Source organism: Sphingobium sp. (assembly GCF_033795625.1).
GTDB lineage: Bacteria > Pseudomonadota > Alphaproteobacteria > Sphingomonadales > Sphingomonadaceae > Sphingobium.
In genome coordinates, this window is record NZ_JARYGI010000004.1 from 1 (window position 1) to 115,343 (window position 115,343).

Sequence of the window (115,343 nt, forward strand, 5' to 3'; positions counted from 1 at the left end):
AAAACGCTTCAAATGACCGACGTCAAACTGTCGAAGTCCTCAGATCGATCCCCGAACGACCCTATTTCCGCACCCTGTTAAGTCGTGGATCGCAAAGAGAAAGCACAGTCCGATCACAGTCCTTCCGCACAGCAGCCGTTGCGCCCCGTTGCAGTGGCTGGTGCTAAATTGGACTGGCCGGAGCGCCTCTCTGTCGTCGCGCTGATCATGGCAGCCATAGTGCTGCTGGTGTACGGAGGTGTCCTGTCAGCCCTCTTTCTGGCGCTGGCTGCACTAATGGGCTGGACGCGTCAGCATCGCCTTCAAGCTGCTCAGGGGAAGAGATCGTTTTCAGACCTCGGCCGCTTCATCACCGGGGCCTTCATGGTCGTAATTGCGGTTGCCCTTTGGCCTAAGCAAGAAGCAGCGGCTCCTGCAAAGGAAGTCGCGTCTGTGGCGCACATCCCGGAGGCCAAGCGGGGGAGCAAGTGTGCTGATTATGGCATCGTCGCGCGAACGGACTTTGGCGTGGTAGCAGATAGCGAAACAACGTTCGTGTCGGAGCCCCGAACTGGTGCTTCGCCGGTCATGATGAATGTTAGCGGCACACGCCTTCCGGTGCCGCTGGAAGGGGACGCGACGGTTCGCGAAACGTGCAGGGCAGGCAAGTGGTCGCAAGTCCGCGTCCTGACGTCGTCGCAGGACCATGGGCCTCTAGAGGGCTGGGTTCCCACGTCAGCATTGCGCAAGGTGCCCACGAGCGCTTCCGGCCGGAGGATTTATCAGTCTGCTGACTTTGAGTGGCCGGAGGGCAGCTTGCCGCACCGCTCCGCCGCTGTGAAGATCATGAACAACATCATGGAACAACGATCCGACTGCCAAGCCCTCGATCACTCATCGCTCGTCATGAACAAGGTCGGAAGAAAATCAGTGTTCTCCATCCCGTGTTGGAAAAGTGACGGCGAAATGCTGTCCTTCGATTTCTCACCAGAGGATGCCAGCAATGGCCGTAGCTTCGAGGATATCAAGCCGATAGACAAGTTTGCCGCCATTGAGGTCTGCAAGAGCGCCATACTGGCCAGCGCTTCCCATCCTTCGACTGTCGAGTTCCCAGCCCTCGATTATGACTTCCGTGATAGGGGCAGTGGGAAGACGGAACTGCTAATGTCGTTCAAAGCCAAAAACGGCTTTGGCCTCCAGTTGGAATACGACGCTCAATGTGATTTCACCGGAAAAATGTTGGATGATATGCGGATGTCTGAGGCCGACGGAGCGTGAGTATCGTATAACCTATAAGCGACTTCTTTTGGCAGACGGCGAATATTCCGGCTGCCGGGGAGAAGAAAGTAGCACGTAGGAGCAGGCTCAGAGGTACGTACACCAGACGGACACGACTTGAGGCTTTCAGAAGTAAGTCGGCGTAAGTCATTGAAAATATGGTGGACGCACTTGGGCTCGAACCAAGGACCCGCTGATTAAGAGTCATAGATTTGACCATATCGCACCCTCACAAATCAAAACGTCCAACCATTAGAAAACGCTAGAAATGCATCGATTTCGGGCTTATGTTATGCCTTGTTAGTCACACCGGGTAACTCCGCCTATCAAGGTTGATCCGTTACCCCTGCGTTACCCCAAAGGATTTTCATGGCGAAGGCGTTGACAGTAAAGGGTGTTGAAGCGGCGCGGTCGGATGCAGACGGCAAGCGGGTAGAAATCCCCGATGGTCACACGCGGGGCCTTTTTCTGGTGGTGCAGCCATCCGGCATGAAATCTTGGGCGCTACGCTATCGCTTCGAAGGTCGTCCGAGGAAGCTGACCATTGGCCCGGTGTTGGTGAATCGCGATGATCCGGTTAGCGGTCCATTACCGCTGGGAAGCCCCCATACGCTAGGCGAAGCGCGCACGGCGGCGCAAACAGCTAAGCTGACTGTCGCTGGTGGTCGTGATCCCGGCTTGGTCAAGATCGCGGAAAAAGCCCCTCCCGCCGATCCCGAACTGCACTTGGTGCGTAAGCATGCCAGCCGGTTTGTGGAGCAATACTGTAAGCCGAAAAACCGATCTTGGCGGGAGACGGAGCGCCAATTCAATACCACAATTCTACCGGTGATCGGTGCGAAGCGGATCGATGAAATAACCAAGGCTGATATCGTCGGTATGCGCGATCGCCTCGTTGAAGCTGGCAAGCCTATCATGGCAAACCGCGTATTCGCGACACTGCGAAAATTCTTCAATTGGTTAGTCGGACGGGGCGTGTTGGATATCTCCCCATGCGGCGGGTTGTCCATGCCGAGTGCTGAAACGTCCCGTGATCGCGTGCTTTCGTGGATCGAAGTGGAGGCGCTTTGGCGCGCGACGTATGATCTAGGTGAGCCGTTCGGCCCGCTGGTCCGGGCTTTGATGTTGTCGGGACAGCGACGCGAGGAAATTGCCGGGCTGACTGATAGCGAGATTGATCGCGATCGCATGACTTGGACGATCCCCGCCGATCGCGCTAAGAACGGCAAGGCTCACATCGTCCCGATCACCGACAGTTTCATTGCAACGATCGATGGCGTGAAGCGGATCGGCAAAAAAGGCATCGTATTCAGCACCACGGGCGAAACTCCGGTATCAGGGTTCAGTAAGGCGAAGGCCCGGTTAGACGATGCTTTGGAGTTTAATGCGCCTTGGACCTTGCATGATCTTAGGCGAACAGTTGCAACCGGCATGGCCGAGTTGGGCGAACCAATCCACGTCGTTGAGGCGGTGTTGAACCACAAAAGCGGTTCGATCAAAGGCGTGGCAGCCGTTTACAATCGCCATGATTATTTCGAGGAAAAAGCGCGAGCGATTACGGCATGGGATCGCTTCGTTCACGACGTGATCACCGATGAAGCGGTGCGACTTGCATATGGACGCACGCGGGATCGACGCACGTTCATTACTGCTATCCACGGCGATGAGAAGCGATGGCGTCGTTATTTGTCAATGTTGAAGCACCAAACCACCGCAAAGGAAGCGGCATGACCGCCCCGAATCTTGGCTTCGGCGACGACTGCCTTGATCCGCGCATCGACGCCGCGTGGGAGTGGATCGTTGCCATAGACGCTTTCGATTACAACGATATCGAGCCGCTTTTTCATTTGATGAGCAGTGACAAACCGATACCGGAAGAATTGCGCCCCGCGCTTGCTATGATCATCGCAGGAACTCGCAAGCCGAACCTTCGAGCCGCCGCAAAGCTTAAGATGGCAGCGGCAGAGAGGATGCGAATGGCGGGAAGCATTTCGGCTGTACTAGGACTTATTAACGAACTTAAAACGGGTGACCAAATCGATCTCTCGGACAAAGATCGGCCGCATCGCAGATCGATTGACATCAAAGCGGATCGTGACGGCGTGGAGCCGCTTCAAATCAAGAGAATGCTAGAAAGCCGCGCGAAGGAAGTAATTGTGCGTGCTGCCGGATCATTGAATGTTTCGGTCGAGACAATTGAAAATATGCTCCGCGAACTTCGGACTAAACTGCTAAAATATCCGCACGTGTAGTATCAACGAGGTTTGTATTGCACGCCTCGATTGGCCCGTCTGCGCCACGCCGCTTACTGAGCGTTACTACTTTCGAACAAAGGGTAACGCTATGGACCAAAATCGCTACATGCCAGCTTCGGCTGTACGGACGCTATGTGGCGTCACAGACATGACACTTTGGCGGTGGTTGAACGATCCCGCCACGGCATTTCCCCAGCCGATCTATATCCGCCGTCGTCGCTACTGGCGCGAGGGCGAAATTCGCGAATGGTGGGAAGCCCGCTCGCGCGAACAAATCGCCGCTTAACGCCGCAACGATCGCGGCGAATGCCGCGTACACCTTAAATCAAACAGCCCGGCAACGCTTGGCAGAGCGCGCCGGGCCGGGATCGCACAATGAGTATCATACCGAATGTCGCCGGTGACGACAACCGGCCGCTTGCGCCTGCGCAAGACTACAACATGGCCTTTTGCTATGTTGCCGCGTTGACGGGGCGCGATCCGTCCAATGTCAATATCGAGGTTCGAATGATCCACGATACCGACCGGGCGCGCCCAGCGATCCCGATGCGTGGGGGATTGTTGCAACTGTGGCCGGTGATCATCGGCCATCAGGCGCAAGGGTTCGGCGCGTTCATCAACATCAACGAAATGGACGGGCAGGGGCATAAGCTTGAGAACGTCGCTGCAATCCGTGCCCATGCGGTCGATTTGGACAACGCCAGTGCTCAACAAAATTATGAGCGCGCGGCGGCTTGGACGCCACCACCATCGTTCGCGGTGCAAACAAGCCCCGGCAAGGCGCACTTATACTGGATTATTCAACCCTATATAGGGAACGAATATGCCACCTCGATCAACCGCCGCCTTCGTCAGCATTTCGACGGCGACAAGAGCGTAATTGACCCTTCGCGCGTTCTACGCCTTCCCGGTACATTACACCTCAAGCGACCGGATGCGCCACATCTAGTCACAGTTGGGGCGCTTCGCGGCTTTGGATCACTTCCTTTAGTTGCGATGCTCAACGATGCTCTAGTCAACGTCCCCGATCTTGGCATTGCAATCGGCGTACGGCATGAATTAGGCGATCCATCGCTTGCCGCGCCATCGCTCGCACATATTCAGCGCGCCTTCGATTCGGCCGATCCCAATGATCTTGATAGGGGAGAATGGATCGCAATCACCGCCGCGATCAAGCAAGCCGGATGGACGCACGCCGACGAAGCATCCTTGCGAGCGATGTGGGATCAGTGGTGCGCTCGATTTGAAGGCAACGACCTTGCTGAGAACGACAAGCAGTGGCTTTCGATTAGGGAAACGACCCTCGGTTGGTCATCGCTTGTCCGTCGTTTCCCGACCATTGTGTTCGATGGCACGGTTCACAACTTGCCGATGGTCCCGGCTGCCAACGCTGCGCCGGTGGATTTTTGGGCAACGTTCAATGCAGATGACGCTAACAAGGCATCGGCCGTTGTCTGCACCAAGCATCTTGCGGAAATCGGTTGGCAGGTGGCGCACAATGAATTTTCCGATCGCACCATGATTATAGGGAAAGTCCCTTGGGATAGCGTTGATACAATCTATCCTCGCGAGTGGACCGACAACGATACACACGGTTGCAAGGCCGCACTTGAAGCGACGTTCATTAAACCATCCAAAGAAACGGTATTCGATGCGGTGCGGTTCATCGCTTTACGCAACAAATACCATCCTGTTCGCGACTATTTGAACCAAATTCGTTGGGATGGCATCATGCGCCTACCTACACTTGCATCACGATATTTCGGCGCGGCACACACAGCGTATTCTGAATTGATCAGCACCAAATTTATGATTAGCGCGGTCGCACGGATCAAAGAACCCGGATGCAAAGCCGACACGATGCTTATCTTGGAGGGCGCGCAAGGCGCTGGAAAGTCATCGGCTTTACGTTCGCTTGTCGGCAACGATTGGTTCACCGATCAAATGCCGGACCTTTCAACCAAAGACGCGGAAATACAGCTAAGTGGAAAATGGCTGATAGAGATTGCCGAACTGGACCGCATGAACCGGGCCGAAGTGACCGCCGTGAAATCCTACGCGTCGCGACAGATTGGCACCTACCGACCGCCATACGGTCGAGCGACGATCAACGTGCCGCGCCAATGTATCTTTGCCGGATCGACTAACGAAACGGAATATCTTCGCGACCAAACCGGCAACCGTCGATTTTGGCCGATTACATGCGGCACGATTGACGGTGCGGCCATCCGGCGGGATCGCGACCAACTTTGGGCGGAAGCCGTGTTTCGCTATCAGGTTGGCGAACATTGGTGGCTCGAAGGCGACCAAGAGCGGCTTGCACATACGGAACAGGATGGACGGCGGGAGCGCGATCCTTGGGAGGAATTCATTTCGTCACGGCTAGCGGTTTACGGGAGCCTGCCTATTACCATTGAACAGGTTTGTTTGACTATCCTTGGGATCACCTTTGAGAAGCACAACGCGACCATAAACAGGCGAGTAGCAAGTTGTTTAAAACGGGCCGGATATACACGCCGCCAAATTCGTTTTGGCGAGGAACGGCGATGGCGATACGTCAAGGATTAGCTACAACCACCTTTTGGACGTGATTTTGACGGCTCGTCACCACTCGCACCACTGTCACACCCTCGTTCTCTATATATTCTCACACGCAGCGGACAGGCTGGCATTTAGCTACTTCCCCATTTAACAGTTATCATCAGAACTAGTGGTGACAGTGGTGACAGTGGTGGAAAGGGCGTAAAAACTACCCTCTTGTATCACCACTACTCGCCATGCTTCTGGTGACAGCGGTGCCGCTCCGAAAGCGATCATCGCGAAAAAGCAACGCAGCGTTACCCGACCGTTACCCTTGTCGTTCAATCGCACCGGTTGTTTCGCATAGAGCGTTGATTTTCAATGTAATGATGACTGTGACCCGTTGATTGGTGGTCAACCGCTCCACGGTGCATTGAGTCTTTAGTTTCTCAGTTTCTTCTCAACGTCCGCGATGAAGCTGTTGCGCGCGTTCGTAGTCGCAGTGGAGGAAACAGGCCGAAAAAAGCGAGCACCAGTGCCGTCTTTTGCAAGATCAGCGCATCGCGTTGTCCAGTAATCAGCAAACTTGTGCGCTCTTGCGCTAAGGGTAGCGGCGGCTTCGGCGGGCGTGGTGCTAAGCCCATGTGTGTCCGCAGCGGCTTCGACCAATCGGCTTTGGTTGTCGCGCTCACGCTGCAATGCGCCATCGAGAATCGTGTCTGCGTCAGCAGCAGCAATCCCATCCATTACGGCGTCTGATATCAAGGTTTCAGCAAAACCTGTAAGTCCGTCGCGATCCACTTGATAACCTAGACGCCCGCATGTCCCGGCAGAATGCACCATTCGTGCGAATTGTTCGAAACCGGTATTAGCTGCAAGGAAGTCCGGCGCGGCGGTCCCATGAGTGGTCGAAACCAGAAGCGTGAATGCCAAAGCTGGCAGCGCAATTCTTTTAGTGACGTTCATTTCTGTCTCCTTAGTTAGGAGACTAACCCGGTTTGCAGCCGGGCGTGGTAATCCTCGCACGTAGCACAAGGCGCGGACGCCTTTGGGCCGAAGCCTTGGACATGCGCGCCCGCCGCCCGGCCACGCATGTGACCGGTCTACGTGCTAGGGAGATTACCAGCCTCCACGGCGCGGATTTACGCGTCGCGTTCGCGCGATGCCACAAATCAGCAGGATATCAAAACTCAAACCTTGGGCGCGATGATAACCTTGTGAACAGCCGTTCGAACCGTTGCTAAACTTTGTGCAACTAACCGGAGTAACCGTCCGCAACGGCGCGACCTGATGCACCTGATGTTGTGTACTTTTCGAATTTGATCGATTGATAAATCACCAATCAAAACGTCTGTCGGTCGGCAATCTGGAATATCGAATGGTCATTAAAGTAATTGTTCCGATGTTCGTCAATGTTAAACCAAGTAAAACCTTCCACTATGATAAATTACCAAAGCATATAGTTTTCATTTGACAATGGCTATCCTAATGCTGATCTTGTGTCCAAGCGTATAGGTTAGGATACATCAGATGCAGTTTCTATATTCCACGACAGCACGGGCAGCGATCATTACGGCTACCACCGATAGAGGCGATCGGCGGGCAGTAATGGCTATGCCCACCGAACTTGAAGCGCAGGATAGCCCGGTTCGCGAACCGGCTATTAGGGTACGCAATGCAGCCACAGCTTATTGCAAAGGTGCCTCCGGGATCATCGACACTTTCACGCCCGCTGCGCGCATCGAGAAGCTGCGCGCGCTTGTAGTCCTTGATCTCTCCGACCCGGCACAACAGCTACAGGCAGCGGGTCAAGCGGAACAGCAGGCAATCGACGCCGCTTGGGCGCGGATGCTGACTGTCCCGCCTGCAAATCCCACCACGGCGGCACTGCGACAGCAGGACCGAGATACGTTTGCTTCTCTCAGCGTTGGGGACAAGGCAGCGTGGATCATGAACGCGGACGTTGATCGGTTGGATGCGATCATAGAAGCTGGACAAGAGCGTGCCAGCGTTCCGGCTGAAATATGGGGGCAGGCGGAAGAGCGTTACGCGAAACTCAACTTCGTGCGCAGCACCGGACTATCAGCGGACTACGCCCGCAAGCCTTCGGCGCATGATCCGCTAGCAACGGGGGTGGACGAAGATGCTGTAGAGCGCGCCGCTGACGAAGCATTACGTCGCCACCGTGCGCGCAACGAAATCGTCGATGGAGTTAAGCAGGCACTTCAAGGGCTGACAACGATGGTGGCTTTAGTCTGCGATCTTAACGTGAACGCGGCCTTCGACTTACTTACCGCTCCGCAGAAGGTGGAAGCATGATGGCTGGACCGCGTTTGCCCCCTTTAGTTGTGCTTCCCACAACTGCGACCATGACAGCGGCGGCAGTTCGAGATGCGCTGAACGCTACCCGTCAATCGCTATACAATTATCGGCGCTGTCACGGCTTTCCCGCTGCTCATTATCGGGGGCGCTTATCGGATTATCGAACTGCCGACGTGGCGGCTTTTCTCGCGGCCCATGGCCGCACAGTAAAATGGGTTTAGCTTATGTCCCTCTCTACCGCTGATGGCCCTATTTTAACGGGCCGCAACAATCTGGGCCAGTTCGCGCCGGGCAATGGCGGACGGCAACCCGGCGCACGCAATAGGGTCAGTCGCACCAGCCTGAAGGCAGTTACCGACCTTTTCAACGAAGCGGTAGCCGTCCTGCGTGCGCGTTTAGCCGATAATGATCTGCGCGCGGCAGAGATAGTTTTGGCGCACGTTCTTCCCGCAAAGGCTCATGGCCGAACGATTGAATTTGGCGACGATGTGTCAGCCGCAACCATCGAAGCGGCCATGATCGAAGGGGCAATTACGCCTGCGGAGGCACAGATTGCAGCATCAGCCTTGGAGAAACTTAAGTCCGTTCGTGATTTCGACGAGATCGAACGCCGGATCGAAGAACTAGAGGAAGCCTTGGCGGAGCGCCGGAAATGAACAGCCGGTCGTTCCTCAAACGCATTGAACGCATCGGGGCGCTGATTTGCCCGCCGAACAGCCGGGAAATGCGCATCGCTAACCTTACGGCTGAACACCGCAAATGGTTCGATAAGTGGATGATCGACCGCAAAGCATGGATCGCACGTTTTGCACAAGCTGATCATGCGTATGCCGCGATGTTAGAAGGTGAGAACGGGCCACAATTACCCACTGAAATTAGGAATTTGATTGATGGCCCGGCTCCAACTTTGCCTGCCGGAATTAGTGAAACCGACGCGGCGGAAATTTACCGCGATTATCTCAACGAAGGAAGGAAATGATCATACCATTGTTGACCAAAGCTGTCTTGTACGATCCGTTTCAGGGGATAAAATTGACGATCGACGAACGAAATCAAGTCAGCGCAATAACGAGCTATCTTGCCAACGGGACCGGCGGCAAAGGTGAATTTGCAAACGTGTCGATCGTCGCGAATGGCACAACTTACAAGCTGGCACCCGATTTCCACTGCGGTCGCGGTATCGCGGAAGGCGCATAAGATGAAAATCATCTACGTTCGCAAACCGAACCTCTATCTCGCGTTATCTGACACTTTTGACGTTCGCCTTATCCAGCGGAACACGGTGCGGGAGATTAATCCACACGCTGTTCAAGTCGAAGAAATGGACGCTGTTTTACACAGCGACCGCAAAGGTATTCGCAATGATACGCTGCACATTGATGGATGGGGCTTGGTAGAAGTTGCAGACTGGCTGTTCACCGATCGGCCCGGCCTTACTGTAAACCAGTTCGGCAATGCGTTCATGCGCCTTTTTAAAGAAGGAACATGCTACTTGATTGAAACGCTAAAAGCGTCCTGCCGCGCGATGGTGCCGGAATTGGAAGCACAGGCAGCGGGCGAACAAAGCTACTTTCTTGGTCTGGTCCGGTCACAGCATCCCGCAGAATTTTCTGAATTGCGAGAGGCTTGGCTTAATCGATAATACGAAACTTCAGCGTAATGGCTAATTGCTTGTTCGTATCTTGCGTGAAACCTAGGTGACGAGGGTATCACATCGGGTAAAGGTTTCCGAACTTTCTCCATCGCACACCAAACGCTTTCTTCGACGTTGACCTTTCTGAAATATAATCCGCTAATTCAGCAGCCAAGCGTATAACGCAGCCTAACACGTCGGTGCGTTACCCCGACTGTTACCCGGAGACTTTTAAAGGCCTCACGTTGCCGCTAAGTCATTGAAAATATGGTGGACGCACTTGGGCTCGAACCAAGGACCCGCTGATTAAGAGTCAGCTGCTCTACCAACTGAGCTATGCGTCCACATTGCCTGGAGGGGCCGCCGCAGACCGGCGGTTCCGTTGGTCAGGGCGCGGCAATTACCATCATGGCGGGGCTTTGCAAGTCCCAATTTCACCCTGCCGCACAATTTGCGACGGCAGAGCGTTGTTCAGCCCCAGTCGCGGCGGCTTTGGCGGCGGGAGCGGTCGATGGACATGATCAGGCCGATGCACAGCATGACCGTCAGCATTGACGATCCGCCATAGGACATGAAGGGCAGGGGGATGCCCACGACAGGCGCCAGACCCATCACCATCATCAGGTTGATCGCGACGTAGAAGAAGATGGTGGTCGTCAGGCCGGCCGCAGTCAGGCGTGCGAACTTGTCTTCGGTGCGCAGCGACACCCGGATGCCCCAGCGGAACACGAACAGGAAAGCGACGATCAGTAGCACGCCGCCGACCAGCCCCCATTCCTCGGCCATGGTGGCGAATACGAAGTCGGTGTGCCCCTCGGGAAGATAATCGAGATGGCTCTGCGTGCCGTTCAGGAAGCCCTTGCCGAAGACGCCGCCCGATCCGATGGCGATCTTCGACTGGCTGATATGATAGCCTGCACCCAGCGGATCGCTCTCCGGGTCCATGAAAATCAGCACGCGCTTTTGCTGATAGTCATGCAGGAAGCTGAACGCGATCGGGATAATCGCCGCGCCCGCCAATGCTGTTCCAACGAACAGGCGCAGCGGCAGGCCCGCCAGGAACATCACGGTGACGCCGCCCGCCAGGATCATCGTAGCGGTGCCAAGGTCGGGCTGCACCAGCACCAGCGCCCAGGGCAGGCCGATCAACGTCAGCGCCGGCCAGATCGCATTCCACGTCCGCACTTCGCCGACCGGCAATCGCGCATAGAATTGCGCCACCGCCAGCACGATGGCGAGCTTCATGAACTCGGAGGGCTGCAACTGCATGAAGCCCAGGTTGATCCATCGCTGGCTGCCGCCCGCGACGCCGCCGATCAACTCGACCAGTACCAGCGCGATGAGAATCGCGCCGTAGAGCGGGAACGCGAAGTTGCTGATCGTCGAGAGTGGCACGCGGGAGATCGCCAGCGCCAATCCCATGAAGATGCAGAACCGCACGGCCTGATTGACGGCCCAGGGCGTGATGTTTCCGCCCGCCGCGCTGTAGAGCACGACGACGCCGAACAGGGCGATGGCCGTCAGCAGCAGCATGACGCGCCACGGCAGCGCCGCGATGGGGGCTGGGATCATGCTCAATCGGGTTGCTCCGGCACGGCGTTGTCGCTCGCCGTCATCGAATTGGCCACGGTCGCCACGGTGGCATTGGCGGCATTCATCGCTTCGGGCGAGAGCGTCGTTTCCAGCCCCTTTGCGGCACGGAATGTCGCCATCTGCGCGCTCATGCGCTCGGCGGGAGTGCCGCCCCATTCCTTCTCAAGCGCCACCAGCTTTTCCATGGCTTTCTTGGGATCGAACAGGAACGACAGGGTATCGCTGGCGATCGGTCCGGCATCCTGATTGCGGATCATATGTCCGCCATGTTCCAGGATGCAGGCGACCGCATAACGGGGATTGTCATAGGGGGCGAACCCCTGAAAAAGCGAGTGATCGCGCAGCTTGAACGGCAGCGAAGCGTCGCGCCGCACGCCGCCGCGGCGTTCGGCCATGGTGATGCGGCGCACCTGCGCGGTGCCGGTCTTTCCCGCGAGCAGCACGCCGGGAACCTGCATGCGCGCTGCGCCGCCCGTGCCGCCGCCATTGACGACCGCGCTCATCGCCTGACGGATCGTCACCAGATGCTCTGGCAGTACACCGATAGAGGCCGGCTCGGGCCGCTTCTGGTCCATCATGAAGTGCGGCATCAGCATCTTGCCCGACGCCAGCCGCGCCGCCATCACCGCCATCTGGATCGGGTTGATCAGCATATAGCCTTGACCGATGGTCGCGTTCACCGTGTCGTAGACCTGCCATTTTTCTTTGTATTTCCGCATCTTCCAAGCCGGGTCTGGTACGGTGCCGTAACTCTGGCTGGGAAAGGGCAGGGGGAATTTCTGCCCCATGCCCACCCGCCGCGCCATGTCTGCAATGACATTCATGCCGACGCGCTGGGCCATCTGGTAGAAATAGATGTCGCAGCTTTGCGCAATCGCGCGCTCCATATTTACGCCGCCATGGCCACGGCGCTTGTGGCAGTGGAACAGCGTGTTGCCGACCCGCAGCGCTCCAGAGCAATTGACGCTGTCGTTCGGACTGATCCCGGACTCCAGCAGCGCCAGCGCCACCATCGGCTTCACGGTCGAACCGGGAGGATACAGGCCCTTCAGCGTCTTGTTGCGCAAGGGGACATGGTCGTCGTCCGACAGCATCTGCCATTCAAGCTGGCTGATGCCATCGGAAAAGCTGTTAGGATCGAAACTCGGCATCGAAGCCATCGCCAGCACGTCGCCATTGCGGCAATCGATCACCACGACGGAACCCGATTGCGTCGCCAGCCTCCGCCCGGCAAATTCCTGCAGGCCTGCATCGATGGTAAGCTGGATATTGTGCCCCGGCTGGTCGGGGCGCGTCGTCAATTCCCGGACGATCTTGCCGCGCGCCGTCACTTCCACGCGCTTGGCCCCCGGCTTTCCCGTCAGTTGCCGGTCGAAGGATTTCTCCAGCCCGTCCTTACCGAGCTTGTATCCCGGCGTGATCAGCAGCGGGTCCTTGTTCTCCTCATAATCCTTCGCAGACGCCGCGCCGACATAGCCGAGCAGATGGCCCACGGCCGAACCGGCGGGATAATAACGGGAAAACCCTTGCGTCGGCGCGACGCCGGGCAGTTCGGGCAGGCGCACGCTGATCGCCGCAAACTGATCGTAGGTCAGGCTTTCCGCGACCTGCACCGGCTGGAACCCGCTGGCCTTGTCGATGTCGCTCTCGATCCGCTCCACTTCGTCGGCAGGCAGGTTGAGCAATTTCGCCAGGGTCGAGACCGTGGCTTTCCGGTCGCGCAGCCGGTCGGGTATCAGATCGACGCGAAAATCCGTGCGGTTGTTCGCCAGCGGCTTGCCGTGCCGGTCGATGATCCATCCACGCCGCGGCGGAATGAGCGTCAGGTTGACGCGATTGCTCTCCGACAGCAGCTGGTATTTCTCGTTTTCCGCGACGCTGATCCACGCCATGCGCGCCGCCAGCAGCATCCCCATGCCGCCCTGAATACCGCCGACCACCATGGCGCGGCGCGTGAAAGTAAAGGATTGGCTGGCTTCGGTAACGGTCTTGCGGTTCGGCTTGGGAAATTTCATGCCATGATGCGCCAGCGGTCGAGCCACGCGCATTGCCGCGCGACGAAGGGATAGAGAAGCACGGACCACAGGATCTGCGGGGCGACAAGCGCGATGGTGCCACCCCCGCCCGTCAGCCGCGCGAACCAGAGGCCGCCGATGGTGCAGAAAATAACGGCAATCGAGGCAATTAGCCAGTCCTGCCAGTAATCTCTCCAGATCAGCCGCCGCTCGACGACATCGATGCCGATCATCGTCAGCGTCCACAGGCACATGGCGCTGCCCAGTGGCTGTCCCGTCATCATGTCATCGAAAAAGCCGAGCGGCAGCGCGATCCATGCCGCCCAAAGCTCCGGCCGCAACAGCCGCCACGACAGCAGCAGCAGTAGCCCCAGCGGCGGCAGCACCGGCGATTGCGCAATGATCGGCAGCGACGTGAGCATCGACCCCAGCATCACGGTAACGACAGGCGTACCCTCAAGCCGAAAGCGCGAGGGGTTGCCGCCAAGGCGCGGCCCCTGCGGTATGGTCATGGTGCGACAGGCCCGGAGTCGTTGACGGCAGCCGGGGCTTCGGGTGCGACCGGGTCCGGCCGCGTCACGGTGGCTTCATAGGGGCGCTGCACTATCACGGCTTCCACGCGGGCAGGGTTGGCGAGAGGAGCCGCCAGCGCCTTGTCCCCATCGACACGCACGATGATGGCGACCGGGATGTTCGGGCGATAGAGACCGCCGGTGCCGGACGTCACCATGATGTCGCCAGGCTTGAAAGGGTTATTGCCCGCGTTCAGCGATCGGATCTCCAGCGATCCATCGTCCTGCCCCGTACAGATGGCGGCAATATTGTCCTTGGCGCGGCGAACCGGCACGATGCTCTGGCTGTCGCTCAGCAGCAGCACGTCTGCGGTATTGGGTCCCGCCGTCTGGACGCGGCCGATCAGCCCCTCGGGCGCGCGCACGGGCATACCGGGATAGACGCCCTGCGACCGGCCCGCATTGAGGCGTGCGAAGCGCCGCGTGCTGCTGGAGGAGGAACTGATGAGGCGCGCGGCCACGACCTCGTCCTCCTCGTCCTCGACCAGCTTCAACAGCTTCTTGAGGCGAATATTTTCCTGCTCGATGGCCGCCGCTTCGATCAGGCGCGTGCGGTTGGCGTCCACTTGCCGCCGCAATCCGACATTCTGCGATCCGGCGCGGAAGTAGGCGACGATCTGCTCGTCGATCGTGCCGACGCCGCTGACCAGTTGCCGCAGCGTCGCGGATATAGGGCGGGTGATTTCCCCCGATGCCGAACGGATCGCGGCAAAGCCCGTCGGGTCGAACATGGCGACGATGACCAGCAGCAAGCCGACACCGGCGCCCGAGACCGCAACGACATAGCCGGCGAACAAGCCATATTGCGCCTTCCGGTCATAGCCGGGGCGCCGGCTGGGTGGCCGCGCCATCGCTTAACCTTTCCTCAGCCGGTTTGCAGGACGCCCCGGAACATCGGGTCTTCCATCGCCCGGCCCGTGCCGATGGCTACGCAGGTCAGCGGGTCCTCGGCAATGGTGACGGGCAGGCCGGTCTCGTCGCGCAATTCGTCGTCCAGACCTTTCAGCAGCGCGCCGCCGCCCGTCAGGACGATGCCCTGATCGACGATATCTGCGGCCAGTTCCGGCGCGGTGTTTTCGAGCGCGATGCGCACACCCTCGACGATGGTGCTGATCGGCTCGGCCAGCGCGTCAGCAATCTGGCCCTGATTGATCGAGATTTCCTTGGGAACCCCGTTCACCAGATCGCGGCCCTTGATGTGAATCGTCTCGCCCACGCCATCGGCGGGCGATTGCGCGACGCCATATTCCTTCTTGATCCGCTCGGCCGTGGCTTCGCCGATGAGCAGGTTGTGATGACGGCGCACATAGGAAACGATGGCCTCGTCCATCTTGTCCCCGCCGACGCGCACCGATGTCGTATAGGCAAGCCCGCGCAGCGAGAGCACCGCGACTTCGGTTGTGCCGCCGCCGATGTCCACGACCATCGAACCGATCGGCTCGGTGACGGGCATGTCGGCGCCGATCGCAGCGGCCATCGGTTCCTCGATCAGGAACACCTGGCTGGCCCCCGCATTGCTCGCCGCATCGCGAATGGCGCGGCGCTCGACCTTGGTTGAGCCCGAAGGCACGCAGATCACGATTTCGGGGAAGCGCCACGGACGGGCCTTGCCGCCATGCACCTTGGTTATGAAGTGCTTGATCATCTGCTCGGCCACATCGATGTCGGCGATCACGCCGTCGCGCAGCGGGCGAATCGCCTCGATGCTGTCGGGCGTCTTGCCCATCATCAGCTTGGCGTCGTCGCCGACGGCCTTCACGCGCTTGATCCCGTTCAGCGTCTCGACCGCCACCACCGAAGGCTCATTGAGAACGATGCCGCGTCCGCGCACATAGACCACGGTATTGGCCGTGCCGAGATCGATGGCCATGTCCTGCGAGGAGAATTTGAATAAACGCGAAAAGATCGACATGCTTTTCCCTAGTCCAGACCACCCACCCGGAAGGGGCAGCAGCCGCGAGATATCTCATTTTCCCCACCTGCGCTCAGCCAGCTCTCGATACGGAAAAATGTCGGGCAGCGGGTCGCGGAAGGCGTTCGATTGGGCTAGTCACTAACCAATGTCAATACGCCGCCTGCCCGAACATCTGGTCAATCGCATCGCTGCGGGCGAAGTGGTGGAGAGACCCGCCAGCGCGCTGAAGGAACTGGTAGAGAACGCCATCGATGCCGGTGCGCGGCGGATCACCATCCGGCTGGCGGCGGGCGGTCTGGACCGGATCGAAGTGCTGGACGACGGCTGCGGCATGACGCGCGCGGACATGGCCCTCGCGCTGGAGCGGCACGCCACCTCGAAGCTGCCCGACGACGCCATAGAGAATGTCGCGACCCTGGGTTTCCGGGGCGAGGCGCTGCCCTCCATCGCCAGCGTCGCGCAAGTCACGATCGAGAGCCGCACGCGAGAGGGCGACGGCTGGCAGCGGATCATCGACAATGGCGCACTGGTGAGCGAAGGCCCCGCCGCGATCCCGCCCGGCACCCGCATCCGCGTCGAGCAGCTATTCGGCAAGGTCCCCGCCCGCCGCAAGTTCCTGCGCTCCGCCCGCTCCGAATATGCCGCCTGCCTCGACGTGATCCGGCGGCTGGCAATGGCGCGGCCAGACATTGCCGTGACACTGGAACATGACGGACGCCGCGCCTTGGGCGTGCAGGATGGCGAGAGCCGCGAGGATCGGGTGGCCGCGTTGACCGACCGGGCGCTGGCCGACAATCATGTAGTGATCGCGCTGGAACGCGAAGGCGTGGCGCTCGCGGGCGTCGCGGGCCTGCCCACCTATCACCGCGGCGTGGCGGACCATCAATTCCTGTTCGTCAATGGCCGCCCGGTGCGCGACCGGCTGCTGGTGGGCGCGGTACGCGGCGCCTATGCCGACCTGCTCGCCCGCGACCGGCATCCGGTGGTGGCGCTGTTCCTCGACTTGCCGCCGGGCGAAGTCGATGTGAACGTCCATCCCGCCAAGACCGAAGTGCGCTTCCGCGAACCGGCAATGATCCGCGGCATGATCGTCAGCGGCATCAAGCGCGCACTGGACGAGGCAGGCTTCCGCTCGGTCCAGCGCGCCGATCCCGCGGCACTGTCCGTGTGGCAGCAGGAGCCGCTCTCGCCAACCCCGATCAGCGCCATGCCGATCTTCGAGGCTGCCTCTACGCCCGCGCCCTACGCGCCCAGCCTCCACGACCGCCGCACGTCCTTCCTGACGCCGCCGCCCATGGCCCGCGCCGAACCCGCCGCGCAAGCTCCGCCGCAGGGCCAGAGCTTCCCGCTCGGCGTGGCGCGGGGGCAAGTCGCCAAGACCTATATCGTCGCGGAGGCGGAAGACGGCCTCGTCATCGTCGACCAGCACGCCGCCCACGAACGGCTGGTGCTCGAACGTATGCGCCGCGCATTGGACGGGGCAGGGGTCGCGTCGCAGGCATTGCTCCTCCCCGAAGTGGTGGAACTGGACGAACCCGCCTGCGACCGGCTGGAGGGCCGCATTGCCGAACTGGCGGAATTCGGCCTCGACCTCGAACGCTTCGGCCCGTCAGCGATGCTCGTCCGATCGACACCTGCGATGCTCGGCGCGGGCGATGTGCATGGGCTCGTCACCGATCTTGCCGACGAACTGGCGGCCTATGACAGCACATTGTCGCTGAAGGAGCGCCTGGACCACGTCGCCGCCACCATGGCCTGCCACGGCTCCGTGCGGGCCGGGCGCGTGCTCTCCGTCGCCGAGATGAACGCACTCCTCCGCGAGATGGAAGTCACGCCCCGAAGCGGCCAGTGCAACCATGGCAGACCGACATGGGTTAAGCTTGGCCATGGCGATATAGAAAAGCTGTTCGGTCGAAAGTGACACCTCGACCCGAGGCGTCCCCGTAGGCACTTCTACTGATCGACCGTCAGTCCATCATCGCCTAACGCGGTCCCATGCAAGGACCGGCTCAGCGGCAGACATGGAGCGACGTCGGCAAGGGGTGTGGCATCATTGCCGTCGCGGCTACGCATATCCTGCTTCACGACCCCGCGGTGGATCCGGGCGTGGTCAGGTCCACTCTGGGTTTGACGTCCATCCCCGCTTTTTTCGCCCTGGCCGGACTGATGTTCAAACCCCGGCCGCCGATGCAGCTCGCCATGCGCCGGGTCCGGTCCATGCTCGGGCCGTACGTCGCCTTCCTGTGTCTGGTGATGTCAGGCGTCCTCGCCCGGGACTTCGTGCTGGGCGGAAACAGCCTGCCGTCGCTGGAGCAATTCCTCTGGGGCGGCGCTATATTGAAGGGCGATTTCGGCACATTCTGGTTCCTCACGTCCTTGTTGTTCACGCAGATCGCCTACAACGCGCTCGCCTTCCGCTATCCGGACCCCGCCGGACCCGTTCCCGTCAGCATCGTCGCGGCTATCCTGTTGGTCGGCACCGCAATATTGCACATCTTTCCGGGCCTGAGCCTGCCCTGGAGCCTGGAGACCCTGCCGTTCACGATCCCCTTGTTCTGGTTCGGCCACTTGCTTCAGCGCGAGCGTGCGCACGCCCGGTGGATCGGCCTTGCCATGATCGCCGTCATCGGTGCCGCAATCGTCGCGTTGCTGTTCGGGCAGGTGTTTCGCATCGGCATCAAGGGCGGTTTCGTCAGTCCGCCGGTTCTCGGGCTCCTGTTCGGCATGGTGATGGCCCGACTAGCGGTGCTGGCGTACCGCGGTATCGCCAAAATCCCGCTGCTGGCTCCTGCACTCTCCAATGTGGGGCAGGCTTCGCTCGTGATCCTTTGCCTGCATCAGTTCATCCACTTCTCCCTGCGCCGGGTGGGGGTGGAGACGAGCTGGATATTGCTGTTTTTCTCCTGCGCCTTGCCTTATCTCGCCTGGCGCATCTTCGGGCGGTTCACCTGGGTCAAGATCGTGTTCCTCGGCGGGCGGCCATCTCCCGCCGCGGGAGATCCGGGAAAGCCCGCGCAGCCTCTCGGGACGCCTGCCACTGCGACCAAATAAGCTGTCCTACAGCGCATGAAAATGCGTAGGCCATTGCGTGATACCCAAACGACCCAAACCAGGACGGCGAGCTTTCGCTGGCCTTATTGCTGGAGGATTTTCATGTCGTACGTCATCTGTGCAGCAGTGTCCGCCGTCGCGATCCCTTCACGAGTGCAATCAGGGCGAGGCGGGGGGTGACGTAGTGTCACCTTTGTCACCTTCCGGCTCTCGATGGCCTCGCGAGCGCGATCAGATGGGGCGCGTGCGGCACATCGTAATGGGCTTCAACGTCATCACCGGCTCGTCGCGCTGGTTGAAGACAGTCACCTTCGTTTTGACGATTCCCATCTCCGGGCGGCTTCGTGAAGGGATCTTCTCGACCACCTCGGCCTCGCAGCGCAGCACGTCGCCGGGATAGCAGGGCTGGAGCCAGCGCAGTTCGTCTATCCCCGCTGCGCCCAGGCTCGCTTCCTGCCGTTCGGGGCGTTGCTGCATATGCTCGACCATCATTGCCATCATCATCCCGCAGCTATGCCACCCGCTCGCGGCAACTCGGCCGAAATGGGTGCGCGCAGCGGCGTCATCCGACAAGTGGAAGGGCTGAGGATCGTATTTCGAAGCGAAGTCGATGACCTCCTCGCGTTCGACCGTGTAGCTGCCGAAGCGTTCGACGACGCCGATCTCGATATCTTCAAAATAATAGGACATGCGTTTCAACCTGCAACCTGATGCAGTGGGTCTAAGCGCAGGTTACGTGCCCGTCAACCCGCTGGAGTTGCGTCACACGTTGAACCGGAACAGCATGATGTCGCCGTCCTGCGTCACATATTCCTTGCCTTCCGCGCGCCACTTGCCTGCTTCCTTGGCGCCTACTTCGCCATTGAATTTGACGTAATCGTCATAGGCCATGGTCTCGGCGCGGATGAAGCCTTTCTCGAAGTCGCTGTGGATCGCGCCCGCCGCCTGCGGCGCCTTCGACCCGCGATGCACGGTCCAGGCGCGGGCTTCCTTGGGGCCCACGGTGAAGAAGGTGATGAGGCCCAGCAGTTCGTATCCGGCCCGGATGATGCGAGCCAGCCCGGCTTCCTTGAGGCCCAGCGCCTCCAGATACTCGCCGCGTTCCTCGACCGGCATGGTGACGAGTTCGGCCTCGATGGCGGCGGAGACTATCACCGCACTCGCGCCCTCGGCCTTGGCCTTCTCGAACACGCGGGCGCTATACGCATTGCCCTCCGCCGCATTGCCCTCATCGACGTTGCAGACGTACAGGACCGGCTTGCTGGTCAGAAGCTGCGCCTGCGCGAACAGGCGTTCCTCCTCCTCGTCCTTCGGCTTGGTGAGGCGCGCAGGCTTGCCCTCACGGAGCAACTCCAGCGCCTGTCCGAGCACTGCCGCTGCGGCCTTCGACTCCTTGTCGCCCTGCTGCCCCTTCTTCACCAGATTGGGCACGCGCTTCTCAAGGCTGTCGAGGTCCGCCAGCATCAGCTCGGTCTCGACTGTCTCGGCGTCGGCGATGGGGTCGATCTTCCCCTCGACATGCGTGATGTCGTCATCCTCGAAGCAGCGCAGCACATGAACGATGGCATCGACTTCGCGGATGTTGGCGAGGAACTGATTGCCCAGACCCTCACCCTTCGACGCGCCCCGCACGAGGCCCGCAATGTCCACGAACGCGAGTTGCGTCTCGATGATCTTGGCGCTCCCGCCGATCTTCGCGATCTCGTACAGGCGCGGATCGGGCACGGCGACCTGGCCGACATTCGGCTCGATCGTGCAGAACGGATAATTGGCCGCCTGCGCCGCCTGCGTCTCCGTCAGCGCGTTGAACAGCGTGGACTTGCCGACATTGGGAAGCCCGACGATACCGCATTTGAAACCCATATTCCTGGTCCCTGCCTTAAATCTCTATTCCGCCAATCGCATGGCGACGTCATTCATGAACCGCGCTTCGTCACCCGCCGCCAGCCACTTCGCCTCGGCGCCGACCGCGCCCAGCATGTCCGACAACGGATCGATCTCCGCCTTGGCATAATTGCCCAGCACATAGCCATGCACCCGGTCCTTGTGCCCCGGATGGCCGATGCCTATCCGCACCCGGCGAAACTCCGGCCCGATATGGGAGTCCATCGACCGCAGGCCATTATGCCCCGCCGTGCCGCCCCCGCGCTTCACCTTCACCTTGAACGGCGGGAGGTCCAGCTCGTCGTGGAAGACGGTCACGTCCTGCGGCTCCAGCTTGTAGAAGCGCATCGCTTCGCCCACCGCGCGCCCGCTCTCGTTCATGAACGTCGCAGGCTTGAGCAACAGCAGCTTTTCCGAACCGATGCGCCCTTCGCTCGCCCATCCCTGAAACTGGCGCTTGGGCGCTGTGAAGTCATGCAATTCCGCAATGATGTCGGCCGCCATGAAGCCCACATTATGCCGGTTGAGGGCATATTGCGGACCAGGATTGCCGAGGCCGACCCACAGCTGCATGATTTCAGGCTCCAAACGCAAACCCCGTCCGTTCTGCGCAGAACGAACGGGGCTCGGTTAGCGTCACGAAGGACAAGCAGCTTAGGCTGCCGCTTCGCCTTCCGCAGCTTCGGCGGCTCCGCCATCGCTGCTCTTCAGCGCAGAGGGAGCAACGATGGTGGCGATGGTGAAATCGCGATCCTCGATGGCCGACTTCGCGCCCTTGGGCAGTGTCACGGCGCTGATGTGGATCGAATCGCCCACTTCGAAGCCGGTCAGGTCGACAACGATGTCGTCCGGGATTTCCGACGCATCGACGACGAGTTCCAGCTCATGACGCACGACGTTCAGAACGCCGCCACGCTTGAGGCCGGGCGATGCTTCTTCGTTCTCGAAGCGCACGGGTACGTTGACATGCACGGCGGCATGCTCGGACACGCGCAGGAAGTCCGCGTGCAGCGGGCGATCCGTTACGGGATGGAAGGCGACGTCCTTGGGAAGCGTGCGAACGGCCTTGCCGTCGACTTCGACCATGACGACCGAGTTCATGAAGTGGCCGGTGCCCAGCAGCTTGTTCAGCGCCTTCTCCTCCACGTGAACCATGGTGGGTTCTTCGTTCATTCCGTAAATGACGGCTGGTACGCGGCCCTCGCGGCGGAGAGCGCGGGAGGCTCCCTTGCCTGCCCGATCGCGTGCCTCGGCCGACAGCGTAAGCTGATCGCTCATTGCGTGTCTCCAAAACTGGTAAGTGGTTCCAAAATGCCCGCCACGCCTCCAGGGATGACCATGACGGGAGCGGGGCCATTAGCAGAAATCAGGGGAAAGGCAAGGGCGCGTCGAGCGCTACTGGATGCGCCTGATGCTGTAGCCTTGCTGCTGGAGCAGGACGAGCAGATTGTCGGGGCCAGCCAGATGCGCGGCGCCCACGGCAACGAAGGGCCGTCCGGGCAATTGCGCGATGCGCTTCGCCCAGGCGCGATTGCGCTCGGTGAGCAAAGGCTTGGCCAGCGCGGGCTCGGGCGCAAGCTCCGCCACGAAATCGCGCGCGATCGCCTTCATGTTGCCGCTGAGCCAGGCGCGCAGCATCCGGTCATATTGGGCGCGGCTGTCTTTGGCATCGTCGATGCTGTCGATCAGCAGGCGGCGCTGCACGTCCTCGGGCAAGCGATCGAACAGGCCGAACTGATCGGATATCGTCTCGAGCCCGGAGACGGGCTTACCAGCGGCGCGGAAACCGGCGGTCAGCACTGGCTCCACGCCCTTTGCGCCGGACAGGCCCAACTCACTTTGCGCTACGGTCGCAAGGAGCAGCGAAGCGGCCCAGCTTTCATATCGGGAGAGGCCCGCTTCATCGAACCCGCCACGCTTCATCAGCGACGTGAGCGCAGGGCGTTCGTGCGCGGGCACGCGACTACCGAGGGAAGGCAGGTTCGGCGTCCGCCCCAGCCGGTCGAAGATCTGCTGCGTCCCCTTTGCATCGTCCAGCCCCTCCGCTTCCAGCACGAGCCGGTCCGCAGCAGCGACGGCGTCCCGAAGCGCCGCTGTCTCCCACTTCACATCGTCAGGGAGAACATGGATGGTCCCGAATATGAAAGCCTGCTTGCCGCTCTTCTCCACGCGCCACAATGCGGGGCCGCCGGGCTCTTCCTTCGATGGTCGCTCGCCGGTGCAGGCGCCCAGCAGGAGCAGGGCGAGGCCGAAGATGGCCATGATAGGTTTGTGCATGGCTATCATGTAGACCGCGCAAGGCCGCGATCAATGGCGGCTCACTTCAGCCCGAAGTCTGCCTTGCTCAAGCGCTTCGTGTCGATCCCAAGCGCCTTGAGCTTGTCCTGCACGTCCTGCGGCCCTGCCAGATGCCCGGCGCCTACGGCTATGAACACGGTGCCCGGCGCGTCGAGCCGCGCCCTGATCCACTTTGCCCAATTGGCGTTACGGTTGAACAGCAGCACTTGCGCAAGCTCAGGCGTAGCCTCCAGCGAATCATTCATTTCCTTGGCCAGCGCGTCCACTTCGCCCTTCTTCCAGCTGGCGATCATCCGTGCGAACGTGGTTTCCATCTCCGGCAGTTCGGCAACGGTGGCGTTGAGGAACGCGATTTGCTGGTTTTCAGGCAGGGTTGCGAAATAGCCCAATTGCTGGTCCACCGTCTCCAAGCCCTCGATCCGCTTGCCAGCCTGCTTGGCGGCGGCCGTCAGCGTCTTCTCGACACCTGCATCGGCGGCATAGCCAAGCCTGCCCAGCGGCGCGACAGCCAAGGTGATCCCCGCCATCCAAGGCTGGAACTTCTCCAATGCCTGCCAGGGAAGGCCATTGGCCGTCATCGCGGAGACATAGGCGGCGCGGGGTTTTGCCTGGAGCTTCTCTGTAAGCGGCGGACCATCGGGATCTATCCCCAGAGCAGCCACTTTTTGCGCCATGGTGGCTTGATCCGGTTCGACCAGTTCCAGCACCAGTTCGTCCGACTTGTCGAATGCCGCCTTGATCTCGTCATCGAACCAGACAGTGCCGGGTTTCAACACATGGACGCTGCCGAAGAGGTAGATCGTCGTATCTTCATCCTTCACCACCCACAAAGCCGGATCGGCGCTGACTTCGCTAGGCTTTGCAGCGACTTCCTGAGCATGCGCCGCAGTCGACAGGCCGAGCAGCAGCCAGAGAGACAATATCAATCGAAGGATCACGCGGCGCACTTTCGTAGCTTAGGGAGCGGGCTCTTAAATGCGGTGGCGCAGGTAAGGCGGCAAGCGTTTTTACCATCTTCACCGCCCGCCCGGCTTGACCCGTCCGGCCCCATAGGCCAAGGCACCGCCACGCGATTTCCAGAGCAGGCGCAAAGACGAAACATGGCCGCAAAGCCCGATACGCTCAGCTTTCAGGACCTTATCCTGACCCTCCATGCCTATTGGAGCAGGCGAGGCTGCGTAATCCTGCAACCGTATGACATGGAAGTCGGTGCGGGCACTTTTCACCCGGCGACGACGTTGCGCAGCCTCGGCCCGAATCCGTGGAACGCTGCCTATGTCCAGCCTTCGCGCCGCCCGACCGATGGGCGCTATGGCCAGAACCCCAATCGGCTTCAGCATTATTACCAGTATCAGGTGATCATGAAGCCGTCGCCGCCGGACCTTCAGGACATGTATCTGGGCAGCCTACGGGAGATTGGGATCGACCCGCTGCTGCACGACATCCGCTTTGTCGAGGATGACTGGGAAAGCCCGACGCTCGGAGCCTGGGGCCTCGGCTGGGAAGTGTGGTGCGACGGCATGGAAGTCACGCAATTCACCTATTTTCAGCAGATGGGCGGCTATGACTGCAAGCCGGTGGCGGGCGAACTGACCTACGGACTTGAGCGCTTGGCCATGTATATTCAGGGCGTCGACAGCGTGTACGACCTGCGCTTCAACGACGCAGGCGTGACCTATGGCGACGTGTTCCTCGAGAACGAAAAGCAGATGTCGAAGTGGAACTTTGAGATCGCCGATACCGAAAAGCTGTTCCGCTGGTTCAAGGACGCGGAAGCCGAATGTCAGGCCAGCATCGCCGCCGACGTTCCACTGGCGGCCTATGATCAGGCGATCAAGGCAAGCCACGTCTTCAACCTGTTGCAGGCGCGCGGCGTCATCTCCGTACAGGAGCGCGCCAGCTACATCGCCCGCGTCCGCGACCTCGCCAAAGGTAGCTGCGAGGCGTGGATGAAGACCAACGGGTGGGCAGCGTGATGACCGACTTCCTGCTCGAACTTCGCTGTGAGGAAATCCCGGCGCGGATGCAGCAGAAGGCGTCGGAGGATCTGGCGCGTCTATTTACGGAGAAACTGGCCGAAGCCGGGTTGAAGGCGGAGGGCATCGAGTCCTTCGTCACGCCCCGCCGCCTTGCGCTGATCGCACGCGGCCTGCCGCTCCGAACCGAAGCCGTGAACGAGGAATTGAAAGGCCCTCGCGCCGATGCGCCACCTCAGGCATTGGCGGGCTTCCTAGGCAAAACCGGGCTGACGCGCGAGCAATTGGTCGAGCGACCCGATGCGAAGGGCAACGTCATCCTGTTCGCGGTGATCGAGAAGCCGGGCCGTGCAACCTCCGATGTTCTGGCCGAAGCCGTCCCGGCGATCGTCCGCGCCTTCCCATGGCCAAAGTCGATGCGCTGGGGAAGTGCCAGCCAGACGACTGAAAGCCTCCGCTGGGTGCGCCCCTTGCAGGGCATCGTCGCGATCCTTGGCGAAGAGCTTGTGGACATGGAAATCGAGGGTGTCCGCTCCGGTTTTGCAACGCTCGGTCATCGCTTTCATCATCCGGATCAGATCACGATCGGGGGGGCGAACGACTATGTGGAAAAGCTGCGCGCCTGCCATGTCGTCGTTGATCACGCCGAGCGCATGGGCATCATCGAAGCCAAGGCCCAGGACGCCGCGGCAGCGCGTGGCCTGACGTTGGTCGTAGACAGAGGACTGGTCGCGGAAAACGCAGGCCTCACGGAGTGGCCAGTGCCGCTGCTCGGTGATTTCGACCCGGCGTTCCTCGAAGTGCCGCCCGAAGTCATTCAGCTCACCCTACGCACCAATCAGAAGTATTTCGTCCTCCGCAACGCGGCGGGCAATCTGGCCTCAGTCTTCATCTGCACCGCGAATATAGAGGCGCATGACGGAGGCGCGGCGATCATCGCGGGCAATCGCAAGGTCCTGGCGGCGCGCCTTAGCGATGCGCGCTTTTTCTGGGAACAGGACAAGAAGACCCCCCTCGCCGAACACGCAAGGAAGCTGGAACGCATCACCTTTCATGAGAAGCTCGGCACTGTTGCGGATAAGGTCGAGCGCGTTGCGAAGCTGGCCGAATGGCTCGCGACGGAGGGGATCGTTCCCCACTGCGATCCCGCTCTGGCGCGGCAGGCCGCGGAACTGTGCAAGGCCGATCTTGTGACGGAAATGGTCGGCGAATTTCCGGAACTGCAAGGCATCATGGGCGGCTACTACGCCCGGGCCGAAGGCCTGCCGGACGCGGTTGCCGATGCCATTCGCGATCACTACAAGCCGGTAGGACAGGGCGACGAAGTCCCGACCGCGCCTGTGACGGTGGCGGTGAGTTTGGCGGACAAGCTGGATACTTTATCGAGATTTTTTCTGATTGATGAGAGGCCGACTGGATCAAAAGATCCATTTGCTTTGCGGAGAGCCGCATTAGGCTTAATCGCCCTTATTATCACGAACAGCGTACGTATTTCGATTTACGACTTATTCCACGCATCAGAACCGCTCTCGAAGGGCTCCCCAGATATGGGAGCGATCCTCGCTGCTGACCACTTCAACGATTTCATCATTGATCGTATTAAAGTTCAACAGCGCGATTTCGGTGTAAGGCACGATGTTATTGACGCTGTTGTTTTCCTGGGCGGTGACGACGACATTGGCGGTGAGCGTGACCTCGTTCGCCTTTTAGGGCGTGTGAAGGCTCTTCAGCTATTTGTGGAAACAGCTGACGGTACAAACCTCCTTGCTGGATACAAGCGCGCTACGAATATTCTCAAGAAGGAAGCACAGCCCCCGATCGCCTATGATGTGAGAAACGGCTATGCCCCCGAACCCGCCGAAACCGCGCTGATCGCTGCCCTCGATGCCGCCGAGCCGCGCGCTGCCGAAGCCATTGCTAACGAGGATTTCGCCGCTGCCATGGCCGCGCTCGCGACTCTTCGCGCTCCGATCGACGCCTTCTTCGATAACGTGACAGTCAATGATCCCGATCCGGAAAAGCGTTCCGCCCGGCTCGCATTGCTCGCCAGAATGCGCGATGCGGTGCACGGCGTTGCGGATTTCTCCCGCATTGAAGGCTGAAATAAAGCAATTATCTTTCACGGCAGCTGCAACTGACAACATCGAAAGTGCGGTTCATCATGAATCCGGTTGCATATTTTGCCACTTCCTGCCTTGAACCAATCCGTGTTGCATCGCACAATGCGCCTTAAACTTCCCAGTGCAGAGGGACATCCATGGCTACCGCTTACAAGACGACCGACACCACAACAGGCAGCGAAGTTCGCTATGTCTATCGCTTCGGCGGGGGCGTCGATGACGGCGGCAAGGGAAACAAGAACCTGTTGGGGGGCAAGGGCGCCAATCTGGATGGCATGGCGTCCATCGGGTTGCCGGTTCCTCCCGGCTTCACGATCACGACCGAAATGTGCACGCGCTATTATGTCGATGGCGAAGTTTTCCCCGACAGCCTGCGTGCGGAAGTCGCCAATGGAATCGCGCACATCGAAGGTGTGACCGGCAAGAAGTTCGGCGACGCTTCCGACCCGTTGCTCGTGTCGGTTCGCTCGGGCGCACGGGTGTCGATGCCGGGCATGATGGATACCGTACTCAATCTCGGCCTCAACGACGAGACGGTGGAGGGGCTGGCGGCCGCTTCGGGTGACGCGCGTTTCGCGTGGGATAGCTATCGCCGCTTCATCCAGATGTATTCCGACGTGGTGCTCGAACTCGATCATGGCGCGTTCGAGGAAGCGCTGGAGGTCGCGAAGGAAGACAATGGCTATACGCTGGACACGGAACTCACCGCCGACGATTGGCGCGCACTGGTCGGCGAGTATAAGAAGATCGTCGCAGATCAGTGGAAGAAGCCTTTCCCGCAGGATGTGCATGATCAGCTTTGGGGCGCCATCAGCGCTGTCTTCGGCAGTTGGCAGGCGGATCGCGCAAAGGTCTATCGCCGCCTGAACGACATCCCGGGTGACTGGGGTACGGCCGTCAATGTGCAGGCGATGGTTTTCGGCAACATGGGCGACACATCGGCGACCGGCGTGGCCTTCACGCGCGATCCGTCCACCGGCGAAAACGTCTATTATGGCGAATTCCTGATCAACGCACAGGGTGAGGATGTCGTCGCGGGTATCCGCACGCCGCAATATCTGACGCTGGCGGCGCGTGAGCGGGCAGGGGCCTCTGCCGCTTCGATGGAAGAGGCAATGCCCGAAACCTATGCGGAACTGGCGCGTGTGTTCCAGATCCTGGAACGGCATTATCGCGACATGCAGGACATTGAGTTCACTGTGCAACAGGGCAAGCTCTGGATGCTCCAGACTCGTTCTGGCAAGCGCACGGCCAAGGCGGCGCTGAAAATGGCCGTCGACATGGCAGCCGAGGGACTGATCACTGAGGAAGAGGCGGTTGCCCGAGTCGATCCGGCTGCACTCGATCAGCTTCTGCACCCGACGCTCGATCCCAAGGCTCCACGCGACGTGCTGACCAAGGGGCTTCCGGCCTCTCCCGGCGCAGCCTCCGGCATGGTGGTGTTCGATGCCGACACGGCCGAGCGGCGCAATGAAATGGGCGATGCGGTGATCCTGGTCCGTACGGAAACGTCGCCCGAAGACATTCACGGCATGCATGCGGCCAAGGGCATCCTGACGGCACGTGGCGGCATGACCAGCCACGCCGCCGTGGTGGCGCGCGGCATGGGTCGCCCCTGCGTCTCGGGCGCTGGCAGCCTGTCTATCGACGCAAAGGCAAAGATCCTGCGCGTCGCCGGGCGTGAACTGGTCGAGGGCGACGTCGTCACCATAGATGGCTCGACTGGCGAAGTGATGGCGGGCGCGGTGCCTACGGTTCAGCCTGAACTGGCCGGTGACTTCGGTACGCTGATGGTCTGGGCGGACAAGGTCCGTCGCCTGAAGATACGTGCTAACGCCGAAACCCCGCTCGACTGCAAGACGGCGCGGGAATTCGGTGCGGAGGGCGTTGGCCTTTGCCGCACGGAGCACATGTTCTTCGATGCGGCCCGCATCACCGCGGTGCGCCAGATGATCCTTGCCGACAGTGAGAAGGGCCGTCGCGAGGCGCTTGAGAAGCTTCTGCCGGAACAGCGCAGCGACTTTACGGAGATCTTTACGGTGATGGCCGGGCTGCCCGTCACCATCCGCCTGCTCGATCCGCCGCTGCACGAATTCCTGCCGCATGAGGAGGCGGAGTTTGCCGAAGTGGCGAAGGCTGCTGGCGTGGGTGTGGACGAACTGCGCCGCCGTGCGTCCGAACTGCACGAGTTCAACCCGATGCTCGGCCATCGGGGCTGTCGTCTGGGTGTGACCTACCCCGAGATCTACGAGATGCAGGCGCGCGCGATCTTCGAAGCGGCCATCGATGTCGCGGCGCAAAGCGGCACGGCCCCGATCCCTGAAATCATGATCCCGCTCGTCGCCACCGCGAAGGAGCTGGAGCTGATGAAGGCGATCGTGGACGCGCAGGCCAAGGAAGTCTTCGCCGAACGTGGCACGACCATCGAATATCTGGTGGGCACGATGATCGAACTGCCGCGGGCGGCGCTCAAGGCCGGGGAAATAGCCCAGGTGGGTGAGTTCTTCTCCTTTGGTACCAACGATCTGACGCAGACGACGATCGGCATCAGCCGCGACGACGCAGGTCGTTTCCTTGGCGCCTATGTGGACAAGGGGATATTCCCGCGCGATCCGTTCGTCAGCATCGACATCGAAGGCGTAGGCGAGTTGATTCAGATCGCTGCCGAGCGTGGCCGCGCGACACGTCCGGATATCAAGCTTGGCATCTGCGGAGAACATGGCGGCGATCCGGCCTCCATCGCCTTCTGCGAAGCCACTGGTCTCGACTATGTTTCCGCCTCTCCTTATCGCGTTCCTATCGCCCGCCTTGCAGCGGCGCAGGCCGCTTTGAAGGCCAGGGAACAGGCGGCAGCGAAATAAACGGGGCAAAGCGGTAAAAGGGGGTTGCCAGAACCAGCGCCCCCTTCTATCTGCGCACTTCCCTGACGCACCCGTAGCTCAGCTGGATAGAGCATCAGACTACGAATCTGAGGGTCGGGCGTTCGAATCGCTCCGGGTGCACCAGGGGAAAAAAGACGCTTCGGCGCAGCAAGGACCAGTTGGAAAGCTGGTCCTTTTGCATTTGGCCTGAAGCTCACGAAGTGGCATCCTTGCCCGGTTTCGCGCGTTGTGGCCGCAGAAACGTGGAGATGATGAATGACTACAGGATCGCGTGAGGCGGATAAACGGGAAGCGCCTGTGTCCGAAGACGCTGTGGCCTCGGAGCATGCCTCCGAGCCAGGCAAGGGGCCTTCCAAAAAGTCTGTGGCGCTGGGCGCAGCGGTGGGTATCGGTTCCGCCGCCATCGTGGCAGCTCTGCTATATACGCGGCGACGCTGACTTCCGCTGCTGGGCGGCGCTACTCGGTTAACGCGCTGCCAGATACATAAACTGTTTAGCAACTATGTCGGTGCTAGTGATCCGGGGTAATTTCCGGAGCAAGCACGTGGCCGAACCATCCTTTTCACTTCCAGAAGGTACGCCAGAGCAGCAGTCCCGCCGCAATGCGCGCAAGCCGCTGTTTCTCCGCATCGCGGATTCGGGTCCCGATACGGCCGTGATAATGGACATCTCCGTGGGCGGCGCTCTCCTGCGCACGGCCCAGCCTCTCACCGTGAATGACTCGGTGACGATCAATCTGCCCCATGGCCCAGCGGCAGAAGCGCGTGTTACCTGGAGCAGCGGTCCGCTGGCCGGTTGTCAGTTCCTTACCCCCATCACGGACGCCATGATCAGCGCAGCGCTGCTCAAGAGCGAACCGGCCGCTCCCGAACCAAACCTGCTTCTAGGGAATGATTTTGCGCAGGACGCACCCAACACCGAGCGCTTGGCGCGCGGCGTCCCTATCATCATTGCATCGTCACTCGTGCTCTGGGGCGGGATTGCGGGCTTGATCGCCTTGCTGTGACTACAGCCAGCCAACGCGTTTGAAGCGGACATAGAGCGCCGCACAGATTAACGTGATCACCGCCAGAACGACATAATATCCATATTCGGTTTTCAGTTCGGGCATATGCTCGAAGTTCATTCCGTATATGCCCGCAACCGCCGTAGGTACTGCCAGGATCGCCGCCCAGGCCGCTAGCTGCCGGGTGATCCCGCCTTGCCGCTGCTGCTCGAGCAGACTGCTAACTTCGAAAACGGAGGTCAGCACGTCCCGCAACCCACCCGTCATGCTTTCAACGCGCCGCACATGGTCCAGCACGTCCTGGAAATAGGGCCGGACGTCAGTATCGATGCACGGCATATCGAGATTGACCAGCCTGCTGCACAGCTCACCCATAGGACCAAGCGTCCTCTGAAAGCGTATGATTTCCCGTCGAAGGGAAAAGATCCGCGTCACATCCTCGCGAGAGAGAAATGCGTCCATTGCGCGCTGCTCGATGTTCAGCACTTCTTCTTCGATTGCTTCGACGATAGGCAAATAGCCGTCCACGATGAAGTCGAGGATCGCATGCAGCACATAATCCACGCCGTTCGCCAGGAGAGTAGGTGCAGCTTCCAGGTGACTCCGAAGTTCCGTGTGCGCCCGGGCTGAGCCGTGGCGTACCGAAATGATGTGATTGCGGCCGACGAAGACGGACGTCTCCCCGTAGGCTATCTTGTCGCCTTCCAGGTGGGCTGTACGTGCCACGACGAAGAGCTGGTCGCCATAGACATCGACCTTCGGAAGCTGGTGGGCTTTTAGAGCATCCTCGACCGCCAGGGGATGAAGACCGAATTGGGTCTGGAGCGTCCGTAATTCCGTCTCGGACGGCTCGTAAAGGCCTATCCACACGAACTCTGAACTGCCACCGGAGCATGGGCTGATTTCATCGATGGCTACTGGCCGAATCCGGCTTCCGTCCCGATACAGATAAGCAGCAACGACGGTCACGATCACCTCACTACAAAGCAGCCTCCCGACTACCAGAAGGGGGATGCTGCGCAAGCGGGCACTGTTCGGGATGACGCGTGCGTGACGGTTGAACGTGTCTCCATCAGTCCTAATTAGGAAGCCGAGCGCGACGTCCGTCGCAAGCATCCTGGAGTCCGCCTGATGATCGACCTCTACTATTGGCCCACGCCGAACGGGCACAAAGTGACCTTGTTTCTGGAAGAGGCGAGCGTACCCTACGCCTTGCACGGCATCAACATCGGCAAGGGCGAGCAGTTCGCCCCGGACTTCCTTGCGATCGCCCCCAACAACCGGATGCCCGCCATCATCGATAGAGAACCAGCCGACGGAAGCGACGCTTTATCCCTGTTCGAATCGGGCGCGATCCTTTTGTATCTCGCCGAGAAGACGGGTCAGTTCCTTCCTGCCGACTTGCACGGTCGCGCAGAAGTGCTGCAGTGGCTGTTCTGGCAGATGGGCGGCCTGGGGCCTATGGCAGGGCAGAATCATCACTTCCGCAATTATGCTCCTGAAAAGATACCTTATGCGATCGAAAGATATGTGAACGAAACCAACCGCCTATACGGTGTTTTGAACAAACGGCTGGCGGATCGTCCCTTTGTCGCGGGAGGGGATTATACGATCGCTGACATGGCGATCTATCCGTGGATCGTGTCTCATGAAGCGCAGGGTCAGGATCTAACCGATTTTCCGAACATCCGTCGCTGGTTCGATGTCATTGCGGCTCGTCCGGCGACCGTGAGGGCGTATGCGCGGGCGGTGGAAATCAATCCCAGCCCTCCAGGCATTCGCACCGAGGAGGAACGGAAGATCCTGTTCGGGCAAAAGGCGGAGGCTCCTGCTCGGAAGTAATTTCTCGCCGTGGAACACCGCCGTGTTTTGCGTTATCATGTCCGCTTGGCTAGTTAAGGAGCTGCGCTGGCATGATAGAACGCTACTTCCTCGATCATCCACGCGCTGTCGGTGAGACATATGGTGGCCACCTGAAGACGGCTGGCTTCTTTGGACTGCGGATGGTCGGGGGAGGCATAGCCTGCATGATCCACGGACTGTTGCCTGCACTGTTCGTGAAAACGGGCAGTTCCACTGTTCGAAACCTTTACGCGCAGATGCAGCCCAGGAGCGAGCGCGCCGCCATGTCGCAAATACCGCCTCCGAATTTTCTGCCGGAGTATGAGATCTAGGCGACGCTCAGAGTTGCCAGCGACGCTGCATGTCCACGGCGTCGATCACCTTGCCGCCCGCCATGAACACGGCGCCTGTGCAGCACAAGGCCAGTAGCTGGCCGCCTACGCCGGGATACTGATCCATATAGACTATCCCGCGTTCCGTCGCGCCCAATGCAAGCGCGTATATCACGAGAAACGCCTCGAACTTGGTCTTGATCGTGAAAAGGCGCTTGAGCTTCTGCATGGGTTCCAGCGGTCGATGTGATGCCGCCATCCGGCCATCAGGAGCCTCGTCAGCGGTCCCCACATAGTTCGCGCGAAAGCTGCAGATGGTCAACAAGGGTTAACCACGAATGTTCGACTTGCGCGGTCAGCGCCGGATCGGAGAGGTCCCCGGGGGTAATTCGCTCGGGCCAGTTGTCTTCGATGATGGCGGCAATGCCGTCCAATTTGCCGTCATCAACGATGAAGCGCGGATCGATGTCCAGCGGATCTGCCAACACGCGCAAACGCAGGCAGGCAGGTCCACCGCCATTGGCCATCGACTGGCGGACATCGACTGGAATGACGCGCCTGATCGGGCCGTTCCCGGCTATCAAAGTGTCGAGCCAGGTCGACACGGATGCCGTCGCTTGTGCTTCACCTGGCACGATCAACGCCATTCCAGCGCCGTCGGGAAGAGTCACAAGCTGTGCGTTGAAAAAATAGCTCTGTATCGCGTCTGCCAGGCTTACTGCGGCCGCCGGAACTTCAATGATCTGGACGGACGGAAGGAGACGGCGCAAATCTTCGAAAAACCGGATCTTCTCCGCAAAGGCCAGCTCGTGGGCAAAGAGCACGCCTTCGTTAGCGACGGCCACCACGTCATTGTGGAACGCGCCCGCGGCTATGGCTTCGGCAGATTGCTCCACGAATAGCGTGCGGGCAGGGTCGAGCCCGTGGATGCGGGCCACTGCCTGGCTGGCCTCCAGATGCTGGCGCGCCGGGAATGCGCCGCCCGAACGCCCGTAAACGAAGACCTCGACGCCCGGGGAGGCAGGGTCTTCGCACAGGCGCATATGATTTGCCGCGCCCTCGTCACCGAAAGGCGGGGGAACCGGGCTATGCACCGCAAACTTCGGCGAAGCGAAGGCGACCTGCAATTGAGCCAGCGTCTGGGGCCACTCATGGCTGCGATGTGGCATGCTGACTAGGTTCGCCACGGTCAGGTGGCATCGACGATCGACTGTGTCGGCTGCCGGAGATACCGTCGCGGCATTGGCAGCCCACATCGCCGACGCGGAAAAAGCGGCGGCTCGTATATGCGTCGGTGCGTCGGCAACGCTCGTCCCCAGTGAATTCAACCAGGCGTGGTCGGGCCTGCGATGCGGCAGGAAGATACCCTGTTGCAAACCCAGCACGATATTGGCCCGCATCTTGGCAATGCCTTCCAGGGCTGCCTGCCGCGGAAACGACGCGGCGCCTGAATTTTCGACCGAGGCCAGATTGCCGAGGCTTAAGCCCGCATAATTGTGGCTAGGCCCTACAATCCCATCAAAGTTTATCTCGGTAACTGCCATGCCTTATCGATCCACTGTGGTGAACGTATCGCCAATATCCAACCCGAGAAGCGAGGCACTGGCGGCGTCGAGCGCAACCGTGCCGTCCGGTTCGTCCGTCACAAACCCGTAAGTGCATCGAAACTCCTTCAGCTTCCCGCGGGCGATCAGCATCTTGGCGGCTTTTTCGGAATGGATACGGGAAAGCACAACCTCGCGTGATTCGGCCACCGTGCGCAAGCTATCGACATTGCCCACCATGGTCGGACCGCCATCGAAAATGTCGATATAGCCCGCATTCCGGAAGCCCTCCGTCTCCAGCATGCGCATCGCCGCGCGGCCATTGGGGTGCGGCAGGCCGATCACGGATCGCGCGTGTTCCGTCAACATCGCCGTATAGATCGGCGTCTTCGGCATCAGGTCGGCAATGAACTGATAACCGTTGATGGCGTTGAATTCGTCGGCTTCCTGAAAGCTCATCCCAAAGAATCGCCCCGCCAAGCCGTCCCAGAATGGAGACCCGCCTGCTTCGTCGATCACGCCTCTTAGTTCGGCAATCACCCGGTCGCCGAAGCGTTTCCGATGCAGCCGCATGTAGAGATAGCGACTGCGGGCAACCAGCAGGCCCAGCCCCTCCGCACGCTCACGCGGGTGCAGGAACAGGCCACCCACTTCCGTGGACCCTTCGAGGTCGGTTGTCAGCGAGAGCATTTCGGCCCGGAAAGTCCGGCCCAGTTCGCGGCTATGCTGCGTCAGCGTGCCAAGGCGATAGGAATAGAAGGGATATTTCTGACCCACTTCGCTGAACAACTGGCACGTACCGCGGACCTGTCCGGTTTCGCTATTTTCCAGAACCAGCACGACCATTTCATCGGCTAGAGTATCTTCCGCGCGCGAGAGCGCTTCGGCGGTCCGCTCCAGTTTCGCGGAAAGTGCTTTACGATCGGGTGGCAGGTTAGTGAAGCCACCGCCCGTCAGCTTCGCCATTTCGTATAAAGTCTGCAGATCATCCGGTCGTGCCGGTCGCATGAAAAAGCTCAATTTCTCACCCCCCGCACTCTCTTGTCTTTTCGCGCCGTATGCTTTTTCAAATCCGCTCGACTCCCCGGCCCGCAGATCGGGCCAGGCGCATCAGGGTGAGCGCCGAGAGTTGCGCACGCTCCGCCAGACTCTCCGTCAAGAGATACTCATCCGCACTGTGGATGTCCCCGCCGCGTGCTCCCATTGTATCGACGACCGGCACGCCGCAGGCCGCGATATTGTTCCCGTCGCACACGCCGCCAGTGTCACGCCAGTCTACGGCGATCCCAAGATCGGCGCCGCATTGCTTGACCAACCCGAAAAGACGCTGCGCCTTTTGATCCATTGGTTTCGGCGGACGGCCGAAGCCCCCGTGACGGTGGATCAGGACCTCGTGCTCAGCGGCTACATCGGCAATCACATGATCCAGCAGAGTGCTTGCCGCGAGTTCGTCGGCCGGTGTTCGCGGTCGGAAATTGACACGCAGGACAGCATGGTCGGGCACCACATTGTTGGGACCACCGCCATCGATCTTGGCCGGGTTACAGGAGAAACCCTGGCCATTGGGCGTCACCCCGCTGGCGGCCTTCAGTCGAAGCGCGATGTCGGCTGCCGCCAGTACAGCGTTCCGGCCGTCTTCCGGATTGCGTCCCGCGTGAGCGCTGCGACCAAAGATGACGAGGGAAAAATTGCCGCTCCCCGCTCGCGCTCCCGCCAATGTCCCATCGGGCAGGGCGGGCTCATAGGTCAGCGCCGCTACTTTCCCCCGCGCCGCACGGGCGATGAGCGCTGCCGACGATCCGCTGCCAACTTCCTCGTCGCTGTTGATGACAACTTCATATCCCATTTGCGGAGCCCACTCACTGCCTTCGAAGGCGTTCAGTCCCGCGAGCATGATCGCGATGCCGCCTTTCATATCGGCCACGCCGGGACCGTTCAGAACGCCAGGTTTGACCCAGCGCATTGCCTGAAAGCCATCATTTTCGCCGAAGACCGTGTCCATATGCCCTGTCAGAAGAAGCTGAACAGGCGCGTCCGGCCGCACGGTCAAATGCAGGTGCTGGCCATGCGCTACCGGAAGAACTTGCCCCTCGGCTGTTACACTGTCGACTGGAGCCGGCTCGACCATCGTCAGCGCACCGGGCAAAACTGAAAAGGCGTCGGCGAGCAGATTCCCAATTTGCTTCAGGCCTGCCAGATTGCGCGACCCGCTGTTCACGGCCGCCCATTGCTCGACTTGGGGCAGCATCGGGGCTGATGCTGCCGCTTCGAGCACTGCCCGCTCGGATAAGGTTATTGCGCTCATACGCAACAGGATAACAGACGTTTTGCCCAGTCTCCACCCTCATCAGGGAGATCAGAAGTCGTAGACGAGTGTCACTTTGCTGAGCGTATCCGTCCGCCCATCCGTCAGGATCGTCTCCGCTTCGCGCTGGACGTTGTAAGAAAGGCGCGCCGTTACCCGGGACACGAGCCGGGCGTCGAGCGATGTCAGCAACGTTGCACTTTTGAGTTCATCCTCGAGATAGGCCGACCCATTTTGCCGGAATGTCACCGCAGGTGTCAGCTTCCACGCGAGGTCGAAAGACGATCGGGCGCCAAGCTTGCTCTCCGTCTCGTCCAGCGTGTAGTCGACCATGCGAAGCGATGGGCCGACGTTCAGCGACAAATCCATCTTCTTGTTCTGGACAACCTTATAGCCAACACCGAGAGACGTGGTGTAGCGACTGTCGTATCCGAGAAACGGATCACGCTCGAATTGCGCCAGTCCATAGGCATAGCCCCTGGCATCGAACTGTACACGGCCTTCGTAAGAGCCGACGAACCGCTCTCGCGACGTCTCTCCATTCGCGCGGCGGTAATCTGCGCTGCCCTGGATCTTGTGCAGCCAATTGAGACTCTGCCGCTGCAGACTGATACCAGCGCTGATACCGACTTCCTCGGTGCTGCCCGTCGAGAGGAACCCACCCAGTTCGCCGCGCCCTTCCCATAAGGCCAGAACATGCGGATCGCTCAGCTTCTCCTTGCGCGCTGTTTCCACGGCAATGCGATGCTGATTGACCATCGAGGCAATCTCGGCGGAGGCTTCCGGATAGGTCCGTCGTGCAACCTTCGAAATGGCACTGATGTCACCCTCATTGCCGCTGGCAATGGCATCTTCGAGCATCTTGCGCACCGCTTCGGGAAGGGGCGGGGGAGCCGGCATTTTCGATGCCGTTGGCGCATCGTCGGCCGCATCCGCACGCGTGCTGGCGGTCGTCAGAGTCGCAGCGGCAAGCAGCAAGGTAACAATAGGTTTGCAAAGCAGCATGCAATCAACCCTACATATTTTATCGTATGTTTGCACTCGTCTGATCGGCCTATCGCCACATCCGGGCGCAAACCGGGCAGGGCTGCTCAGATCAGGTGGCCAAATTCCTTCAGGAGATCGCGATAGAGCTTCTTCTTGAAAGGGACGATCAACTCTGGAAGAGTTTCGGGCGGTGTCCACTTCCATGCCCGGAATTCGGGATGCGCGGTTTGTATGTTGATGGCGTCATCCGTGCCGCCGAACCGCGCCAGATACCAGATCTGCCTTTGGCCGCGATAGCGTCCGCCCCAAACCTTGCCGATCAGGTCCTCTGGAAGATCGTAGAAATAATCTTCCTTTGAATGGGCAATGATGTTGACGAGTTCCGGATCGATGCCCGTTTCCTCGCCCAGTTCCCGGAAGGCGGCGGTGCGTGGATCTTCACCCGGGTCTATCCCGCCCTGCGGCATTTGCCATGCCTCGACTTTGTTATCCAGCCGTTGGCCGACGAATACATTGCCTTCGGTGTTGACGAGCATGATCCCGACGCACGGGCGGTAAGGCAGTTCAGCAGTCTTGGACATAATCGGTTAAGTCTCTGACGCCTCGGGGGGCCAAGGAAGGGTGGACGCGACAAGGGAATCGGCGCAAATGTCGTGCTCCCTTTTCGGCTGGCTAGATAGGCTGCATGTTCCCGCTCGTCCATCATCAGGATTATAGTTTGCGGCAGGATCAGGATGCGCGAGTAATTTCCAGGTTCCCGTGGGACAAGTATACGCTGGTGCGCGACTTGCTACGCACTGACTTGACGCCGCCTGTCGAACATGAAGCCCCGCTCATGCCCGAAGAATGGGTGAAAGCGATCCACGATCCTGATTATGTGGGGGAGGTGCTACGTGCCGAAGTTCCCCCGGAAAAGGCTCGCAGGATCGGCTTTCCGGTAACACATGCTCTTGCACAAAGGGCCCTGCGGACAAGCGGGGGCACCTGGATGGCGGCCCGTTTGGCTCTCGACCACGGATATGCCGCCAATGGAGCAGGTGGGAGTCACCATGCGCTTTACGAGACCGGCGCGGGCTATTGTATTTTCAATGACCTGGCGATCGCTGCGCATCGGCTGTTGACGGAAAAGCGTGTCAGGCATGTGCTTATCATCGATCTCGATGTTCATCAGGGTGACGGCACGGCGTCGTTGTTCGCTGGGCGGGAGGATGTCACCACGTTCTCCATGCACGCAGAGAAGAACTTCCCCACGCGCAAAGCGATATCGAGCGTCGATGTCGCGCTGCCTGATGGCGCGGGAGATGATGCGTACATCGACGCGCTGGAACATTATTTGCCACTACTGATCGACGCATGCGGCCCGGACTTGATTCTTTATCAGGCGGGCGTCGATCCCCATGGGGAAGATCGGCTGGGCAGGCTCGCCTTGACGGATATCGGTCTAGCCGCGCGGGACAGCTTCGTCGGTGGTCAGGCCCGCAGGCGGGGCATCGCTTTGGCTTCGGCCCTCGGCGGCGGCTATGGCGACGATCAACATGCGGTGGCGCGCCGTCACGCAGACGCCATGCGCGTGCTGGCAATGAGTTACTACGGCTAATCATGGCGGCTCCCGTCATCTTGTGGTTACGCCGCGACCTGCGCCTTGCCGATCAAGCTGCCCTCCTGGCGGCGATGGAGGAGGGCCCTGTCGTTCCTGTCTACGTGCTGGACGACGAGACGCCGAAGCATCGCAAGATGGGCGGCGCTTCCCGCTGGTGGCTGCATCACAGCCTGAAGCGGCTGGACGAGAGTTTGCAGGAGAGGGGCTCGCGGCTCATCCTGCGGCGTGGCGCTTGTGCCGAGGTTCTCCCTAAGCTCGCGGAGGAGATCAGGGCCACCCAAGTCCATGCGCTGCATCACTATGAACCATGGTGGCGCAATGCGGAAAAGGCAGTGGCCGAGCGGCTGGACCTGCGACTGCATGACGGCAATTATCTTGTTCCTCCCGGCACGATCAGGACCGGAAGCGACGGGATATACAAGATCTATACGCCGTTCATGAAGGCACTCTGGCAGCACATGCCTCCTGCCGAGCCACATGATGCTCCCGACCATATCGCGGCCCCTGGAACATGGCCGAAGAGCGAGCGGCTGGCCGACTGGGCGCTGCTTCCGACGAAGCCCGATTGGGCAAAAGGCTTTGCGGATTGGAGGCCGGGAGAGGCTGGAGCGGCGCGGCGGTTGCAAGCCTTCGAGGAACATGCGGAAGAGTATGACGAAGGGCGCAACCTGCCTTCTGTGGAAGGGTCTTCGCGCCTCTCGCCCCACCTCCACTTCGGCGAAGTATCGGCCGCCCAAGTCTGGAACCGTATCAGTAGCTTATCCGGGGATCATAATACATATTTGAAGGAGCTCGTCTGGCGGGATTATGCCCAGAATATCATTCTCGCCTACCCCGAATATGGCAAAGTCAATGGCAAGGCACAATTCGACGCTCTGCCTTGGCGGTCGGAACGGGAGGCCAGCGATGACATTGCCGCGTGGAAAGAAGGGCGCACCGGCTATCCGATCGTCGACGCTGGAATGCGGCAGCTCTGGACGACAGGATGGATGCACAACCGCGTCCGCATGATCGCGGCTAGTTTTCTAGTGAAGCACCTGCTGGTCGACTGGCGCGTCGGCGACGCCTGGTTCTGGAACACTCTGGTGGACGCCGACTATGCCAGCAATTCCGTGAACTGGCAGTGGGTGATGGGCAGCGGCGTCGATGCCAGCATGTTCGTGCGCATCATGGCACCGCTGGCTCAGTCGGCAAAGTTCGACGCAGGAGAGTATATCCGTCAGTGGGTTCCGGAACTGGCAGGCATACCGGGCGTGGCGATTCACGATCCCGATGATCATGGATGCCGCCCCGAAGATTACCCGAAAAAGATCATAGGTCATCGCGAAGCACGCGAACGGGCGCTATCCGCTTACAAGCATATCAAAGCCTGATTGATAAAAGCCCCGCCTGAGCGCTAGAGAGCCGTATGAACGCACAGCCTCCGCGACGCGGCCGCCATCTTGTAACGGCTGGCGGCGCCATTCTTCCGGGACGCAACCCGTTTGCCCGGCTGATCGCGTGGCGCTTTCACGGCGTCGTCGACAGGATCGATGCGGGTCTGGTGACGGGATCGCTGGAGGCACATCTTCCCGACGGCACGACCCGAGTGCTGGGCGCCCGCGCGGCGGGGCCAAGTTGCATCGTGTACCTTCGCGACTGGCGGGCACTTGTGCGGCTGGGTCTGGGCGGATCGGTGGGGTGGTATCGCGCCTGGACGCTGGGGGAATGGGATAGCCCTGACCCGGTGCCACTGTTCGCCTTGTTCATGGCCAATGCACGGACACTTGGAGGGACGGCGCGCGCGCGTGGCGTCAACAGGTGGCTGGGCAAAACGATACAGTTCCTGCGAAAGAACAGCTTGAGCGGGGCACGCCGGAACATCGCCTTTCACTACGACCTCGGCAATGACTTCTACCGCCTCTGGCTGGATGATAATCTCCATTATTCCAGTGCGTTGTTCTCCGATCCTTCCGAGACTTTGGAAGTGGCTCAGCAGCGCAAGGCGGAAGCCGTCATCAAGCGGCTCGCATTGAAGGATGGTGACAGGCTGCTGGAGATCGGCTGCGGCTGGGGCGGGCTTGCGCAAGTCGCGCTCGAACATGCGAGCATAAACTACGAGGGCCTCACCCTGTCTGTCGAGCAGCAGGCATTTGCCGCCGAACGGCTGGCGCGGGCCGGCTTTGCCGAGCGGGCGAGAGTTGAGCTGACCGATTACAGAGATGTCGCCGGCACTTACGACGCGATCGCGAGCGTCGAAATGGTCGAAGCGGTAGGGCAGCAATACTGGCCGGATTATCTTGCGGCGATCCACAGGATGCTAAAGCCGGGCGGCAGAGCGGCGCTCCAATATATCTGTATAGATGATGCGATATTCGACCGATACGCCGACAGCATCGACTTCATTCAAGCCTATATCTTTCCCGGCGGATTACTGCTGTCCGAAAGCCGCTTCCGGGCAATAGCTGAGGCCCAGGGGCTGATCTGGCAAGACCAGCACAATTTCGGGCAGCATTATGCCGAGACGCTCAAACAGTGGCGGGAACGGTTCGATGCCGCAGTGGAGGCAGGAAGGCTTCCTGCAAGTTTCGACGCGGAATTCGTGCGCTTGTGGCGCTATTACCTGATGTACTGCGAAGGCGGGTTCCGCGGCGGCGGCATCGATGTCGCGCAAGTGACGCTGACTCGCGCCGACTAAGGGCCGAGGATTGCTCCTCGGCCCGCGGCTGTAGTTACTCGGACGTCTCGACCACCACTGCCTCGTCTTCATCGCTATCCTCGATGCGGGCGGCGCTGACGACATGCTCATTATCGGCCACGTTGAACAAGCGCACGCCTGCTGAATTGCGGCCGATGACGCGCATGCTGGACAGGCCCATGCGGATCAGCTTGGCCTGATCCGTCACAAGCATCAGATGATCGTCATGGACAACCGCGAAGCTGGCGACAACGGGGCCATTGCGCCCGATATTGTCGATGTTCGTGATGCCCTGACCACCACGATTGGTGCGGCGGTAATCATAGGCGGACGACAGCTTGCCATATCCATTCGCACAGACGGTGAGGATGAACTGCTCATGCTCCCGCATCATTGCGAATCGTTCCTGATCCTTCATTTCGCCTTCTTTTTCGGGCTTCCACGGAGCGAAACGCAGATATTCCTCGCGCTCTTCCTGTGTCGCGCCGGAGCGATGCAGGATGGAAAGAGAGATGACTTCGTCGCCTGCCTTCAGTGTCATGCCGCGCACGCCCGTCGATGTACGGCTCTGGAATTCGCGTACGTCCGTCGAGGCAAAGCGGATCGCCTTGCCCTGACGCGTGGCGAGCAGCACATCGTCCGTCTCCCCAAGCAGCGCCACGCCGATCAGGCGATCCGTCGCGTCCTCGTCGAAGCGCATCGCGAATTTGCCATTGCTCGGGATGTTCGCGAAGGCATCCATGCTATTGCGGCGGACGTTGCCATGCGCCGTCGCGAAGACCACCGACAGGTCCTTCCAGCTTTCCTCATCCTCCGGCAGCGGCAGCACGGTGCGAATGGTTTCGCCATTCGCCAGCGGCAGCAGGTTCACCATCGGGCGTCCGCGCGTCGCGGGACCGCCCTCGGGCAGGCGCCACACCTTCATGCGGTACACCTTGCCGTGGGTGGAGAAGAACAGCACCGGCGTGTGCGTGCTGGTCACGAACAGATTGGTGACCGCGTCCTCGTCCTTGGTCGCCATGCCGGACCGGCCTTTGCCGCCGCGTCCCTGCGCGCGGAAAGTCTCGAGCGGCGTGCGCTTGATGTAGCCCTGATGGGTGACGGTGACGACCATCTCCTCGCGCTCGATCAGGTCCTCGTCGTCGATCCCATCGGCAGCGGCCGTGATAGTCGAGCGACGCGGAGTCGCGAATTCATCCCGCACGGCGACAAGCTCGTCGCGCATGACGGCGTAGAGCTTCACGCGATCTTCAAGGATCGAGAGATATTCGGCGATGTTGGCGGCCAAACCAGCCAGTTCGTTGCCGATTTCGTCGCGGCCGAGAGCTGTCAGGCGATGCAGGCGCAGATCGAGGATCGCGCGAACCTGCAGTTCCGACAGACGATACACGTCGCCGGAAATCTCCGTCTCGATGGCTTCGACGAGACGGATATATGGCGCGACCTGTTCGGCAGGCCATTCCCGAGTAAGGAGCTTTTCGCGGGCTTCGGCCGGGCTGGAGGACGCCCGAATGATCCGCACGACCTCGTCGAGATTCGTCACCGCGACCACTAGGCCGAGCAACAGATGCGCCCGCTCGCGCGCCTTGTTCAACTCGAACTTGGTTCGCCGCGTAATGACCTCTTCGCGGAACTTCACGAACGCTTCGATGATGTCGCGCAGGTTCAGCGTCTCGGGCCGCCCGCCCCGGATCGCCAGCATGTTGGCGGGGAAGCTTGCCTGCGCAGGCGTGTGCCGCCACAACTGATTCAGCACGACCTCGGGTGTGGCATCGCGCTTTAGTTCGATGACGATACGAACGCCCAGGCGGCTGGATTCGTCGCGAATGTCGCTGACGCCTTCGATGCGCTTGTCCTTGGCGGCTTCGGCGATCTTCTCGACAAGGCCATTCTTGCCAGTCTGGTAGGGGATCTCGGTCAGCACGATCGACTGGCGATCGCCGCGCCCTTCCTCGACCACATGGCGCGAGCGCATGATGATCGAACCGCGTCCTTCATGATAGGCACGGCGCGCGCCGGACTGGCCAAGGATCAGCGCACCAGTCGGGAAGTCGGGACCCGGTATGATCTCGATCAACTCATCAATAGTGATACCGCCATTGTCGATATAGGCGAGGCAGGCGTTGATGACTTCGCCCAGATTATGCGGCGGGATGTTGGTCGCCATGCCGACCGCGATACCGCCAGCGCCGTTGACCAGGAGATTAGGGAAGCGGGCAGGAAGAACCTGCGGCTCGCTCTCCGATGCGTCATAGTTAGGCGTGAAATCGACGGTGTCCTTATCGAGATCTTCCAGCAGGCTGTTGGAAACCTTGGCAAGTCGCGCTTCGGTGTAGCGCATCGCCGCGGGCATATCGGGGTCCATCGACCCGAAATTGCCTTGGCCGTCGATCAGCATGACACGCATCGACCAGTCCTGCGCCAAGCGCGCCAGGGCCATGTAGATCGCGCTGTCGCCATGCGGGTGATACTTACCCATAACGTCGCCGACGATGCGGCTGCACTTGCGATAGGGGCGTCCGGCAACATAGCCCGCTTCATGCGCGGCATAGAGGATGCGGCGATGCACGGGCTTCAGGCCATCACGCACGTCGGGCAGCGCGCGGCTGACGATCACCGACATTGCGTAGTCCAGATAGCTGGTCTTCATCTCGTCGACGATGTCGATCGGGCTGATATCCGAAGGGTCGGCGAGGAGGGTCTCGTCGGTCAAGGCAATTCTCTTTTCGGGTGTTGCGTTACATTTCTGTGTCGCTGGACCCTAGCCGAGCGCAGGCCTCCTGTCACCCCTCGCGCAAGCGCGCGTGCGAGGGGCTGGAGCGATGAACCGGCTTTCCCGAGCGATGAAGTGGCGCGACGGGGAAGAGCATGGTGCTATCTGCGATGACAGACGCATTTTCCCGCCTTATATCGCTGTTCAACGGGTATTCACGCGTCACGGCCTAGTTCGAGGGGGAACATCGGAGGGCGTGTGACGGTTCAGGCCCGAAGTGAAGCATTGTAGATGCGTTTGTCGTTAAGGAGAGTGATCTTATGCGTTCTGTTTCCAAATTGGCTTATGGTCTGATGTTGGGCGTGGCCAGTGTCGCCGTAACGGCCTCTCCCGCAATCGCCGCCAAAAAGGAAAAGGCTGCTGAGGCTCCGAAAAGAAATCTGAGCAAGGAATTCATGGCAGCCGCACAGCCAGTCCAGAAGGCAAACGAAGCGAAGGATTTTGCCGCAATGTCCGCTGCGTTGCCTACTGCTGAGGCAGCCGCAAGCACCCCTGACGACAAATTCACTGCCGGAAATTTCAGGCTCGCGGCAGGAATCGGGCTGAACGATCCGAAAATTCAGCGCGACGGCATCAAGCAGATGCTGGCTAGTGGTGCTTCGCTGGGTGCCGATGAAGGCAAGTTCAACTTTTTCGCTGGTAAGCTTGCTTACGACATTAAGGATTATAACGACGCAGTTCCCTACCTTCAGAAGGCAGCGGATGCAAATTACGAACCTAGCAATTCCAATCTGCTGCTGGCCGAAGCAAACTTTCAGAAAGCAATCGCCTTGAGCGGTCCTGGCGGTCAGCTGTCGCCTGCCGCAAAGCCGATTGCCTTGCAAGGCCTTCCGGCGCTCAAGAAGGCCATCGAATTGGAGAAGGCCGCTGGTAGGCCCGTGCCGCCGGCATGGCTAAGCCGTGGCTTCTCCATTGCGTACACCGCCGGTTCGCCCGACGCGCCGCAATGGGCCATGCTGCAGGTTGAAACCGATCCGTCCGGTAATAACTGGCGGCAGCTGCTGCGTTCTTTCCAGGATCGCAACCGTACCATGACCGCGGGCGAGAATCTCGACCTGATGCGCCTCATGTACCAGACCGGGGCTCTCCAGAGCGAATATGACTATGCGGAATATGCCGACACGGCATCCAAGCTGGCGCTGTTCGGCGAAGTGAAGACGGTGATCGATCAGGGCCGGTCGAATGGCAAGCTGCCTGCAAGCAAGTTGAACGACTTCTATACTCAGGCAACCAGCAAGATGGCTTCGGACAAGGCGTCGCTTGCCTCTGCAGCGAGTGACGCAGCCAAGGCCGCGAATGGCAAGACCGCTGCCTTCACGGCCGGAGCCTATCATGGCTACGGTGAATATGGGAAGGCAGTCGAGCTGTATCGCCTAGCTCTACAAAAGGGCTCGGTAGATGCAGGTGAAATCAACACGCGGCTCGGCATCGCGCTCGCACTGTCGGGAGATACGGCAGGCGCAAAGACGGCCTTTGAGCAGGTGAGCAGCGGTCCCCGCAAGGAGATCGCGCAGTTCTGGCTGCTCTGGCTCTCCAAGAAAGCGGCCGCATAATTGCTGCGTTCGGCTGGCGCGGGGTCCGGGAGGGCACCGCGCCAGTGTCTTTTTCAACAAAGCTTAACCGACTGATCGACAAGCGCTTGTACTGATTCCGACCTGCGTCTAGCAAATGCCTGTAATGCGCAGGCAGCGCAAATCAGGTTGAAGGAAGCGGGTATGCGGATCGGTCGTATTGCTGGGTCGAAGAGTTGGACGACTGCCGGTTTGGTGCTTGCGCTGGCAATGGGCGCAAGCTCGCCGGTTGAAGCCAAGCGGGACCCTCCAACCCAGATTGTGATGGCGGACGCATTCCGCACGGGTGCGGCTGGTGCAAAGACGGCGCTCGATGCAGGCGACCTTTCAACGGCCAATGCTCAAATCGGCAGCCTGCAGCCGACCAACGCCGTAGAGAAGTATGTCGCAGCCTCTCTGAAATATCAGTACGCCTCAAGGCGTGGAGACCCGCAAGCAATACGCCGCGCGTTGACGGACATGCTGGAAAGCGGCGCGGCTCCTGAAGCGCAGGTTCCGTATCTGCGCTATCTCGCTGGCTATTATTCCTATTACCTCGGCGAGCAGAACGATGCGATCGCGCAAGTGAATTACGCGCGGCAGCTGGGCTATACGCCCGTAGAGACGACAATCATCCTTGCTGATGCCAACATCAAGAAGAAGAAGCAGTCGGAAGGCTTGGCTCTCCTTGAACAGGCCGTCGTCCAGCAGCAGGCAAGTGGCAAGCCCGTTCCCGAAGCCTGGTTCGATCGCGCGATTGCGCTGTCCTACCAAAGCGGAAAGTGGGCCGATGTTGCCAAATGGACCCAGCAGAAGCTCGCTCTGTACCCTAGTCAGGGAAACTGGCGATCCGGGCTCATAAACTTTCAAGCCGCGCCGGGACTGGACCCACAGGCGCAACTCGATCTCTATCGGCTGCAGTCGGCAACGGGCGCCATCGCTTCCGAACGCGACGTCCAGGCCTATGCTGCGCTGGCGGCAAAAAGCGGGTATGAAGCAGAGGCATTGTCGGTCATAGAAGCGGCACGCGCCAACGGAAAGCTGACGGCATCCGAAACGGTGACGAGTGCATTGCTCAAGTCCATATCGGTCAAGGCCAAGAAGAACATCGCAGCCCTCCCGGCGCAGGTCAAGAAAGCTGAATCGGCGAAGGACGGCACAGCCGCCGCGACGGCAGGCGATGCCTATTTCTCTCTCGGACAATTCCCCTTGGCTGTAACGCAATATCGCCTCGCGCTCAGCAAGGGCGGGGTCGATACTGCTCGGGTGAATAGCCGCTTGGGGATTGCTCTGGCCCGTTCGGGCGATCTTCCGGGGTCGACTACGGCGCTCGCACAGGCAACCGGGAACTGGGCAACGGTGGCTAATTTCTGGACGGTCTGGGTCAATCAGCAGGCACAGCGCACGGCCGCTCTCAACCCGTCAGTGGCGCCTCAGCCGGCGTCCTGATCTAAGGAGGCGCGGCCTTCAAAGCCGCGCCTTCCTCCATTAGCCGCGTACAGAATATCGGCCGCCGCATTCCGTAGCAGCGGAATGATGCCTGATGCCATTCCTTGTTTGCCCGCTGTGATGCGGCTGTTACCAAGGCGCATGACCACTGCGCTTACATTGGATAACTTCCTTCCCTATCGGCTGTCTTACACTGCCAACCTGGTGAGCGACGTCGTCGCAAGAAGCTACGATGCGCTGTTCGGCCTGAAGATCCCTGAATGGCGGCTGGTCGCCATTGCCGCCGAAGCGGACGGGGTGACGCAGCAGGCGATCAGCGCTCGCTCGCGAATGGATAAGGTGACGGTGAGCCGGGCAGCAATTGCCTTGGTCGAGCGGGGGCTTCTGGAACGCGTTGCGAACCCGGCGGACAAGCGCTCCCATCTTCTCGTGCTCACGCCTGCAGGGCGAGACCTCTACGCGAAAGTGGCACCGCGCGCCATAAAGCTGGAGCGGTCGCTGTTTGTCGATTTCGACCCGGCTGAACTTGATCGGTTTATGGCGACGCTCCGTCGCATCGATGCGGCCGCATTGGAACTGGAGGCAGGAATCATCGCGGCCGAAAGTGCCGACCAACAAGCTCTATAGCGCTACGCCAGATCCGTCCTTTGGCTGAGAGCATCCAGATCGGCGGGCGTATTGATGTTGGCGATGTCCGCGCCCAGCCTCACGAGGCGGGCGCCAGCCAGTTTCGCCCAGCGCCTGACCGATCGGTCGCTGCTCGTCGCCAGATGCGCTTCAAGGGCCGGAGCGAGGCTGGAAGGCCAGTACCCCAGGATCGGCATGTCTTCAAAAACGACATGCGTTTCGCCGCCGCCCAACAGGGAGAGAAGGTCTTTGGGCAGAACGGGGGTATCGCACCCAGCCGTCAGCACCCCATCATAGCCCTGTGCCGCCGCGTAGTGCAGCGCCGCGTTCAATCCTCCCATGGGACCAAGAGCGCCCATCGGCCTGTCCGGCAAAGCGATGAAGCCGGGCCAAGGGCGTCCACAGACGACAACTGTCTCGCTATGCTCCGCCAACGCCGAGAGGACATGGCTGATCAGCGGTTCGCCGCGCCACAGTGCGAGCGCTTTGTCGGACCCGAACCGGGTAGCCATGCCGCCCGCCAGAACTGCCCCCAGGCGGCGAGGTGATGTAGACGCCATCGCTATACGCCCGGAACTTCGAACGAGGCTGCTTCGGGACTTTCTTTTAAGGCCGCCAGGGCGAGGGCCACTGCCCCGAGCGGTCCTGCATCCGCACCTAAGGCCGGGTGCTGCACGATATCGGCTATCGATCGTTCGTTTACATACTGTAGATAGCCGCCCAGCAGCGCGACGATTTTTGACTGAATCAGCGGCAGCAACTGCGGTTGCCCCATGCCTACGCCGCCGCCGATAAGGACCCGTCTCGCTGCTGTCGTCAGAAGCACGTTGACGACCATCTGCGCGATCTCGCCAGCGATCTCCAGCCAAAGCGGATTGTCCTTTTCGACGTCCACGCCCGGCTTGCCGAAGCGCGCCTCTAACGCAGGTCCCGATACCAAGCCTTCGATACAATCGCAGTGGAAGGGACATATTCCCGCGAAGTCGCCAGTCGCAGTTCGCCGAGGCATCATATGCCCGATCTCGGGATGCAGGGCACCATGAACGGGCCGACCGTCGATAACCAGACCCGCACCAACGCCGGTGCCGATCGTGATGTAGCACAGACTGTCGCACCCTACGCCAGCGCCCCAGGCATATTCCGCTAGCGCCGCACCGTTCACATCCGTGTCGAGAGCGAAGGGGCGGCCAAATGGGACGGCAAGCGATGAAATGAGATCGACCCCTCTCCATCCTGATTTCGGCGTATCGAGCATATGTCCGAAGTCCGGCTCTGCTCGATCCAGGCGCACCGGCCCAAAGGACGCAATGCCTATCGCCTGTAAGGATGTTTGCGCGTCCCACGCCCCCAATGTGCTGGCAAGGGCCTCCAACGTTTCAGCGGGGGAAGTGGTGGGAACGACTTGCCGCCGAATGATCCGGGCACCCTCGGCTAATACTGCAATGGCCTTCGTTCCACCCAGTTCAATGCCTGCCACAGAGGGCGTCATGGCCATAGTTGCTTCATAAGGGTTCATTAGCAGCGCATATGCCACGCCGATAGTATCGACGCGAATAACTCACCTACAGGATCCAGGGTGAGCAAGCTGTTAGTATAGAAGCGGCTAATGAAACAAAGTCGCATTGGCCGTCAATACAACGAAAGAATTCGTGAAGATAAACGTCGGATGAACAATGTATGGGGTTTAACAGCTTGCCGTCCTCTGTGAACAACTTATCGTGTATTGTTGCGGCGCAACAAGGCTAACCCCGATCCTCGGCGTTGCTTGGTTGCTATGATGAAACAACCCAGTGCTCGCCCAGCGAGAGCCGCGATTGCCGCTGTTCTTGCTTTCGCTTCCACTCCGCTCCTGGCGCAAGAGATCGTAACGACGGCACCGCCGCCGGTCGCAGCTACGCAGGCTCCCGTGGTCTCTCCTGTAGCAGCACCGCCAGCGTCGGCACTTGCTACGCCCAGTGCAGCCCCAGCTGCGCCTGCGCCACTCATGGCCGCGCCATCTCCTGTCGTGCAGCCGAAACCGGCGGCGCCGCCTGCGCCTGTCGCACAGGCAGCACCTGAAACAGCGCCAGTAGAGCGCGCTGCACCGCCGCGCCGGAATGTAGTGCGCAGCGTTGCCGCCCCAACACAGAAGGTGGCGGCAGAGCGCCCGGTTGCCACGCGTGCCAATAGTGCGCCTGCCGAAGCGCCCGCGGCCGTCACGCCCGTTGCAGAAGCTGCGGCTCCCGCACCCTCTGTCGCGGCAGAGCAAACGCCCGCAGCCGCGACTAGCAGCGTGGACGATGGCACGAGCAACGGGCTGGAATGGGGCTTGGCCGGTGGAGCAGTCGTGTTGATCGCAGGGCTTGGCTTGATGGCTATGCGTCGCCGCCGTCCCGATAGCCGCGAAGTGCTGGTTGATGAGCGGGTGAACGCAGGGCCGCTGCTGACCGATCATGTGTCAACGCCAGTCGTCGCCTCTGCGGTCGCCACGTCCGCTCCAACCTTCAGAACGGATGCGCCGCGTCATGTAGCTGCCGCACCAGCGACGTTCGACGCGCGTGAGGCCGGACATGGCGATCTTGAAGCCATGGCGGCGTCGGCCCCTTCGACAGCCAACCCGTTCCTGACGCGGAAGAACCGCTTGCGCCGCGCCCATTTCATGCTGCGTCAGCAGGACACGGTGGCATACAGCGATGCCCCTGCCACAGCACCGGCTGCTGTTCAGGATCAGCGCCGCCCATCGCCGGTCTATGATTTCGGCGGAGGCATCAGCAAGCGTCGCGGCTTCCGTCCCGCCACTACCTGACCATTCCTCTAATTACCGAGGCCGGGACTCCCTACGGAGTTCCGGCCTCGGCCGTTTCGCTCAAGCGGCGACCTTCGCCAGCCCCTTCGACAACTGAACCGCGGCATTCAGCCGTGCAGTCGGATCACCCCAGGTTCGCGTGATCACCAGCTTGCTGTCGGGCCGCAGCTTGGCGGTGCCATCGAGCCGCTGGACATAGGAAATAAGCCCGGCAGGATTGGGGAAGCTGTCGCCGTGGAAGCTGACCAGGGCGCCCTTACCCCCAACATCCATCTTCGCGATATTGGCAGCCACACAGTTCTGCTTGATCTCGATGAGCTTGAGAAGATTTTGCGTGGGCTGAGGAAGCTTGCCGAAGCGATCGATCATTTCCGCAGCGAAGGCCTCGATACTCTGGCGATCTTCCAGTTCGTTGATCCGGCGATACAGACCCATGCGCAGATCAAGATCGGGAACATACTCCTCCGGGATCATGATCGGCGCATCGATGGTGATCTGCGGCGAGAACGTATCGCGAGCCCGCTCCGACGCGATCCCGCCGGCCTTGGCGTCGAGGATCGCTTCCTCCAGCATCGACTGATAGAGTTCGAACCCGACTTCCCGGATGTGTCCCGACTGCTCGTCGCCCACAAGATTGCCCGCGCCGCGGATGTCGAGGTCGTGGCTCGCCAACTGGAATCCCGCGCCGAGGGTATCCAGATCGGAGAGCACCTTGAGCCGCTTTTCCGCGGTTTCGGTTATGATCCGGTCGGCCGGCGTCGTCATATAGGCATAAGCACGCGTTTTCGAACGGCCCACTCGTCCGCGCAGCTGATAAAGCTGGGCAAGACCGAAGCGGTCGGCGCGATGGATGATCAATGTGTTGGCGCTCGGAATGTCCAGCCCGCTTTCGACGATTGTCGTGGAGAGCAGCACGTCATATCGCTTGTCGTAGAAAGCGGACATGCGTTCCTCGACTTCGGTCGGCGCCATCTGGCCGTGGGCGACCACCGCGCGGACCTCCGGCACATCGTTGCGCAGGAATTCCTCGATTTCGTTGAGATCGGCAATGCGCGGCACCACGAAGAAGCTTTGCCCGCCGCGATAATGCTCCCGCAGCAGCGCCTCGCGGATCACCACGCCGTCCCACGGCATGATGTAGGTCCTGACGGCCAGACGATCCACGGGAGGAGTCTGGATCACCGACAATTCGCGTAGGCCCGACATGGCCATCTGCAGCGTGCGGGGGATTGGGGTGGCCGTCAAAGTAAGGACATGCACGTCCGACTTGAGCTGCTTCAACCGCTCCTTGTGAACGACGCCGAACCGCTGTTCCTCGTCCACGATGACGAGGCCCAGCCGCTTGAATTCCAGTCCTTTGGTCAGAAGCGCATGGGTGCCCACGACGATGTCCATCGTGCCGTCGGCCAGTCCGGCCTTGGTTGCCTTCGCTTCTGCTGCCGGGACCAGACGGGAAAGCCTGCCGACCTTCAAAGGAAAGCCGCGGAACCGCTCTTCGAAATTATTGTAATGTTGCCGCGCCAGCAGGGTGGTCGGACCGATCAGCGCGACCTGCATCCCGGCCATCGCGGCCACGAAGGCGGCACGCAAGGCGACTTCGGTCTTCCCGAAGCCAACATCGCCACATACCAGCCGGTCCATCGGGCTCCCCGCCGAGAGGTCCTGCAGGACATCGGAGATCGCGCGGTCCTGATCCTCCGTTTCATCATAGGGAAAGCGATCGACGAAGGCGGGATATCCAGCCGCATCGGGCTCTGCGACTTGCGCGGGCCGGAGCGCACGGGCCGCCGCCGTCTTGAGCAATTCGCCCGCGATCTCGCGAATCCGTTCGCGCATCTTCGCCTTGCGGCGCTGCCACGCTTCGCCACCAAGCTTGTCGAGCGCAACGCCATCCGTCTCGGATCCATAACGCGACAGCACGTCCAGATTCTCGACTGGCACATACAGCTTGTCGCCGCCGGCATAGCCCAGAGCCACGCAGTCATGCGGCGCTTTGCCGACGGGGATCGACGTCAGCCCGTCATAGCGCCCGATACCATGATCGGCATGGACGACAAGATCGCCGGGCGAAAGTGTCGCCAGTTCGGAAAGGAACGCATCTGCGCTCTTCTTCCGCTTCGCCCGACGCACCAGCCGGTCGCCGAGCATGTCCTGCTCCGTCAGCACGGCAACGTCCGGCGCAGTGAAGCCGTGATCAAGCGGCAGCACCATCAGCGCCACCGAGCCGCCCGCCGCGATCCCAAGCGCTTCCTGCCAGCTTTCCGCCGAGGACAGGCGCTTCACGCCATGGTCCGCCAGCAGCCCGGACAGCCGCTCCCGCGCACCGACCGAGTAGCTGGCGATCACGACCTTGTGATCCTTGCCAATCTTCGAGAGATGCTTGCCGACGGCTTCGTAGACATTGGCGTTCTGCGCGCGCTCCGGCGCGAAGTCGCGCGGGCCATCCACGCCGAAGTCCAGGACCGAGGCGCTTTCCGGCTCATGGAACGGGCTGGTGATGTGGATGCTGTTGGCAGTGATCGCGTCCGCCCATTCTCCATCCGAAAGATACAGTTGCGCGGGGTCAAGGGGTCGATAGGAGCCCGGATCGGCAGAGCGGGCCTCCACGCGATTGGCATGGTAATCGCGGATGGACTCGAGCCGTGACTCCGCCGCGGCCGTAGCCCCATGATCTCGGATCACGATCGTATCATCGCCCAGATGCTCGAACATCGGCACGAGCCGCTCCTCGAACAGCGGCAGCCAATGCTCCATTCCTGCCAGCCGCCGTCCGTCACTCACTGCCTGATACAGCGGATCGCCCGTCGCGGTTGCGCCGAATGTTTCCCGGTAACGGCTGCGGAAACGCTTGATCGTCTCTTCGTCCAGCAATGCTTCCGAAGCGGGCAAGAGCGTGAAGCCCTCCACCGCGCCGGTCGTGCGCTGGTCGCCAGGGTCGAAGCGGCGGACAGTCTCGATCTCGTCACCGAAGAAATCCAGCCGCAAAGGCTGCGCTTCACCGCCGGGGTAAAGATCGACGATGCCGCCACGGATGGCATATTCGCCGGCGTCATGCACAGTGTCAGTGCGGACATAGCCATTTGCCTGAAGCAATTCCCCAAGCTTAGATATCGCGATCCGTTCGCCCGGCGCGAGACGCGCCACCAGTTGTCGGACACGGAATGGCGTGAGGGTGCGCTGGGTGATCGCGTTGACCGTGGTCAGGACAAGCTGCGATGCCTCGGGCTTGGCCTGCAGGGCGTATAGCCCGGCCAGACGTTCGGAAGCGGCACGCAGCGACGGGGACGCCCGGTCATAGGGCAGGCAATCCCATGCCGGGATGCGGATGATCTTCAGTTCCGGCGCGAAAAAGGCGGCAGTATCAGCAACTGCCTGCATCAGTTGCTCGTCAGGCGCAATGAACACCGCTCGCGTCGGCGACGCCCGCGCGATGTCGGCCAACAACCACGGCTGAAACCCCGCAGGGACGCCGGAAAGCGTCAGCGGAACTTTCGATTTAAGTATCTTTTGAAGGTCAGTCACGATGTGGGTTTTGGTCTCACTTGGCGATTGGGACGAAGTCGAGTTTGCGCATCGCATCCATCATCGGCCCCTGATAACGCTCCGGGATCGGCAGCGTGCCCAATGCCCAGGCCATGATGTCGACATCCTGTTCCTCCAGCAGCTCCTCGAACCAGAGAAGCTGTTCCTCGGTCCACGTCGCGCCATAGGTATCGAAGAAACCGCCTATCATCAGGTCCGCTTCCTTCGTGCCGCGATGGGACGCGCGGAAGCTCAGGCGGCGCAGGCGGGGATCTTCGTGCATGGCGTAGTCGTCCCTCGGGCGGAATGGCGTGCAAATGCGAATAGCGGACGGGGCGTTTGATCAACCCTGTCCGCTGCGATAGTGGAAGCTGCAGATAGACATGCGACCCGATATTCTCAATCCGCTGTTTGCCGAAATATCGGCATTGAAAGGCATTGGCGCCGCGCTGGCCCGGCCGCTGGAGCGGCTTGGCCTGGCGCGGGCCGTCGATGTGGCTTTCCATTTGCCTGTAGCATGGGTCGATAGGCTGATCGTCGATAAGCTGGATATGGCTCAGGCCGGGCGGATCGTGGGCACGGTGCTGACGCCCGTGGATTATAAAGCGGGTGGGGGGACGCGTGCGCCGTTTCGGGTACATGCCACCGACAGCCGGGGCAATTACGTCTCGTTGATCTACTTCGGAAAGAATAGCGGCTGGCCGCGCAAGATGCTGCCGCTCGGCGAGCCGAAGTTCGTGTCCGGAAGGCTGGAGCTGTATGGGCAGGAACTGCAGATGGTGCATCCAGACCATGTGCTGTCTGTCGAAGAAGCGGCCTCCGTTCCGGAGCAGGAACCTGTCTATCGTTTGTCGGAAGGCCTATCCAATTACCGGATGCGGGATCTGGTCGGGCAGGCGCTGGATCGCGCCCCGGAGCTGTTGGAGTGGGTGGAGCCAAGCCTGTTGGATCGCCGCGCATGGCCGGGGTGGCGGCAGGCCTTGGGTGAAGTGCATAGCATGCCCGGAGCCACCAAGGCGCGGGAGCGGCTCGCCTATGACGAGGTATTCGCGGGTCAATTGGCGCTGATGCTCGTGCGTGCGTCTTCGCGGCGGCGGCGTGGCGTGCCGATCCAGGGCGACGGACATCTGCGCGATCAGTTGAAGCTGCCGTTCGCGCCTACGGGTGCGCAGCGTCGCAGCATAAGTGAGATCGAAGGCGACATGGCGCAGGCGACGCCGATGCTCCGGCTGCTGCAGGGCGACGTGGGATCGGGGAAGACGCTGGTGGCGCTGATGGCGCTGCTGAACGCCGTGGAGGCGGGCCAGCAGGGCGCGATGTTGGCCCCGACCGAAATCCTGGCGCGCCAGCACTTTGCTACCCTGCAGAAGATGCTGGCGGGCCTCCCCGTCACCATCGCCATCCTGACCGGCCGTGAAAAGGGCAGGGTACGGGAATCGACGCTGATGGGGCTCGCGGACGGCAGTATCGACATATTGGTCGGCACCCATGCGATCTTCCAGGAGGCGGTTCAGTACAAGGCGCTGGCGCTAGCGGTGATCGACGAGCAGCATCGCTTCGGCGTGGCGCAGCGGATGATGCTGGCGGCAAAGGCAGAGCGGACGCCGCACCTGCTGGTTATGACCGCGACGCCGATCCCCCGCACCTTGACGCTCACCTCCTATGGCGAAATGGACGTCTCGCGGCTGGATGAGATGCCGCCGGGCCGCCAGCCCATCGAAACCCGTGTGCTCTCCGCCGAGCGGGTGGATGAAGTGATCGAGGCGCTCGGGCGGCACATCGGGGGCGGCGGGCAGGCCTATTGGGTATGCCCGCTGGTCGAGGAAAGCGAGGTCAGCGACCTGACCGCCGCCGAAGTTCGCGCCGAGACGCTGCGGATGCGGTTTGGGGAAGCCGTCGCACTGGTCCATGGCCGGATGAAGGGGCCTGAAAAAGACGCTGTCATGGACAACTTCGCCCGCAACATAACCAAGGTGCTGGTGGCCACGACGGTCATCGAGGTCGGCGTGGATGTGCCCAATGCCACGCTGATGATCATCGAGGGGGCCGATCGCTTCGGACTGGCGCAGCTTCATCAGTTGCGGGGGCGAGTGGGGCGCGGAGACAAGGCGTCGATCTGCCTGTTGCTGCGTGGAAACGCCCTTTCCGAAACGTCACGCGCGCGGTTGGCGCTGATGCGGGAAACCAATGATGGCTTTCGGATTGCCGAAGAAGACCTCCGTCTCCGCGGTGCTGGAGAACTGCTCGGAACCAGGCAGTCGGGCGAGGCGCAACTGCGGCTGGCGACGCCTGAACATCTGGCGGACCTGATCGACGCAGCGCGCGACGATGCGCGGCTGCTGATCGAGCGGGACGGCGGGCTGGACTCTCAAAGGGGACAGGCTGCGCGGGCGTGCCTTTACCTTTTCGAGCGTGACGCGGCAGTCGGACTGCTAAGAAGCGGCTGATCATCCGTGCCGGGAAGCACTGTCGTCAATTCGTCACGAGGCTTACCCGGAAGTGCCATGGTTTAGACGTTAGCCAGTAATCTTCGGCTGCCAATGCCCTTCCGACCACGCAGCTGCGTGGGCATCATCACCATAGGGGATTGCCATGTCTTACCTCACCGATGAGGCGCGCGCCGCCTCGCGCGCCGCGTCACCCACCATCGATATGGGCAATCCGAGCCTTGAAGCTCTGGTCGCCGCCAATCCGGCGCGCCGGACGATCCTGCGTAACGGGCTGCTGGGGCTTTCGGTCCTGCCGCTGATGGGTATGCTCGGCGCATGCGGCGAAGACGACGGCTCATCCACGCCTACCCCAACGCCGACGCCTGGACCGACGCCCACTCCCACGACCAGTTTCGCCGTCAACTTCGCTTCGGTCCCCGCCAATCTCGATGACAAGGTTACCGTCCCCGCTGGCTACACCGTGGACGTGCTGTTCTCTGCGGGCGACATCGTCGAGACGGGCGCCCCGGGCTACAAGGGCGCTTTCCAGCCTTCGAGCGAGACGGAAAAGCAGGCTGGCGGCAATCATGACGGCATGGAATATTTCGAACTCGCCGGTGTCGATCCCAATGTCGGCGGTCTCATGGCGATCAACCACGAATTTCCAGACCTCAACATCTTGTTCGCCGGCAACATCGACAATCCAGCAGCCTTGACGGCCGAACAGAGGGCTCTCGCTTTGTCGGCGGTCGGTGTGTCGGTGGTCGAAGTTGCCAAGGGCAGCGACGGCAAGTGGGCGGTGAAGCAGGGCTCAAAGTTCAACAAGCGCTACACTGGCAACAGCTTCTATCGCCCGGCCGGTCCGGCAGCAGGCCAGTTGTCGACGCGCATCAAGGGCACGCTGAACAACTGTGCCAGCGGCCGTACTCCCTGGGGAACTTACCTGACCTGCGAGGAGACGACGGACAACTATATCGACACAGCGCAGCCGGATAACGACTATGGCTGGGTAGTCGAGATCGACCCCTATCAGGAACTGGCTCAGCCGACCAAGCGCACCGCGATGGGCCGTTTCGACCATGAAAACGTTGCGGCGATGGCGGACTCGAGTAACCGTACCGCCTTTTACATGGGCGATGACGGCACGCCGGGGTGCATCTACAAGTTCGTTCCGGATCGGGCGTTCTCGTCGACCAACCGCGCCCTCAACACGGATTTGCTCGACTTCGGCACGCTCTATGTCGCCCGCTTCAACGCGGACGGCACGGGTGAGTGGCGCGCTCTGGTGCAAGGGACGAACGGCCTGGTTGTCGGCGCGATCGATCCCGGCAACGTGAGCCAAGGGCCGACGCCGCCAACGCCGGTCAACTTCCCGAACCAGTCGGAAGTCCTGATCAACACCAAAGTCGCTGCGCGCGTCGCAGGCGGTACGATCATGGACCGTCCTGAGTGGATCACGGTGGCGCCTGACAACAGCGCTGTCTTTTGCACGCTGACCAACAACAGCGGCCGCCGCGTTACCGATGCGGCCAATCCGCGCGTCACCAACCGCCACGGGCACATCATCAAGTGGAAGGAAGCGGGCAATTCGCCGCTTGCGACCACCTTCACCTGGGAAATCTTCGTGCTGGCGGGCGATCCCGCACTTGCCGCCGGTGGCGCCAATCTGGTTGGCGACATCAAGGGCGATACTTATTCGAGCCCCGATGGCATCCGCATCGATCCCAAGGGCCGTCTATGGGTGCAGACCGACCACAGCATTCCCGGCACCTCGGGCCTCACGGGCAAGAGCATCGAAGATGTGTTCGGGCACAACGCGATGTTCTATGTCGATCAGGTGACGAAGCAGACCAAGCGCTTCCTGGTGGGCCCGGAAGGATGCGAGATCACGGGCATCGCCTACACGCCTGACCTCGCGACGTTCTTCGTCAACATTCAGCACCCGACCAAGGCGTGGCCAGTTGCGGGCCAGCAGCCGCGCTCCTCGACCATAGTCGTGCGCCGCACCGACGCACAGCCTGTGGGCAACTGATATCCCGGCCTGCTCCTCCTTCGATGCGAGGGGCAGGCCGCTACGTCGGTCTGCTGTTTGACCTTCGTTAAATCTTAATCCGTTTCTGCCAAGGTCGTAAGGTTGGCCTGTTTCTGCTGACAGCTTGGCGGCAAGGAGTACGAAAAAGCCGCCTTCAGATAGAGGGTGAAGACATGATTAGAGATGCGGAGAGTGATCGCCGAGTAGAAGAGCGACGGGGAACAGATCGCCGGAGCGGAACGGGATCCGGCTATGCTGGACCTGAGCGCCGTGCGGCGGACCGTCGCGCTGCGGAGCGTCGTCAGGCGGACTAACCCGCAAAGCCTCTGGCTCTACCCGACGCGGATGCGATGCGCCGTGGGCGCATCTTCCTGAATCAGCGACAAGATCGCTTCGGCTACGGTCTCGGGACCTTTCAATGTAGCGGGATCTTCGCCTGGAAATGCCTTTGCCCGCATGACCGTGCGGGTGGCGCCGGGATCGACGATATGGGCCCGAATGCTGGAAATGTTCTTCACTTCCTCCCCATAGGCCTTGATCAGCACTTCCAAGGCGGCTTTGGACGCTCCATAGGCGCCCCAGTAAGGCCGCGCAGTGGAGCCCACCGAACTGGTGACGGCAATCACGCGCGCGTCGGTACTGGCCCGGAGCAAGGGGTCGAAGGCAGCGATCAGCGCCTGCTGCGCACCTACGTTCAGAGTCAGCAGCTTGGCAAATTCCTTGGGGTCGATGGCCTGCACCGCGGCAAGGCTGCCCAGCATCGCGGCATTGAGGACCAGATAGTCCAGAGCGTTCCAGCGCCCTGATATGGCGGCTGCTAGCCGACCGATGCTCTCGCCGTCTGTCAGGTCAAGCGGCGCAATGGTGGCGCTGCCGCCTGCCTGATGGATGCGGTCCTCCACTTCCTCCAAGCCGCCGCTGGTCCGCGCCGTCAGCACCACATGAGCGCCGGCCCTGCCCAAAGCTTCGGCCGTGGCAGCGCCGATGCCACGGCTGGCGCCAGTCACTAGCGCAAGTTTTCCGGCGAGGGGAAGGGTGGTCATTATGTTTTCTCGGTGATGATGCGCTTGCGCGGATGCTGCAGATGTGCCTCCAGCGCGGCTCAGCGTGAGATGTTAGCGGTCAAACGACGCGTTCCGCCAGAAGCTCGAACTGGTCGCGGACAACGGCCTCATCCTGATCGGTCAGGGTGGTGGGATAGTCGCCAGTGAAGCACGCGTCGCAATATTGCGGACGGATATCCGCGCGTTTTGCCTGTCCCAACGCATTGTAAAGACCCTCGATCGAGAGGAACGAAAGACTGTCGGCGTGGATGAAGTCCTGCATGCCTGGCACGTCCAGCTTGTGCGCCAGCAGCTTTGTGCGTTCCGGCGTATCAACGCCGTAATAGCAGCTGTGTTTCGTCGGAGGGCTGGCGATCCGCATATGCACTTCAGCGGCACCGGCTTCGCGCATCATCTGTACGATCTTGAGGCTCGTGGTCCCACGCACAATGGAGTCGTCGATCAGGACGATCCGCTTGCCCTGAATGAGGGCGCGGTTTGCGTTGTGCTTCAGCTTCACACCAAGGTGCCGAACCTTGTCGCTCGGCTGAATGAACGTGCGGCCGACATAATGCGAGCGAATGATGCCTAGCTCGAAGGGAATGCCGGATTGCTGTGCATAGCCGATCGCGGCTGGTACGCCGCTGTCGGGGACAGGAATGACATAATCCGCTTCGACCGGATTTTCGATCGCCAACTGCGCGCCGATCGCCTTGCGGACGGAATAGACGCTATTGCCTTCCACGATCGAGTCGGGGCGCGAGAAATAGACATGTTCGAAAATACAGGGACGCGGCGAAACGTCGCCGAACGGGCGGTGGCTGCGTATCTCGCCACTCGCCGTAACGATGACCAACTCGCCCGGCTCGATCGAGCGCACATAGTCGGCGCCGACCACATCGAGCGCTACGGTTTCAGAAGCGAAGATGGGCGAGTCGCCCAGCATACCCATTACGAGCGGACGAATGCCGAGGGGATCGCGACAGGCAATCATGCCTTCAGGGGTCATGCAGATCAGCGAGTAGGCGCCTTCGACCTGCTTCAATGCGTCGATGAACTTGTCGAGCAGCGTCCGATATGTGGACGTCGCGACGAGATGAATGATGACTTCCGTGTCCGAGGTCGATTGGAAGATCGATCCGCGCCGCACCAGATCCCGTCGTAACTTAACGGCGTTGGAGATATTCCCATTATGCGCGACGGCGAAGCCGCCCGACGCGAGGTCGGCATAGAGCGGCTGGACATTGCGCAGCGAGGTCTCGCCGGTAGTGGAATATCGCACATGGCCGCAGGCGGCTTCGCCGGGGAGCGCGCGAATCACTTCGTCGCGATCGAAGTTCCCGGCAACGTGGCCCATTGCCCTATGCGTGTGGAAATCATGGCCGTCCCAGCTGGTGATCCCGGCCGCTTCCTGGCCGCGATGCTGAAGAGCGTGGAGACCAAGGGCAACGATCGCCGAAGCCGATTCTGCGCCAGAAATGCCGAAGACGCCGCATTCCTCCCGCAACTTGTCATCATCGAAGGGGTTCGTGGTAAGCATGTGCTATTGGGTCCGCTGCCAATGCGTGATGCCCCCGCGGGGCTCTGCTGAGGGGGCATATAGGTACTCGAGTCTGATTTGTCGCCTACTGTTACAGCAGATGTCATAAAAAAAGGCGATGAGCAGCCTCGCGTCCGTCAAGGCCACTGGTCTTAACTCATGTGCGCGGCTAAAGAGCCCCGGACATGCACGCCTTCGCCAATCCTGCACGGTTCCTGTCCATTGCCAGGCCGCTAACGCCCTGGCTTTTCTGGGCTGGCATTCTTTTGCTCGCGATGGGCTCCGCTTTCGGATTGTCTCTTACCCCTGCTGACTATCTGCAGGGCGAGACGGTGCGAATCCTCTATATTCATGTGCCTGCCGCATGGCTTGGAATGGGCGGGTGGACCGGGATCGCAGTCGCCGCACTGGTGCAGCTCGTATGGCGCCACCCTCTTGCAGCCATAGCGGGAAGAGCGATCGCGGTGCCGGGCGCGCTCTTCACGGCAATATGCCTGATCACCGGCTCTGTCTGGGGCCGTCCGACCTGGGGCACGTGGTGGGAATGGGACGGCCGCATGACGTCGATGCTGGTGCTGTTCTTCCTGTATCTGGGCTATATCGCGCTCGCCAATGCCAGCGCCGGGAACAACGGTGGGGGCGGGGTCAGTCGCGTCACTGCGATCTTCGGGCTGGTGGGTGCAGTGAACATTCCGATCATCAATCGGTCCGTGGTTTGGTGGAACAGCCTGCATCAGGGCCCGAGCATCACGCTCACAGGTTCGACTATCGATAGTTCCATACTATGGCCATTGGGGTTCACTTTATTGGGATTTACGCTGTGGTTCGCTGCCATCGTCCTGATGCGCATGCGTGCCATCCTTGCCGAGACAAAAGTCGAAGCCCGGATGCAGCGGCTGGCGCGTGGTTGATTTCGGGATGAACCCGTGGCCCTTCATCATTGCCGCTTATGGGCTTACATTGGCAGGGACGATCGGCCTCTCGATCGCTAGCTGGCGCGGGATGGTCAGTGCAGAGCGCCGGGCCGACGCCTTGAAGCGGGATCGCTGAGAATATGGCAGTGATCATGAAAGCCAAGCACCAGAGGCTCATCCTTGCCCTCGTGGCGCTCGTGGCGCTCATCGGCGCGGGCTTGCTGGCGGCATCCGCGTTGCGGGATGAGGCGGCTTACTTCTACACGCCGCAAGACGCTCGGTCCAAACCTGTCGAGCAGGGGAAAGCCATTCGGCTGGGCGGAATGGTGGTGAAGGGCAGCTTGAAACGGGCGACGGACGGCGTCACGATCCACTTCGACGTCACAGATAATAAAGCGACGGTGCCGGCAGTCTTCAGCGGGATCGCCCCTGATCTTTTCAAGGAGGGCAGCGGTGTCGTGGCCGAGGGATCCTTTGACGCCAAAGGCACTTTTGTTGCCACCAACCTGCTGGCGAAACATGACGAACGCTACATGCCGCGTGAACTCGACGGCATGAAGTACGACGAGAACTCCCGCCAGTTGACGAGCAGCCCGGTTCAGGCGGCACGGCCGTGATCGCTGAACTTGGGCTTGCGGCGCTCTGGCTTGCGGCCGCCATGGCTTTTCTGCAACTCGGGCTCGTTTACTTTGGGCTTACGACCGATAAAGGCGAGTTGCTGGCCACTGTTCGCCCTGTCGCCGTAATGCAGGGCATTCTGACTGCCTTGTCGTTCTTCCTGCTGGTCGCCTTGTTCCTTCGATCCGATATGTCGGTCGGCCTCGTTGCGACGAACAGCCATTCCGCAAAGCCGTGGCTTTACAAGTTCGCCGGCACTTGGGGCAATCATGAGGGCTCCATGTTGCTGTGGGTGATGGTCATGGGCATTGCCGGAGCCGCAGTAGCGCTGTTCGAACGCGCATTGCGGCGTGACACCCATATGGCAACCTTGGGCGCTCAGGCGCTGATCAGCCTTGGTTTTTACGCGTTCCTGTTATTTTCGTCCAATCCCTTCGCGCGCGCTAACCCGGCTCCGGCCGATGGCCAGGGGTTGAACCCGCTGCTGCAGGACCCCGGCCTCGCATTTCATCCACCAACGCTCTACCTAGGGTATGTCGGGCTCTCGGTGGCCTTCTCCTTTGCAGTCGGCGCTCTGATGACGCGGAACGTCGACGCGACTTTCGCACGAGCGATGCGGCCCTGGGTGCTTGCGGCCTGGATATTGCTGACGTTGGGGATCACGGCGGGAAGCTATTGGGCGTACTACGAGCTTGGCTGGGGCGGCTGGTGGTTCTGGGACCCTGTAGAGAACGCGTCGCTGATGCCGTGGCTCGCGGCGACTGCGCTGCTGCATAGCGTGACCGTGCTGGCGACGCGCGATGCGCTGCGGGCATGGACGATCATGCTGGCGGTTGTCGCCTTTTCGATGTCGATGGTTGGCACGTTCCTTGTGCGCTCCGGCATATTGACGAGTGTGCATGCCTTTGCCGTCGATCCGGAGCGGGGCACATTCATCCTGGGATTGCTTGCGCTTTATATCGGTGGTGCGTTGGCGCTGTTCGGCCTGCGGATTGGCACGGTCAGGGAAGGCGCGCAGTTCGAGCTTGTGAGCCGCGAGACGATGCTCGTGGTCAACAACTTGCTGCTCTCGGTGATCCTGGGGTTGGTGCTGATCGGCACTCTATACCCGCTCATGACGGAAGCTTTCGGGCACAAAGTATCTGTAGGGCCGCCCTATTTTGACCGGATTGCGGGTCCGGTAGCTTTGGCGCTAGTGATCGCCATGGCGGCAGGACCATTGACGCGCTGGCGCAAGGATCAGGCTCGGGCAGTCGCACAGCGCCTGATTGTGCCCGCAACAGTGCTGCTGCTCGCAATTTCCGCAGTAAGCGTATTTGCGTGGGGACGGATCGGCATATTGCCTTTCCTTGGGCTAGTGATAGCCGCGGGCGTCGGTGTGGGCAGTCTTGCTCCATTGTGGAAGCGCAACCTTCGACGCACACCGCTGTTCACCTATGGCATGGTCGTGGCGCATCTGGGATGTGCCGTCAGCCTTGCCGGGATGGCGGCGGACTCGGCTTTTACTGTCGAGAAGCTGGTGGCGGCGCGGCCTGGCGACGTGATCGAAACGGCCGGATGGACGCTCCGTTTCAAAGCGATCAGCCCTATTGCGGGGGATAACTGGACTGCGCTTCAGGGTGATCTGACAGCTTCCCGGGGAGGAGCAGCGGTCGAATTACACCCGCAGGCCCGTTACTTTACGACGCCCCCGACGAATACCACCGAGGCTGCGCTTCTGACTCGATGGAATGGTCAATTATACGTCGTGCTGGGGCAGGAGACCGAAGACGGCCGCTGGCAGTTGCGGGTCTGGTGGAAGCCGTTCGTCACGCTCATCTGGTTGGGCGGCATCATGATTGCCTTTGGCGGCGCACTTTCGCTTGTCGGACGGGAGCGCCGCGGATGGCTGCAAAAGCTGCGGCGGCGTGAGGCACTCATATGAGCCGTTGGGCAATCTGGTTGCCGCTTGGGCTGTTCCTCGCGTTTTTCGCGTTGTTTGCGAGTGGGCTGCTCAAGCCGGACGATCGGCTGATCACATCGAAGATGATCGGAAAGCCGATCCCTCAATTTTCATTGCCGGCAGCGGCCAGTGACCGGCCTACTTTGTCCAGCAAGGATTTGGCGACCGGGAAACCGCGCCTGCTGAACATCTTCGCCAGCTGGTGTGTGCCCTGTGCTGCCGAGTCGCCGCAGTTGATGGCTTTGAAAGCGGCGGGGGCTGAGATCGACGCGGTCGCGATCCGGGATGCGCGTCCCGATGTCGACCAGTTTCTGAAGCGCTGGGGCAATCCCTATTCGCGCATAGGGCTTGATGCCCGCAGCAGCCTGCAGATCGCCATGGGTTCGTCGGGAGTTCCGGAGACCTTCGTAATCGATGGCAAGGGTGTGATAGTCCACCAGCATATCGGCGACATACGGGCCGACGACGTGCCCGTTCTCCTGCAGAAGCTGGCGGAGGCAGGCAAGTGAGGGTGGTGCTGGCAATGGTGCTGCTGCTTATGGCGACGCCGGTTCTGGCGCAATCCGCACTTCCTCCAGCGCCTCTTGCTGACCGGCAACTTGACGACCCGCGGCTGGAAGCGAAGGCCCGTGATCTGATGCTCACCATACGCTGCCTGACCTGCCAGAGCCAGTCGATAGCCGATAGCAACGCCAGCATGGCGGGCGACATGCGCTCCCAGATACGGGAAAGGATTGCTGCGGGCGAAGACCCGGAAGCGATCCGTGGCTGGCTTGTTGATCGCTATGGGGATTGGGTCAGCTACGAGCCGACGGCAGCTCCGATCCTGTGGCCGCTCTGGGCAGCTCCGGTTATCTTGCTGGTGCTCGGCCTGCTGCTGATGCGCGGCCGCATACGACGTAGGAAGAGGACGCCATGACAGGCTGGATAGGCGCCTTCCTGCTGGCATTTGTCGCGTTGGCAGCGCTCCTATGGGCCGGACGCGTGCCCAGGGCGACATGGGAGTTAGTGGCTGCGGCGGTTTTGTGCGGCATCGCCGGATATGCCTGGCAAGGATCCCCGGGTCTTGCAGGCGCGCCACGAACGGCTGCCGATCAGAGCGCCCCGTTCGACGAAAGCCTCGCTGAGCAACGGCGTGCTTTGGGGGAACGCTTCGGGAAAGCGGGCCAGTGGCTCGTTCTCTCGGACGGCCTGGGTCGGCAGGGAAAGACCCAGGAAGCCGCCAATGTGCTGGTTGCGGCAGTCCGGCAGGACCCGAAGGACCCGAACCTGTGGCTTGGCCTGGGCAACGCGCTGGTTGCTCACGCCGGGGGGGTGATCTCACCGTCGGCTGAATTTGCCTTTCATCGCGCGATGGCGATCGATGCAACGGCGCCTGCTGCACCTTATTTTTATGGCCTCGCTTTGGCGCAGTCCGGCCAACTGGACAACGCGCGGAAGATCTGGGCGCCGCTTGCCATGCGCCTGCCGGAGGGCAGCAAGTTGCGCACTGAACTGGAACAAAACCTGCAGATGATCGATAGTCGTCTCGGCGGCTCGTGAGGAAGTTGCCTGGCTTGATATGTTGCGCTGCATCACTGCGCGTGATAGTCGCGGCTTTGCAACTCAGGCCGACGGCATCACGCCCTCTCCAAGGCCGGAAATATATATCATGACATTCGAAACGTCATTTCATGGTTGACCCCGGCCCCAGTCCTGCCGCCGCAGATGACGTGTTGAACGCGGATGCACATGGTGGGCATGGCCATCAGGACGCCACGGTGAAACTGGTCGTCGGAGCGATCGGGATCGTCTTCGGCGATATCGGCACCAGCCCTCTTTATGCGTTCCGGGAAACCTTCGCAGGACATCATAAACTTACGCTTGATCCCGAGCATATTCTTGGCGTCGTCAGCCTGATGTTCTGGTCGATGATGCTGGTGGTTACACTGAAGTACGTTTCGATCATCATGCGGGCCGACAACAAGGGGGAGGGCGGCAGCCTGGCTCTGCTCGCACTGATCAGCGGGCAAACCAAGACGCGCCGCTGGTCGTCCGGGATCGTACTGCTCGGCGTTTTTGCGACTGCGCTGTTCTACGGCGACTCCATGATCACGCCCGCTGTGTCGGTGCTATCGGCGGTCGAGGGACTTGCGGTTTACAACCACGCTTTGGGTCCGCTGATCATTCCCGCAGCAGTGGTGATTTTGCTGGGCCTTTTCTGGATCCAGAGTGCAGGCACAAATCGCGTCGCGACGCTGTTCGGCCCTATAATGCTCTTCTATTTCCTGACCATCGCGACATTGGGCGTACTCAGCATCTGGCAGACGCCGGGAATATTGGTCGCGTTCAATCCCTATTGGGCGCTCATGTTCTTCGTCACTGATCCGCTGCCTGCTTTCCTCGCACTTGGATCAGTGGTGCTGGCAGTGACGGGCGCCGAGGCGCTGTATGCGGACATGGGGCATTTCGGCCGCAATCCGATCCGCATTTCCTGGCTGTTCTTCGTGCTTCCCGCCTTGATGCTGAACTATATGGGGCAGGGGGCGCTACTTTTCCGGGAGGGGCATAGCGCTCTTGTCAGTCCGTTCTACAACCTTGCTCCGCAATGGTTCCAGCTGCCATTGATCGGCATTGCAACGCTGGCCGCGATCATTGCGTCTCAGGCTGTCATATCAGGCGCCTTTTCGGTCACGCAGCAGGCAATCCAGCTCGGCTTCATGCCCCGCTTGCGCATTGCGCATACCAGTGCGTCAACGGCGGGTCAGATCTACATTCCCCTCATCAACTGGGGGCTGATGGTGATGGTCATCCTGCTGGTCCTGAGCTTCCGGACATCGTCCAACCTGACGGCTGCTTATGGTATCGCCGTCACCGGTGCGATGTTCATCGACAATGTGTTGCTGACAGTCCTCGTGTTCCGGCTATGGAAGTGGAACAGGATATGGGCGGTGCTGCTTCTCTCGATATTCTATGTCGTGGATGGGGCCTATCTTGCGGCGAACCTCACCAAGATACCGGACGGCGGCTGGTTCCCGCTGTTCATCGGCTTCATCGTGTTCACGCTGCTGACTACCTGGTCGCGCGGCCGCCAGTTGATGATCGAGCGGATGCGCGAGTCGGCCATGCCCATTCCCGTTTTCATCGCTTCGGCGGCGAATAGTGCGGTGAGAGTGCCGGGGACGGCGGTGTTCATGACATCGACGCCGGACGGGGTCCCGCATGCGCTGCTCCACAATTTGAAGCACAATAAAGTGCTGCATGAGCGCGTTATTCTGCTGACCGTGAAAATCATTGGCGTGCCCGCGGTGCCTGAAGAACATCGGGCGAAGCTGGAGGATCTGGGACGCGGCTTCTTCCGGCTGGTGCTGCATTATGGCTTCATGCAGGAGCCTGACGTCCCACTGGCACTGAAGAACGTCACCCAATGCGGGCAGGCATTCAAGATGATGGAGACGAGCTTCTTCCTGGCACGTCAGACGCTGCTCCCCTCCGCCAGACCGGGTATGCCGATCTGGCGTGAGAAGATCTTTGCGTGGATGCTGCGGAACGCGGAAAGTGCGATGGAATTCTTCCGGCTACCGACGAACCGGGTCGTGGAGTTGGGCAGTCAGGTCGAGATTTGACCGACTGCCCACCGTCGTCAGTTTCGATGCGCGGCCAATCCATTCGCGGCCGAAAGCACGGCCTGAACGGAAGCCGTTGCAACGTCGGCATCCATACCTACTCCGAACACCGTGCGGCCGTCGGGTGTGCGGCATTCGACATAAGCCGCGGCGTTGACGCTCGAACCCACGCCGATCGCATGCTCGCTATAATCGACGACATCCATGTCGATGCCAAGTTCTTCGCGCAGGGCATTCAAAACACCCGAGATCAGGCCGTTCCCGCGCCCCGATATGCTGCGCTCGCCGCCCTCATGACCGATCTTGCCGATGAACACGCGATCCCCTGCGGGCCCAGTCTCCTGATATTCAAGTAGCTTATAAGGCTGGTCCGAGCCGAGGGCATAATGCCGTTCGAATGCTTGCCAGATGTCGGCTGCAACGAGTTCACGGCTGGTGCTGTCGGCGACGTCCTGCACGACGCGACTGAAGTCGGCCTGCATACGCTTGGGCAGCTTCAAGCCCTTATCCTGCTGCAGCACCCACGCGACGCCGCCTTTCCCCGACTGCGAATTGACGCGGATGACCGCCTCATAGCTGCGGCCGAGATCTGAGGGATCGATCGGAAGATAAGGCACGTCCCAGATGTCGTCGTTACGCGCTTCCTGCGCGGCAAAGCCTTTCTTGATCGCGTCCTGATGACTTCCGGAGAAGGCCGTGAACACGAGTTCCCCCGCATAAGGATGACGCGGATGAACGGGAAGCTGGTTGCAATATTCAACGGTCTGGATCACGTCGTCAACATCCGAAAAGTCCAGTTCCGGCGGCACGCCCTGCGTGTAGAGGTTCAGGCCCAGCGTGACGAGATCGACATTGCCGGTACGCTCTCCGTTACCAAACAGGCAGCCTTCTACGCGGTCCGCGCCCGCCATCAAGCCAAGTTCCGCGGCGGCCACGCCCGTGCCCCGATCGTTGTGCGGGTGCAGGGAGATGACAACATGATCGCGCTTGCTGATGTTTTTGCACATCCACTCGATTTGATCGGCGTAGATGTTGGGGGTCGCTGCTTCCACCGTAGCGGGGAGGTTCAGGATCAGTGGCTTGTCGGCGGTGGGCTGAAGGATGTCCATCACCGTTTCGCAGCACTCCAGACTGAAATCCAACTCCGCAGTCGAGAAGGTCTCAGGCGAATATTCGAAGCGCCAGTCCGTGTTCGGCTGCTTGGCGGCTTCGTCCCGCAGGATTTTGGCGGCGTCTATGGCGATCTGCTTGATCTCGCTGCGTTCCATTCCGAATACGATCCGCCGCCATGCGGGGGAAACTGCATTATAGACATGGACGATGGCAGAGCGGGCGCCCTGCAGGCTCTCGAAGCTCTTTTCGATAAGATCACGGCGGGCCTGTGTCAGTACCTGGATAGTGACATCGTCAGGGATCGTGCCCGACCTCACCAGGCCCCTTATGAAATCGAATTCGGTCGCTCCCGCAGAAGGAAAGCCAACCTCGATTTCCTTCACGCCAACCCTCAGCAAAAGATCGAAGAAGCGCTGCTTCTTCTCGGCATTCATCGGGTCGATCAGGGCCTGATTGCCATCGCGAAGGTCAGTCGACAACCAGCGTGGGGCATGGGTGATGGTGCGGGAGGGCCACTGGCGATCGGGTAAATCCACCTGAGGAAACGGGCGGTACTTCTGTGAAGGGTCGATAAGCATCATGGAATTTGGCACTTCTTCCTGCGGCGGCGTAAAGACGCTCGGCCTTGGTCTTCGACGTTTGCGATGAGAGCCCTCAGGCGTTTGGAGCTGCTCTTAAACGAGAAGCAGCGCAATACACACGCCTAAGGGCGTGTAAGTCGTAGCAGGGGAAGAAGCGCGCGCTGCATGATGGGCTGCTTGTAAGGGAAAGTGGTTAAAAAGGTCCAGCCGTTTTTTTACAGGACGGCGAATTGTTTGTCATTTGCGCGGCGTGGGTCGATGTCGCGGAAGGATGGGGAGAGAGTGATTCCCACCTCTCCCCTTGCCCATCATTATTCCTTCTGGAAAGCCGCCGCGATCTTCAACTCGATCTCGTCGCCGACCATCGGCACGCCATAGCCCATGCCAAAATCGCTGCGCTTGATAACGGTCGTAGCGTTGAACCCGACATTCTCCTTGCCGCCCATCTGCGGCACGCCCTTGCCTGCGCCGTAGAAGGCGGCATCCAGAACCACCGGCTTGGTGATGCCCTTGATCGTCAGATTTCCGCTGATATCGGCGGTCGTGCCTTCAACCTTCACGGCAGTAGAAACGAAAGTAGCGGTCGGGAACTTAGCGCTGTCGAAGAACTCGGACTTCATCAGATGCTCGTCGAGTTTCGGAATGCCAGTCCGAAGATTGGCAATGGGGATCGTGATGGAAACCTTCGCCGCTGTCGGGTTCTTCGGGTCGAGGGTCAACGTGCCGGTAGGCGCCGAGATCAAACCCATATTGTTGCTGAAGCCCATGTGATCATAGGCAAACAGGATCTGCGTGTGACCCGAGTCGACAGCATAGTTGCCGCCGGTCACGAGTGCAGGATTGGACGAACCAGGCTTTGCGGGAGCGTTCTGGGCGATCACCGCGGCGCTGCCGAGCAGTGCGACGACGACGGCGGCGGGGAGCAAGGTCTTATGCATCGGCTATCTCCAGTTCAGACAAAAAAGGACGTCGCCATCAATAAGCGACGTCCCTACAACATTCCAGTTGCAAAACGGAATTGATCTGCAACTCAGCGTTTCATCAGAAGATCAGTTCTTATCCTTATCCACCAGCTTGTTCGCGCCGATCCAGGGCATCATGGCGCGGAGCTGAGCGCCTGTCTGTTCGATCGGGTGGGCTGCAGCCAGCTTGCGGCTGGCCTTCAACTCGGGCTGACCGGCGCGGTTGTCGAGGATGAAGCGCTTGACGAAACGGCCCGACTGGATGTCTTCCAGAACGCGCTTCATTTCCTTCTTCGTCTCATCGGTGATGATGCGCGGCCCGGTGTGGATGTCTCCATATTCGGCAGTGTTGCTGATGGAATAGCGCATGTTGGCGATGCCGCCTTCATACATCAGGTCGACGATCAGCTTCACTTCATGAAGACATTCGAAATAAGCCATTTCGGGCGCGTAGCCCGCTTCAGTAAGCGTTTCGAAGCCTGCCTGAATGAGGTGCGTCAGCCCGCCGCACAGCACGGCCTGCTCACCAAACAGGTCGGTTTCGCACTCTTCCTTGAAAGTCGTTTCGATGACACCGGACCGGCCGCCGCCGACGGCCGACGCGTAGGAAAGTGCAACGTCATGCGCGTTGCCCGTCGCGTCCTGCGCGATGGCGATGAGGCAAGGGACGCCCCCGCCACGCACATATTCGCTGCGGACGGTATGGCCAGGGCCCTTGGGCGCGATCATAAAGACGTCGAGATCGGCGCGCGGTTCGATCAGCCCGAAATGGACGTTGAGGCCGTGGGCAAAAGCAAGCGCTGCGCCCTGCTTCATGTTGGCGTGCAGGTCGTCAGCGTAAATCGCAGCCTGATGCTCATCGGGCGCGAGGATCATCACGATGTCGGCCCACGCAGCCGCGTCCGCATTGCTCAGCACCTTGAAGCCCGCGTCCTCCGCCTTCTTCGCAGTGGCGGAACCGGGACGCAGGGCAATTGCGACTTCGCTGACGCCGCTGTCACGCAGGTTCTGGGCATGAGCATGGCCCTGGCTACCATAGCCGACGATAGCGATCTTCTTGCCCTTGATCAGGCCGATGTCCGCATCACGATCATAATAAACGCGCATGATAAGTGTCTTTCCTCTTAAAGCTTGATGGAGTGCGAAGTGGATGCCCAAACGGGCGAATTCAGATGGCGTCCTTGCCCCGGATCAGGCCGACCACGCCGGTGCGGCCGATTTCCACAAGGCCGATCTGCCGCATGAGACCTGCGAAGGTGTCGATCTTCTCGGTGGTGCCCGTGATCTCGAAAATGAAGCTTTCGATCGTCGTATCGACCACCTTGGCGCGAAACACTTCGGCTAGGCGCAGGGCTTCGATGCGGTGGTCGCCAGTGCCTGCAACCTTTACGAGGGCGAGTTCACGTTCGACATAGGGGCCTGCCTCGGTCAGATCTACGACTCTGTGGACGGGAACCAGACGGTCCAATTGCGCCATGATCTGATCGATGATCCGCGGAGGTCCGTTGGTCACGACAGTGATGCGGCTGATAGAGTGATCCTGCGTGATGTCGGCCACAGTCAGGCTCTCGATATTGTAGCCGCGGGCCGTGAACATGCCGGCAATACGCGCAAGGATGCCTGCTTCATTGGCGACGGTCAGCGACAGGACGTGCCGTTCGCTCGGTTCCTCAGTAATGTGCATCAAACCGTCTCTTCGTTATCGTCTTTGTCTTGGTAGTCGCGTTCGACCGAGAGCATGCCTGCAAAGGCATAATGCCATCCGCCGTCGCCACTGCGGTGCGCTATCCGGACGGGGAAACCTACGACCGCATCGAATATGCGGGAGAGGTGTTCCCCGACATAACGGGGGCTGACCAGCAATCGGGCGAAACGCCGCCCGTGATAGTCGAACCCCTGATGCAGCGTCACTTCCCACTCCCCATTCGTTTCGTCTTCGTAATCAACGGTCCAGCCGGTAAGCTCCTGAACGCCGGTCTGGCGTTCAAAGTCCCATGGTTCGTTCACGTGGACAGTAAGCTTGAGGTGGTTGGTCACATGGTTTCTTTCAAACCAGCGCCTTCGCTTCGTCGTCCATCGTGCCCGATACCATCGTCGGGTCAAGCAACATGTCCGTATGGGACGCGCCCGAGGGAATCATCGGAAAGCAGTTGGAAAGTTTCGCCACGCGGCAGTCGACCAACACCGGGCCGGGCGTATCGATCATCTTGCGGATGCCTGCCGCCAATTCCTCATGCGTATCGATCCGCAGCGCGGTCCAGCCATAGGCTTCGGCGAGCTTCACGAAATCTGGCAGACTATCGCTGTAACTCTCTGAATAGCGGCTTTCATATGTCAGCTCCTGCCACTGCCGGACCATGCCCATATATTCATTGTTGAGGATGAAGATCTTGACCGGCAGGCGATATTGCGTCGCGGTGCCCAGTTCCTGGATATTCATCTGGATCGAGGCGTCGCCTGCAATGTCGATGACCAATGCGTCGGGATTGCCTAATTGCGCGCCGATCGCGGCGGGCAGGCCATAGCCCATCGTGCCGAGGCCGCCCGACGTCAGCCATTTGTTCGGATGATCGAAATGGAAGTGCTGCGCCGACCACATCTGATGCTGGCCGACTTCGGTCGTGATGATGACATTCCGATCACGCGTCGCTCCATAGAGATCGGCGATAGCGCGTTGCGGCATGATCTCTTCCCCGGTCTCGACAAAATCGAGACTGCGACGCGCGCGCCAACCTGCGATGCGGGCCCACCATTCGCTGGAGTCGGGCTTGGCATATCCGCGCTTCTTCAGCAGGGCGATCATTTCCGCCATGACGCTGCCTACGTCGCCGATGACCGCAAGGTCGGCGATGATATTCTTGTTCACGGAGCTGCGGTCGATATCGACGTGGATCTTCTTGCTGTCAGGCGAGAAGGCATCGATGCGGCCAGTCACGCGATCGTCGAACCGTGCGCCGAGGCAGAGGATCAGATCGGACTTGTTCATCGCGAAATTCGCTTCGTAGGTCCCGTGCATGCCCAACATGCCGAGCCACTGCTCGCCGGAGGCCGGGTAAGCGCCAAGGCCCATCAGGGTCGAAGTGACAGGCGCACCCGTCATGGCGGCGAGTTCGCGGAGAAGTGATGAAGCTTCAGGTCCCGAATTGATGATGCCGCCGCCAGTGTACAGGATGGGACGTTCTGCCGCCATCAGCATATCGACAGCGGCCTCGATCAGGCGCGGATCGGCTTTGAAGCTCGGGCGATAACTTGGATGATCGATAGTCTCAGGGCGGCCATAAGGCGCCGTGGCAACCTGAACGTCCTTCGGGATGTCGATAACTACAGGGCCGGGGCGGCCGGATGTGGCGATGTGGAAGGCCTCGTGGATAACATGGGCCAACTTCGCCGGCGATTTTACGAGATAGTTGTGCTTGGTGCAGTGGCGCGTCAGGCCAACGGTGTCCGCTTCCTGAAACGCGTCCGTGCCGATCAGGTGGGTAGCGACTTGCCCCGTGATCACGACCATTGGGATCGAATCCATCAGTGCGTCGGTGATGCCGGTGATCGCGTTCGTCGCACCGGGTCCGGAGGTGACCAGAACGACGCCGGGCTTGCCGGTCGAACGGGCATAGCCTTCGGCGGCGTGCGTCGCGGCCTGTTCATGGCGAACGAGGATGTGCCTGATCTTGGGATGGGCGTACAGCGCATCGTAGATGGGCAGGACCGCGCCGCCGGGATAGCCGAACACGACTTCCACGCCCAGATCCACCAGACATTCGCATAGGATATCGGCGCCGCTACGCTCACGCCGTTGTTCAGAGTGGGGGGTACCCGTGCCATATTCCGCCTGCGCAACGGCCTGGAAGTCGGCCACGTCAAATCTCCTGCTATGTTCCTATGCGCCATGGGCCAGTCGTGAGTGGAAGACAAGCCCGTCCTACGTGCTGCCCTGTATGGTATGTAAATATGTTGTCAACAGCGCCTAGCGTAATAAAGTTGCCAGATCATCAATTTTTTTGTTATTTATTTCACTGAAGTGCCGCGGCCAGTGAGGTGGCGGCTGGTTGGTAAACCAGGTGGACTGCCGCTTGGCATATTGTCGAGTAGCCAGGCGGCCGCGTTCGAGCATAGCTGCGAACTCTATTTCGCCAGCTTGCCATGCGGCGATTTCCCGGACGCCGATTGCTCTCATGACGGGAAGAAGCGGATTGAGTTCACGCTGGATCAGGGTGCGAACCTCTTCTGGCGCCCCTTGTTCGACCATGAGGTCGAAACGTGCGTCGCAACGGGCGATCAGCCAGTCACGCGGGGGCAAGAGGATCAAGGGACGCAGCGCAACACTGTCACTGATCCCGCCTTCCTTATGAGCCTGCCAGTCAAAAAGGGTGCGTCCTGTCGAACGTACGACTTCGAGCGCACGGGCCACGCGGGTGGTGTCCGCAGCCGCGAGCCGTGCGGCGGCGGCAGGATCTTCCATTGCGAGGGCCTGATGCGCCTCGGCGACAGGCAAGGCACGCACGGTGGCGCGGATCTCCGGCGCTATTTCGGGCACAGGCGCGATGCCGTCCAGGAGGGTACGGATATATAGGCCGGTTCCACCTACCAGGATCGGCAGTTTCCCCGCTGCATGGGCGGAGGCGATCTCCGCCTTTGCTTCGGCGGCCCAGCGCGGGGCGGAGCAGGCTTCCGCGCCGTCTATATGGCCAAACAGACGGTGCGGCGCGCGTGCCATGTCGTCGGATGAAGGTCTTGCCGACAGGATGGCGAGATCCCGATAGACCTGACTCGCGTCTGCGTTGATGACGATGCCGCCGCTGCGTTCAGCCAATGCGATGGCAAGCGCGCTCTTGCCGCTTGCGGTCGGCCCGGCAATAAGCGCCAGCGGCGGGCGGGATTCGCCGGTTTGATCTGTATCGGGAGTGTCCATGTTCGTTGCGACCTTAGTGGCAAGTGCCGCAATCGGGCAGGGGGATATTGCAGAGGCTCGCGATCGGTTGCTGGCAGCGGGGTGCGTGCCCGGCGAAGATCGGTGGATCGATGCGGATAAGGCTGCGGACCTGTTCTTTGCCGCCGATCCGGTGGCTGCGCGTACGGCGCTGGCCGGTGTCGGTCATGGTGTCGACGTGATCGTGCAGCCGGTCGCATCGCGGGAGAAGAAGTTGATCGTCGCGGACATGGACTCCACGATGATCACGGTCGAGTGCATCGACGAACTTGCCGATTACGCCGGGATCAAGGACAAGATAGCCGAGATCACCGAGCGGGCGATGCAGGGCGAACTGGATTTTGCAGCGGCACTGCGGGAGCGGGTGGCGCTGCTGAAGGGGCTGGACGATGCGGTAATCGACCAGTGCCGGACCGAGCGCGTGAAGATCATGCCGGGGGCGAAGGCGCTAGTCGGGACGATGCGGTCGCGGGGTGCTCGGGCGATATTGGTGTCAGGCGGATTTACGCGCTTTACAGGGCCGGTGGCGGCGGAGATCGGCTTTGACACGGCGGTCGCCAATGTCCTCGATATCGCAGGGGGCAAGCTGACGGGCACCGTGCAGGAGCCCATAGTCGATGCGGCGCGCAAGCGGTTCGAGTTAGGCGCGGCGATGGCGCAGCACCGCCTTGCGCGGGAGGAGACTTTGGCGGTCGGCGATGGCGCGAACGACATTCCGATGATCGAGGCGGCGGGGCTGGGCGTGGCCTATCATGCCAAAGAGAAGGCGCGTGCTGCTGCGGACGCGGAGATCGTGCATGGCGACTTGAGCGTCTTACTATATGCGCAGGGGATCGCGCGGGCGGACTGGGTAGAAGCCACGGCCTAGCCTCGCAGGATTTCCACGATCTGGTCGCCTGCCTGCAACGCCTTCGCGGCTGAGTCCCAGTAGCCGATGGGCTGACTGCCGCGATAAATGCGGAGGGCTACTCCCGTCGTAATTGCCTGCAGTGGCTTCCCTATTTCCTCGGGCGTGACCGTGCGTTCCGACAGCTTCACCCCGCCGCCTGCGGAAGCGAGATCGGCCATGTAGTCGGCAATGTGGTGGCCTGTGCAACTGCTTGCGAGAAGGAGCCCGGCGAAGCTTACCGGGTTGATGACCGTGGTTGCGCCCGCTTGCCTAGCGGGAAGCTGGTTGTCTTCGTTACGGACCACGATGCTGATGGGGATCGTGGGCGCAAGGTGGCGGGCGGTCAGCGTTATCAGGATCGACGCATCGTCACGCCCCGCCGATACGACCATCGAGCAGGCGCGATCGATGCGAACGTCCATCAGGGTGCGATCGCGGGTCGCGTCTCCACACAATATATTGCAGCCCAAGGCTTCCGCTTCGGCAAGGGCCGCTTCGCTGGCATCGATGACGACGATATTGTGGGGGTCATGCCCGCGCGCGAGGAGTTCGCGCACGGCTTCGCTGTTGCTGGTGCCGAAGCCGGCGACGACGATGTGGTTGTCGAGTGCTTGCTGGATGCGGGCCATGCGCCACCTGTAAAGCGTGTTGCGGAGGAAGAAGCTGTACGCCGTTCCGAGGAAGATCAACCAGACGAACAGGCGGATCGGCGTGACGATGAAGGTCTCGAACAGTCGCGTCTGCGGGCTGACCGGGACGATATCGCCATAGCCCACGGTCGTGACCGTGACAGTGGTGAAGTAGAGGACGTCGATGAAGCTGATGTGGTTGTCGAGATTGTCCTTCAGGCCGTCGCGATCGACCCAATGGATGATCAACACGATAGCGATTAGAACCAGGATCAACCCAACACGCCAGGCAAGGTCCGCCCAAGCTGGCAACGAAGATCGCCGACGCAGAAAATGCGCCACGCCGGGCCCGGTGGAGCGCATATCGAGCCGCATCAGCGGTACAGAGTGAAGCGGAGCGGCACGGACCGCATGGTAGCATCCTTGCCATGGGACGCCATCCCCGAGATCAGCTTAATCCTGGAAAGCTGCAGCGAGTGCGGACATCGACCCGTCGTGCGTAAGGTCATAATGCAGGGGTGTGACCGTCACATAGCCTTGCGAAATTGCCTCAAGATCGCTGCCCTCGGGAACGGCATCGCTGTTGCCCAGAGCGAACCAGTAATAGCGGTAGCCGCGAGGATCGGTGCCCTCGACAATGCTGGTCCGGTCAATGTCATGGAAACCCTGTCGCACGACACGGATGCCCTTGACCTCGGCAGGGTCGATGGCGGGGAAGTTCACATTGATCAGCATTCGCTTGCCTGCCGGCATGGCGATCAACGGGCGCAGCACCTTCTCCCCCCATGCTTCGGCGCAGGCGAAGGGAACGTTGTCGCCCATTCCGGCGCGGGAGTAGACCTGGCTGAGGGCAATGGATCGAACACCCGAAATCGCGCCCTCCATCGCGGCCGCGACAGTGCCGCTGTACGTCACGTCTTCGGCAAGGTTAGCGCCCCGGTTGACGCCCGAGAGGATCAGGTCCGGCGGGCAATCCTTCATTATCTGGCCGACCGCCATCATTACGGCGTCGGTCGGCGTGCCGGTGACGCTGTAATGCTTATCGCCGTGCTTGCGGATACGAAGGGGCCGCGTGAGCGTCAGGCTGTGCCCTGCGCCTGATTGCTCTTCCGAAGGCGCGATGATCCAGATGTCGTCCGACAAAGTGCGGGCGATCTTTTCCAGTACCTTCAGGCCAGGAGCGTGCACGCCATCATCATTGGTCAGCAGGATTCGCATATGGAGCCTTGATTATTTGGGGTCGAGCCGCGTGAGGCCGCCCATATAAGGGATGAGGAGGTCGGGAATGATGACGCTGCCATCGGCCTGTTGGTTATTTTCCAGCACCGCCACGAGCGTCCGACCGACGGCAAGCCCCGAGCCGTTAAGCGTGTGCAAAAAGCGTGTCGCCTTTTCGCCCTCCGGCTTGAAGCGGGCATTCATGCGGCGGGACTGAAAGTCACCGCAATTGGAGATACTGCTGATCTCACGATAGGTTTGCTGGCTGGGCAGCCAGACTTCCAGATCGTAGGTCTTGCGGGCGGCGAAGCCCATGTCGCCGGTGCAGAGCAGCACTTTGCGATACGGCAGGTTCAGTGCCTGGAGAATGCGTTCGGCCGCCGCGGTCATGTGCTCATGCTCGGCTTCGGATTGATCGGGCGGGCAGATCGCGACGAGTTCGACTTTCTCGAACTGATGCTGACGGATGTAACCGCGCGTGTCCCGGCCTGCCGATCCGGCCTCGGAACGGAAGCAGGGCGTGAGGGCCGTGAACCGGAGGGGCAAGGTGTCGAGCGGCACGATCTGTTCGCGGACGAGATTGGTGAGGCTGACTTCCGCAGTGGGGATCAGCCAGCGGCCGTCGGTCGTGCGAAACAGGTCTTCGGCGAACTTGGGCAGCTGCCCCGTGCCGTAGAGCGCTTCATCACGAACGAGCAGCGGCGGGTTGACCTCTTCATAGCCATTATCGCCCGTCTGCGTGTTGAGCATGAACTGGGCGAGGGCCCGGTGGAGCCTTGCAAGGGGGCCGCGCAAGGCAGCGAAACGCGCGCCGGACATGTTGGCGGCGCTTTCGAAGTCCAGGCCGAGGGCCGGTCCGAAGTCCGCATGATCGCGGGGCGCAAAGTCGAACGCGCGCGGAGTGCCCCAGCGGCTGACTTCCACATTGTCGTTCTCATCGGCTCCCTGCGGCACATCGTCGGCGGGCAGGTTGGGTATAGCGAGCAGGAGCGCGTCCAGTGTCTCGGCGCTCTTGCGATCCTGCTGCTCCATTTCCGGCAGTCGAGCCTTCAGCGCGGCGACTTCGGCCTTGATCTCTTCGGCGCGGGCACTGTCCTTGGCCGCCATGGCCTGGCCGATGGCCTTGCTGGCTTCGTTGCGACGTGCCTGATTGACCTGAAGTTCAGTCGCGATCGCCCGGCGCGCTTCGTCCGCCGCGAGTATTTCAGCAGATAGAGCGTCAAGCCCACGCTTGGCCAGAGCGGCGTTGAAGGCGGCGGGATTGTCCCGGATGGCGCGGATGTCATGCATGGGCTGCCCCTATGCCGTCCGGCAGTACGCGGTGCAACCCTGCTGGCGCTGGTATGTATGTGAAACTTACAGCTAGGAAAATAGAAAGGGCGGTCCGCTCCCGCAGAACCGCCCTTTCTCCCCCCGGACTTGTTTGGTCAGCCTGCTGCGGTGGCGTCGGCTTGCGCTTTCTTGGCGAAGCGTCGGCGGGCGACAAGCGCTGCGGCGGCTGCGCCGAAGAGCAGCACCATTGGCGGAGCAGGAACATCGGTGCCGCCGCTGCTGCTGCTTGTGCCGCCGCTGCTGCTCGATGACGAAGAGGACGACGAGCTGGAGCTGGACGAACTGCTGCTGGACGAGGAACTGCTGGTCGTCCCGAAGCTTGAGGAAGACGTTGAGCTGGAGACGTTACCGGAAGACGATGACGACACATTTCCCGACGAGGACGATGTCGAACTGACGCCGCCGGTGGATGTGCTGGAGCTGGAGCCACCGGTCGACGTGCTCGATCCGCCGGACGTCGAACTTACGCCGCCAGTAGAAGTGCTGGATCCCCCGGAACTGCTGGAACCGCCGCTTGTCGAGGTGGAGCCGCCGCTGGAGGTGGACGAAACGACTACGCTGCCACCGCCGCCGCCGCTGCCGCCACCACCAAAAAACCCTCCGAAGAATCCACCGCCGCTACCACCGAAGCCGCCGCTCCCACCGACGATGACTGGGCCGCCGCCGCCTCCACCCGATACGAAGGGTGCTTCCGCCATCGCTGGCAAAGGAATGGGCGGGCTCTGCGTGGTGACCGTAACGGTTTGAGGTGCGCAGTTCATCGCGGTGCGGACCACCCGCTTCTTCACGGTGCGGGGCGCATGTCGCTTAACCTTCGCGTGCTTCACCATCTTGAGGCTCTGCACATTGGCTGGGCGCGCAGACTCCGCGACGTGAACGGCGCCGCCGCCGATCAACGCTCCCCCGCAGGTGCAGGCACAAAGTTTCGCAAGCGCCATCCGAACCGACATAGCTTCACACTCTTTTTGTTCATCATACCCTGCCCAGTCGACTGGAGATCGAGCAGGAAGTAACTCCTGAGAGAACAAGCGCAAAAGAAGCCTTAACTGCAACGGCATTAACCGCCTTTCAGAGGGCAGGACCGCCAAAATAGTTGATCTTGTCTTACCAAAGATAGTTAACGTCCCGGATCGGCACAGTATCGAGGGGGCGTCTCAATCGCTCGTATTATCTTAGCAAGGCGGACGGCGCGTTAAAACCTTGCAATCGTCACCATGGGCTTTTGTCGCAGGAACGATTCGGGGCTTCGGACAACCGCTAAAGGGCGCTTGTGTCCGCAGGAAGCGGTAGGTATAGGCCCGCTCAATCATTGTTTAGGCGGCCGGGTTCCCGCCCCGTGCTGGCCTTCGTGTCGGAGAGCTCAATGGCATTGGTCGTGAATTCGGAAGGCGGCGAGGACGCTTCGGCAAAATCGCCTGTCAGCCTTCCGGAGAATTATCGTCCCTCAGCGGACGAAGAGTTCATGAACCCCCAGCAACTCGAATATTTTCGCAGGCGTTTGCTGGATTGGAAGAAGCAGATACTGACCGAGGCCGAGGGGACGCTTGCCGTGCTCCAGAACGAGCCGTTGCGGGAACCGGACCTCAATGACCGGGCATCGAGCGAAACGGACTGGTCAATCGAGCTTCGCACGCGAGACCGGCAGCGCAAGCTGATTTCCAAGATCGATGCGGCCCTGCGACGGATCGACGACGGCGAATATGGCTATTGCGAAGTCACTGGCGAGCCCATTTCGCTGGGGCGGCTGGAGGCGCGGCCGATCGCTACGATGACGGTCGAGGCGCAAGAGCGCCACGAGCGGAACGAGAAGGTTTCGCGGGACGATTAACCGTTCGTCCACTGTCGCAGACTATCGTCCAGCTTCGAAAAGTTCGATCTGGATAGTTGCATTATGAACAGTGGCGAAGAAGAAGTGGGAGAGCGGGGGCCTGCACGCGCATCGAGCCGGGACAGCCTCTTCCTTCTGACAGTCCTGACTGCGCCTGATGGGCAGGATCTGGGCAATGCCCGTGTCAGAAACCTCTCAGCGAATGGGCTGATGGCGGATTGCGAAAATCCGTTCGGGTCCGGCGACCGGGTTTCGATGAAGCTGCGCGGCGTCGGAAATGTCGAGGGCACGATTGCATGGGCAAAAGGCGATCGGATCGGCGTCAACTTCGACGCGCCCATCGACCCGAAGCTGGCGCGCCGTCCGGTCGCGAATACTGGCGGTACTAGTGGAACGCTGCCGGAGTATCTGCGTCCTCCAGTTCAGTCATCCCGCTTGCGCCGCTGAACCAAGGTCGTATTCGACGAACTTTGCAAAATATGTTAAGGGCTGCATGGCTGGACCCCGGTAGACCGGGGACCAGCGCACAGGCAGGCATTCAATGAGGTGCTGACAGCTCTTCCTTGACGCGGAGCTTCCGCTTTTTGAGTGTCGCCAACAATGCGGTGTCAGGCATCGGTCGGCTGATTTCAGCTTTGATCCGCGCTTCGATTCCCGCATGTTTGGCTTGCAGGGCAGAGATGTGGCTGTTGTCCATACTGGTCTCCTTCACTCAATGTGCCGGATCTCGGAATAAATCATGATTCTGGGCGCCTGTCTCGTGCGATTTCATGCGCTGCGACCGATGCGGGCCAATTTGCGACGGCCTGCAATTCGCTTCTGAACAGCAACACGCATTGCACGCGAAGATGGGTTGGGCAATGATGACCTCATGAACCCTGAAGACATCATGCGCAGGCTGGAAATCTTGCGAATCGAACACCGCGATCTGGACTCAGCAATATTGGCCCTGTCGGATAGCGGCACCGGGGATCAGTTACAGTTGGCCCGACTTAAGAAGCGCAAGCTGCGGCTGCGCGATGAGATTGCGGCGCTTGAGGATACGCTGATACCTGACATCATCGCTTAGGCCGGACAAGCGGCTGGCTGCGCCAAACCGATCCGAAATGACACAACCCCGAACTGACCCCGCAGTCCCATCACATCGCGACTGACAAGGCGCTGCGCCTGTGCCACGGTGCGTTATGCACTCAAAGTTACACGGTCTGGATGCCGGATTGCACCGGCGGCTGGTCGACAGCCTGTATGTCGAAGCAATGGTCATGGCTGACGAAGCGCGGGCCTATTTCGACAGGGCCGGGGCTGCGGACCGCGAGGCTCTGGAGCCGATGGCCCGCATCCTCTTCTCCTGCGAGTCGCTCAAGGTGACCACGCGCCTGATGCATGTCATCGCCTGGCTGCTGGCGCATCGCGCGTGGCAGCGTGGCGAGATTGACAGCGACGCTCTGGCGGACGAGCGTTTTCGATTGGGGGAAGCCGCAGCGACAGAAGCTGACGGCATCAGCCAATTTCCCTTCCCAGCGCGGTCCCTTATCAATGCGAGCATGGACTTGTACGATCGTGTCGCGCGGTTCGAGGCGAGGATGCTTGCGGGCAGATCGGGAGCACCGGGCGACGCGCGCAGTCCTACTCACGCCCTGATCGATCGGCTGGCGCGCTCTCTTTGAAGCAGCGGATTGGCGCAATCTGGAAGCCCCAACTGCATGTCCGGCGCAAAAAGCTGCAGGGCAAGCATCTGTTGTGGCGCGCTACCAATGACATAGGCTAGAGCGAGGCGATGTCGATTGCCTCGCGGCCCCTTCATTCTCCTGAACTGTGCCCGCGCGCTGTCTGGTTGACCCTTGCCACCATAGCGTTGGTGCCGGTGCCGGTCTGGGCACAGGATACGGCTCCTCCGCCGGCGGTGCCTACTCTTTCCAATCCCCTGGAGCTTGATCCTGCCGCGCCGCTCGCGCCCATGCCGGAGATCGGCGTCGCGTGGCCCGACATGGGCGCCCCTGACACTGTGGAACCTCTGGCAGCCGCAGCGCCGGATGAACTTGTAACCGACCCGGTGGCGGCAGATGTGGGGATTGCCGATGCTCAGGAGGCCGACGCACCAGTCGCGGATACGCCAGTCAGCCAGGTGACGGACTTCGATGCAGGAGCGGAGCGTCGCTATCGCGTGAACGTTCAAGGGCTCGATGGTATATCGGACACATTGTTCACGACGCGGTTCGACGAACTGTCAGTGCTCAAGCAAGGCGACGGAAAGCCAGCGAACCTCGCGCAGATCAATCGCCGGATCAAGGAAGACACTGAACTTCTGGATCGGCTGATGCGCGCGAAGGGCTATTATGATGCGCGCGTAAGAACCCTGGTGTCCGCGGCTACGGACGACAGGCTGCAGGTTACGCTGACGGTGGTTCCGGGGCCATTGTATCTACTGGCCTCGGTAGACTTGCAGGGATTGGCGGAAACAGGGCCGAGGGAACAGACGCTGCGAGAGGCCTTCACCGTCAAAGTCGGTGATCCGGTCGACGCTGACAGGATCGTCGGTGCGCAGACATCTTTGGCGGCGGCGCTTGGCAACACCGGCTTTCCGTTCGCCAAAGTCGAAGAGCCCGTTGTCCGTGTGGATCACGATGCGCGTAAGGGCGATCTGGACGTCATCATCGAGACCGGAGGCTATCGCACATTCGGGCGGATCGTCCTGCCGGACGATGACCTGTTCAGCGCCAGGCATGTTCAACGCATCGCCCGCTTCAAACCCGGCGACACTTACACGGCTTCGGACGTAGAGGACCTTCGCCGCGCGCTGGTGGCGACTGGCCTCGTCTCGTCCGTGACCCTGACCCCGAAGGACGCAGGCGACGGTGAACATGTCGATCTGGCAGTCGATGTTGCCGCCGCGCCGCCGCGTACGATCGCGGGGGAAATCGGCTATGGCACCGGAGAAGGGGCGAGGATCGAGGCTAGCTGGCAACATCGCAACTTCTTCCCGCCTGAGGGCGCAGTCACCGTGCGCGGTGTTCTCGGCACGCAGGAGCAGACCGGGTCGCTGACCTATCGCCGCAACAACTTCAAAAAGCGCGACCAGGTGCTGACGGGGCTGTTGTCTGTCAGCAACATCAAGCGCGATGCTTTCGACGCCCGGACGGTCCAGCTATCGGGCTCGCTGGAGCGGCAGACCAACATCATCTTCCAGAAGAAATGGGTGTGGAGCGTCGGCGCGGAATTGGTCGCATCGGACGAGCGCGATAGCTTCAGTCGCATCTCTGGCGGGCGGCGAACCTTCTTCATCGGGGCATTGCCGACGGGGCTTACCTATGACGGCAGCGACGACCTTCTCAATCCCACCACCGGGTTCCGGCTGGGCGGAAGACTGAGCCCTGAACTTTCGTTTCAGGATTCGACGTTCGGCTATGTTCGGGCGCAACTGGACGGCAGCGCGTATCGGCAGATGACTGACCGCATCGTGCTTGCAGGACGCGCGAGACTGGGGACTATCTTTGGCTCGACGGTCAGCCAGATCGCACCGTCCCGGCGCTTCTATGCGGGTGGTGGCGGGTCGGTGCGCGGTTATGGTTTCCAGGCGATCGGGCCGCGCGACATGAACAACGATCCGATCGGCGGCAAGAGTCTGGCGGAATTCTCGCTGGAGGCACGCGTCCGTTTCGGAAACTTCGGTGTGGTGCCGTTTGTGGATGCCGGCAATATCTCGACGCAGGCGCTCCCTCGCTTTCGGGACCTGCGCGTCGGCGCAGGGGTGGGCGTGCGATATTATAGCAGCTTCGGGCCGATCCGCGTCGACGTGGGCACACCGATCAATCCGCAGAGGGGCGATTCCCGGATCGCAGTCTATGTTTCGCTAGGCCAGGCGTTCTGATGGTGGACGATCCGCCCGATACACCGATCCTTCAGCCAAGGCGCGGTCGCGCGTGGCAGCGGTGGGTGGCTGGCATCGTCCTTGTGCTGCTGCTGGCGATAGCGGGCGCAGCGCTTTGGCTTGATACCGGGGCAGGGCACCGCTTCCTGATCAGCCGGATCGAGCGCGTGGAACCCCGGTCCGGCCTCCGGATCAAGGTTGGTGCAATAGAGGGCAGCATTTACAGCAAGGCGCGGCTGCGGGACCTGCAGCTCTACGATCCCAACGGCCTGTTCTTTTTCGCGCCGCAGGTGTCGCTCGACTGGTGGCCGGTCGCGTGGATATCGAACCGGTTGGACATCGACCGGCTGTACATACCCCAGGCCACATTGCACCAACTGCCCAAGTTCCGGCCGACCGAAGTACGCGGGCCGATCCTGCCTGATTTCGACATACGGCTGATGCAGTTGAAAGTGGATCGGCTGGTGATCGCCAAGGGGCTGGCGGGCCGCGAACAAGTGGCGACGTTGCAGGGTGACGCGGACATCCGGGCGGGACGCGCCGTCATCGACTTGCAGGCGCGAGTACTGAATGGGGCGGACTCGATCATCCTTGCGCTGGATAGCCGCCCCGGCGACAACAGGTTCGATGTCGATGTGACAGTGAATGCGCCGAAAGGCGGCGTACTCGGCGCGATGGCCGGGTTGAAACAGGACGCCAATCTGCGCGTGCAGGGCGATGGCACCTGGGCACGGTGGAGCGGAACCGCGATTGCGACACTCGACAAGGTGCCCGCGGTGTCCCTGCGGCTGGGTGCGAAGCGTGGCCAGTACCAGCTGACCGGCAATGTGGAGGGGGAGGCAATCGCGGGCAATGGCCTGTTGCGTAGACTGTCCGCGCCTCGATTGGACCTGACGGCTGCCGGGACGCTCGAAAACCGCGTTGTGGATGGCGTGCTGAAGCTCAGTTCCCCCGCGATCGACATGACCGCGGACGGAGCAATCGACCTGCGCGGCAATGGCTTCGACAACATGCTGATCGATGTGAAACTTGCCCGGCCGCAGGCATTGCTCAAGACCATGACTGGTCGAGATATCACGGCGCGCATCCGGCTAGACGGGCCGATCCCGACCGTGGGGTTCGAGTATCTTGTTTCGGCGAAGCAGGTGGCGTTCGGGAAAACGATATTGCGGGATGTGCGCGCCAATGGCGAAGGCCGGAGAGCGCAGAGTGGCCCCGTCATCGTGCCGATACAGCTATCCGCGCGGCAAATGGATGGGCAGGGGAATCTGGTCGGCGGCATCGTGCGAAACTTCACGCTCGCGGGGGCGCTGCAGTTCAATGGGCAGACAATCACTTCCACCCCCTTGAAGATACGATCCGACAAGTTGCGGGGTGCTGTCGTTGTGCTCGCGGACCTTAGGACCGGCCGCTACGACATAGCCCTTACGGGAGATATCAACGGGCTGTTGATCCCGGGGCTCGGCGTCGTCGACATCCGATCGAAGGTGCAGGCGGTGCCCGGCGCGAACGGCAGGTTCACGCTCAAGGGGCAGGCGCAGGCGAAGATGCGCCGACTGGATAACAGCTTTTTCCGGACGTTGGGCGGAGGTTTGCCGCGGCTCAGTTCAAACCTGTCACTGGGGCCGGACGGTCGACTGATGTTCACGGGCCTGCGTCTGGATACGCCCTTGCTGAACCTGACCGCGACGGGTTATCGTCGGCCCGACAAGACATTCCATTTCGAGGGTGCGGGCAAGCACAGGACCTATGGGCCGGTAACGCTCGTGCTGGACGGCATCATCGAGCGTCCCACAGTCGACTTGGTGCTGGCGCGGCCGCTGGAGGCGGCGGCATTGCGGAATGTCAAAGTGCATTTGGCCCCTGATCCGATTGGATACCGCTTCACTGCGGCGGGAGGATCGATACTAGGGCCGTTCGATGGAAACGGCGTCATCGCATTACCCAAGGGCGCGCAGGCCGTGATCGATGTGGAGCGCCTCGCAGTTGCCGGAGTGCTGGCAAAGGGGCGCATACTGCCGGTAACGGGCGGGCTGGACGGGCGGCTCGCGGTTACAGGTCCGGTGACTGGCTACGTCGCCCTCACGCCTCTCAATGGCATTCAGCAGATCCGGACGGAACTCACTGCGGCGGATGCCCGCTTCGAGGGACCTACGCCTATCGGGATACGGCGCGGGACGCTCGATGCGACATTGCTCCTCGACCCTGCAGGGACGACCATCGATGCCGAGACGTCGGCGCGCGGGCTGCTCATCGGGCCGATGCGGATCAACCGCATGGAGGGTGCGGCAAAGCTGGTGGGCGGAAAAGGCAAAGTTACGGCCAGCATTCTCGGGCAGCGCGGGCGCTTGTTCGACATCCGGGCCAATGCGGATGTCGCGCCGGGCCGGGTTGCGCTGATGATCGGAGGGACGCTGGACCGTCAGCCAATCAGGCTCACGCGGGCAGCTGTATTTACGCAAACCGAAGAGGGATGGCGGCTTGCGCCCGTGACGATCAGCTACCGTGATGGCAGCGCTCAACTTGCGGGGCGCCTCGGCGGAGAGGCGACGGAAATCGAGGCTCGGCTGAACAAGTTGCCCTTGGCGCTGCTTGATCTCGTCAATGAAGAACTTGGCCTGGGCGGCCTTGCTACAGGCACGCTGAGCTACGCAAAGCCTCGCGACGGCGCACCGACAGGCACGGCCAACTTGCGCATCCGGAAGCTGACGCGTTCAGGGCTGGCGCTTACGTCACGACCCGTAGACGTGGGGGTCAATGCGATCCTAACCCCGACGCGACTGGCTGCAAGGGCGACGATCACTGCAGAGGGCAAGACGATCGGCCGGGCGCAGGCACTTTTGAGCCCGCTGGGACAAGGTGATCTCATGCAGCGCGTGCGTATCGCGCCGCTGTTTGCGCAACTTCGCTACAACGGGACGGCGGACACGCTGTGGCGGCTCACAGGAGTCGAGATCATCGATCTCAGCGGCCCGGCGGCCGTTGCAGCCGACGTGCGTGGCACTCTGGACAATCCCATCATCGCCGGATCGATCGCGAGCGACAATGCTACGATCGACAGTCCGATCACCGGGATGCGGCTGACAGGCGTGAAAGCGCGCGGGCGCTTTGCTGGGTCGCAACTGGCGATCTCCAGTTTCTCCGGCAATGCGCGGGGCGGAGGCACCGTGACGGGAAGTGGCAGGTTCGACTTTGGCGGCGGGAAAGGCGTGGCCATGGACCTGGCCATGCAAGCCGACAATGCCACGTTGTTGGCGCGCGATGACCTGGGAGCGACGGTAACAGGACCTATAACGATCAGGTCCAGTGGCGTAGGCGGCACTATCGGCGGCGACGTCGAACTGAACCGAAGCCGTTTCACTCTGGGCCGGGCCGCGGCAGTGGCAGCTATTCCGGAACTGCGTGTGATAGAAACGAGCCGGCGTGGCGACGACTTCGAGCGCGTGACTGCCGCAGCGCCGTGGAACCTGGACATCAAGGCGAGGGCCCGCAATCGGCTGACGGTAACGGGGCTCGGCCTGAATAGCGAGTGGCGCGCAAATCTCGACATCGGCGGGACCGTCACGGCTCCCTCTATCAGAGGCGCGGTGGATCTGGTCCGCGGCGGCTACGAGTTTGCGGGCCGGCGTTTTGAACTGACCGAAGGGCGCATCCGGTTCGATGGCTCGACGCCCAATGATCCGACGTTGGACATCGATGCGGCAGCGAACATCAACGGCATCAACGCAACGATCCGGGTGACGGGAACCAGCCTGAAGCCGCTGATCAGCTTCACCAGCATTCCGGCGCTGCCAGAGGATGAGTTGCTGTCGCGTCTGTTGTTCGGGACCTCGATCACGAACCTGTCAGCGCCCGAAGCGCTGCAACTCGCCTCTGCAGTGACCGCGTTGCAGGGTGGTGGCGGCGGGCTTGACCCGATCAATGCGGTTCGCAAAGCGGCGGGTCTGGATCGTCTGCGCATCCTTCCCGCTGATCCGACAATCGGGCAGGGGACCTCCGTGGCGGCCGGTAAATATCTGACTCGCAAGACCTATGTCGAACTGATCACTGACGGGCAGGGCTATTCCGCCACGCGCATCGAGTATCAGGTGACGCGGTGGCTATCGCTTCTCTCGAGCGTTTCTACCATTGGGCGGCAGAGTGTGAACGTCCGCGTTTCGAAGGATTATTGACGTGCCGCCTGCCGATATCTCGGACGATACTCGACCCCGGCAGCGATCGCGTATCGACAGCAGCGCGGCAATCAGCGTGGTGGATCTGTTCACCATCGGTATCGGCCCGTCGAGTTCACACACCGTTGGGCCTATGCGCGCAGCGCTGATGTTCATGGAATCGCTGCCACGGCAGCCGCAGAGCGTTAGCTGCGAGCTTTTTGGTTCCCTGGCGCTGACAGGTCATGGCCATGCCAGTGATACTGCGGTGTTGCTCGGCCTGTCCGGGGAGCGACCTGAAACAGTCGATCCTGAAGCGATTGCCGCTCAAGTAGAGGATATCAGGGCCAGGAACGAAATCCGTTATGGGGACTGGAGCATCTCGTTCGTCGAAGATCGCGACCTGCTGTTCTGCAAGGGGCAGTTTCTGGAGCAGCATAGCAACGGGATGCGCTTCACCGCTCGCTTTGTCGATGGAGAGGTGATGGTGCGGGAGTATTTCTCCGTCGGTGGAGGCGCGGTTCTGCCCGGCGAAGCTATCGCGGGTGGAGCCGCCGGCGCGCCAATGGGCCACAATCTTGTGCAGCCGATGCCGTTCTCTTCCGGCGCCGAAATGCTGGCGCAGGGCGAGGAGACGGGGCTTTGCATCGCCACGCTTGTTCTGCGCAATGAAGCAGCATGGCGGCCTCAGGAGGAAACCGAAGCGTTCCTCGACAATGTGATCGACGCCATGGACGCCTCCATAGAACGCGGCATGAAGCAGGAGGGGATGCTGCCCGGTGGTCTGAAGGTGCGTCGGCGCGCCAAGGCCATTCACGCGCGGCTGCGTGCAGGGCAGGAAAACATGCAACCCGCCGCCGTCTTTGAATGGGTTAGCCTCTTCGCATTGGCAGTGAATGAGGAAAATGCCGCGGGCGGTCGTGTCGTCACTGCGCCAACTAACGGGGCCGCCGGTGTTATCCCGGCGGTGCTGCGTTACTACCGCAAGTTCGTGCCCGGAGCGGATCGGGATGGCGAGCGGCAGTTGCTGCTGACGGCAGCGGCGATCGGGTTCCTCTACAAGAAGCGGGCATCGATTTCCGCAGCGGAAATGGGATGTCAGGGGGAAGTAGGCGTCGCATGTTCGATGGCTGCTGCAGGCCTCGCGGCGGTGCTGGGTGGCACCAACCAGCAAGTCGAGAATGCCGCCGAGATCGGCATGGAGCATAATCTGGGGCTAACCTGTGATCCCATCGGGGGGCTGGTGCAGATTCCCTGCATCGAACGCAATACGATGGGGGCGGTGAAGGCAATCAATGCCGCTTATCTCGCGCTGCAGGGCGACGGACGACATATCGTCAGCCTGGATGCGGTGATCGAAACCATGCGGCAGACGGGCGAGGACATGGCGAGCCGCTATAAGGAAACGAGCCTAGGCGGACTTGCCGTCAACGTCGTCGAGTGCTGACTGGAAACGCCTGATGCATATTTCGCCATTGGGCATTTCTCCGCACTTCCCTACATGGTGTCGATGATCACCTATGCTCCCTATGCCGCGCAGCCTGACCAGAGCCGGGGCCGCCTTTATCCCGAACCGGGCGGAGAGACGCGAGGCCCGCGTGACATATTCCAGCGCGACCGTGATCGGATCATTCATTCGATCTCCTTTCGCCGCCTGCGCCACAAGACCCAAGTGTTCGTGGCGCCCGACGGCGATCACTATCGCGTACGACTGACGCACAGTCTGGAGGTCGCACAGATCGGCCGCACGATCGCGCGTGCGCTCGGGCTGAACGAGGATCTGACGGAAGCGCTCTGCCTTGCCCACGACATCGGCCATCCGCCCTTCGGCCATGCCGGTGAGGATGCGCTGGAAGAAGCGATGGCAGGGCAGGGCGGGTTCGACCACAATGCGCACACACTGCGGACCTTGATGCTGCTCGAAAGCCCCTATCCGCGTTTTACCGGCCTCAATCTCAGCTGGGACATGCTGGAGGGGCTGGCAAAGCATAACGGTCCGGTCGACCGCCCGAGCTGGGCCATGGCTGAGATCGACGCGCTGTTTCCGATGGACCTGCACAGCTGGCCGAGCCTGGAGGCGCAGGTTGCGGCGATTGCCGATGATATCGCTTATGACAACCATGACATCGATGATGGTTTGCGCGCGGGGTTGCTGACGCTCGATGAGCTACTCGAAGTGCCTCTCGTCGCGGAATGCTGGGAAAGGGTGCGGGCGCGGCATCCGGACATAGCTGAAGCGAGGCTCCTGCGGGAGCTGGTGCGGGATCAGATCGGCGTGATGGTGAACGACTTGCTGCAGACGACTCGCGCCAATATTCATGACAGCGGCGTTCAGAGCATCGACGAAGTTCGCGCTGCCGGACGCTCGCTGGTGGGGTTCTCGCCCGCGATGGCTGCGGAGGAGCGTACGCTGAAACGGTTCATGTACGCGACCCTGTACCACCATCCCGAACAACTCGCCGCAGCGGATCGGGCGCGCACCATCGTGTCGGAGCTGTTTACGGCATATCATGAGGATCCAGCGCGCATGGCGGAAGGCTGGCTGGAAGGCTGTGTCGCGCAGGAGCCTCAGCGCAGCCGCCATATCGCGGACTTCATTGCGGGTATGACTGATCGTTACGCCGAAAACAGCCACCATGCGTTATTCGGCGGCCCGGTAGCTACGCTGGCGGATTGACGTGCAAGGCTGTTTGGGCAATGGACAATGAAGTCTCCGCATCGAGGATTCGGTACGGACATGATACGGGAGAGTGTCACTTCGGGTTAACCCGCGTGGCCGCCGAAGGAGCAACCGCCCCGGAATCTCTCAGGTGAACAGGACCGTATCATGTGTAGACACTCTGGAAAGCGAGCGGCGTTAACCCGCTCCACCGAAGGTGTAAGCTGCGCCCCATCGCTTTAGGAGGGCCAGTCAAAGCTCTCAGGTTCCGTGACAGAGGGGGTGATGACGTGATGGACCCGGCTTCGTGGTTCGTTGTGCCATTACAGAAACCTATTGCTGCCGGAGACCAGGATGACCACCGAACCTAGCGAAATTCTGGCAGATCCAGACACCGATCCGGTCGCCTCCGGTCCGGAGAAGCTTCCGCTGGATGCGTGGCATCGCGCCCAGGGCGGCCGTATGGTCGAGTTTGCCGGCTATCAGATGCCGATCCAGTATGAGGGCATCATGGCGGAACATGCCTGGACCCGGACGCATGCGGGCCTGTTCGACGTCAGCCATATGGGTCAACTGAGCTTTACCGGCGAAGATGTGGACGCGGCGCTGGAGACGGTGCTGCCCGGCGACATCCTGGGTCTTAAGACCTTCCGGCAACGATATTCGCTGTTGCTTAACGAGGACGGCGGCATCCTTGACGACCTGATGGTCAGTCGCCGCCCTGACGACTTCTACATGGTCGTGAACGGGGCAACGAAATATGATGACATCGGCTGGCTGCGCGAGCAATTGCCCGATGCGATCACGATGAACCATATGGAGGACCAGGCGCTTCTGGCGCTACAGGGACCGGAGGCGGGGGCTGCCCTCGCTGCCCTCATCCCGGCCACCGCCGACCTCTATTTCATGCAGTGCGATCAATTTGAGTATCAGGGCGTGCCGTTCTGGATATCCCGCTCGGGCTATACTGGCGAGGACGGCTTCGAGATCAGCCTGCCCGCCGAAAGCGCGTCCGCCTTCGCAGATGCGCTGTGTGCCCTTGAGCAGGTAAAGCCGATCGGACTGGGCGCGCGGGATTCGCTTCGACTCGAGGCGGGATTGCCGCTCTACGGCCATGACATCGACGAGCGCGTCAGCCCGATCGCGGCGGATCTGGGTTTCGCGATTTCAAAGCGTCGACGGGAGCATGGCGGCTTCATCGGACATGGCAGGATTGCGCGCGAGTTGACCGAGGGCGTTCCTGCTCGCCGTGTGGGCCTCGCAGTCGACGGGCGTTTGCCGGCACGTGAGGGTTCGCTGATCTTCGCCGGGGAAGATCAGGTCGGTACTGTCACGTCCGGTGGCTTTGCCCCAACGGTAGGTGCCCCGACAGCCATGGGCTGGGTCGCGACAGACCATACTGCGATTGGAACGACGCTCGCCATCGAAGTTCGCGGCAAGCGCCTGTCTGCGACGGTCGCAGCTATGCCTTTCGTCCCGCACCGTTACCACCGCCCGAAACCAGGAGCCTGAAGATGAGCCGCTATTTTACTGACGAACATGAATGGATCGAGGTCGAAGGGGAAATCGCCACCGTTGGAATCACCGACTACGCGCAGGAGCAACTGGGCGATATCGTATTCGTGGAACTGCCTGCGGAAGGCGCGAAGTTCGACAAGGGTGATGACGCCGCAGTTGTGGAATCCGTCAAGGCAGCGTCCGACGTGTACGCTCCTATTTCCGGAGAGGTGATCGAGTCCAACGCTGCGCTGGAAGACGAGCCTGCTCTGGTGAACAGCGACCCCGAGGAGGACGGCTGGTTCTTCAAGTTGCGGATCACCGACGCAGCCGAGCTTGACGGGCTGATGAACGAGGCGAGCTACCGCAAGTTCGTGGCCGAGCTTTGAATATCGGCTTCTGACTCAAACAAGGAATAGCAATGCGTTATCTTCCCCTCACTGATGCCGACCGCAGCGCCATGCTGACTGTCATCGGCGCTCCTTCGATCGAAGCCTTGTTTGTTGATGTGCCTGCCGAGGCCCAGTTGACGCAAAAGATCGAAGGCTTGCCCGATCACGCCAGCGAACTGGCGGTGGAAAGGCACATGGGGAAGCTCGCGCGGCAAAACATGGTCGCGGGGGATGTCCCCTTTTTCCTGGGGGCTGGCGCGTATCGGCATCATGTTCCGGCGAGCGTGGATCACCTGATCCAGCGCGGCGAATTCCTTACTGCCTATACGCCCTACCAGCCGGAGATCGCGCAGGGGACGTTGCAGGTCCTGTTCGAGTTCCAGACGCAGGTGGCTCGATTGTTCGGCTGCGACGTTGCCAATGCCTCGATGTACGACGGGTCGACTGCTTGCTGGGAGGCGATCGGCATGGCGCGGCGGATTACCAAGCGTGGCAAGGCGATCCTGTCGTCCGGGCTCCACCCGCATTATGTGTCGGTGGCGAAGACGATGGCGAAGTTTACCGGCGATCAGCTGGTGTACAATGCGCCTGAACTGGTGCCTGAAATGGACGATCAAACGCTGCTTGCCGGTATCGACAAGGATACGAGTTGCGTTGTCGTCCAATATCCCGACATTCTTGGGCGGATCAGTGATTTGTCGGGGCTGGCTGAGAGGGCGCATGAAGTGGGCGCCCTGCTGGTGGCCGTGGTTACGGAGCCCGTTGCGTTGGGAGCGATTGCACCGCCCGGAGACATGGGGGCGGACATCGTCGTGGGCGAAGGACAGTCGATCGGCGTCGGTCTTCAATTCGGCGGGCCTTATCTCGGACTGTTCGCCTGCAAGCAGAAATATGTGCGGCAGATGCCTGGCCGATTGTGCGGCGAGACCGTCGATGCGGAGGGCAAGCGCGGCTTCGTGCTGACCCTCTCGACGCGTGAACAGCATATCCGGCGGGAGAAGGCGACCTCGAACATATGCACCAACTCCGGGCTATGTGCGCTCGCTTTCTCGATCCACATGACGTTGCTGGGAGAGAAGGGCCTGAACGACTTGGCGGCGCTGAACCATGGCCGCGCTGTTCAGGCTGCGGAAGCATTGGAGCAGGTGCCGGGTGTCCGCCTACTCAACGGCAGTTTTTTCAATGAGTTCACGCTGGTTCTTGAAAAGGATGCGCGGGAAGTTGCACGCACCTTGGCCGACCGCGGCATATTGGGAGGCGTCTCGCTGGGGCGGCTGTTCCCCGATGCCGGCGATCTGTCCGGCGGATTGGTCGTCGCGGTGACGGAGACGACGACGGAAGAAGACATCGACGCCCTGTGTGCGGCCTTGAAGGAGATACTTGCATGAGCATGCTCAAGGAAGGTCGTGCGACCAAGCCCGTTCCTGTCGCGCATGAGGGTCGCCCCACAACTACCGGAAATAAGGCGCTGATGCTGGAAGAAGCGCTGATTTTCGAGCTCGGTGCGCATGATACGACCGGCGTGGACATCGCGCCTGCGCCGCAGGTGCATAGCCGCCTCGGCGGGCTGGAGCGGCGCAAGCCTATCGCGCTCCCGGGCTTGTCCGAGCCCGAGACGGTGCGGCATTATACCCGGCTTTCGCGGCAGAACTACGGGATCGACCTTGGGTTCTTCCCGCTGGGCTCCTGCACGATGAAGCACAATCCCCGGCTGAACGAGAAGGTCGCGCGGATGCCCGGTTTTGCCGATATTCATCCGCTGGCGCCCGTGTCGACAGTGCAGGGCGCGCTGGGCGTGATCCATGAACTGGCCGAGTGGCTGAAGACGCTGACCGGCATGGCCGCAGTGGCGATGAGCCCGAAAGCGGGTGCGCATGGCGAGCTTTGTGGGCTACTCGCGATCCGGGCGGCGCTGGAGGCGCGCGGCGACGCGCGTTCGGTCGTGCTGGTGCCGGAAAGCGCCCATGGGACCAATCCCGCAACGGCGGCATTCTGCGGCTATGCGGTCGAGGACATTCCGGCGACGGCGGAAGGGCGCGTCGATCTGGCGGCGCTTGAGGAGCGGCTGGGGCCGGATGTGGCGGCGGTGATGATCACCAATCCCAACACCTGCGGCCTGTTCGAGCGGGATCTCAAGAGGATGGCTGACGCTGTTCACGCCGCGGGTGCGCTGGTGTATTGCGATGGCGCGAACTTCAACGCGATCGTGGGTCGGGTCCGGCCCGGCGATCTGGGAGTCGACGCGATGCACATCAACTTGCACAAGACGTTCTCTACCCCGCATGGCGGTGGTGGCCCCGGCAGCGGGCCGGTGGTGTTCAGCGAAGCGTTGGCGCCTTTCGCTCCGCTGCCGTTCGTGGAGAAGACCGAAGACGGCTATGTGCTGATCGAGGAAGAGACGGCGGGCGAGCATCATGCGGGCAGCTTTGGCCGTATGGTCGCCTTCCACGGCCAGATGGGGATGTTCACGCGCGCGCTCACATACATCATGAGCCACGGTGCTGACGGGCTTCGGCAAGTGAGCGGCGACGCGGTTCTGAACGCGAATTACATCCTGCGCAGTCTGGAAGGCGTTCTCGACGCACCGTTCGCGGCGTCCGGGCCGTGTATGCATGAGGCGCTGTTCAGCGACAGAGGAATGGCGGAAGGCTTCACCACGCTCGACATCGCCAAGGGCCTGATCGACGAGGGCTTCCACCCGATGACCGTGTATTTCCCGCTGGTAGTCCATGGGGCGATGCTGGTCGAGCCTACTGAGACCGAGAGCAAGGCCGCGTTAGATCAGTTCATCACGGCCTTCCGTTCAGTGGCAGAGCGAGCAAAAGCGGGTGACGAAGCCTTGAAGAGCGCGCCTCATTTTGCGCCTCGGCGACGGCTGGACGAGACATTGGCCGCTCGGAAGCCGGTGCTGGTTTGGACGGAGCCTCAAGCTGTGGCGGAAGCGGCGGAGTAGCGGGGCCACTCGCACACATACCCTCAGTTTATGTGCGGCGTTGGCCCGGAGCAGCTGAGATCGTCTTGTGAAAGACAGGCTGGTTCCGAAGCAGCCAGCGTTAATCGGGTCGGCGGTGCTGGGACAGCCACTGGGTCCGCGGTGGTCCCGGGGTTTGTGTAGGGGTCTGTGTCAGCCCAATGGTCTTTGTCCCCATCCTCATAGATTTTGTCGAGTTGCGTATAGCCGTCATCAAAATAGGCGGCCGCCTGCCGTTCGCTTAGCGTCGGACCGCAGCCCTTCCGGCATACCGGCACGTGAGCGGGCGCCATGTCGGTCGTCTGCGAAGCATATTCAGTATCGTAGCTGGCACTTGGATTTCCCAAATGATCTCTGATGTCTGTCGCATCGATCACCGGCTGCTTTGTCGTCGTCGCATAGTTTCCTAACGCAACGCCTGACACAGAAGCGACCGCAACCACAGCCGTCGCAAAGATCGTGATGTTCCCGGGCATGCTTCGCTCCACTATGCCGATATTTGCACAACCAAGCAGGCACGCCGATGTTCCGGAGGCGCAATCAATAGCGGGCACAGAAGAGCCGCCGGGATTGCTCCCGGCGGCTTCTCGTTTAGCGGCTGGCGTCCCTTAGGAACGCCAGCTTTTTTCTATCATTCCGCCTCGGTCGTGGTGAAATCTTCACCCTGGATCGCTGCCAGCGGATCGTCGCCGATTGCGGCTTCCGGACCCTGCGCCAGTTCGGCAGCATGTTCTTCGGCGGCGGACTGCGGCGCGATCAGATGAGCCTGAAGGCCCTTTAGCTGAGCGCGGAGCGCGGCGTCGCGGCTGGAGGCGGCCACACGCAGGCGGTTCATGCCTGCGCCCGTTCCAGCCGGGATCAGACGGCCGACGATGACGTTTTCCTTCAGACCGATCAGCGTGTCCTTCTTCCCCTGAACCGCGGCTTCCGTAAGGACGCGCGTGGTTTCCTGGAACGATGCGGCCGAGATGAAGCTGCGGGTTTGCAGCGACGCCTTGGTGATGCCGAGCAATACGGGCTTGCCGACGGCGGGCTGCTGCCCGGCGGAAAGCTTCGCGTTGATCTCGTGCATTTCTTCCGCATCGACCTGTTCGCCAGCCAGCAACGTGGTCTCGCCGCCATCAGTGATCTCGACCTTCTGCAGCATCTGACGAACGATCGTTTCGATGTGCTTGTCGTTGATCTTCACGCCCTGCAGTCGATAGACTTCCTGGATTTCCGACACGAGATATTCGGCGAGAGGCTCGATCCCGAGCACTTCGAGAATATCGTGCGGATCAGGCGAGCCGCCGATCAGGTTGTCGCCGCGCTTCACGAAGTCGCCTTCCTGAACGTCGATCACCTTGCTCTTGGGGATCAGATATTCGACCGGATCGCCGCCATCCTCGGGACGAATGGCGATCTTGCGCTTCGCCTTGTAGTCCTTGAGGAACTCGACGCGGCCGCTGATCTTCGCGATGATCGCATTGTCCTTGGGCTTACGCGCCTCGAACAATTCGGCAACGCGCGGCAGACCGCCCGTGATGTCACGCGTCTTCGCCGCTTCGCGAGAAACACGCGCCAGCACGTCGCCGGCCGCAACCTGCTGGCCGTCCTCGACCGACAGAGTGGCGCCGATGGCGAGCATGTAGCGTGCCGCTTCACCCGAACCGTCATCCAGCAGGGTCAGGCGCGGACGCAGATCCTCCTTCGTACGGGCGGAACCGCGATGCTCCGTGACGACGCGCTGGGCGATGCCCGTCGCTTCATCGGTCTGTTCGGTCAGCGTCTTGCCATCGATCAGGTCGACATACTTCACGATGCCCGGCTTTTCCGTGATCACCGGCATGGTGAACGGATCCCACTCGGCGATACGATCGCCCAGCTTCACCGGAGAGCCGTTCTCGAACAGGATCGTCGCACCGTAAGGCAGACGGTGGACCGCACGTTCGCGGCCTTCCTGATCGATGATCGCCAGTTCGCCGTTGCGGGCGAGCGACAGACGGCGGCCACGGCTGTCCGTGATCGTCGGCATGTCACGCAGTTCCAGCGTACCGTCGGCAACCGCTTCAAGGTTGGACGTTTCATTGAGCTGCGCCGCGCCGCCGATGTGGAAGGTACGCATGGTAAGCTGCGTGCCCGGTTCACCGATGGACTGCGCCGCGATGACGCCGACCGCTTCGCCGATGTTTACCGGCGTACCACGGGCGAGGTCACGACCGTAGCACTTGCCGCAGACGCCCATCTTGCTTTCGCAGATCAGGGGGCTGCGGATCTTGACGGCCTGCGTGCCGATGCCTTCGATCTGCGTGATCAGGGCTTCGTCCAGCAGCGTGCCTTCGGGGATCGCGATGCTGTTGTCCTTGGGATCGACGATATCTTCGGCCGTGGTACGCCCGAGGATACGCTCACCCAGCGAAGCGATGACCGAGCCGCCCTGAACGATTGCCTTCATCTCCAGAGCGCGGTTGGTGCCGCAATCTTCCTCGACGATCGTGCAATCCTGCGACACGTCGACGAGACGGCGAGTCAGATAGCCAGAGTTTGCCGTCTTGAGAGCGGTGTCGGCCAGACCCTTGCGGGCGCCGTGCGTGGAGTTGAAGTATTCAAGGACGGTCAGACCTTCCTTGAAGTTCGAGATGATCGGCGTTTCGATGATCTCGCCGCTAGGCTTGGCCATCAGGCCGCGCATACCGGCAAGCTGCTTCATCTGAGCCTGCGAACCACGAGCACCCGAGTGCGCCATCATGTAGATGGAGTTGATCGGGGCCATGCGGCCATTCTCGTCCTTCGGCTGGGCGCGAATTTCGTCCATCATCGCGTTCGCCACGACGTCACCGCAACGCGACCAGGCGTCGATCACCTTGTTGTACTTTTCCTGCTGAGTGATCAGGCCGTCCTGATACTGCTGCTCATAGTCAGCGACCATCGCCTTGGTGTCGTCCACCGTGCCGACCTTCGAGTCCGGAATGACCATGTCATCCTTGCCGAAGGAAATACCTGCCTGGAACGCGTGGCGGAAGCCCAGCGCCATGATGGCGTCGGCGAACAGCACCGTGTCCTTCTGACCCGTGTGACGATAGACCTGATCGATGACGTCGCCGATTTCCTTCTTGGTGAGAAGGCGGTTGATGACATCGAAAGGCACCTTGTGGCTCTGCGGCAGGGTTTCACCCAGCAGCATGCGACCCGGCGTCGTTTCGAAACGCTTCATGTAGGTCTTGCCGTCTTCGTCAGTCTGCGGAACGCGGCTGATGATCTTCGAATGAAGCGTCACCGACTTGTTGAACAGCGCCTGATGCACTTCCTGCATGTCCGAGAGCATCATGCCTTCGCCCGGTTCGCCTTCGCGCTCCATCGAAAGATAATAGATGCCAAGGACCATGTCCTGCGACGGCACGATGATCGGCTTGCCGTTCGCGGGGGACAGGATGTTGTTGGTGGACATCATCAGCACGCGCGCTTCCAACTGGGCCTCAAGGCTCAGCGGAACGTGGACGGCCATCTGATCGCCATCGAAGTCGGCGTTGAAGGCCGAACAGACGAGCGGGTGAAGCTGGATCGCCTTGCCTTCGATCAGCACGGGCTCGAACGCCTGGATGCCGAGACGGTGAAGCGTGGGCGCGCGGTTCAGCATGACCGGATGCTCGCGGATCACTTCGTCAAGGATGTCCCAGACTTCCTTGCGCTCCTTCTCGACCCACTTCTTCGCCTGCTTCAGGGTCATGGAGAGACCCTTGGCATCGAGGCGGGCGTAGATGAACGGCTTGAACAGTTCGAGCGCCATCTTCTTCGGCAGGCCGCACTGGTGCAGCTTCAGTTCCGGCCCGGTCACGATCACGGAACGACCCGAATAGTCGACGCGCTTGCCGAGCAGGTTCTGGCGGAAGCGACCCTGCTTGCCCTTGAGCATGTCGGACAGCGACTTCAGCGGACGCTTGTTGGCGCCAGTGATGACGCGGCCACGGCGACCGTTGTCGAACAGGGCGTCGACAGCTTCCTGCAACATGCGCTTTTCGTTGCGGACGATGATGTCCGGCGCGCGCAGTTCCATCAAACGCTTCAAGCGGTTGTTGCGGTTGATGACGCGGCGATACAGATCGTTGAGATCCGACGTCGCGAAGCGGCCGCCGTCCAGCGGCACCAGCGGGCGCAGTTCTGGCGGAATGACCGGAACAACGTCCAGGATCATCCATTCCGGGCGGTTGCCCGATTCCAGGAAGCTCTCGACGACCTTCAGGCGCTTGATGATCTTCTTGGGCTTCAGTTCCGACTTGGTGACGGCCAGTTCTTCGAGAAGAACCTTCTTTTCGCCTTCCAGGTCGAGGTCGATCAGCATCTGCTTGACCGCTTCCGCACCGATGCCGGCCGAGAAGGCGTCTTCGCCATACTCGTCCTGCGCGTCGAGCAGTTCGTCTTCGTTCAGAAGCTGATACTTGTCGAGCGGGGTCAGGCCCGGCTCGATGACTATGTAGCTTTCGAAGTAGAGGACGCGCTCAAGCTGCTTGAGCTGCATGTCGAGAAGAAGGCCGATGCGCGAAGGCAGCGACTTCAGGAACCAGATGTGCGCGACCGGAGCGGCCAGTTCGATATGGCCCATACGCTCGCGGCGGACCTTCGATACCGTGACTTCGACACCGCACTTTTCGCAGACGATGCCCTTGTACTTCATGCGCTTGTACTTGCCGCACAGGCACTCGTAATCCTTGATCGGACCGAAGATACGCGCGCAGAAAAGGCCGTCGCGCTCGGGCTTGAACGTGCGGTAGTTGATGGTTTCCGGCTTCTTGATTTCGCCGAAGGACCAGGACCGGATGCGCTCCGGCGAGGCAAGGCCGATCTGGATCTGGTCGAAGGTTTCCGGCTTTACGACCGGGTTCGCGAAGTTGGTCAGTTCGTTCATTTTCAAATTCCCTCAGGAGGGTAAAATTTCGGAGCGGGGGAGGAGCACTGTCTTTGGGGAAACAGTGCCCCTTGTGTTCCCTTATTCCGCAGCGAGCGCCGGACCGTCGTCTTCCATGATCTCGTCGATCGAGTTCAGTTCAACGTTGAGGCCAAGCGAGCGCATTTCCTTCACAAGCACGTTGAAGCTTTCCGGGATGCCGGCCTCGAAGGTATCGTCGCCCTTGACGATTGCTTCGTAGACCTTGGTACGGCCGACAACGTCGTCCGACTTCACGGTCAGCATTTCCTGCAGCGTATAGGCGGCACCATAAGCCTGGAGCGCCCAGACCTCCATTTCCCCGAAGCGCTGGCCACCGAACTGTGCCTTACCACCCAGCGGCTGCTGCGTGACGAGCGAGTAGGGGCCGATCGAGCGGGCATGGATCTTGTCGTCGACAAGGTGATGCAGCTTCAGCATGTAGATGTAGCCGACAGTAACCTTCCGGTCGAACTTGTCGCCCGTACGGCCATCGAACAGATCGCTCTGGCCCGAAGTATTGAGCCCGGCCAGTTCCAGCATGGCCGACACGTCGGCCTCGCGGGCGCCATCGAACACCGGAGTAGCCATCGGCACGCCATGCGTCAGATAGGAGGCAAGTTCCACGATCTGATCCGGGCTGCGCGCCTCGATCTCGTCATGATACTTTTCGCCATAGACCGTCTTGAGGCGTTCCTTGACCGCTTCCGGCGGCGCTGCGCTTTCCGGGTTCGGGTTCGCTTCGCGCCATTCCTCGAGAGCATGCTTGATCTGCTGGCCCAGACCGCGTGCGGCCCAGCCCAGATGCGTCTCGAAGATCTGACCGACGTTCATGCGCGATGGCACGCCCAGCGGGTTCAGCACGATATCGACATGCGTACCGTCTGCGAGGAACGGCATGTCCTCGATGGGAAGAATACGGGAGATAACCCCCTTGTTCCCGTGACGGCCGGCCATCTTGTCGCCCGGCTGAAGCTTGCGCTTCACCGCGACGAACACCTTGACCATCTTGAGCACGCCCGGCGGCAGTTCGTCGCCACGCTGCAGCTTCTCCACGCGATCCTCGAACCGGTCAACGATGGTCTTCACCGCTTCGTCATACTGGCCCTTGATCGCTTCGAGTGACGCCTGGACGCTATCGTCGGCAACCGCGAACTTCCACCATTCGTGACGCTCGACTTCATCAAGAAGCGCGTCGTCGATGACGATGCCCTTCTTGATGCCCTTGGGCGCAGCGGTCGCGGTCTGGCCGAGAAGCTGTTCCTTCAGGCGATTGAAGGTCGCACGGTTGAGAATGCCGCGTTCGTCTTCGCGATCCTTGGCAAGGCGGTCGATTTCCTCCCGCTCGATAGCCATAGCGCGCTCGTCCTTGTCGATGCCGTGGCGATTGAACACGCGCACTTCGACGACCGTTCCGGCAACGCCCGGCGGCAGGCGCAGGGACGTGTCACGCACGTCGCTGGCTTTTTCACCGAAGATCGCGCGGAGGAGCTTTTCTTCCGGCGTCATCGGAGATTCACCCTTGGGGGTGATCTTGCCGCAGAGGATATCGCCCGGCTCCACTTCGGCGCCGATGTAGACGATGCCCGCTTCGTCGAGGTTGCGCAGGGCTTCCTCGCCGACGTTGGGAATGTCGCGGGTGATGTCTTCCGGACCCAGCTTCGTGTCGCGGGCCATGACTTCGAACTCCTCGATGTGGATCGAGGTGAAGACGTCATCCTTAACGATCCGCTCGGAGATCAGGATGGAATCTTCGTAGTTGTAGCCATTCCACGGCATGAACGCGACCAGGGTGTTACGACCCAGCGCCAGTTCGCCGAATTCGGTCGAAGGACCGTCCGCAATCACGTCGCCGCCGTCTACCAGATCACCGACCTTCACCAGCGGACGCTGGTTGATGCAGGTGTCCTGGTTAGACCGCTGGAACTTCTGCAGCGTGTAGATGTCGACGCCCGACTTGCCGGGTTCGACGTCATCCGTTGCGCGGATCACGATGCGGGTTGCGTCCACCTGATCGACGATGCCCGAGCGCTTGGCCGAGATGGCCGCGCCAGAGTCACGTGCGACGGTTTCTTCCATGCCGGTGCCGACGAACGGAGCCTCGGCGCGCACCAAAGGCACGGCCTGACGCTGCATGTTCGATCCCATCAGCGCGCGGTTGGCGTCATCGTTTTCCAGGAACGGAATGAGCGATGCGGCGACCGAAACCAGCTGCTTGGGGCTCACGTCCATCAGGGTGATCTGATCGCGCGGGGCCATCAGGAATTCACCGGCTTCACGCGAGGACACGAGGTCTTCGATGAAGTGGCCGTCGGCATCCGTGTCGGCGTTGGCCTGCGCGATCGTGTGCTTGGCCTCTTCCATCGCAGAGAGATAGACGACGTCGTCGGTCACCTTATGGTCGATGACCTTGCGATACGGCGTTTCGATGAAGCCATATTTGTTGACGCGGCTGAAGGTCGCAAGGCTGTTGATCAGACCGATGTTTGGGCCTTCCGGCGTTTCGATCGGGCAGATACGGCCGTAATGCGTCGGGTGAACGTCGCGGACTTCAAAGCCTGCGCGCTCACGCGTCAGACCGCCCGGCCCGAGTGCAGACACGCGGCGCTTGTGCGTGACTTCCGAAAGCGGATTGGTCTGGTCCATGAACTGCGAAAGCTGCGAGGAGCCGAAGAACTCACGCACCGCAGCCACAGCGGGCTTGGCGTTGATGAGGTCGTTGGGCATGACAGTCGAGACGTCGACCGAGGACATGCGCTCCTTGACGGCGCGCTCCATGCGGAGGAGGCCGACGCGATACTGGTTCTCCAGAAGCTCGCCCACCGAACGCACGCGGCGATTGCCGAGGTTGTCGATGTCGTCGATTTCGCCCTTGCCGTCCTTCAGGTTCACCAGTTCCTTGACGACCGCGAGAATGTCTTCGCGACGCAGGGTGGTGACCGTGTCTTCAGCGTCGAGTTCGAGACGCATGTTGAGCTTAACGCGGCCCACGGCCGAGAGGTCATAGCGCTCGGGATCGAAGAACAGGCCGTCGAACAGCGACTCCGCGGTCTCGCGCGTCGGCGGCTCGCCGGGGCGCATGACGCGGTAGATGTCGGACAGAGCGTGGTCGCGATCCTCGGCCTTGTCGGCCTTAAGAGTGTTGCGAATCCACGGGCCGGTCGTGACATGGTCGATGTCGAGCAGTTCGAGAGTCTCGATTCCTGCCTTGTCGAGCTTTTCGAGGTTTTCAGGCGAAACTTCGTCACCGGCTTCGATGTAGATTTCGCCGGTCGCGTCGTTGACGAGATCATAGGCGCTGTAACGGCCGAAGATTTCCTCGGTCGGGATCAGCAGGGTTTCAAGACCATCCTTCTGCGCCTTGTTGGCGGCGCGGGGCGAGATCTTCTGACCGGCTGGGAACACGACTTCACCAGAACTGCCGTCGACGATATCGAAGGCAGGCTTCTGACCGCGCCATGCTTCTGGTGTGAAGGGAATTTTCCAGCCGCCTTCGCCGCGGACGAACGTCACCTTGTTGTAGAATTCGCCCAGAATATCTTCGGCATTGAGGCCGAGCGCGAACAGCAGCGCAGTAACCGGCAGCTTGCGCTTGCGGTCGATGCGGACGTTCACGATGTCCTTGGCGTCGAATTCGAAATCGAGCCACGAACCGCGATAGGGAATGACGCGAGCAGCGAAAAGATACTTGCCCGAGGCATGCGTCTTGCCACGGTCATGGTCGAACAGGACGCCCGGCGAACGGTGCATCTGGCTGACGATCACGCGTTCCGTGCCATTGATGATGAAGGTGCCGTTGCCCGTCATCAGGGGCATGTCGCCCATGTAGACGTCCTGCTCCTTGATATCGAGGACCGAGCGGGTGTCGGTGTCCTGATCGACTTCGAACACGATCAGGCGAAGGGTAACGCGCATCGGCGCGGCATAGGTGATCCCCCGCTGGCGGCATTCCTCGGTATCGTACTTCGGATCTTCCAGCACATACTGCACGAAGTCCATTTCGGCGGTGCCGGCGAAATCGCGGATCGGGAAGACGCTGCGCAACGTCTTTTCAAGGCCCGACACATAGCCGATCGAGGGATCGGACCGGAGGAACTGTTCGTAGCTTTCGCGCTGCACTTCGATCAGGTTCGGCATCTGCACGACTTCGTGGATGTTGCCGAACACCTTGCGGATGCGCTTCTTTGCGCCCGTCATGCTGATGGTGGGAGCTGCCTTGGTCGCCATGCTTGGGTCCTGCCTTGAAATAACGATTTATTTCCGCATTTCAGCGGAAGCTCAGCCGATTCGCGCAAGCCAGCGACGCAAAAAAGTGCGGGTCGGGGCTGTCCGATCCGCACTGTCAGCGTCTGGCAGAACCTTCGCTTTTCTACCCCATTCGTCTCGGTTCGAGCGCAAATCGAACCGGGTCCCGGGCAGTGGAAGGCTGGCCCATTCACGCCGGGAGGCGGGAGAGGGCCGATAGCTCTTGGACGCGATATAGCGACGATGTTGGAAAATGTTAAGAGGGTAAACGACAACCCAACGCAAATTCACAAGAATTGTGCGAACAGGGGTACTATCGTCTGCACCAGCCATAGCAGAATAAACGCGCGCGCCCAATGCCTGAGCGTGAGCGCAGAAGGAGTAGAAGAGCGCTCGCGGTGCATGTTCAACGGTTCTTCAGCTTTAACGGTTCTTTAGGGCTTCCGTCACTTTCTTGACGTTCTGGGACTGGCCGCGGCGCAGGATCATGATGTCGCCTTGAGCGACCACCACGATCAAGTCTTCCACCCCGACCATAGCGACGCGGGGGCCATCGCTGTGGACGAGGCAGCGGGCAGCATCGATCGTCAGCACGTCGCCGCGTACGGCATTGCCGCTTTCGTCCTTGTCGCTGATCGTGTGCAGCGAATCCCAGCTGCCGACATCGGACCAGCCCATGTCAACGGGAACGCAGGCGACCTTCTCGGCGCGTTCCATGACCGCATAGTCGATGGAATCCGATGGGCAAGCCTCGAACGCGTCCGCATCCGGATAGAGGCGCTGGCCATCTTTGCGGCCTTTGTCCAGCGAGGCCTTCGCGTGGAGAAGCATGCTGGGCTGAAAGGTTTCAAGGGCGGCCAGATAAGCGTCGGCGCGAAACAGGAAGATGCCTGCGTTCCAAGCATAGCCGCCTTCGGCGAGCATCTCGGCAGCGCGGACCGCGTCGGGCTTTTCGACGAACCGGGTGACAGAGTTCACGGTGCCCTGCACGGCGTCACCCATTTGAATGTAGCCGTAACCCGTTTCCGGCGCATCCGGTGTAATACCGAAGGTCACCAGCCAGCCCTCAGCGACCAGCGGGAGTGCCTGCGCTATGGCGGCATGGAATGCCGGCAAGTCCGCAATGACGTGATCGCTCGGCATCACGAGCAATGCGTCGGCTGGATCTTTGGCGACCAGTGCAGCCAACGCGATGGCGGGTGCGGTGTTGCGGCCGAAGGGCTCGAGCAGGATGTGACTCTCGGTGATACCGATTTCGGCAAGCTGTTCTTCGATCAGATCGGCATGGTTTGCGTTGGCGACGAGAATCGGGGTGCCGAAGGAAAGATAGGAGGCAGTGGTGGTGCTGTCGGTCCGCCGTGCAGTCAACTGAAGCATCGTTTCGGCTGCCGTCAGCGCCAGCAACTGCTTAGGTCGTTCCGGGCGCGAAACGGGCCACAAGCGCGTGCCTGAACCGCCGGAGAGAATGACCGGAACCACAGATGCCGTCATGAATGAAACCCTCGCTCAATACCTAGTGTGGGTCCCTTAGCATGTGCAGCATTTTCCAAGAAGGGGCTGTTTAGCGTCTGTGAAGGAATTGCAGCCATAACGGCGCCAACTGTGCTGCGGGGTTGCTATGAAGATTTTGTGCGTGTTCGGAACGCGGCCGGAGGCGATCAAGCTGTTTCCGGTGATTCACGCCCTGCGGGATACCCCTGGCATCGACGTGCGTGTGTGCGTGACGGCCCAGCATCGCGGATTGCTTGACCAGGTGCTTGCGATCAGCGGTATCGAGCCGGACATCGATCTCGACATCATGCAGGCGGATCAGACGCTGGACGGTCTGACGGCGCGCTTGATTGTGGAACTGGGCAAAGCATTCGATTCCGAAAAGCCCGACCGCGTGCTCGTCCATGGCGACACGCTGACGACCATGGTCGCCAGTCTGGCAGCCTACTACCGTAAAATTCCGGTGGCGCACGTCGAAGCCGGATTGCGCAGCGGGGACATTCACCATCCCTGGCCGGAGGAGGTCAGCCGCCGAGTGGTGGCATGCATCGCAGACCTGAACTTCGCGCCGACCCAGGGCGCGGCCGAGGCGCTGCTGGCGGAAAACCGCGACCCGCTGAGCATATACGTCACCGGCAACACAGTGATTGACGCACTCTTGGCGACGAAGGCCCGGATCGATCTCGATTCGTCGCTGGCTAGCGGTCTCGATGACTTGGCGGCGCGCTTTGCGGGCAAGCGTATCATTGCCGTCACCAGCCATCGACGCGAAAATTTCGGCGGAGGGATGGAAGCCATTGCCAAGGCCGTACGCGATATCGCGGCGCGCGCGGATGTTGCCGTCGTTTTCCCGGTCCATCCCAATCCCAATGTGCGGCGAGTCATGGATGCGCAACTCGCTGGCCTTCCGAACGTCGCGATGATCGACCCGCTGGACTATCCGCATTTCGTCCGGCTGCTCGACCTGAGCCATATAGTCCTGACCGACAGCGGCGGTGTGCAGGAGGAGGCGCCATCACTGGGAAAGCCAGTCATTGTGATGCGCGAGACCACCGAACGCCCAGAGGGAGTGGCTGCAGGCACCGCGAAGCTGGTGGGCACGGATCGCAAGCAAATCGTTTCCGAAATATTCAGGCTTTTGGACGATGAGGATGCCTACGCCGCGATGGCGCGCGCCCATAATCCGTTTGGCGACGGCAAGAGCGGGGCGCGTATTGCGGAGATCATTGCCCAGGGAATTGACCCATGCCCGTCGATGTCGAACAACAGGTTTCCGTTATTGGTCTAGGCTATATTGGCCTGCCCACCGCCGCCTTGATCGCGCGGAGCGGCGCTCGGGTGCTGGGGGTGGATGTTTCCCCGCATGTGGTTGAAACCGTCAACAGCGGCCGCGTGCACATAGAAGAAGTCGACCTGGACGGGCTGGTGCAGGGCGTTGTCGCGCGCGGGACCTTGCGGGCGTCTACGCAGGTGGAGCCAAGCGACGTTTTCGTCATCGCCGTGCCTACGCCGGTGTCCGAGGATCATGCTCCCGACATTTCCTACGTGCTGAGCGCGGCGCGGACGATCGCTCCGGTACTTAAGGCCGGGGACACCGTAATCCTTGAGTCAACATCTCCGGTCGGCACTACCGAATCGATGCGCGACGTGCTTGCCCAGATGCGACCGGACCTCAAGATGCCGGGGCAGGGCGGGGCGCCCGACATCTCCATTGCCTATTGCCCCGAACGCGTCCTGCCGGGACGGATACTGGTCGAACTCATCGATAATGACCGCTGCATCGGCGGCATCACGCCGCGTTGCGCGCGCAAGGCGCTGGGCTTCTACCGCCAGTTCGTTCGTGGCCAGTGCGTCACCACCACGGCGCGCGCGGCCGAGATGGTCAAGCTGGTCGAGAACAGCTTTCGCGACGTCAACATCGCCTTTGCCAATGAACTGTCGGTCATAGCCGAAGGCATGAGCATCGATGTATGGGAAGTCATCCGCTTGGCAAACCGCCATCCGCGCGTAAACATCCTGTCGCCGGGGCCGGGCGTGGGCGGCCATTGCATCGCCGTCGATCCCTGGTTCATCGTGCATGGTGATCCGGAGAACGCCCGGATCATCCGCACCGCCCGCGAAGTGAACGACGCCAAGACAGACTATGTCGTAGCGAAGGCATCGGATCTCGTCGACGCGCATCCCGGAGCGGAGATTGCGTGTCTGGGCCTCGCATTCAAAGCCAACATCGATGACTTCCGGGAAAGCCCGGCCGTGAAGGTCGCCGCTCGTCTCGCGCGACGCTATGGCCGACGGGTGAAGCTGGTGGAGCCTTACGCCACCGATCTGCCGGTGGATTTCGTCGGAACGGGGGCGGAACTGATCGACATCGATGACGCTCTGGAGCGGTGCAGCCTGTTTATCGTGTTGGTCGACCACGACATCTTCAAGTCGGTGCCCGTCGAGGAACGTGCAGGCAAGACCGTTTATGATACGCGCGGTATCTGGCCGGACCAGCCGGTCCCTGCTGTACCGATCGCGAGAATTGCCGGGGCGGCCTGATCGGCGGCGGGCGATCCACGTTATTGGACGCGCGGCCTTGCTCTGCTAAAGGGCGGCAATGCTGATGCGTATCGTCCTGGCCCTGTTCTTTGCCTCGCTGGCTGCCAATGCCGCTTTTGCGCTGCGCGATCCAAGTTGGTGGGCGATCCCTGCGATGCTGCTCGGCTGGTATGTCGCGGACATGCTGTCGGGTGCTGTACACATGTACATGGATTATCGACCCTGCGTGACGAACGTTGGGCTGGATCGCCTGTATTTTTATGGCGGGTCGCGCGAGTCGGAGGAATATCAGACGATGTTCCGCGCGGCTATGAAGCGGATCAATCCGCTGGAGCGGCTGGTTTACGATTTCAAGAATCATCATCCTCGACCGGATGCCCTCGGGCGGCGTGGAGTTGTCAGGCTGATCGGATCGACTGTGCTGGCCGGCGCCTTGCCGTTGTCGCTGCTCATGAATGCAGCGGCATTTCTTTTGCCTGTTCCCGGATGGGCCGTGGCCGGGATGGTCGCATTGTTGATTGGCGGAGCGTTCGCGCAATATTTCCACGGTACATTGCACCGTGCGGATAACGTATGGATCGTACGCGTGATGCGGCGGGTTAGCCTGTTGATGACACCGGCCGCGCATCAACTTCATCATGATACGTTGAAGCGGGATTTCAGCACCAACTGCGGCTGGAGCAACCCGCTTCTAAACCGCGTGTTCGCCTTGGCCTACGGGCGGCAATGGCTGCGGGACGAAGGGCTGGAACCCGTCGGCTGAAGGGCCTCAGCCTTTTGCTATCGTCGGCAACCAGGCATCCACTTTTGCGAAATGTTCTTCCCAGGTGGGCGCGTGGAAGCCGCTCATGCGTGCGAGTTGACGGGCACGAGGATTGCTATCCTCCGGCGCATATGCTTCGATCGCTTTGCGCCAGCCCATCCCGTCCAAGGGACTGAAATACTCCGGGATGTCTCCCGCCAATTCGTGAAACACGCCGATGTCGCTGGCGATCACTGGAAGTCCCGACGCCAGCGCCTCGATCAACGGCATGCCATAGCCTTCGGTAAAAGAAGGGAACAGCAGGGCGCGGGCATGGCGGAAGTAGCGCGCGACTTCCTCATCGGGACAGTGCGGAAGTTCCAGCACATGGCCTTTGATCTGCTGGCATCGCTCCAGCAGATCGACCGCCTGTTCGCATTCCCAGCCCCGTTTGCCAATCACGACGAGCACCGGCGCCTTATCACCCATGCTTGTGACGAGGTCGCGCCAGATGTTGAGGATCAGGAGGTGGTTCTTGCGGCCCTCGATCGTGCCCAGCATAACAAAATAAGGGCGGTCGAGCGGCGGCGAAGCTTCGCGCGGCTCGATCATCAATCGCGTGCCGAGATAGGCTGTAAGCGCAGGGGGCGGCTCCCGACCGTCCGAGGCAGCGAACTGCCGCAGGGCGGCTACAGTGTCATCAGAATTGGCAATGACCCCGCGCCCGCGATGAAGGATCGTCCTGACCCTTTCGGCATGACGCGCATCTTCGCCTACTCGGCAATATTCCGGATGGGTGATCGGAATGAGATCATGGATCAGATAGATGGGCTTCACGTCCAGCAAGGCCATGCTGGATGTCTGCTCCAGCCCGGTATGCCCCACATTGAGGTAGAGCCTGCCCATGCCGCGTTGCCCATCTCCAAAGTTGGAGAGTGCTGCGCGAATGCCAAGCATCGATATATTGCGTTTGAAGCCCGCCATGCCGAAGCGCAGGATGGAAAAGAGGCGATCGGACTGGGCGGGGGAAAGGACGCGCCGGACACGCCCCCGTTCCACCACGGCCTGCGCATTTTGCGCATACTGCTGCAGGTAGGCGAGACATACATGGTCTACCCCGGTCGGCATGCCGCCCACCCAGATGCGCCAGATCAAGCGACGAACATCGAGAAGAATGTCGCGTTGTAATATCATATTCGTCTGTGTGTTATGGCCTGATGATGGCCTGCAACAAAGGCGCGACCTGCTGAATTTGCCGGATGAAGCAAGTCGGGGCCAAAGTCAAAGATGGGAATGGCGGGGTGGTCGATGCGTCTGGGTGACATCTTCACACACTCTGGCAGCAACACCGTCAATCAAGGCCGCAACGGCGCTTTCGCTCGCAAATCCGCCCCGGACCAGGCAATTGCGTCGCAGCACTCGATAGAAGGCATCCCATTGGTGCCTCTCGGGTGGGCGAGGCGCAGTCCAGAAGCGGTCGAGGGTTTCCTGGTGTGTAACTCCCGAGATATCGTAAATGGCGTCGCCCAGGACCTTTACAGGCACACCCGCCGCCAGGGCGAAAGTTCCGGAAGTGCTGTTCACGGTCACCATGCCAGCAGCGCCTTCCGCCAGTTCCGCCAGGTCTCCACCTCTGATATGCGCGACCCTCTCCTGGAGATTTCGTCTCGTGGCTTCCTTGGCGACGAACCTCGACCAGATCGTCGTTCCCGCATCCAGTGGATGCTCTTTTATCAGCAGCATAGTGTCTGCGGGGGCGTGGCGCTCAAAGCTGTCGAGCACATAATGCACGGCGCCCATCATGTCCTGAAATGGACTATGTTCGCGAATCTGATAGTCCGAACTTAGCTGAAGAGGGAACAGAAAATATCTGCGGCCCTTGATCTTATCGAGTGTTCTGGCTGTAGCTCGCTGCACCAGACGATTGGTGACGACCAGCTTCCATCCCCATCGTATTCCTTCGATCAGCACGGATCCCGGCCGGTGGGACCGATAGTGAGGAAAGCGCCAGAACTGCGTCACGACATGGTGAAAATAGCGGTAGCTGTCGCGCACGCGCCGGTCGAAGCTGGCCGTGATCGGAGGCAAGTCGGGTATGGGCGGCAGGGTCCTTGCTTGCTCCAGGAACCACTCGGGATCGCGGGGCAGCGTGGAATGACCGTTCACGCCATCGAGCTCCATCGTCACCCAGTTCGGCCGGATATATCCTTCTTCGAACACATGAATGTTGACGTTGCGCAGCTTTGCCATGCCGTGTGCCGCGCGATGCAAGGGGCGGCAGTCTCCAAACAGCATGACGTCGGTTATGCCATTGTCGCGCAGGAAGTGATCGAAGAAGCGGGGCCAGCGATTTTCGTTTCCGCGATAATTGACAGACCCGGTGCCGGGCCAGTCGACTTTATCGCCGCCGTTGAAGTTGATGCGGTATACGGTCGCACCCAGTTCCTGCATCCGCTGACCCAGCAGCCAGAAAAACGGACCCGGCGGGCCCTGCAGCATCACGAAAACGCGGCCTGCCAGCGAAGGGCTGGATTGCGGAACGGCGTCGTTCGCGACAGAGCGCAACCGAGGCTGAGCCTTCACCCGCTGAAATGCGGCCATGGACGGCTCTGAATTCACGTCAAACCTTTTCAACGGAACCCGCGCGGAACCGCCACCGATTCACTTTTCCCTGAAGTCTACGCAGCGGCACGATGAAACGGCTCTCCTTCTTGACCCCAGCGATCAGCCGCTGCACCAGCACTTCCGGCGGGCAGGGTAGTGCTGTTACCGGGTCCAGATAGCGTGGATAGAGCAGCAGCACGCCTGTTGCCAGCGCATTGATGTCCATCCGCTTTTTGCGCCGTTCAGGTGTTGCACCAAGGTCACGGGTCAGGCCCCATCCCGCGTAGAAGGGCGTGCCATGCGTCGTGACGTCACGGCCGCGTAAAAGTGCTTCGAAGCCTGCCAATGATGATAGCACATGGACGCCGTCAACCATATCGAGCAGTGT

96 protein-coding genes, 3 tRNA genes and 1 riboswitch (1 of these 100 running past the window's edge) are annotated in these 115,343 nt (G+C 60.9%); of the genes, 53 read left to right on the top strand and 46 right to left on the bottom strand.

All coding sequences use genetic code 11. From position 1 onward, the window contains the following. Nucleotides 1-84: 84 nt before the first annotated feature. The gene (locus tag QHC67_RS02915) at nucleotides 85-1,257 is read left to right on the top strand and encodes a hypothetical protein (protein WP_319290767.1); all 1,173 of its coding nucleotides are present in this window, start codon (nucleotides 85-87) and stop codon (nucleotides 1,255-1,257) included. A gap of 159 nt (nucleotides 1,258-1,416) precedes the next feature. Here QHC67_RS02915 and QHC67_RS02920 read toward each other — a convergent pair. Then, a tRNA-Lys gene (locus QHC67_RS02920) sits at nucleotides 1,417-1,504 on the bottom strand. 122 nt (nucleotides 1,505-1,626) lie between these two features. On the opposite strand from QHC67_RS02920, the gene QHC67_RS02925 reads away from it, so the two are divergent. The 4 genes from QHC67_RS02925 (at nucleotide 1,627) to QHC67_RS02940 (ending at nucleotide 6,080) form a co-directional block, all read left to right on the top strand. After that, nucleotides 1,627-2,988: a tyrosine-type recombinase/integrase gene (locus tag QHC67_RS02925; protein ID WP_319290770.1), complete on the top strand. Its 1,362-nt coding sequence runs from the start codon at nucleotides 1,627-1,629 to the stop codon at nucleotides 2,986-2,988. Continuing rightward, nucleotides 2,985-3,509 carry a hypothetical protein gene (locus tag QHC67_RS02930; protein WP_319290772.1) on the top strand — a complete coding sequence of 175 codons (525 nt, stop codon included), beginning with the start codon at nucleotides 2,985-2,987 and terminating at the stop codon, nucleotides 3,507-3,509. The genes QHC67_RS02925 and QHC67_RS02930 overlap by 4 nt, the downstream gene beginning before the upstream one ends. A gap of 151 nt (nucleotides 3,510-3,660) precedes the next feature. Then, nucleotides 3,661-3,798: a hypothetical protein gene (locus QHC67_RS02935; protein ID WP_319290774.1), complete on the top strand. Its 138-nt coding sequence runs from the start codon at nucleotides 3,661-3,663 to the stop codon at nucleotides 3,796-3,798. A gap of 89 nt (nucleotides 3,799-3,887) precedes the next feature. Next, nucleotides 3,888-6,080 carry a VapE domain-containing protein gene (locus QHC67_RS02940; RefSeq protein WP_319290777.1) on the top strand — a complete coding sequence of 731 codons (2,193 nt, stop codon included), beginning with the start codon at nucleotides 3,888-3,890 and terminating at the stop codon, nucleotides 6,078-6,080. Nucleotides 6,081-6,473: 393 nt separating this feature from the next. On the opposite strand, the gene QHC67_RS02945 is transcribed toward QHC67_RS02940, so the two are convergent. Next, the gene (locus tag QHC67_RS02945) at nucleotides 6,474-6,998 is read right to left on the bottom strand and encodes a hypothetical protein (protein WP_319290779.1); all 525 of its coding nucleotides are present in this window, start codon (nucleotides 6,996-6,998) and stop codon (nucleotides 6,474-6,476) included. A gap of 564 nt (nucleotides 6,999-7,562) precedes the next feature. Here QHC67_RS02945 and QHC67_RS02950 point away from each other — a divergent pair. The 5 genes from QHC67_RS02950 (at nucleotide 7,563) to QHC67_RS02970 (ending at nucleotide 9,996) form a co-directional block, all read left to right on the top strand. Next, nucleotides 7,563-8,351 (top strand): hypothetical protein, encoded by a 789-nt coding sequence (locus tag QHC67_RS02950; RefSeq protein ID WP_319290782.1) that lies wholly within the window; start codon nucleotides 7,563-7,565, stop codon nucleotides 8,349-8,351. A gap of 227 nt (nucleotides 8,352-8,578) precedes the next feature. After that, nucleotides 8,579-9,010 carry a hypothetical protein gene (locus QHC67_RS02955; RefSeq protein WP_319290783.1) on the top strand — a complete coding sequence of 144 codons (432 nt, stop codon included), beginning with the start codon at nucleotides 8,579-8,581 and terminating at the stop codon, nucleotides 9,008-9,010. Then, nucleotides 9,007-9,333, top strand: a complete 327-nt coding sequence (locus QHC67_RS02960; protein WP_319290787.1) for a hypothetical protein — start codon at nucleotides 9,007-9,009, stop codon at nucleotides 9,331-9,333. The genes QHC67_RS02955 and QHC67_RS02960 overlap by 4 nt, the downstream gene beginning before the upstream one ends. 53 nt (nucleotides 9,334-9,386) lie before the next feature. Then, nucleotides 9,387-9,551, top strand: a complete 165-nt coding sequence (locus QHC67_RS02965) for a hypothetical protein (RefSeq protein ID WP_319290789.1) — start codon at nucleotides 9,387-9,389, stop codon at nucleotides 9,549-9,551. Nucleotide 9,552: 1 nt separating this feature from the next. Next, nucleotides 9,553-9,996: a hypothetical protein gene (locus QHC67_RS02970; RefSeq protein ID WP_319290792.1), complete on the top strand. Its 444-nt coding sequence runs from the start codon at nucleotides 9,553-9,555 to the stop codon at nucleotides 9,994-9,996. A gap of 259 nt (nucleotides 9,997-10,255) precedes the next feature. Here QHC67_RS02970 and QHC67_RS02975 read toward each other — a convergent pair. The 6 genes from QHC67_RS02975 to QHC67_RS03000 all read right to left on the bottom strand — a co-directional run bounded on the left by QHC67_RS02975 (nucleotide 10,256) and on the right by QHC67_RS03000 (nucleotide 16,079). Beyond that, nucleotides 10,256-10,331, bottom strand: a tRNA-Lys gene (locus tag QHC67_RS02975). A gap of 127 nt (nucleotides 10,332-10,458) precedes the next feature. Further along, entirely contained in the window at nucleotides 10,459-11,559 is a 1,101-nt protein-coding gene (gene rodA / locus QHC67_RS02980) for a rod shape-determining protein RodA (protein ID WP_413818479.1), read from the bottom strand. A 2-nt stretch (nucleotides 11,560-11,561) separates the two neighbouring features. Continuing rightward, on the bottom strand, nucleotides 11,562-13,595 hold the full coding sequence (mrdA, locus tag QHC67_RS02985) for a penicillin-binding protein 2 (RefSeq protein WP_319290796.1): 2,034 nt from the start codon (nucleotides 13,593-13,595) through the stop codon (nucleotides 11,562-11,564). Further along, nucleotides 13,592-14,107 (bottom strand): rod shape-determining protein MreD, encoded by a 516-nt coding sequence (gene mreD, locus QHC67_RS02990; RefSeq protein WP_319290798.1) that lies wholly within the window; start codon nucleotides 14,105-14,107, stop codon nucleotides 13,592-13,594. Before mreD ends, mrdA begins: the two co-directional genes overlap by 4 nt. Then, entirely contained in the window at nucleotides 14,104-15,018 is a 915-nt protein-coding gene (mreC, locus tag QHC67_RS02995) for a rod shape-determining protein MreC (protein ID WP_319290801.1), read from the bottom strand. The genes mreD and mreC overlap by 4 nt, the downstream gene beginning before the upstream one ends. A gap of 14 nt (nucleotides 15,019-15,032) precedes the next feature. Next, entirely contained in the window at nucleotides 15,033-16,079 is a 1,047-nt protein-coding gene (locus tag QHC67_RS03000) for a rod shape-determining protein (RefSeq protein WP_104953246.1), read from the bottom strand. A 148-nt stretch (nucleotides 16,080-16,227) separates the two neighbouring features. Between QHC67_RS03000 and mutL the strand changes: the two genes are divergently transcribed. Next, a complete protein-coding gene (gene mutL / locus QHC67_RS03005) occupies nucleotides 16,228-18,003 on the top strand; it encodes a DNA mismatch repair endonuclease MutL (RefSeq protein WP_319290805.1) in 1,776 nt (591 codons plus the stop codon). A gap of 74 nt (nucleotides 18,004-18,077) precedes the next feature. Further along, complete coding sequence (locus tag QHC67_RS03010) at nucleotides 18,078-19,133, top strand: acyltransferase family protein (RefSeq protein ID WP_319290807.1); 1,056 nt, start codon at nucleotides 18,078-18,080, stop codon at nucleotides 19,131-19,133. A 231-nt stretch (nucleotides 19,134-19,364) separates the two neighbouring features. Here QHC67_RS03010 and QHC67_RS03015 read toward each other — a convergent pair whose 3' ends face one another. The 6 genes from QHC67_RS03015 to QHC67_RS03040 all read right to left on the bottom strand — a co-directional run bounded on the left by QHC67_RS03015 (nucleotide 19,365) and on the right by QHC67_RS03040 (nucleotide 24,253). Further along, complete coding sequence (locus QHC67_RS03015) at nucleotides 19,365-19,823, bottom strand: MaoC family dehydratase (protein WP_319290810.1); 459 nt, start codon at nucleotides 19,821-19,823, stop codon at nucleotides 19,365-19,367. A gap of 72 nt (nucleotides 19,824-19,895) precedes the next feature. Continuing rightward, nucleotides 19,896-20,996 (bottom strand): redox-regulated ATPase YchF, encoded by a 1,101-nt coding sequence (ychF, locus tag QHC67_RS03020; RefSeq protein ID WP_319290812.1) that lies wholly within the window; start codon nucleotides 20,994-20,996, stop codon nucleotides 19,896-19,898. Nucleotides 20,997-21,020: 24 nt separating this feature from the next. Further along, nucleotides 21,021-21,590, bottom strand: coding sequence for an aminoacyl-tRNA hydrolase (gene pth, locus QHC67_RS03025; RefSeq protein ID WP_319290815.1), 570 nt, complete (start codon nucleotides 21,588-21,590; stop codon nucleotides 21,021-21,023). A gap of 81 nt (nucleotides 21,591-21,671) precedes the next feature. Further along, on the bottom strand, nucleotides 21,672-22,295 hold the full coding sequence (locus tag QHC67_RS03030) for a 50S ribosomal protein L25/general stress protein Ctc (protein ID WP_319290816.1): 624 nt from the start codon (nucleotides 22,293-22,295) through the stop codon (nucleotides 21,672-21,674). A 117-nt stretch (nucleotides 22,296-22,412) separates the two neighbouring features. Then, complete coding sequence (locus tag QHC67_RS03035) at nucleotides 22,413-23,294, bottom strand: TraB/GumN family protein (protein ID WP_319290818.1); 882 nt, start codon at nucleotides 23,292-23,294, stop codon at nucleotides 22,413-22,415. 41 nt (nucleotides 23,295-23,335) lie between these two features. Then, the gene (locus QHC67_RS03040; protein ID WP_413818482.1) at nucleotides 23,336-24,253 is read right to left on the bottom strand and encodes a TraB/GumN family protein; all 918 of its coding nucleotides are present in this window, start codon (nucleotides 24,251-24,253) and stop codon (nucleotides 23,336-23,338) included. Nucleotides 24,254-24,415: 162 nt separating this feature from the next. On the opposite strand from QHC67_RS03040, the gene QHC67_RS03045 reads away from it, so the two are divergent. The 5 genes from QHC67_RS03045 to QHC67_RS03065 all read left to right on the top strand — a co-directional run bounded on the left by QHC67_RS03045 (nucleotide 24,416) and on the right by QHC67_RS03065 (nucleotide 31,299). Further along, nucleotides 24,416-25,291, top strand: a complete 876-nt coding sequence (locus QHC67_RS03045) for a glycine--tRNA ligase subunit alpha (RefSeq protein ID WP_319290823.1) — start codon at nucleotides 24,416-24,418, stop codon at nucleotides 25,289-25,291. Beyond that, complete coding sequence (glyS, locus tag QHC67_RS03050) at nucleotides 25,291-27,393, top strand: glycine--tRNA ligase subunit beta (protein WP_319291108.1); 2,103 nt, start codon at nucleotides 25,291-25,293, stop codon at nucleotides 27,391-27,393. The genes QHC67_RS03045 and glyS overlap by 1 nt, the downstream gene beginning before the upstream one ends. Nucleotides 27,394-27,548: 155 nt before the next feature. Further along, complete coding sequence (gene ppdK / locus QHC67_RS03055) at nucleotides 27,549-30,272, top strand: pyruvate, phosphate dikinase (RefSeq protein ID WP_319290824.1); 2,724 nt, start codon at nucleotides 27,549-27,551, stop codon at nucleotides 30,270-30,272. 67 nt (nucleotides 30,273-30,339) lie between these two features. After that, nucleotides 30,340-30,416: transfer RNA gene (locus QHC67_RS03060), tRNA-Arg, on the top strand. 421 nt (nucleotides 30,417-30,837) lie between these two features. After that, on the top strand, nucleotides 30,838-31,299 hold the full coding sequence (locus QHC67_RS03065) for a PilZ domain-containing protein (RefSeq protein ID WP_319290827.1): 462 nt from the start codon (nucleotides 30,838-30,840) through the stop codon (nucleotides 31,297-31,299). On the opposite strand, the gene QHC67_RS03070 is transcribed toward QHC67_RS03065, so the two are convergent. Next, on the bottom strand, nucleotides 31,300-32,268 hold the full coding sequence (locus tag QHC67_RS03070; protein ID WP_319290829.1) for a magnesium and cobalt transport protein CorA: 969 nt from the start codon (nucleotides 32,266-32,268) through the stop codon (nucleotides 31,300-31,302). It abuts the gene before it with no gap. 162 nt (nucleotides 32,269-32,430) lie between these two features. Between QHC67_RS03070 and QHC67_RS03075 the strand changes: the two genes are divergently transcribed. Both QHC67_RS03075 and QHC67_RS03080 read left to right on the top strand, forming a co-directional pair. Next, complete coding sequence (locus tag QHC67_RS03075; protein ID WP_319290832.1) at nucleotides 32,431-33,141, top strand: glutathione binding-like protein; 711 nt, start codon at nucleotides 32,431-32,433, stop codon at nucleotides 33,139-33,141. Nucleotides 33,142-33,212: 71 nt separating this feature from the next. Next, nucleotides 33,213-33,473, top strand: a complete 261-nt coding sequence (locus QHC67_RS03080; RefSeq protein ID WP_319290834.1) for a DUF6356 family protein — start codon at nucleotides 33,213-33,215, stop codon at nucleotides 33,471-33,473. A gap of 7 nt (nucleotides 33,474-33,480) precedes the next feature. Here the strand turns inward: QHC67_RS03080 and QHC67_RS03085 are convergent, their stop codons facing one another. From QHC67_RS03085 to QHC67_RS03110, 6 genes are all read right to left on the bottom strand, one after another. Next, the gene (locus QHC67_RS03085) at nucleotides 33,481-33,702 is read right to left on the bottom strand and encodes a hypothetical protein (RefSeq protein WP_319290836.1); all 222 of its coding nucleotides are present in this window, start codon (nucleotides 33,700-33,702) and stop codon (nucleotides 33,481-33,483) included. A 49-nt stretch (nucleotides 33,703-33,751) separates the two neighbouring features. Further along, complete coding sequence (locus QHC67_RS03090) at nucleotides 33,752-35,017, bottom strand: N-succinylarginine dihydrolase (protein WP_319290838.1); 1,266 nt, start codon at nucleotides 35,015-35,017, stop codon at nucleotides 33,752-33,754. A gap of 3 nt (nucleotides 35,018-35,020) precedes the next feature. Beyond that, nucleotides 35,021-36,037: an arginine N-succinyltransferase gene (locus tag QHC67_RS03095; protein WP_319290841.1), complete on the bottom strand. Its 1,017-nt coding sequence runs from the start codon at nucleotides 36,035-36,037 to the stop codon at nucleotides 35,021-35,023. Between the two features lie 46 nt (nucleotides 36,038-36,083). Next, on the bottom strand, nucleotides 36,084-37,322 hold the full coding sequence (locus QHC67_RS03100) for a hydrolase (RefSeq protein ID WP_319290843.1): 1,239 nt from the start codon (nucleotides 37,320-37,322) through the stop codon (nucleotides 36,084-36,086). A 51-nt stretch (nucleotides 37,323-37,373) separates the two neighbouring features. After that, on the bottom strand, nucleotides 37,374-38,327 hold the full coding sequence (locus tag QHC67_RS03105) for a DUF481 domain-containing protein (protein WP_319290845.1): 954 nt from the start codon (nucleotides 38,325-38,327) through the stop codon (nucleotides 37,374-37,376). A gap of 86 nt (nucleotides 38,328-38,413) precedes the next feature. Then, nucleotides 38,414-38,890, bottom strand: coding sequence for an RNA pyrophosphohydrolase (locus QHC67_RS03110; RefSeq protein ID WP_319290846.1), 477 nt, complete (start codon nucleotides 38,888-38,890; stop codon nucleotides 38,414-38,416). Nucleotides 38,891-38,994: 104 nt separating this feature from the next. Here QHC67_RS03110 and QHC67_RS03115 point away from each other — a divergent pair, with 104 nt between their 5' ends. Genes QHC67_RS03115 through QHC67_RS03125 form a run of 3 tightly spaced genes read left to right on the top strand, consistent with a single transcriptional unit; the run spans nucleotide 38,995 to nucleotide 42,586 of the window. Next, nucleotides 38,995-39,906: a histone deacetylase gene (locus QHC67_RS03115; RefSeq protein ID WP_319290849.1), complete on the top strand. Its 912-nt coding sequence runs from the start codon at nucleotides 38,995-38,997 to the stop codon at nucleotides 39,904-39,906. A gap of 2 nt (nucleotides 39,907-39,908) precedes the next feature. Then, on the top strand, nucleotides 39,909-41,282 hold the full coding sequence (locus QHC67_RS03120; RefSeq protein ID WP_319290851.1) for a deoxyribodipyrimidine photo-lyase: 1,374 nt from the start codon (nucleotides 39,909-39,911) through the stop codon (nucleotides 41,280-41,282). A gap of 35 nt (nucleotides 41,283-41,317) precedes the next feature. Further along, the gene (locus QHC67_RS03125; RefSeq protein ID WP_319290852.1) at nucleotides 41,318-42,586 is read left to right on the top strand and encodes a cyclopropane-fatty-acyl-phospholipid synthase family protein; all 1,269 of its coding nucleotides are present in this window, start codon (nucleotides 41,318-41,320) and stop codon (nucleotides 42,584-42,586) included. A gap of 34 nt (nucleotides 42,587-42,620) precedes the next feature. Here the strand turns inward: QHC67_RS03125 and gyrA are convergent, their stop codons facing one another. Next, the gene (gene gyrA / locus QHC67_RS03130) at nucleotides 42,621-45,299 is read right to left on the bottom strand and encodes a DNA gyrase subunit A (protein WP_319290854.1); all 2,679 of its coding nucleotides are present in this window, start codon (nucleotides 45,297-45,299) and stop codon (nucleotides 42,621-42,623) included. A 320-nt stretch (nucleotides 45,300-45,619) separates the two neighbouring features. On the opposite strand from gyrA, the gene QHC67_RS03135 reads away from it, so the two are divergent. The 3 genes from QHC67_RS03135 (at nucleotide 45,620) to QHC67_RS03145 (ending at nucleotide 48,985) form a co-directional block, all read left to right on the top strand. Continuing rightward, nucleotides 45,620-46,912 (top strand): hypothetical protein, encoded by a 1,293-nt coding sequence (locus QHC67_RS03135; RefSeq protein WP_319290856.1) that lies wholly within the window; start codon nucleotides 45,620-45,622, stop codon nucleotides 46,910-46,912. Nucleotides 46,913-47,074: 162 nt separating this feature from the next. Continuing rightward, nucleotides 47,075-48,358, top strand: a complete 1,284-nt coding sequence (locus tag QHC67_RS03140; protein WP_319290857.1) for a hypothetical protein — start codon at nucleotides 47,075-47,077, stop codon at nucleotides 48,356-48,358. A gap of 141 nt (nucleotides 48,359-48,499) precedes the next feature. Continuing rightward, nucleotides 48,500-48,985, top strand: a complete 486-nt coding sequence (locus QHC67_RS03145) for a MarR family winged helix-turn-helix transcriptional regulator (protein ID WP_319290860.1) — start codon at nucleotides 48,500-48,502, stop codon at nucleotides 48,983-48,985. 2 nt (nucleotides 48,986-48,987) lie between these two features. Here the strand turns inward: QHC67_RS03145 and QHC67_RS03150 are convergent, their stop codons facing one another. Both QHC67_RS03150 and QHC67_RS03155 read right to left on the bottom strand, forming a co-directional pair. Beyond that, nucleotides 48,988-49,545 (bottom strand): molybdenum cofactor guanylyltransferase, encoded by a 558-nt coding sequence (locus tag QHC67_RS03150; RefSeq protein WP_319290862.1) that lies wholly within the window; start codon nucleotides 49,543-49,545, stop codon nucleotides 48,988-48,990. Between the two features lie 2 nt (nucleotides 49,546-49,547). After that, complete coding sequence (locus QHC67_RS03155) at nucleotides 49,548-50,480, bottom strand: ROK family protein (RefSeq protein ID WP_319290864.1); 933 nt, start codon at nucleotides 50,478-50,480, stop codon at nucleotides 49,548-49,550. Nucleotides 50,481-50,969: 489 nt separating this feature from the next. On the opposite strand from QHC67_RS03155, the gene QHC67_RS03160 reads away from it, so the two are divergent. Further along, entirely contained in the window at nucleotides 50,970-51,770 is an 801-nt protein-coding gene (locus tag QHC67_RS03160) for a hypothetical protein (RefSeq protein ID WP_319290867.1), read from the top strand. A gap of 60 nt (nucleotides 51,771-51,830) precedes the next feature. Here the strand turns inward: QHC67_RS03160 and mfd are convergent, their stop codons facing one another. Further along, nucleotides 51,831-55,292 (bottom strand): transcription-repair coupling factor, encoded by a 3,462-nt coding sequence (mfd, locus tag QHC67_RS03165; RefSeq protein WP_319290869.1) that lies wholly within the window; start codon nucleotides 55,290-55,292, stop codon nucleotides 51,831-51,833. A 16-nt stretch (nucleotides 55,293-55,308) separates the two neighbouring features. Continuing rightward, nucleotides 55,309-55,575: a succinate dehydrogenase assembly factor 2 gene (locus QHC67_RS03170; protein ID WP_319290872.1), complete on the bottom strand. Its 267-nt coding sequence runs from the start codon at nucleotides 55,573-55,575 to the stop codon at nucleotides 55,309-55,311. Between the two features lie 100 nt (nucleotides 55,576-55,675). On the opposite strand from QHC67_RS03170, the gene recG reads away from it, so the two are divergent. Both recG and QHC67_RS03180 read left to right on the top strand, forming a co-directional pair. Beyond that, on the top strand, nucleotides 55,676-57,739 hold the full coding sequence (recG, locus tag QHC67_RS03175; protein WP_319290874.1) for an ATP-dependent DNA helicase RecG: 2,064 nt from the start codon (nucleotides 55,676-55,678) through the stop codon (nucleotides 57,737-57,739). A gap of 145 nt (nucleotides 57,740-57,884) precedes the next feature. Beyond that, nucleotides 57,885-59,753, top strand: coding sequence for a PhoX family phosphatase (locus QHC67_RS03180; protein WP_319290877.1), 1,869 nt, complete (start codon nucleotides 57,885-57,887; stop codon nucleotides 59,751-59,753). A 332-nt stretch (nucleotides 59,754-60,085) separates the two neighbouring features. Here the strand turns inward: QHC67_RS03180 and QHC67_RS03185 are convergent, their stop codons facing one another. Next, the gene (locus QHC67_RS03185) at nucleotides 60,086-60,796 is read right to left on the bottom strand and encodes an SDR family NAD(P)-dependent oxidoreductase (protein WP_319290879.1); all 711 of its coding nucleotides are present in this window, start codon (nucleotides 60,794-60,796) and stop codon (nucleotides 60,086-60,088) included. A gap of 79 nt (nucleotides 60,797-60,875) precedes the next feature. Next, complete coding sequence (purF, locus tag QHC67_RS03190) at nucleotides 60,876-62,336, bottom strand: amidophosphoribosyltransferase (protein ID WP_319290881.1); 1,461 nt, start codon at nucleotides 62,334-62,336, stop codon at nucleotides 60,876-60,878. 185 nt (nucleotides 62,337-62,521) lie between these two features. On the opposite strand from purF, the gene ccmC reads away from it, so the two are divergent. The 8 genes from ccmC (at nucleotide 62,522) to QHC67_RS03230 (ending at nucleotide 69,415) form a co-directional block, all read left to right on the top strand. Continuing rightward, entirely contained in the window at nucleotides 62,522-63,247 is a 726-nt protein-coding gene (gene ccmC / locus QHC67_RS03195) for a heme ABC transporter permease CcmC (RefSeq protein ID WP_319290883.1), read from the top strand. 7 nt (nucleotides 63,248-63,254) lie between these two features. Continuing rightward, on the top strand, nucleotides 63,255-63,386 hold the full coding sequence (locus tag QHC67_RS03200; protein ID WP_319290886.1) for a hypothetical protein: 132 nt from the start codon (nucleotides 63,255-63,257) through the stop codon (nucleotides 63,384-63,386). A 16-nt stretch (nucleotides 63,387-63,402) separates the two neighbouring features. Further along, on the top strand, nucleotides 63,403-63,867 hold the full coding sequence (gene ccmE / locus QHC67_RS03205; protein WP_319290888.1) for a cytochrome c maturation protein CcmE: 465 nt from the start codon (nucleotides 63,403-63,405) through the stop codon (nucleotides 63,865-63,867). Then, entirely contained in the window at nucleotides 63,864-65,792 is a 1,929-nt protein-coding gene (locus QHC67_RS03210; RefSeq protein WP_319290891.1) for a heme lyase CcmF/NrfE family subunit, read from the top strand. The genes ccmE and QHC67_RS03210 overlap by 4 nt, the downstream gene beginning before the upstream one ends. Further along, nucleotides 65,789-66,319, top strand: coding sequence for a DsbE family thiol:disulfide interchange protein (locus QHC67_RS03215; RefSeq protein ID WP_319290894.1), 531 nt, complete (start codon nucleotides 65,789-65,791; stop codon nucleotides 66,317-66,319). Before QHC67_RS03210 ends, QHC67_RS03215 begins: the two co-directional genes overlap by 4 nt. 14 nt (nucleotides 66,320-66,333) lie before the next feature. Continuing rightward, nucleotides 66,334-66,729 carry a cytochrome c-type biogenesis protein CcmH gene (locus tag QHC67_RS03220; RefSeq protein WP_413818483.1) on the top strand — a complete coding sequence of 132 codons (396 nt, stop codon included), beginning with the start codon at nucleotides 66,334-66,336 and terminating at the stop codon, nucleotides 66,727-66,729. Then, on the top strand, nucleotides 66,726-67,352 hold the full coding sequence (locus tag QHC67_RS03225; protein WP_319290898.1) for a tetratricopeptide repeat protein: 627 nt from the start codon (nucleotides 66,726-66,728) through the stop codon (nucleotides 67,350-67,352). The genes QHC67_RS03220 and QHC67_RS03225 overlap by 4 nt, the downstream gene beginning before the upstream one ends. 131 nt (nucleotides 67,353-67,483) lie before the next feature. Then, entirely contained in the window at nucleotides 67,484-69,415 is a 1,932-nt protein-coding gene (locus tag QHC67_RS03230) for a potassium transporter Kup (protein WP_319290900.1), read from the top strand. A gap of 17 nt (nucleotides 69,416-69,432) precedes the next feature. Here the strand turns inward: QHC67_RS03230 and leuA are convergent, their stop codons facing one another. The 7 genes from leuA to miaA form a co-directional block, all read right to left on the bottom strand. Further along, nucleotides 69,433-71,109 (bottom strand): 2-isopropylmalate synthase, encoded by a 1,677-nt coding sequence (gene leuA, locus QHC67_RS03235; RefSeq protein ID WP_319290902.1) that lies wholly within the window; start codon nucleotides 71,107-71,109, stop codon nucleotides 69,433-69,435. Nucleotides 71,110-71,420: 311 nt separating this feature from the next. Continuing rightward, a complete protein-coding gene (locus QHC67_RS03240) occupies nucleotides 71,421-72,047 on the bottom strand; it encodes a YceI family protein (RefSeq protein ID WP_319290904.1) in 627 nt (208 codons plus the stop codon). 111 nt (nucleotides 72,048-72,158) lie between these two features. Continuing rightward, on the bottom strand, nucleotides 72,159-73,178 hold the full coding sequence (gene ilvC / locus QHC67_RS03245; protein WP_319290907.1) for a ketol-acid reductoisomerase: 1,020 nt from the start codon (nucleotides 73,176-73,178) through the stop codon (nucleotides 72,159-72,161). Nucleotides 73,179-73,239: 61 nt separating this feature from the next. After that, entirely contained in the window at nucleotides 73,240-73,755 is a 516-nt protein-coding gene (ilvN, locus tag QHC67_RS03250; protein ID WP_319290910.1) for an acetolactate synthase small subunit, read from the bottom strand. After that, nucleotides 73,755-74,108: a hypothetical protein gene (locus QHC67_RS03255; protein ID WP_319290913.1), complete on the bottom strand. Its 354-nt coding sequence runs from the start codon at nucleotides 74,106-74,108 to the stop codon at nucleotides 73,755-73,757. Before QHC67_RS03255 ends, ilvN begins: the two co-directional genes overlap by 1 nt. Nucleotides 74,109-74,118: 10 nt before the next feature. Continuing rightward, the gene (gene ilvB, locus QHC67_RS03260) at nucleotides 74,119-75,840 is read right to left on the bottom strand and encodes a biosynthetic-type acetolactate synthase large subunit (protein ID WP_319291110.1); all 1,722 of its coding nucleotides are present in this window, start codon (nucleotides 75,838-75,840) and stop codon (nucleotides 74,119-74,121) included. Between the two features lie 195 nt (nucleotides 75,841-76,035). Then, on the bottom strand, nucleotides 76,036-76,980 hold the full coding sequence (gene miaA / locus QHC67_RS03265) for a tRNA (adenosine(37)-N6)-dimethylallyltransferase MiaA (RefSeq protein WP_319290915.1): 945 nt from the start codon (nucleotides 76,978-76,980) through the stop codon (nucleotides 76,036-76,038). Between miaA and serB the strand changes: the two genes are divergently transcribed. After that, nucleotides 76,979-77,866 carry a phosphoserine phosphatase SerB gene (serB, locus tag QHC67_RS03270; RefSeq protein WP_319290918.1) on the top strand — a complete coding sequence of 296 codons (888 nt, stop codon included), beginning with the start codon at nucleotides 76,979-76,981 and terminating at the stop codon, nucleotides 77,864-77,866. The genes miaA and serB overlap by 2 nt on opposite strands. On the opposite strand, the gene QHC67_RS03275 is transcribed toward serB, so the two are convergent. The 3 genes from QHC67_RS03275 to serS form a co-directional block, all read right to left on the bottom strand. Continuing rightward, on the bottom strand, nucleotides 77,863-78,879 hold the full coding sequence (locus QHC67_RS03275) for a potassium channel family protein (protein WP_413818480.1): 1,017 nt from the start codon (nucleotides 78,877-78,879) through the stop codon (nucleotides 77,863-77,865). The two genes, serB and QHC67_RS03275, sit on opposite strands and share 4 nt — an antisense overlap. 90 nt (nucleotides 78,880-78,969) lie before the next feature. Further along, nucleotides 78,970-79,734 (bottom strand): 5'/3'-nucleotidase SurE, encoded by a 765-nt coding sequence (gene surE / locus QHC67_RS03280; RefSeq protein WP_319290923.1) that lies wholly within the window; start codon nucleotides 79,732-79,734, stop codon nucleotides 78,970-78,972. A 12-nt stretch (nucleotides 79,735-79,746) separates the two neighbouring features. After that, complete coding sequence (gene serS, locus QHC67_RS03285; RefSeq protein ID WP_319290926.1) at nucleotides 79,747-81,024, bottom strand: serine--tRNA ligase; 1,278 nt, start codon at nucleotides 81,022-81,024, stop codon at nucleotides 79,747-79,749. 171 nt (nucleotides 81,025-81,195) lie between these two features. Here serS and QHC67_RS03290 point away from each other — a divergent pair, with 171 nt between their 5' ends. From QHC67_RS03290 to QHC67_RS03300, 3 genes are all read left to right on the top strand, one after another. Continuing rightward, nucleotides 81,196-81,813 carry a hypothetical protein gene (locus QHC67_RS03290; RefSeq protein ID WP_319290929.1) on the top strand — a complete coding sequence of 206 codons (618 nt, stop codon included), beginning with the start codon at nucleotides 81,196-81,198 and terminating at the stop codon, nucleotides 81,811-81,813. A 616-nt stretch (nucleotides 81,814-82,429) separates the two neighbouring features. After that, a complete protein-coding gene (dksA, locus tag QHC67_RS03295; RefSeq protein WP_319290931.1) occupies nucleotides 82,430-82,894 on the top strand; it encodes an RNA polymerase-binding protein DksA in 465 nt (154 codons plus the stop codon). A 63-nt stretch (nucleotides 82,895-82,957) separates the two neighbouring features. Next, a complete protein-coding gene (locus tag QHC67_RS03300; RefSeq protein WP_319290934.1) occupies nucleotides 82,958-83,341 on the top strand; it encodes a PilZ domain-containing protein in 384 nt (127 codons plus the stop codon). 91 nt (nucleotides 83,342-83,432) lie between these two features. On the opposite strand, the gene QHC67_RS03305 is transcribed toward QHC67_RS03300, so the two are convergent. Continuing rightward, entirely contained in the window at nucleotides 83,433-83,591 is a 159-nt protein-coding gene (locus tag QHC67_RS03305; RefSeq protein WP_319290936.1) for a YdcH family protein, read from the bottom strand. Nucleotides 83,592-83,765: 174 nt separating this feature from the next. Here QHC67_RS03305 and QHC67_RS03310 point away from each other — a divergent pair, with 174 nt between their 5' ends. The 10 genes from QHC67_RS03310 (at nucleotide 83,766) to gcvPB (ending at nucleotide 98,414) form a co-directional block, all read left to right on the top strand. Continuing rightward, nucleotides 83,766-83,963 carry a YdcH family protein gene (locus QHC67_RS03310; RefSeq protein WP_319290939.1) on the top strand — a complete coding sequence of 66 codons (198 nt, stop codon included), beginning with the start codon at nucleotides 83,766-83,768 and terminating at the stop codon, nucleotides 83,961-83,963. A gap of 115 nt (nucleotides 83,964-84,078) precedes the next feature. Further along, nucleotides 84,079-84,561: a DUF1465 family protein gene (locus tag QHC67_RS03315; RefSeq protein WP_319290942.1), complete on the top strand. Its 483-nt coding sequence runs from the start codon at nucleotides 84,079-84,081 to the stop codon at nucleotides 84,559-84,561. Between the two features lie 110 nt (nucleotides 84,562-84,671). Then, nucleotides 84,672-86,762, top strand: coding sequence for an autotransporter assembly complex protein TamA (locus QHC67_RS03320; RefSeq protein WP_319290944.1), 2,091 nt, complete (start codon nucleotides 84,672-84,674; stop codon nucleotides 86,760-86,762). Next, nucleotides 86,762-90,934: a translocation/assembly module TamB domain-containing protein gene (locus QHC67_RS03325; RefSeq protein ID WP_319290947.1), complete on the top strand. Its 4,173-nt coding sequence runs from the start codon at nucleotides 86,762-86,764 to the stop codon at nucleotides 90,932-90,934. Before QHC67_RS03320 ends, QHC67_RS03325 begins: the two co-directional genes overlap by 1 nt. A gap of 1 nt (nucleotide 90,935) precedes the next feature. Then, nucleotides 90,936-92,360 carry an L-serine ammonia-lyase gene (locus QHC67_RS03330; RefSeq protein ID WP_319290949.1) on the top strand — a complete coding sequence of 475 codons (1,425 nt, stop codon included), beginning with the start codon at nucleotides 90,936-90,938 and terminating at the stop codon, nucleotides 92,358-92,360. Between the two features lie 63 nt (nucleotides 92,361-92,423). After that, the gene (locus QHC67_RS03335) at nucleotides 92,424-93,590 is read left to right on the top strand and encodes a deoxyguanosinetriphosphate triphosphohydrolase (protein ID WP_319290952.1); all 1,167 of its coding nucleotides are present in this window, start codon (nucleotides 92,424-92,426) and stop codon (nucleotides 93,588-93,590) included. A 56-nt stretch (nucleotides 93,591-93,646) separates the two neighbouring features. After that, nucleotides 93,647-93,746: riboswitch (glycine riboswitch) on the top strand. Between the two features lie 180 nt (nucleotides 93,747-93,926). Next, the gene (gcvT, locus tag QHC67_RS03340) at nucleotides 93,927-95,084 is read left to right on the top strand and encodes a glycine cleavage system aminomethyltransferase GcvT (RefSeq protein WP_319290954.1); all 1,158 of its coding nucleotides are present in this window, start codon (nucleotides 93,927-93,929) and stop codon (nucleotides 95,082-95,084) included. A 2-nt stretch (nucleotides 95,085-95,086) separates the two neighbouring features. Then, nucleotides 95,087-95,458: a glycine cleavage system protein GcvH gene (gene gcvH, locus QHC67_RS03345; RefSeq protein WP_319290957.1), complete on the top strand. Its 372-nt coding sequence runs from the start codon at nucleotides 95,087-95,089 to the stop codon at nucleotides 95,456-95,458. Between the two features lie 32 nt (nucleotides 95,459-95,490). Next, nucleotides 95,491-96,849 (top strand): aminomethyl-transferring glycine dehydrogenase subunit GcvPA, encoded by a 1,359-nt coding sequence (gene gcvPA, locus QHC67_RS03350; RefSeq protein WP_319290959.1) that lies wholly within the window; start codon nucleotides 95,491-95,493, stop codon nucleotides 96,847-96,849. Next, on the top strand, nucleotides 96,846-98,414 hold the full coding sequence (gene gcvPB / locus QHC67_RS03355; protein ID WP_319290962.1) for an aminomethyl-transferring glycine dehydrogenase subunit GcvPB: 1,569 nt from the start codon (nucleotides 96,846-96,848) through the stop codon (nucleotides 98,412-98,414). Before gcvPA ends, gcvPB begins: the two co-directional genes overlap by 4 nt. Nucleotides 98,415-98,437: 23 nt before the next feature. On the opposite strand, the gene QHC67_RS03360 is transcribed toward gcvPB, so the two are convergent. The 4 genes from QHC67_RS03360 to QHC67_RS03375 all read right to left on the bottom strand — a co-directional run bounded on the left by QHC67_RS03360 (nucleotide 98,438) and on the right by QHC67_RS03375 (nucleotide 109,068). Continuing rightward, nucleotides 98,438-98,908: a hypothetical protein gene (locus QHC67_RS03360; protein ID WP_319290965.1), complete on the bottom strand. Its 471-nt coding sequence runs from the start codon at nucleotides 98,906-98,908 to the stop codon at nucleotides 98,438-98,440. 155 nt (nucleotides 98,909-99,063) lie between these two features. Then, nucleotides 99,064-103,314 (bottom strand): DNA-directed RNA polymerase subunit beta', encoded by a 4,251-nt coding sequence (gene rpoC / locus QHC67_RS03365; protein WP_319290967.1) that lies wholly within the window; start codon nucleotides 103,312-103,314, stop codon nucleotides 99,064-99,066. Nucleotides 103,315-103,395: 81 nt separating this feature from the next. Next, nucleotides 103,396-107,559, bottom strand: a complete 4,164-nt coding sequence (gene rpoB, locus QHC67_RS03370) for a DNA-directed RNA polymerase subunit beta (protein WP_319290969.1) — start codon at nucleotides 107,557-107,559, stop codon at nucleotides 103,396-103,398. Between the two features lie 441 nt (nucleotides 107,560-108,000). Further along, nucleotides 108,001-109,068, bottom strand: coding sequence for a mannose-1-phosphate guanylyltransferase/mannose-6-phosphate isomerase (locus QHC67_RS03375; RefSeq protein WP_319290972.1), 1,068 nt, complete (start codon nucleotides 109,066-109,068; stop codon nucleotides 108,001-108,003). 127 nt (nucleotides 109,069-109,195) lie between these two features. On the opposite strand from QHC67_RS03375, the gene wecB reads away from it, so the two are divergent. From wecB to QHC67_RS03390, 3 genes are all read left to right on the top strand, one after another. Beyond that, nucleotides 109,196-110,356, top strand: a complete 1,161-nt coding sequence (gene wecB / locus QHC67_RS03380; protein ID WP_319290975.1) for a non-hydrolyzing UDP-N-acetylglucosamine 2-epimerase — start codon at nucleotides 109,196-109,198, stop codon at nucleotides 110,354-110,356. Further along, nucleotides 110,314-111,609 (top strand): UDP-N-acetyl-D-mannosamine dehydrogenase, encoded by a 1,296-nt coding sequence (gene wecC, locus QHC67_RS03385; protein WP_319290977.1) that lies wholly within the window; start codon nucleotides 110,314-110,316, stop codon nucleotides 111,607-111,609. The genes wecB and wecC overlap by 43 nt, the downstream gene beginning before the upstream one ends. Before the next feature lie 64 nt (nucleotides 111,610-111,673). Further along, entirely contained in the window at nucleotides 111,674-112,372 is a 699-nt protein-coding gene (locus QHC67_RS03390; RefSeq protein ID WP_319290979.1) for a fatty acid desaturase CarF family protein, read from the top strand. 6 nt (nucleotides 112,373-112,378) lie between these two features. Here QHC67_RS03390 and QHC67_RS03395 read toward each other — a convergent pair whose 3' ends face one another. The 3 genes from QHC67_RS03395 to QHC67_RS03405 all read right to left on the bottom strand — a co-directional run. Then, nucleotides 112,379-113,545 (bottom strand): glycosyltransferase family 1 protein, encoded by a 1,167-nt coding sequence (locus QHC67_RS03395; RefSeq protein WP_319290982.1) that lies wholly within the window; start codon nucleotides 113,543-113,545, stop codon nucleotides 112,379-112,381. Nucleotides 113,546-113,632: 87 nt separating this feature from the next. Beyond that, the gene (locus QHC67_RS03400; protein WP_319290984.1) at nucleotides 113,633-114,952 is read right to left on the bottom strand and encodes a capsular biosynthesis protein; all 1,320 of its coding nucleotides are present in this window, start codon (nucleotides 114,950-114,952) and stop codon (nucleotides 113,633-113,635) included. Between the two features lie 19 nt (nucleotides 114,953-114,971). Beyond that, nucleotides 114,972-115,343, bottom strand: partial view of a capsule biosynthesis protein gene (locus QHC67_RS03405; RefSeq protein WP_319290987.1) — the 3' portion only. Its footprint extends 1,260 nt past the window's final position; only the last 372 of its 1,632 coding nucleotides appear in the window; the start codon falls outside the window, past its right edge; the stop codon is at nucleotides 114,972-114,974.

Coding starts and splice junctions, on each gene's coding strand:
- QHC67_RS02940 (WP_319290777.1), top strand. CDS start 3,888: ATGAGTATCATACCGAATGTCGCCGGTGACGACAACCGGCCGCTTGCG.
- ilvN (WP_319290910.1), bottom strand. CDS start 73,755: ATGCACATTACTGAGGAACCGAGCGAACGGCACGTCCTGTCGCTGACC.
- QHC67_RS03085 (WP_319290836.1), bottom strand. CDS start 33,702: ATGCAGAAGCTCAAGCGCCTTTTCACGATCAAGACCAAGTTCGAGGCG.
- QHC67_RS03125 (WP_319290852.1), top strand. CDS start 41,318: ATGAACGCACAGCCTCCGCGACGCGGCCGCCATCTTGTAACGGCTGGC.
- QHC67_RS02955 (WP_319290783.1), top strand. CDS start 8,579: ATGTCCCTCTCTACCGCTGATGGCCCTATTTTAACGGGCCGCAACAAT.
- QHC67_RS03275 (WP_413818480.1), bottom strand. CDS start 78,879: ATGCGCTCCACCGGGCCCGGCGTGGCGCATTTTCTGCGTCGGCGATCT.
- QHC67_RS03135 (WP_319290856.1), top strand. CDS start 45,620: ATGCGTTCTGTTTCCAAATTGGCTTATGGTCTGATGTTGGGCGTGGCC.
- mreC (WP_319290801.1), bottom strand. CDS start 15,018: ATGGCGCGGCCACCCAGCCGGCGCCCCGGCTATGACCGGAAGGCGCAA.
- wecB (WP_319290975.1), top strand. CDS start 109,196: ATGAAGATTTTGTGCGTGTTCGGAACGCGGCCGGAGGCGATCAAGCTG.
- QHC67_RS03150 (WP_319290862.1), bottom strand. CDS start 49,545: ATGGCGTCTACATCACCTCGCCGCCTGGGGGCAGTTCTGGCGGGCGGC.
- dksA (WP_319290931.1), top strand. CDS start 82,430: ATGGCATTGGTCGTGAATTCGGAAGGCGGCGAGGACGCTTCGGCAAAA.
- QHC67_RS03160 (WP_319290867.1), top strand. CDS start 50,970: ATGGCCGCGCCATCTCCTGTCGTGCAGCCGAAACCGGCGGCGCCGCCT.
- QHC67_RS03325 (WP_319290947.1), top strand. CDS start 86,762: ATGGTGGACGATCCGCCCGATACACCGATCCTTCAGCCAAGGCGCGGT.
- glyS (WP_319291108.1), top strand. CDS start 25,291: ATGACCGACTTCCTGCTCGAACTTCGCTGTGAGGAAATCCCGGCGCGG.
- ilvC (WP_319290907.1), bottom strand. CDS start 73,178: ATGCGCGTTTATTATGATCGTGATGCGGACATCGGCCTGATCAAGGGC.
- QHC67_RS03170 (WP_319290872.1), bottom strand. CDS start 55,575: ATGCACGAAGATCCCCGCCTGCGCCGCCTGAGCTTCCGCGCGTCCCAT.
- QHC67_RS03145 (WP_319290860.1), top strand. CDS start 48,500: ATGACCACTGCGCTTACATTGGATAACTTCCTTCCCTATCGGCTGTCT.
- leuA (WP_319290902.1), bottom strand. CDS start 71,109: ATGATGCTTATCGACCCTTCACAGAAGTACCGCCCGTTTCCTCAGGTG.
- mreD (WP_319290798.1), bottom strand. CDS start 14,107: ATGACCATACCGCAGGGGCCGCGCCTTGGCGGCAACCCCTCGCGCTTT.
- gcvT (WP_319290954.1), top strand. CDS start 93,927: ATGACCACCGAACCTAGCGAAATTCTGGCAGATCCAGACACCGATCCG.
- QHC67_RS03090 (WP_319290838.1), bottom strand. CDS start 35,017: ATGGCAGTTACCGAGATAAACTTTGATGGGATTGTAGGGCCTAGCCAC.
- QHC67_RS02950 (WP_319290782.1), top strand. CDS start 7,563: ATGCAGTTTCTATATTCCACGACAGCACGGGCAGCGATCATTACGGCT.
- QHC67_RS03305 (WP_319290936.1), bottom strand. CDS start 83,591: ATGGACAACAGCCACATCTCTGCCCTGCAAGCCAAACATGCGGGAATC.
- QHC67_RS03045 (WP_319290823.1), top strand. CDS start 24,416: ATGGCCGCAAAGCCCGATACGCTCAGCTTTCAGGACCTTATCCTGACC.
- surE (WP_319290923.1), bottom strand. CDS start 79,734: ATGCGAATCCTGCTGACCAATGATGATGGCGTGCACGCTCCTGGCCTG.
- QHC67_RS03375 (WP_319290972.1), bottom strand. CDS start 109,068: ATGACGGCATCTGTGGTTCCGGTCATTCTCTCCGGCGGTTCAGGCACG.
- ppdK (WP_319290824.1), top strand. CDS start 27,549: ATGGCTACCGCTTACAAGACGACCGACACCACAACAGGCAGCGAAGTT.
- gcvPB (WP_319290962.1), top strand. CDS start 96,846: ATGAGCATGCTCAAGGAAGGTCGTGCGACCAAGCCCGTTCCTGTCGCG.
- rodA (WP_413818479.1), bottom strand. CDS start 11,559: ATGATCCCAGCCCCCATCGCGGCGCTGCCGTGGCGCGTCATGCTGCTG.
- QHC67_RS03300 (WP_319290934.1), top strand. CDS start 82,958: ATGAACAGTGGCGAAGAAGAAGTGGGAGAGCGGGGGCCTGCACGCGCA.
- QHC67_RS03220 (WP_413818483.1), top strand. CDS start 66,334: ATGGTGCTGCTGCTTATGGCGACGCCGGTTCTGGCGCAATCCGCACTT.
- QHC67_RS03240 (WP_319290904.1), bottom strand. CDS start 72,047: ATGCATAAGACCTTGCTCCCCGCCGCCGTCGTCGTCGCACTGCTCGGC.
- QHC67_RS03360 (WP_319290965.1), bottom strand. CDS start 98,908: ATGCCCGGGAACATCACGATCTTTGCGACGGCTGTGGTTGCGGTCGCT.
- QHC67_RS02970 (WP_319290792.1), top strand. CDS start 9,553: ATGAAAATCATCTACGTTCGCAAACCGAACCTCTATCTCGCGTTATCT.
- miaA (WP_319290915.1), bottom strand. CDS start 76,980: ATGGACACTCCCGATACAGATCAAACCGGCGAATCCCGCCCGCCGCTG.
- QHC67_RS02945 (WP_319290779.1), bottom strand. CDS start 6,998: ATGAACGTCACTAAAAGAATTGCGCTGCCAGCTTTGGCATTCACGCTT.
- QHC67_RS03315 (WP_319290942.1), top strand. CDS start 84,079: ATGCACTCAAAGTTACACGGTCTGGATGCCGGATTGCACCGGCGGCTG.
- QHC67_RS03185 (WP_319290879.1), bottom strand. CDS start 60,796: ATGACCACCCTTCCCCTCGCCGGAAAACTTGCGCTAGTGACTGGCGCC.
- QHC67_RS03120 (WP_319290851.1), top strand. CDS start 39,909: ATGGCGGCTCCCGTCATCTTGTGGTTACGCCGCGACCTGCGCCTTGCC.
- QHC67_RS03115 (WP_319290849.1), top strand. CDS start 38,995: ATGTTCCCGCTCGTCCATCATCAGGATTATAGTTTGCGGCAGGATCAG.
- QHC67_RS03000 (WP_104953246.1), bottom strand. CDS start 16,079: ATGTCGATCTTTTCGCGTTTATTCAAATTCTCCTCGCAGGACATGGCC.
- QHC67_RS03335 (WP_319290952.1), top strand. CDS start 92,424: ATGATCACCTATGCTCCCTATGCCGCGCAGCCTGACCAGAGCCGGGGC.
- ccmE (WP_319290888.1), top strand. CDS start 63,403: ATGAAAGCCAAGCACCAGAGGCTCATCCTTGCCCTCGTGGCGCTCGTG.
- mutL (WP_319290805.1), top strand. CDS start 16,228: ATGTCAATACGCCGCCTGCCCGAACATCTGGTCAATCGCATCGCTGCG.
- gcvPA (WP_319290959.1), top strand. CDS start 95,491: ATGCGTTATCTTCCCCTCACTGATGCCGACCGCAGCGCCATGCTGACT.
- QHC67_RS03030 (WP_319290816.1), bottom strand. CDS start 22,295: ATGAGCGATCAGCTTACGCTGTCGGCCGAGGCACGCGATCGGGCAGGC.
- QHC67_RS03230 (WP_319290900.1), top strand. CDS start 67,484: ATGGTTGACCCCGGCCCCAGTCCTGCCGCCGCAGATGACGTGTTGAAC.
- QHC67_RS03400 (WP_319290984.1), bottom strand. CDS start 114,952: ATGGCCGCATTTCAGCGGGTGAAGGCTCAGCCTCGGTTGCGCTCTGTC.
- recG (WP_319290874.1), top strand. CDS start 55,676: ATGCGACCCGATATTCTCAATCCGCTGTTTGCCGAAATATCGGCATTG.
- QHC67_RS03010 (WP_319290807.1), top strand. CDS start 18,078: ATGCAAGGACCGGCTCAGCGGCAGACATGGAGCGACGTCGGCAAGGGG.
- QHC67_RS03140 (WP_319290857.1), top strand. CDS start 47,075: ATGCGGATCGGTCGTATTGCTGGGTCGAAGAGTTGGACGACTGCCGGT.
- mrdA (WP_319290796.1), bottom strand. CDS start 13,595: ATGAAATTTCCCAAGCCGAACCGCAAGACCGTTACCGAAGCCAGCCAA.
- QHC67_RS02930 (WP_319290772.1), top strand. CDS start 2,985: ATGACCGCCCCGAATCTTGGCTTCGGCGACGACTGCCTTGATCCGCGC.
- rpoB (WP_319290969.1), bottom strand. CDS start 107,559: ATGGCGACCAAGGCAGCTCCCACCATCAGCATGACGGGCGCAAAGAAG.
- QHC67_RS03015 (WP_319290810.1), bottom strand. CDS start 19,823: ATGTCCTATTATTTTGAAGATATCGAGATCGGCGTCGTCGAACGCTTC.
- QHC67_RS03200 (WP_319290886.1), top strand. CDS start 63,255: ATGAACCCGTGGCCCTTCATCATTGCCGCTTATGGGCTTACATTGGCA.
- wecC (WP_319290977.1), top strand. CDS start 110,314: ATGCCCGTCGATGTCGAACAACAGGTTTCCGTTATTGGTCTAGGCTAT.
- QHC67_RS03390 (WP_319290979.1), top strand. CDS start 111,674: ATGCGTATCGTCCTGGCCCTGTTCTTTGCCTCGCTGGCTGCCAATGCC.
- QHC67_RS02960 (WP_319290787.1), top strand. CDS start 9,007: ATGAACAGCCGGTCGTTCCTCAAACGCATTGAACGCATCGGGGCGCTG.
- QHC67_RS03075 (WP_319290832.1), top strand. CDS start 32,431: ATGATCGACCTCTACTATTGGCCCACGCCGAACGGGCACAAAGTGACC.
- QHC67_RS03310 (WP_319290939.1), top strand. CDS start 83,766: ATGAACCCTGAAGACATCATGCGCAGGCTGGAAATCTTGCGAATCGAA.
- QHC67_RS03105 (WP_319290845.1), bottom strand. CDS start 38,327: ATGCTGCTTTGCAAACCTATTGTTACCTTGCTGCTTGCCGCTGCGACT.
- QHC67_RS02925 (WP_319290770.1), top strand. CDS start 1,627: ATGGCGAAGGCGTTGACAGTAAAGGGTGTTGAAGCGGCGCGGTCGGAT.
- QHC67_RS03035 (WP_319290818.1), bottom strand. CDS start 23,294: ATGCACAAACCTATCATGGCCATCTTCGGCCTCGCCCTGCTCCTGCTG.
- QHC67_RS03155 (WP_319290864.1), bottom strand. CDS start 50,480: ATGGCCATGACGCCCTCTGTGGCAGGCATTGAACTGGGTGGAACGAAG.
- serS (WP_319290926.1), bottom strand. CDS start 81,024: ATGCATGACATCCGCGCCATCCGGGACAATCCCGCCGCCTTCAACGCC.
- QHC67_RS03395 (WP_319290982.1), bottom strand. CDS start 113,545: ATGATATTACAACGCGACATTCTTCTCGATGTTCGTCGCTTGATCTGG.
- serB (WP_319290918.1), top strand. CDS start 76,979: ATGTTCGTTGCGACCTTAGTGGCAAGTGCCGCAATCGGGCAGGGGGAT.
- purF (WP_319290881.1), bottom strand. CDS start 62,336: ATGCTTACCACGAACCCCTTCGATGATGACAAGTTGCGGGAGGAATGC.
- ccmC (WP_319290883.1), top strand. CDS start 62,522: ATGCACGCCTTCGCCAATCCTGCACGGTTCCTGTCCATTGCCAGGCCG.
- rpoC (WP_319290967.1), bottom strand. CDS start 103,314: ATGAACGAACTGACCAACTTCGCGAACCCGGTCGTAAAGCCGGAAACC.
- QHC67_RS03080 (WP_319290834.1), top strand. CDS start 33,213: ATGATAGAACGCTACTTCCTCGATCATCCACGCGCTGTCGGTGAGACA.
- QHC67_RS02935 (WP_319290774.1), top strand. CDS start 3,661: ATGACACTTTGGCGGTGGTTGAACGATCCCGCCACGGCATTTCCCCAG.
- QHC67_RS03320 (WP_319290944.1), top strand. CDS start 84,672: ATGTCGATTGCCTCGCGGCCCCTTCATTCTCCTGAACTGTGCCCGCGC.
- ychF (WP_319290812.1), bottom strand. CDS start 20,996: ATGGGTTTCAAATGCGGTATCGTCGGGCTTCCCAATGTCGGCAAGTCC.
- QHC67_RS03180 (WP_319290877.1), top strand. CDS start 57,885: ATGTCTTACCTCACCGATGAGGCGCGCGCCGCCTCGCGCGCCGCGTCA.
- gcvH (WP_319290957.1), top strand. CDS start 95,087: ATGAGCCGCTATTTTACTGACGAACATGAATGGATCGAGGTCGAAGGG.
- QHC67_RS03215 (WP_319290894.1), top strand. CDS start 65,789: ATGAGCCGTTGGGCAATCTGGTTGCCGCTTGGGCTGTTCCTCGCGTTT.
- QHC67_RS03225 (WP_319290898.1), top strand. CDS start 66,726: ATGACAGGCTGGATAGGCGCCTTCCTGCTGGCATTTGTCGCGTTGGCA.
- QHC67_RS03110 (WP_319290846.1), bottom strand. CDS start 38,890: ATGTCCAAGACTGCTGAACTGCCTTACCGCCCGTGCGTCGGGATCATG.
- pth (WP_319290815.1), bottom strand. CDS start 21,590: ATGCAGCTGTGGGTCGGCCTCGGCAATCCTGGTCCGCAATATGCCCTC.
- QHC67_RS03100 (WP_319290843.1), bottom strand. CDS start 37,322: ATGAGCGCAATAACCTTATCCGAGCGGGCAGTGCTCGAAGCGGCAGCA.